Annotated in this window: 108 protein-coding genes, 6 tRNA genes and 1 pseudogene (1 of these 115 only partly in view); 67 read left to right on the top strand and 48 right to left on the bottom strand. The window is 67.0% G+C overall.

Features of this window, described 5'->3' with window-relative positions; all coding sequences use genetic code 11:
* The 13 genes from nuoL to AC5P7U_RS17490 form a co-directional block, all read left to right on the top strand.
* On the top strand, positions 1-1,211 hold the 3' portion of the coding sequence (gene nuoL / locus AC5P7U_RS17550; protein ID WP_006458639.1) for an NADH-quinone oxidoreductase subunit L. It extends 964 nt beyond the left edge of the window; 1,211 of the gene's 2,175 nt are visible here — the last part of the coding sequence; its start codon lies beyond the left edge, outside the window; it ends in the stop codon at positions 1,209-1,211.
* Positions 1,212-1,234: 23 nt separating this feature from the next.
* The gene (locus AC5P7U_RS17545) at positions 1,235-2,743 is read left to right on the top strand and encodes an NADH-quinone oxidoreductase subunit M (protein ID WP_008268294.1); all 1,509 of its coding nucleotides are present in this window, start codon (positions 1,235-1,237) and stop codon (positions 2,741-2,743) included.
* Positions 2,744-2,758: 15 nt separating this feature from the next.
* Positions 2,759-4,219, top strand: coding sequence for an NADH-quinone oxidoreductase subunit NuoN (gene nuoN, locus AC5P7U_RS17540; RefSeq protein ID WP_049456506.1), 1,461 nt, complete (start codon positions 2,759-2,761; stop codon positions 4,217-4,219).
* 127 nt (positions 4,220-4,346) lie between these two features.
* Positions 4,347-4,423 (top strand) — tRNA-Met (locus AC5P7U_RS17535).
* An 82-nt stretch (positions 4,424-4,505) separates the two neighbouring features.
* Positions 4,506-4,582 (top strand) — tRNA-Met (locus tag AC5P7U_RS17530).
* Between the two features lie 389 nt (positions 4,583-4,971).
* The gene (rimP, locus tag AC5P7U_RS17525; RefSeq protein ID WP_006458581.1) at positions 4,972-5,562 is read left to right on the top strand and encodes a ribosome maturation factor RimP; all 591 of its coding nucleotides are present in this window, start codon (positions 4,972-4,974) and stop codon (positions 5,560-5,562) included.
* A 4-nt stretch (positions 5,563-5,566) separates the two neighbouring features.
* Positions 5,567-7,078: a transcription termination factor NusA gene (gene nusA, locus AC5P7U_RS17520; protein WP_006458580.1), complete on the top strand. Its 1,512-nt coding sequence runs from the start codon at positions 5,567-5,569 to the stop codon at positions 7,076-7,078.
* 92 nt (positions 7,079-7,170) lie between these two features.
* Positions 7,171-9,816, top strand: a complete 2,646-nt coding sequence (gene infB, locus AC5P7U_RS17515) for a translation initiation factor IF-2 (RefSeq protein ID WP_049458242.1) — start codon at positions 7,171-7,173, stop codon at positions 9,814-9,816.
* 124 nt (positions 9,817-9,940) lie between these two features.
* Positions 9,941-10,324, top strand: a complete 384-nt coding sequence (gene rbfA, locus AC5P7U_RS17510) for a 30S ribosome-binding factor RbfA (protein WP_005410447.1) — start codon at positions 9,941-9,943, stop codon at positions 10,322-10,324.
* 105 nt (positions 10,325-10,429) lie between these two features.
* Positions 10,430-11,338, top strand: coding sequence for a tRNA pseudouridine(55) synthase TruB (gene truB, locus AC5P7U_RS17505; RefSeq protein WP_006458489.1), 909 nt, complete (start codon positions 10,430-10,432; stop codon positions 11,336-11,338).
* A gap of 174 nt (positions 11,339-11,512) precedes the next feature.
* Positions 11,513-11,773, top strand: coding sequence for a 30S ribosomal protein S15 (rpsO, locus tag AC5P7U_RS17500; protein ID WP_005417886.1), 261 nt, complete (start codon positions 11,513-11,515; stop codon positions 11,771-11,773).
* A 151-nt stretch (positions 11,774-11,924) separates the two neighbouring features.
* Entirely contained in the window at positions 11,925-14,033 is a 2,109-nt protein-coding gene (gene pnp / locus AC5P7U_RS17495) for a polyribonucleotide nucleotidyltransferase (protein ID WP_312563285.1), read from the top strand.
* A gap of 287 nt (positions 14,034-14,320) precedes the next feature.
* Positions 14,321-15,514 (top strand): glycoside hydrolase family 18 protein, encoded by a 1,194-nt coding sequence (locus AC5P7U_RS17490; RefSeq protein ID WP_006458237.1) that lies wholly within the window; start codon positions 14,321-14,323, stop codon positions 15,512-15,514.
* A 37-nt stretch (positions 15,515-15,551) separates the two neighbouring features.
* On the opposite strand, the gene AC5P7U_RS17485 is transcribed toward AC5P7U_RS17490, so the two are convergent.
* The 3 genes from AC5P7U_RS17485 to AC5P7U_RS17475 are packed head-to-tail and all read right to left on the bottom strand — an operon-like array spanning position 15,552 to position 17,681.
* The gene (locus tag AC5P7U_RS17485; protein WP_197563398.1) at positions 15,552-17,111 is read right to left on the bottom strand and encodes a PepSY-associated TM helix domain-containing protein; all 1,560 of its coding nucleotides are present in this window, start codon (positions 17,109-17,111) and stop codon (positions 15,552-15,554) included.
* Positions 17,112-17,121: 10 nt separating this feature from the next.
* Positions 17,122-17,385: a hypothetical protein gene (locus AC5P7U_RS17480; RefSeq protein ID WP_197563406.1), complete on the bottom strand. Its 264-nt coding sequence runs from the start codon at positions 17,383-17,385 to the stop codon at positions 17,122-17,124.
* Positions 17,385-17,681 (bottom strand): hypothetical protein, encoded by a 297-nt coding sequence (locus AC5P7U_RS17475; protein ID WP_040007368.1) that lies wholly within the window; start codon positions 17,679-17,681, stop codon positions 17,385-17,387. Before AC5P7U_RS17475 ends, AC5P7U_RS17480 begins: the two co-directional genes overlap by 1 nt.
* A gap of 429 nt (positions 17,682-18,110) precedes the next feature.
* Between AC5P7U_RS17475 and thrS the strand changes: the two genes are divergently transcribed.
* The 9 genes from thrS (at position 18,111) to AC5P7U_RS17430 (ending at position 25,893) form a co-directional block, all read left to right on the top strand.
* Entirely contained in the window at positions 18,111-20,012 is a 1,902-nt protein-coding gene (gene thrS, locus AC5P7U_RS17470) for a threonine--tRNA ligase (protein WP_197563396.1), read from the top strand.
* Between the two features lie 48 nt (positions 20,013-20,060).
* Entirely contained in the window at positions 20,061-20,603 is a 543-nt protein-coding gene (gene infC / locus AC5P7U_RS17465) for a translation initiation factor IF-3 (RefSeq protein WP_080357233.1), read from the top strand.
* 266 nt (positions 20,604-20,869) lie between these two features.
* Positions 20,870-21,067: a 50S ribosomal protein L35 gene (gene rpmI / locus AC5P7U_RS17460; protein ID WP_005410436.1), complete on the top strand. Its 198-nt coding sequence runs from the start codon at positions 20,870-20,872 to the stop codon at positions 21,065-21,067.
* Between the two features lie 11 nt (positions 21,068-21,078).
* Positions 21,079-21,438: a 50S ribosomal protein L20 gene (gene rplT / locus AC5P7U_RS17455; RefSeq protein WP_005410435.1), complete on the top strand. Its 360-nt coding sequence runs from the start codon at positions 21,079-21,081 to the stop codon at positions 21,436-21,438.
* 193 nt (positions 21,439-21,631) lie between these two features.
* Positions 21,632-22,627, top strand: coding sequence for a phenylalanine--tRNA ligase subunit alpha (locus AC5P7U_RS17450; protein WP_072169124.1), 996 nt, complete (start codon positions 21,632-21,634; stop codon positions 22,625-22,627).
* A 60-nt stretch (positions 22,628-22,687) separates the two neighbouring features.
* The gene (gene pheT, locus AC5P7U_RS17445; protein ID WP_414555532.1) at positions 22,688-25,084 is read left to right on the top strand and encodes a phenylalanine--tRNA ligase subunit beta; all 2,397 of its coding nucleotides are present in this window, start codon (positions 22,688-22,690) and stop codon (positions 25,082-25,084) included.
* Positions 25,085-25,111: 27 nt separating this feature from the next.
* Positions 25,112-25,411, top strand: coding sequence for an integration host factor subunit alpha (locus tag AC5P7U_RS17440; RefSeq protein WP_005410432.1), 300 nt, complete (start codon positions 25,112-25,114; stop codon positions 25,409-25,411).
* Positions 25,392-25,748 carry a MerR family transcriptional regulator gene (locus AC5P7U_RS17435; RefSeq protein ID WP_005410431.1) on the top strand — a complete coding sequence of 119 codons (357 nt, stop codon included), beginning with the start codon at positions 25,392-25,394 and terminating at the stop codon, positions 25,746-25,748. Before AC5P7U_RS17440 ends, AC5P7U_RS17435 begins: the two co-directional genes overlap by 20 nt.
* Before the next feature lie 68 nt (positions 25,749-25,816).
* Positions 25,817-25,893 (top strand) — tRNA-Pro (locus AC5P7U_RS17430).
* A gap of 65 nt (positions 25,894-25,958) precedes the next feature.
* Here AC5P7U_RS17430 and AC5P7U_RS17425 read toward each other — a convergent pair.
* Positions 25,959-26,408, bottom strand: coding sequence for a GNAT family N-acetyltransferase (locus AC5P7U_RS17425; protein WP_006457797.1), 450 nt, complete (start codon positions 26,406-26,408; stop codon positions 25,959-25,961).
* An 86-nt stretch (positions 26,409-26,494) separates the two neighbouring features.
* Positions 26,495-26,998 (bottom strand): DUF3011 domain-containing protein, encoded by a 504-nt coding sequence (locus AC5P7U_RS17420; protein WP_006457795.1) that lies wholly within the window; start codon positions 26,996-26,998, stop codon positions 26,495-26,497.
* 242 nt (positions 26,999-27,240) lie between these two features.
* Between AC5P7U_RS17420 and AC5P7U_RS17415 the strand changes: the two genes are divergently transcribed.
* Complete coding sequence (locus AC5P7U_RS17415; protein WP_006457793.1) at positions 27,241-27,633, top strand: hypothetical protein; 393 nt, start codon at positions 27,241-27,243, stop codon at positions 27,631-27,633.
* A 24-nt stretch (positions 27,634-27,657) separates the two neighbouring features.
* Here the strand turns inward: AC5P7U_RS17415 and AC5P7U_RS17410 are convergent, their stop codons facing one another.
* Positions 27,658-28,350, bottom strand: coding sequence for an aspartate/glutamate racemase family protein (locus AC5P7U_RS17410; protein ID WP_197563392.1), 693 nt, complete (start codon positions 28,348-28,350; stop codon positions 27,658-27,660).
* A gap of 155 nt (positions 28,351-28,505) precedes the next feature.
* Here AC5P7U_RS17410 and AC5P7U_RS17405 point away from each other — a divergent pair, with 155 nt between their 5' ends.
* Both AC5P7U_RS17405 and AC5P7U_RS17400 read left to right on the top strand, forming a co-directional pair.
* On the top strand, positions 28,506-29,147 hold the full coding sequence (locus tag AC5P7U_RS17405) for a LysE family translocator (RefSeq protein ID WP_006457755.1): 642 nt from the start codon (positions 28,506-28,508) through the stop codon (positions 29,145-29,147).
* 94 nt (positions 29,148-29,241) lie between these two features.
* Positions 29,242-29,415, top strand: a complete 174-nt coding sequence (locus tag AC5P7U_RS17400) for a DUF1328 domain-containing protein (RefSeq protein WP_006380555.1) — start codon at positions 29,242-29,244, stop codon at positions 29,413-29,415.
* A 20-nt stretch (positions 29,416-29,435) separates the two neighbouring features.
* Here the strand turns inward: AC5P7U_RS17400 and AC5P7U_RS17395 are convergent, their stop codons facing one another.
* From AC5P7U_RS17395 to AC5P7U_RS17380, 4 genes are all read right to left on the bottom strand, one after another.
* Entirely contained in the window at positions 29,436-29,768 is a 333-nt protein-coding gene (locus tag AC5P7U_RS17395) for an SMR family transporter (protein ID WP_006457753.1), read from the bottom strand.
* A gap of 13 nt (positions 29,769-29,781) precedes the next feature.
* Positions 29,782-30,291: a TetR/AcrR family transcriptional regulator gene (locus AC5P7U_RS17390; RefSeq protein WP_495221295.1), complete on the bottom strand. Its 510-nt coding sequence runs from the start codon at positions 30,289-30,291 to the stop codon at positions 29,782-29,784.
* Positions 30,292-30,437: 146 nt separating this feature from the next.
* Positions 30,438-30,671 carry a DUF1653 domain-containing protein gene (locus AC5P7U_RS17385; RefSeq protein WP_197563388.1) on the bottom strand — a complete coding sequence of 78 codons (234 nt, stop codon included), beginning with the start codon at positions 30,669-30,671 and terminating at the stop codon, positions 30,438-30,440.
* A gap of 12 nt (positions 30,672-30,683) precedes the next feature.
* The gene (locus tag AC5P7U_RS17380) at positions 30,684-30,968 is read right to left on the bottom strand and encodes a hypothetical protein (protein ID WP_133935195.1); all 285 of its coding nucleotides are present in this window, start codon (positions 30,966-30,968) and stop codon (positions 30,684-30,686) included.
* Between the two features lie 398 nt (positions 30,969-31,366).
* Here AC5P7U_RS17380 and AC5P7U_RS17375 point away from each other — a divergent pair, with 398 nt between their 5' ends.
* Positions 31,367-31,624: a hypothetical protein gene (locus tag AC5P7U_RS17375; RefSeq protein WP_006457745.1), complete on the top strand. Its 258-nt coding sequence runs from the start codon at positions 31,367-31,369 to the stop codon at positions 31,622-31,624.
* Here AC5P7U_RS17375 and AC5P7U_RS17370 read toward each other — a convergent pair.
* The 8 genes from AC5P7U_RS17370 to AC5P7U_RS17335 all read right to left on the bottom strand — a co-directional run bounded on the left by AC5P7U_RS17370 (position 31,593) and on the right by AC5P7U_RS17335 (position 36,045).
* The gene (locus AC5P7U_RS17370; protein ID WP_197563386.1) at positions 31,593-32,108 is read right to left on the bottom strand and encodes a response regulator; all 516 of its coding nucleotides are present in this window, start codon (positions 32,106-32,108) and stop codon (positions 31,593-31,595) included. The two genes, AC5P7U_RS17375 and AC5P7U_RS17370, sit on opposite strands and share 32 nt — an antisense overlap.
* Before the next feature lie 371 nt (positions 32,109-32,479).
* Positions 32,480-32,944 (bottom strand): pilin, encoded by a 465-nt coding sequence (locus AC5P7U_RS17365; RefSeq protein ID WP_197563384.1) that lies wholly within the window; start codon positions 32,942-32,944, stop codon positions 32,480-32,482.
* Between the two features lie 88 nt (positions 32,945-33,032).
* Complete coding sequence (locus AC5P7U_RS17360; RefSeq protein WP_006457741.1) at positions 33,033-33,494, bottom strand: pilin; 462 nt, start codon at positions 33,492-33,494, stop codon at positions 33,033-33,035.
* A gap of 168 nt (positions 33,495-33,662) precedes the next feature.
* The gene (locus AC5P7U_RS17355; RefSeq protein ID WP_414555540.1) at positions 33,663-34,046 is read right to left on the bottom strand and encodes a pilin; all 384 of its coding nucleotides are present in this window, start codon (positions 34,044-34,046) and stop codon (positions 33,663-33,665) included.
* Between the two features lie 173 nt (positions 34,047-34,219).
* Complete coding sequence (locus tag AC5P7U_RS17350) at positions 34,220-34,582, bottom strand: hypothetical protein (protein WP_008266506.1); 363 nt, start codon at positions 34,580-34,582, stop codon at positions 34,220-34,222.
* A 63-nt stretch (positions 34,583-34,645) separates the two neighbouring features.
* Positions 34,646-35,017, bottom strand: a complete 372-nt coding sequence (locus AC5P7U_RS17345; RefSeq protein WP_006457733.1) for a roadblock/LC7 domain-containing protein — start codon at positions 35,015-35,017, stop codon at positions 34,646-34,648.
* Entirely contained in the window at positions 35,010-35,555 is a 546-nt protein-coding gene (locus AC5P7U_RS17340) for a GTP-binding protein (RefSeq protein WP_414555542.1), read from the bottom strand. The genes AC5P7U_RS17345 and AC5P7U_RS17340 overlap by 8 nt, the downstream gene beginning before the upstream one ends.
* Positions 35,548-36,045 (bottom strand): hypothetical protein, encoded by a 498-nt coding sequence (locus AC5P7U_RS17335; RefSeq protein WP_414555544.1) that lies wholly within the window; start codon positions 36,043-36,045, stop codon positions 35,548-35,550. Before AC5P7U_RS17335 ends, AC5P7U_RS17340 begins: the two co-directional genes overlap by 8 nt.
* A gap of 469 nt (positions 36,046-36,514) precedes the next feature.
* Here AC5P7U_RS17335 and AC5P7U_RS17330 point away from each other — a divergent pair, with 469 nt between their 5' ends.
* The 3 genes from AC5P7U_RS17330 (at position 36,515) to AC5P7U_RS17320 (ending at position 38,247) form a co-directional block, all read left to right on the top strand.
* Entirely contained in the window at positions 36,515-37,186 is a 672-nt protein-coding gene (locus AC5P7U_RS17330; RefSeq protein ID WP_006457732.1) for a response regulator, read from the top strand.
* Between the two features lie 128 nt (positions 37,187-37,314).
* Entirely contained in the window at positions 37,315-37,875 is a 561-nt protein-coding gene (locus AC5P7U_RS17325) for a DUF3011 domain-containing protein (protein WP_133935187.1), read from the top strand.
* 168 nt (positions 37,876-38,043) lie between these two features.
* Complete coding sequence (locus tag AC5P7U_RS17320; protein ID WP_005410416.1) at positions 38,044-38,247, top strand: hypothetical protein; 204 nt, start codon at positions 38,044-38,046, stop codon at positions 38,245-38,247.
* 115 nt (positions 38,248-38,362) lie between these two features.
* Here the strand turns inward: AC5P7U_RS17320 and dxs are convergent, their stop codons facing one another.
* The 7 genes from dxs to AC5P7U_RS17285 form a co-directional block, all read right to left on the bottom strand.
* Positions 38,363-40,270 carry a 1-deoxy-D-xylulose-5-phosphate synthase gene (dxs, locus tag AC5P7U_RS17315; RefSeq protein WP_133935186.1) on the bottom strand — a complete coding sequence of 636 codons (1,908 nt, stop codon included), beginning with the start codon at positions 40,268-40,270 and terminating at the stop codon, positions 38,363-38,365.
* 105 nt (positions 40,271-40,375) lie between these two features.
* A complete protein-coding gene (locus AC5P7U_RS17310) occupies positions 40,376-41,041 on the bottom strand; it encodes an HNH endonuclease (protein ID WP_006457729.1) in 666 nt (221 codons plus the stop codon).
* Positions 41,042-41,453: 412 nt separating this feature from the next.
* Positions 41,454-43,244 (bottom strand): acyl-CoA dehydrogenase C-terminal domain-containing protein, encoded by a 1,791-nt coding sequence (locus tag AC5P7U_RS17305; RefSeq protein WP_197563380.1) that lies wholly within the window; start codon positions 43,242-43,244, stop codon positions 41,454-41,456.
* Between the two features lie 64 nt (positions 43,245-43,308).
* Positions 43,309-43,785, bottom strand: a complete 477-nt coding sequence (locus AC5P7U_RS17300; RefSeq protein WP_006457727.1) for an LEA/WHy family protein — start codon at positions 43,783-43,785, stop codon at positions 43,309-43,311.
* A 164-nt stretch (positions 43,786-43,949) separates the two neighbouring features.
* Positions 43,950-44,501, bottom strand: coding sequence for a lipocalin family protein (locus tag AC5P7U_RS17295; protein WP_495221290.1), 552 nt, complete (start codon positions 44,499-44,501; stop codon positions 43,950-43,952).
* Between the two features lie 151 nt (positions 44,502-44,652).
* Positions 44,653-44,728, bottom strand: a tRNA-Phe gene (locus AC5P7U_RS17290).
* A 72-nt stretch (positions 44,729-44,800) separates the two neighbouring features.
* A tRNA-Phe gene (locus tag AC5P7U_RS17285) sits at positions 44,801-44,876 on the bottom strand.
* A 333-nt stretch (positions 44,877-45,209) separates the two neighbouring features.
* Here AC5P7U_RS17285 and curA point away from each other — a divergent pair.
* Positions 45,210-46,235, top strand: a complete 1,026-nt coding sequence (gene curA, locus AC5P7U_RS17280; protein WP_197563376.1) for an NADPH-dependent curcumin/dihydrocurcumin reductase — start codon at positions 45,210-45,212, stop codon at positions 46,233-46,235.
* A 61-nt stretch (positions 46,236-46,296) separates the two neighbouring features.
* On the opposite strand, the gene AC5P7U_RS17275 is transcribed toward curA, so the two are convergent.
* On the bottom strand, positions 46,297-47,139 hold the full coding sequence (locus AC5P7U_RS17275; RefSeq protein ID WP_197563374.1) for a bifunctional transcriptional activator/DNA repair enzyme AdaA: 843 nt from the start codon (positions 47,137-47,139) through the stop codon (positions 46,297-46,299).
* Positions 47,140-47,271: 132 nt separating this feature from the next.
* On the opposite strand from AC5P7U_RS17275, the gene AC5P7U_RS17270 reads away from it, so the two are divergent.
* Both AC5P7U_RS17270 and AC5P7U_RS17265 read left to right on the top strand, forming a co-directional pair.
* Positions 47,272-48,033, top strand: coding sequence for an SDR family oxidoreductase (locus AC5P7U_RS17270; RefSeq protein ID WP_049442395.1), 762 nt, complete (start codon positions 47,272-47,274; stop codon positions 48,031-48,033).
* Positions 48,034-48,158: 125 nt separating this feature from the next.
* Positions 48,159-48,332, top strand: coding sequence for a hypothetical protein (locus AC5P7U_RS17265; protein ID WP_008268700.1), 174 nt, complete (start codon positions 48,159-48,161; stop codon positions 48,330-48,332).
* A gap of 59 nt (positions 48,333-48,391) precedes the next feature.
* On the opposite strand, the gene AC5P7U_RS17260 is transcribed toward AC5P7U_RS17265, so the two are convergent.
* Together AC5P7U_RS17260 and AC5P7U_RS17255 are read right to left on the bottom strand one after the other, a co-directional pair.
* Positions 48,392-48,467 (bottom strand) — tRNA-Ala (locus AC5P7U_RS17260).
* An 11-nt stretch (positions 48,468-48,478) separates the two neighbouring features.
* Positions 48,479-48,817, bottom strand: coding sequence for an alpha/beta hydrolase fold domain-containing protein (locus tag AC5P7U_RS17255; RefSeq protein ID WP_308309542.1), 339 nt, complete (start codon positions 48,815-48,817; stop codon positions 48,479-48,481).
* Between AC5P7U_RS17255 and AC5P7U_RS17250 the strand changes: the two genes are divergently transcribed.
* A complete protein-coding gene (locus tag AC5P7U_RS17250; RefSeq protein WP_414555552.1) occupies positions 48,729-48,992 on the top strand; it encodes a hypothetical protein in 264 nt (87 codons plus the stop codon). The two genes, AC5P7U_RS17255 and AC5P7U_RS17250, sit on opposite strands and share 89 nt — an antisense overlap.
* A 180-nt stretch (positions 48,993-49,172) precedes the next feature.
* Complete coding sequence (locus tag AC5P7U_RS17245) at positions 49,173-51,503, top strand: TonB-dependent receptor (protein WP_197563372.1); 2,331 nt, start codon at positions 49,173-49,175, stop codon at positions 51,501-51,503.
* An 88-nt stretch (positions 51,504-51,591) separates the two neighbouring features.
* Here the strand turns inward: AC5P7U_RS17245 and AC5P7U_RS17240 are convergent, their stop codons facing one another.
* Both AC5P7U_RS17240 and rnd read right to left on the bottom strand, forming a co-directional pair.
* Positions 51,592-53,664 (bottom strand): DUF4034 domain-containing protein, encoded by a 2,073-nt coding sequence (locus AC5P7U_RS17240; RefSeq protein WP_197564179.1) that lies wholly within the window; start codon positions 53,662-53,664, stop codon positions 51,592-51,594.
* A 114-nt stretch (positions 53,665-53,778) separates the two neighbouring features.
* Positions 53,779-54,858 carry a ribonuclease D gene (gene rnd, locus AC5P7U_RS17235; protein WP_197564180.1) on the bottom strand — a complete coding sequence of 360 codons (1,080 nt, stop codon included), beginning with the start codon at positions 54,856-54,858 and terminating at the stop codon, positions 53,779-53,781.
* A gap of 84 nt (positions 54,859-54,942) precedes the next feature.
* Between rnd and AC5P7U_RS17230 the strand changes: the two genes are divergently transcribed.
* Positions 54,943-56,829 (top strand): formylglycine-generating enzyme family protein, encoded by a 1,887-nt coding sequence (locus AC5P7U_RS17230; RefSeq protein ID WP_495221288.1) that lies wholly within the window; start codon positions 54,943-54,945, stop codon positions 56,827-56,829.
* 89 nt (positions 56,830-56,918) lie between these two features.
* Positions 56,919-57,815, top strand: a complete 897-nt coding sequence (locus AC5P7U_RS17225; protein ID WP_006457452.1) for a M48 family metallopeptidase — start codon at positions 56,919-56,921, stop codon at positions 57,813-57,815.
* Positions 57,816-58,379: 564 nt separating this feature from the next.
* Here AC5P7U_RS17225 and xseA read toward each other — a convergent pair.
* Both xseA and queG read right to left on the bottom strand, forming a co-directional pair.
* A complete protein-coding gene (gene xseA / locus AC5P7U_RS17220; protein WP_197564182.1) occupies positions 58,380-59,711 on the bottom strand; it encodes an exodeoxyribonuclease VII large subunit in 1,332 nt (443 codons plus the stop codon).
* A gap of 44 nt (positions 59,712-59,755) precedes the next feature.
* A complete protein-coding gene (gene queG / locus AC5P7U_RS17215; RefSeq protein ID WP_197564183.1) occupies positions 59,756-60,826 on the bottom strand; it encodes a tRNA epoxyqueuosine(34) reductase QueG in 1,071 nt (356 codons plus the stop codon).
* 23 nt (positions 60,827-60,849) lie between these two features.
* Between queG and AC5P7U_RS17210 the strand changes: the two genes are divergently transcribed.
* The 6 genes from AC5P7U_RS17210 (at position 60,850) to AC5P7U_RS17185 (ending at position 68,418) form a co-directional block, all read left to right on the top strand.
* Positions 60,850-62,334, top strand: coding sequence for an NAD(P)H-hydrate dehydratase (locus AC5P7U_RS17210; protein WP_197564184.1), 1,485 nt, complete (start codon positions 60,850-60,852; stop codon positions 62,332-62,334).
* Positions 62,331-62,813 carry a tRNA (adenosine(37)-N6)-threonylcarbamoyltransferase complex ATPase subunit type 1 TsaE gene (gene tsaE / locus AC5P7U_RS17205; protein ID WP_197564185.1) on the top strand — a complete coding sequence of 161 codons (483 nt, stop codon included), beginning with the start codon at positions 62,331-62,333 and terminating at the stop codon, positions 62,811-62,813. Before AC5P7U_RS17210 ends, tsaE begins: the two co-directional genes overlap by 4 nt.
* A gap of 82 nt (positions 62,814-62,895) precedes the next feature.
* Positions 62,896-64,458, top strand: coding sequence for an N-acetylmuramoyl-L-alanine amidase (locus tag AC5P7U_RS17200; RefSeq protein WP_197564186.1), 1,563 nt, complete (start codon positions 62,896-62,898; stop codon positions 64,456-64,458).
* A 150-nt stretch (positions 64,459-64,608) separates the two neighbouring features.
* Entirely contained in the window at positions 64,609-66,513 is a 1,905-nt protein-coding gene (gene mutL / locus AC5P7U_RS17195) for a DNA mismatch repair endonuclease MutL (protein WP_197564187.1), read from the top strand.
* 11 nt (positions 66,514-66,524) lie between these two features.
* Positions 66,525-67,454, top strand: a complete 930-nt coding sequence (locus AC5P7U_RS17190) for a DUF1684 domain-containing protein (protein ID WP_004153824.1) — start codon at positions 66,525-66,527, stop codon at positions 67,452-67,454.
* Position 67,455: 1 nt separating this feature from the next.
* Positions 67,456-68,418 carry a TraB/GumN family protein gene (locus tag AC5P7U_RS17185; RefSeq protein WP_004153823.1) on the top strand — a complete coding sequence of 321 codons (963 nt, stop codon included), beginning with the start codon at positions 67,456-67,458 and terminating at the stop codon, positions 68,416-68,418.
* A gap of 74 nt (positions 68,419-68,492) precedes the next feature.
* Here AC5P7U_RS17185 and phaR read toward each other — a convergent pair whose 3' ends face one another.
* From phaR to gluQRS, 3 genes are all read right to left on the bottom strand, one after another.
* On the bottom strand, positions 68,493-69,038 hold the full coding sequence (gene phaR, locus AC5P7U_RS17180; RefSeq protein ID WP_197564195.1) for a polyhydroxyalkanoate synthesis repressor PhaR: 546 nt from the start codon (positions 69,036-69,038) through the stop codon (positions 68,493-68,495).
* Between the two features lie 183 nt (positions 69,039-69,221).
* Positions 69,222-69,962: an acetoacetyl-CoA reductase gene (phbB, locus tag AC5P7U_RS17175; RefSeq protein ID WP_004153822.1), complete on the bottom strand. Its 741-nt coding sequence runs from the start codon at positions 69,960-69,962 to the stop codon at positions 69,222-69,224.
* A gap of 17 nt (positions 69,963-69,979) precedes the next feature.
* On the bottom strand, positions 69,980-70,900 hold the full coding sequence (gene gluQRS, locus AC5P7U_RS17170) for a tRNA glutamyl-Q(34) synthetase GluQRS (RefSeq protein WP_197564188.1): 921 nt from the start codon (positions 70,898-70,900) through the stop codon (positions 69,980-69,982).
* A gap of 93 nt (positions 70,901-70,993) precedes the next feature.
* On the opposite strand from gluQRS, the gene htpX reads away from it, so the two are divergent.
* Entirely contained in the window at positions 70,994-71,860 is an 867-nt protein-coding gene (gene htpX / locus AC5P7U_RS17165) for a protease HtpX (protein WP_005410387.1), read from the top strand.
* 705 nt (positions 71,861-72,565) lie between these two features.
* Here the strand turns inward: htpX and AC5P7U_RS17160 are convergent.
* Positions 72,566-73,393 (bottom strand): inositol monophosphatase family protein, encoded by an 828-nt coding sequence (locus AC5P7U_RS17160; RefSeq protein ID WP_004153814.1) that lies wholly within the window; start codon positions 73,391-73,393, stop codon positions 72,566-72,568.
* 120 nt (positions 73,394-73,513) lie between these two features.
* Here AC5P7U_RS17160 and AC5P7U_RS17155 point away from each other — a divergent pair, with 120 nt between their 5' ends.
* The 3 genes from AC5P7U_RS17155 to AC5P7U_RS17145 all read left to right on the top strand — a co-directional run bounded on the left by AC5P7U_RS17155 (position 73,514) and on the right by AC5P7U_RS17145 (position 77,386).
* Positions 73,514-74,284 (top strand): RNA methyltransferase, encoded by a 771-nt coding sequence (locus AC5P7U_RS17155; protein ID WP_197564189.1) that lies wholly within the window; start codon positions 73,514-73,516, stop codon positions 74,282-74,284.
* 76 nt (positions 74,285-74,360) lie between these two features.
* Positions 74,361-75,263 (top strand): phosphate/phosphite/phosphonate ABC transporter substrate-binding protein, encoded by a 903-nt coding sequence (locus AC5P7U_RS17150; protein WP_430543680.1) that lies wholly within the window; start codon positions 74,361-74,363, stop codon positions 75,261-75,263.
* Positions 75,260-77,386 (top strand): putative bifunctional diguanylate cyclase/phosphodiesterase, encoded by a 2,127-nt coding sequence (locus tag AC5P7U_RS17145; RefSeq protein ID WP_004153812.1) that lies wholly within the window; start codon positions 75,260-75,262, stop codon positions 77,384-77,386. Before AC5P7U_RS17150 ends, AC5P7U_RS17145 begins: the two co-directional genes overlap by 4 nt.
* A gap of 68 nt (positions 77,387-77,454) precedes the next feature.
* Here the strand turns inward: AC5P7U_RS17145 and epmB are convergent, their stop codons facing one another.
* On the bottom strand, positions 77,455-78,495 hold the full coding sequence (epmB, locus tag AC5P7U_RS17140) for an EF-P beta-lysylation protein EpmB (RefSeq protein ID WP_197564191.1): 1,041 nt from the start codon (positions 78,493-78,495) through the stop codon (positions 77,455-77,457).
* A gap of 96 nt (positions 78,496-78,591) precedes the next feature.
* Between epmB and efp the strand changes: the two genes are divergently transcribed.
* The 5 genes from efp to AC5P7U_RS17115 all read left to right on the top strand — a co-directional run bounded on the left by efp (position 78,592) and on the right by AC5P7U_RS17115 (position 82,852).
* Positions 78,592-79,158: an elongation factor P gene (gene efp, locus AC5P7U_RS17135; protein WP_006457340.1), complete on the top strand. Its 567-nt coding sequence runs from the start codon at positions 78,592-78,594 to the stop codon at positions 79,156-79,158.
* A 200-nt stretch (positions 79,159-79,358) separates the two neighbouring features.
* Positions 79,359-80,702 carry a TRZ/ATZ family hydrolase gene (locus tag AC5P7U_RS17130; RefSeq protein ID WP_197564192.1) on the top strand — a complete coding sequence of 448 codons (1,344 nt, stop codon included), beginning with the start codon at positions 79,359-79,361 and terminating at the stop codon, positions 80,700-80,702.
* Between the two features lie 25 nt (positions 80,703-80,727).
* The gene (ubiG, locus tag AC5P7U_RS17125; RefSeq protein WP_049458268.1) at positions 80,728-81,444 is read left to right on the top strand and encodes a bifunctional 2-polyprenyl-6-hydroxyphenol methylase/3-demethylubiquinol 3-O-methyltransferase UbiG; all 717 of its coding nucleotides are present in this window, start codon (positions 80,728-80,730) and stop codon (positions 81,442-81,444) included.
* Positions 81,441-82,136: a phosphoglycolate phosphatase gene (locus AC5P7U_RS17120; RefSeq protein WP_197564193.1), complete on the top strand. Its 696-nt coding sequence runs from the start codon at positions 81,441-81,443 to the stop codon at positions 82,134-82,136. Before ubiG ends, AC5P7U_RS17120 begins: the two co-directional genes overlap by 4 nt.
* 11 nt (positions 82,137-82,147) lie before the next feature.
* Positions 82,148-82,852 (top strand): isoprenoid biosynthesis enzyme family protein, encoded by a 705-nt coding sequence (locus AC5P7U_RS17115; protein ID WP_197564194.1) that lies wholly within the window; start codon positions 82,148-82,150, stop codon positions 82,850-82,852.
* Between the two features lie 88 nt (positions 82,853-82,940).
* On the opposite strand, the gene AC5P7U_RS17110 is transcribed toward AC5P7U_RS17115, so the two are convergent.
* Genes AC5P7U_RS17110 through yidD form a run of 3 tightly spaced genes read right to left on the bottom strand, consistent with a single transcriptional unit; the run spans position 82,941 to position 85,391 of the window.
* Positions 82,941-83,789, bottom strand: coding sequence for a M23 family metallopeptidase (locus tag AC5P7U_RS17110; protein ID WP_008267322.1), 849 nt, complete (start codon positions 83,787-83,789; stop codon positions 82,941-82,943).
* On the bottom strand, positions 83,789-85,135 hold the full coding sequence (locus AC5P7U_RS17105; protein WP_071229710.1) for a dihydroorotase: 1,347 nt from the start codon (positions 85,133-85,135) through the stop codon (positions 83,789-83,791). The genes AC5P7U_RS17110 and AC5P7U_RS17105 overlap by 1 nt, the downstream gene beginning before the upstream one ends.
* A 1-nt stretch (position 85,136) precedes the next feature.
* Positions 85,137-85,391 (bottom strand): membrane protein insertion efficiency factor YidD, encoded by a 255-nt coding sequence (yidD, locus tag AC5P7U_RS17100; protein ID WP_049458273.1) that lies wholly within the window; start codon positions 85,389-85,391, stop codon positions 85,137-85,139.
* Positions 85,392-85,663: 272 nt separating this feature from the next.
* Here yidD and dksA point away from each other — a divergent pair, with 272 nt between their 5' ends.
* On the top strand, positions 85,664-86,893 hold the full coding sequence (gene dksA / locus AC5P7U_RS17095) for an RNA polymerase-binding protein DksA (RefSeq protein ID WP_006457234.1): 1,230 nt from the start codon (positions 85,664-85,666) through the stop codon (positions 86,891-86,893).
* Positions 86,894-87,033: 140 nt separating this feature from the next.
* Here the strand turns inward: dksA and AC5P7U_RS17090 are convergent, their stop codons facing one another.
* From AC5P7U_RS17090 to cysS, 3 genes are read right to left on the bottom strand one after another with little or no spacing between them, the layout of a single operon-like run.
* Entirely contained in the window at positions 87,034-88,281 is a 1,248-nt protein-coding gene (locus tag AC5P7U_RS17090) for an MFS transporter (RefSeq protein ID WP_495221286.1), read from the bottom strand.
* Positions 88,278-88,730: a SufE family protein gene (locus AC5P7U_RS17085; protein ID WP_049458275.1), complete on the bottom strand. Its 453-nt coding sequence runs from the start codon at positions 88,728-88,730 to the stop codon at positions 88,278-88,280. The genes AC5P7U_RS17090 and AC5P7U_RS17085 overlap by 4 nt, the downstream gene beginning before the upstream one ends.
* A 54-nt stretch (positions 88,731-88,784) precedes the next feature.
* A complete protein-coding gene (gene cysS / locus AC5P7U_RS17080) occupies positions 88,785-90,161 on the bottom strand; it encodes a cysteine--tRNA ligase (protein WP_197564310.1) in 1,377 nt (458 codons plus the stop codon).
* Positions 90,162-90,347: 186 nt separating this feature from the next.
* Here cysS and AC5P7U_RS17075 point away from each other — a divergent pair, with 186 nt between their 5' ends.
* From AC5P7U_RS17075 to AC5P7U_RS17025, 11 genes are all read left to right on the top strand, one after another.
* Complete coding sequence (locus tag AC5P7U_RS17075; RefSeq protein ID WP_197564309.1) at positions 90,348-90,911, top strand: glycine zipper 2TM domain-containing protein; 564 nt, start codon at positions 90,348-90,350, stop codon at positions 90,909-90,911.
* Between the two features lie 319 nt (positions 90,912-91,230).
* Complete coding sequence (locus AC5P7U_RS17070) at positions 91,231-92,241, top strand: N-acetylornithine carbamoyltransferase (RefSeq protein ID WP_006457094.1); 1,011 nt, start codon at positions 91,231-91,233, stop codon at positions 92,239-92,241.
* Between the two features lie 84 nt (positions 92,242-92,325).
* Positions 92,326-93,522, top strand: a complete 1,197-nt coding sequence (locus AC5P7U_RS17065; RefSeq protein WP_006457092.1) for an argininosuccinate synthase — start codon at positions 92,326-92,328, stop codon at positions 93,520-93,522.
* A gap of 87 nt (positions 93,523-93,609) precedes the next feature.
* Positions 93,610-94,698 carry an acetylornithine deacetylase gene (locus AC5P7U_RS17060; RefSeq protein ID WP_006457090.1) on the top strand — a complete coding sequence of 363 codons (1,089 nt, stop codon included), beginning with the start codon at positions 93,610-93,612 and terminating at the stop codon, positions 94,696-94,698.
* Between the two features lie 25 nt (positions 94,699-94,723).
* Positions 94,724-96,052: an acetylglutamate kinase gene (locus AC5P7U_RS17055; RefSeq protein WP_006457088.1), complete on the top strand. Its 1,329-nt coding sequence runs from the start codon at positions 94,724-94,726 to the stop codon at positions 96,050-96,052.
* Positions 96,053-96,055: 3 nt separating this feature from the next.
* Entirely contained in the window at positions 96,056-96,658 is a 603-nt protein-coding gene (locus AC5P7U_RS17050) for a GNAT family N-acetyltransferase (RefSeq protein ID WP_197564308.1), read from the top strand.
* Positions 96,655-97,608: an N-acetyl-gamma-glutamyl-phosphate reductase gene (argC, locus tag AC5P7U_RS17045; RefSeq protein ID WP_197564307.1), complete on the top strand. Its 954-nt coding sequence runs from the start codon at positions 96,655-96,657 to the stop codon at positions 97,606-97,608. The genes AC5P7U_RS17050 and argC overlap by 4 nt, the downstream gene beginning before the upstream one ends.
* A gap of 20 nt (positions 97,609-97,628) precedes the next feature.
* On the top strand, positions 97,629-98,924 hold the full coding sequence (gene argH / locus AC5P7U_RS17040; protein ID WP_197564306.1) for an argininosuccinate lyase: 1,296 nt from the start codon (positions 97,629-97,631) through the stop codon (positions 98,922-98,924).
* On the top strand, positions 98,924-99,187 hold the full coding sequence (locus AC5P7U_RS17035; RefSeq protein WP_049458283.1) for a YciI family protein: 264 nt from the start codon (positions 98,924-98,926) through the stop codon (positions 99,185-99,187). The genes argH and AC5P7U_RS17035 overlap by 1 nt, the downstream gene beginning before the upstream one ends.
* Before the next feature lie 11 nt (positions 99,188-99,198).
* The gene (proB, locus tag AC5P7U_RS17030; RefSeq protein WP_049458284.1) at positions 99,199-100,356 is read left to right on the top strand and encodes a glutamate 5-kinase; all 1,158 of its coding nucleotides are present in this window, start codon (positions 99,199-99,201) and stop codon (positions 100,354-100,356) included.
* Entirely contained in the window at positions 100,353-101,624 is a 1,272-nt protein-coding gene (locus tag AC5P7U_RS17025; protein WP_197564305.1) for a glutamate-5-semialdehyde dehydrogenase, read from the top strand. The genes proB and AC5P7U_RS17025 overlap by 4 nt, the downstream gene beginning before the upstream one ends.
* Before the next feature lie 108 nt (positions 101,625-101,732).
* Here the strand turns inward: AC5P7U_RS17025 and pgaD are convergent, their stop codons facing one another.
* The 5 genes from pgaD to AC5P7U_RS17000 form a co-directional block, all read right to left on the bottom strand.
* The gene (gene pgaD / locus AC5P7U_RS17020; RefSeq protein WP_006457074.1) at positions 101,733-102,203 is read right to left on the bottom strand and encodes a poly-beta-1,6-N-acetyl-D-glucosamine biosynthesis protein PgaD; all 471 of its coding nucleotides are present in this window, start codon (positions 102,201-102,203) and stop codon (positions 101,733-101,735) included.
* Complete coding sequence (gene pgaC, locus AC5P7U_RS17015; protein WP_197564304.1) at positions 102,200-103,456, bottom strand: poly-beta-1,6-N-acetyl-D-glucosamine synthase; 1,257 nt, start codon at positions 103,454-103,456, stop codon at positions 102,200-102,202. Before pgaC ends, pgaD begins: the two co-directional genes overlap by 4 nt.
* A gap of 1 nt (position 103,457) precedes the next feature.
* Positions 103,458-105,344: a poly-beta-1,6-N-acetyl-D-glucosamine N-deacetylase PgaB gene (gene pgaB / locus AC5P7U_RS17010; RefSeq protein ID WP_197564303.1), complete on the bottom strand. Its 1,887-nt coding sequence runs from the start codon at positions 105,342-105,344 to the stop codon at positions 103,458-103,460.
* Position 105,345: 1 nt separating this feature from the next.
* On the bottom strand, positions 105,346-107,373 hold the full coding sequence (gene pgaA, locus AC5P7U_RS17005) for a poly-beta-1,6 N-acetyl-D-glucosamine export porin PgaA (protein WP_197564302.1): 2,028 nt from the start codon (positions 107,371-107,373) through the stop codon (positions 105,346-105,348).
* A 341-nt stretch (positions 107,374-107,714) separates the two neighbouring features.
* Positions 107,715-108,920, bottom strand: coding sequence for a CynX/NimT family MFS transporter (locus tag AC5P7U_RS17000; protein WP_053511418.1), 1,206 nt, complete (start codon positions 108,918-108,920; stop codon positions 107,715-107,717).
* A gap of 323 nt (positions 108,921-109,243) precedes the next feature.
* Here AC5P7U_RS17000 and AC5P7U_RS16995 point away from each other — a divergent pair, with 323 nt between their 5' ends.
* The 4 genes and pseudogenes from AC5P7U_RS16995 to AC5P7U_RS16980 all read left to right on the top strand — a co-directional run.
* The gene (locus AC5P7U_RS16995; protein ID WP_197564301.1) at positions 109,244-109,666 is read left to right on the top strand and encodes a PAAR domain-containing protein; all 423 of its coding nucleotides are present in this window, start codon (positions 109,244-109,246) and stop codon (positions 109,664-109,666) included.
* Complete coding sequence (locus AC5P7U_RS16990; protein ID WP_180880691.1) at positions 109,667-110,137, top strand: DUF4123 domain-containing protein; 471 nt, start codon at positions 109,667-109,669, stop codon at positions 110,135-110,137. It begins immediately after the preceding gene.
* Complete coding sequence (locus AC5P7U_RS16985) at positions 110,137-110,472, top strand: hypothetical protein (protein ID WP_180880689.1); 336 nt, start codon at positions 110,137-110,139, stop codon at positions 110,470-110,472. Before AC5P7U_RS16990 ends, AC5P7U_RS16985 begins: the two co-directional genes overlap by 1 nt.
* 8 nt (positions 110,473-110,480) lie before the next feature.
* A pseudogene (locus tag AC5P7U_RS16980) lies at positions 110,481-110,769 on the top strand (Tox-REase-5 domain-containing protein); the annotation flags it as partial.

Genomic DNA, 110,769 nt, shown 5'->3' with positions numbered 1-110,769 from the left:
GCCTGATCGGCATCGTGCAGAACGACATCAAGCGCGTCGTCGCGTATTCCACGCTGTCGCAGCTGGGCTACATGACCGTGGCGCTGGGCGTGTCGGCCTATTCGGCCGCCGTGTTCCACCTGATGACCCACGCCTTCTTCAAGGCCCTGCTGTTCCTGGGCGCCGGCTCGGTCATCATCGCGATGCACCACGAGCAGGACATGCGCAAGATGGGCGGCCTGCGCAAGTACATGCCGATCACCTTCATCACCATGTGGATCGGTACCCTGGCCCTGGTCGGTACGCCGTTCTTCTCGGGCTTCTACTCGAAGGACACCATCATCGAGGCGGCCGAGATCCACGCCCACATGCAGAACAGCTGGGTGGCCACCTATGGCTACTGGGCGGTGCTGGGTGGCGTGCTGGTGACCAGCTTCTACAGCTTCCGCCTGCTGTTCATGACCTTCCACGGCAAGGAGCGCTTCCGCGACGCGCATGATGACCATGGCCACGGCCATGACGATCACCACGCCGCAGACGCACACCATGCCGATGCCCACCACGGCGATGCCCATGACGACCACGGCCATGGCCACGGCCCGCATGAGCCGCATGAAACCCCGTGGGTGGTGACCCTGCCGCTGATCCTGCTGGCCATCCCGTCGATCGCCATCGGTTTCTTCAGCATCGGTCCGATGCTGCATGGCACCGACTGGGCCGGCCACCACGCCCACGCGGCGATCCAGGGCCAGGTCAACACGTTCTTCACCGGCATCGTGAACTTCTACGATCCGGCCAAGAACACCGTTGCCTTCCTGGGTGAAGAGTTCCACGGGCCGGTGGCGTTCGCGCTGCACGGCATGATGCTGCCGCCGTTCTGGCTGACCCTGGCGGGCTTCCTGCTGGCCGCACTGTTCTACCTGTGGAAGCCGGACCTGTCGGGCAAGGCGCGCAAGACCTTCGCCCCGCTGGTGTCGGTGCTGGAAAACAAGTACGGCTTCGACAAGCTGTGGATCGATGGCTTTGCCGGCGGCAGCGTCAAGCTGGGCAAGGTCTCGCGCTGGATCGACAGCAACATCGTCGACGGCGTGGTCAATCTCTCGGCACGTGTTGTGGACGTCGCAGCCGGCGTGCTGCGTCGTACCCAATCCGGTTTCCTCTATCACTACGCCTTCGCGATGATCATCGGCCTGATTGCCCTGCTGGGCGTGCTGATGCATTACCTGCGTTGATGACCTGTACGGAATAAGAAGACGTGTCGAACTGGCCTCTACTCAGTGTCCTCATCTGGCTGCCGATCCTCGGTGGCGCCCTGATCCTTGCGATCCGTGATGCGCAGACCGCCCGCTGGGCGTCGCTGGGCGTCGCGGTGCTGACCTTCGTTGCGAGCCTCTCGCTGCTGAGTGGCTACAACGCGGGCATCGACGGTCTGCAGTTCGTCGAGACCCATGCCTGGATCCCGGCGTACAAGATCGGCTACAACCTGGGCGTGGACGGCATCGCCGTGGCCCTGATTCTGCTGACCACGCTGGTCAGCGTGCTTGCCCTGATCGGTGCCTGGAGCGCCATCGACAAGCGCGTCAACCAGTACGTGGCCGCCTTCCTGATCCTGGAAGGCGTCACGGTCGGTATCTTCTCGGCCACGGACGCGATGCTGTTCTACGTGTTCTTCGAGGCGATGCTGATCCCGATGTTCCTGATCATCGGTGTCTGGGGTGGCCCGCGCCGCATCTACGCCGCGCTGAAGTTCTTCCTCTACACCTTCCTTGGCTCGGTGCTGATGCTGGTGGCGCTGATCTACCTGTACCTGAAGGGCGGCAGCTTCCAGCTGGCCGACCTGTATGCGCTGCCGCTGTCGGCCAAGGAACAGACCTGGATCTTCTTCGCCTTCCTGATCGCCTTCGCGGTCAAGGTGCCGATGTTCCCGGTCCACACCTGGCTGCCGGATGCCCACGTGGAAGCGCCGACCGCCGGTTCGGTGATCCTGGCCGCCATCGCGCTGAAGATCGGTGGCTACGGCTTCCTGCGCTTCAACCTGCCGATCGTCCCGGACGCTTCGCAGGAATGGGCCTGGCTGGTGATCGCGCTGTCGCTGATCGCGGTGATCTACGTCGGCCTGGTCGCCCTGGTGCAGGACGACATGAAGAAGCTGATCGCGTATTCGTCGATCGCGCACATGGGCTTCGTCACCCTCGGTACCTTCATCGCCCTGTGGCTGGTGCGTGAAGCCGGCAACGCCGATGCGGCCCGCCTGGGCCTGCAGGGCGCCATGGTGCAGATGATCTCGCACGGCTTCGTGTCCGGTGCGATGTTCTCCTGCGTCGGCGTGCTGTACGACCGCATGCACAGCCGCCGCATCGCCGACTACGGCGGCGTGGTCAACGTGATGCCGTGGTTCGCCACCTTCGCCATGCTGTTCTTCATGGCCAACGCGGGCCTGCCGGGTACCAGCGGCTTCGTCGGCGAGTTCATGGTCATCCTGTCGGCGTTCCAGCGTAATCCGTGGATCGCGCTGGGCGCGGCCACCACCCTGATCATCGGCGCCGCCTACACCCTGTGGCTGTACAAGCGCATCTTCTTCGGCGAAGTGGCCAACAGCCACGTTGCCGAACTGAAGGACATCAACGGCCGCGAATGGCTGGTGCTGGGCGTGTTCGCCATCGGCGTACTGGCCCTGGGCATCTATCCCAAGCCGCTGACCGACCTGATGGAGCCCTCGATCGCGAAGCTGGCGATGCAGATCGCATCCAGCAAGCTGCTGTAATTCCAGGATTTGATGATGACCACCTCGCCGCTGCTGCCATTGACCGCTGCTGACCTGCCACCGCTCGCTCCCGAGCTGGTGCTGATCGGGAGCGCCTTCGCCCTGATGATCCTCGACCTGTTCGTCAGCAACCGGAACAAGATCGTCACCCACCTGTTCTCGCTCGCTGCGCTGGCCGTGGTGCTGTTCATGCTGGCCACCGGCGTGGGCGGGCAGGGGGAGGTATTCCATGGCATGTTCGTGCGCGATACCGCCGCGGACGTGATGAAGACCGGGATCGTGCTGCTCAGCGGCCTGACCCTGGTCTATGGCTGGCGCTACCTGCGTGATCGCAACCTGTTCCAGGGCGAGATCCCGGTGCTGATCCTGTTCGGCACCGCCGGCATGATGATCCTGGTCTCGGCCGGCAGCCTGCTGATGGTCTACCTGGGCCTGGAACTGCTGGCGCTGTGCTCCTACGCGCTGGTGGCCAGCAACCGCGAGAACGGCCTGGCCTCGGAAGCGGCGATGAAGTACATCGTGCTCGGTTCGCTGGCCTCGGGCCTGCTGCTGTACGGCATGTCGCTGATCTACGGTGCCACCGGCAGCCTGCACCTGGACGTCATCCGCGATGCCATCCCGCATTCGGAAGAGCGCGTGCTGCTGATCACCGGTGCGGTGTTCATGATCGCCGGCGTCGCCTTCAAGCTGGGTGCCGCGCCGTTCCACATGTGGCTGCCCGACGTGTACCAGGGTGCCCCGGCACCGATCGCACTGTTCATCAGCTCGGCGCCGAAGCTGGCCGCCTTCGGCATGGCCTACCGCCTGCTGGAAATGGGCGTGGGCCCGCTGTCGACCGAACTGCAGCTGCTGATCGCCGGCCTGGCGGCGGTGTCGCTGGTCATCGGCAACCTGATGGCCATCGCGCAGAGCAACCTCAAGCGCATGCTGGCGTTCTCCACCGTTTCGCACATCGGCTTCCTGCTGATGGGCATCGCCGGTGGTGGCGCGCAGGGCTATGCCGCCGCGCTGTTCTATGCACTGGCCTACGCCATCATGTCGACCGCTGCCTTCGGTGCGATCATCGCCCTGTCGCGTGCCGGCTTCGAGGCCGAGAACATCGAAGACTTCAAGGGCCTGAATGCCCGCAACCCGTGGATGGCTGGCCTGGTGCTGTGCATCATGGCGTCGCTGGCTGGCATCCCGCCGTTCCTGGGCTTCTGGACCAAGCTGGCCGTGCTCGGCGCAGCGGTCAACGGCGGCCTGCTGTGGCTGGCGATCCTCGGCGTGCTGTGTGCCGTGGTCGGCTGCTTCTACTACCTGCGCGTGATCAAGGTCATGTACTTCGATGAGCCGGTGGGCGAGGCCATGCCGCGCAGCAACGACCGCGTGCTGGGCCTGGTGCTGGGCGTGAACGCACTGGCGCTGCTGGCGCTGGGCATTGCCTGGAACCCGATCATGGTCTGGTGCCAGCAGGCATTTGCGCATCTTGCATAAAAGTTGACACAAAGCTGCGCGATTCGTGTAATATGCGCAGCCTGAGTTGTCACTGCAGCGGTTCAGCCAGAACATCGTTGCGGTAGCCCTGCTCGAAAGAGCAGGGCAGCAGTTCAAACACTTCCGGTGCGGGGTGGAGCAGTCTGGCAGCTCGTCGGGCTCATAACCCGAAGGTCGCAGGTTCAAATCCTGCCCCCGCTACCAACTTCATATCGGCGCCAACCGGTTTGATGAATGAGGGAAGGCTTGCATGTTTTGAAGCATTCACTTATGATTCCGCTTCTGATGCGGGGTGGAGCAGTCTGGCAGCTCGTCGGGCTCATAACCCGAAGGTCGCAGGTTCAAATCCTGCCCCCGCTACCAAGTAAAGAATGCGCCTTCGAAGTCCTGCTTCGAAGGCGTCTTTCTTTGGGGTGGTCCACATTTTGTAGCGTCGAGCCATGCTCGACTGTCCTTCCCGCATCGGGTCATGCCCCGTGGCGGGGGAGGGGGTTTCGGGGCCGCCAAGCCTTGCACCAGCGCGGTGCAGCCGCTATCATCAGCGGCCTAGCAGTACCCCTGAAGGCGGCCTCCCAGCGGGAGTCCGGACCCGGAAGGAGGGCCGCAACCGGCAGGCACTGCAGGTTGCAACCGGAATCCAGTCACCGGAGTCTTTCCGGAAAAGGGGCCCAGCGGGCCCTTTGTCGTTTCCGGGGCGTCATGTTTCCACGCTGGCCAAGGCCGGCACCCAACCATAGAGATCAAGGCAGGCTGTGAGCGACAAGGCAACCGACATCGCGAATCTGCTCGCCCCGACCGTTGTGTCGCTGGGCCTGGAGCTGCTGGGCGTTGAGTATCTGCCGGCCCCCGGCGGTGCGACCCTGCGCCTTTACATCGACGTGCCGCTGGCTGAACAGCCCGAGCGCATCATCAATGTCGACGACTGCGAACGCGTCAGCCGTGAAGTGTCGGCACAGATGGACGTCGAAGACCCGATCAGCGGCAACTACACGCTGGAAGTGTCTTCGCCGGGCGTGGACCGTCCGCTGTTCAACCTGGAGCAGTTCGGCCGTCACCTTGGCGAAATGGCCAAGGTCACCCTGAAGCTGCCGCAGGATAATCGTCGTCGCCTGCAGGGTCGCATCGAAGCAACCGACGAGGCCGCGGACACCATCACCTTCGTTGTCGACAAGACCGAAGTGATCGTGTCGGCCGACAACATCGACAAGGCGCGGATCATGCCCGACTGGGTGGCGCTGGGGCTGGCCCCGAGCAAGCCGACCGGTCCGGCACCGAAGCGTCCGAAGCCGAACAAGAATTCTTCTTCCAACGAGCCGGCGGCAAAGAAGCCGCGCGCGGAGTGAGCCAATGAGCAAGGAACTGTTGCTGGTAGTCGACGCAGTCGCCAACGAGAAGGGCGTGCCGCGTGAAGTGATCTTCGATGCCATCGAGGCCGCCCTGGCCTCGGCAGCGAAGAAGCGCTATCCCGACGAGGAAGTGCTGACCCGCGTGGTCATCGACCACAAGGATGGCAGCTACGAAACCTACCGCCGCTGGGAAGTGGTGGCCGATGACGTGGTGATGGAATCGCCGGATCGCCAGATCCGCCTGATGGACGCCGTCGACGAAGCCGAAGGCGTGGACGTCGGCGACTACATCGAAGAGCAGATCGAGAACCCGGACTTCGGCCGCATCGCCGCCCAGGCTGCCAAGCAGGTCATCGTCCAGCGCGTGCGCGAAGCCGAGCGCCAGCAGGTCGTGGATGCGTGGAAGGATCGCGTCGGCGAACTGATCACCGGTGTGGTCAAGCGCGCCGAGCGCGGCAACATTTATGTCGACCTCGGTGGCAACGCCGAAGGCTTCATTCCGAAGGACAAGGGCATTCCGCGCGACGTGCTGCGTGCCGGTGACCGCGTGCGCGGCTACCTGGCCGAGGTCCGCTCGGAGCCGCGTGGCCCGCAGCTGTTCATCAGCCGCGCCGCCCCGGAATTCATGATCGAGCTGTTCAAGCTGGAAGTGCCGGAAGTCGGCCAGGGCCTGGTGGAAATCAAGGCCTGTGCCCGCGATCCGGGCGACCGCGCCAAGATTGCCGTGCTCGCCCACGACCAGCGCACCGATCCGATCGGCGCCTGCATCGGCATGCGCGGTTCGCGCGTGCAGGCCGTGTCCAACGAGCTCAATGGCGAGCGCGTGGACATCGTGCTGTGGAACGACAACCCGGCCAACTTCGTCATCAACGCGATGGCGCCGGCCGAAGTGCAGTCGATCATCGTCGATGAAGACAAGCACTCGATGGACCTGGCCGTGGCTGAAGACCGCCTGGCCCAGGCGATCGGCAAGGGCGGCCAGAACGTGCGCCTGGCCAGCCGCCTGACCGGCTGGCAGCTCAACGTGATGACCCAGGACCAGGTCACCGCCAAGTCGGAGGCCGAGCAGGCTTCGGCCCGCCAGCTGTTCATGGACAAGCTGGAAGTGGACGAAGAGATCGCCGGCATCCTGGTCAGCGAAGGCTTCGGCACCGTCGAGGAAATCGCATATGTCCCGGTCGGCGAACTGCTGGCCGTGGAAGGTTTCGACGAGGACATCGTCGAAGAGCTGCGCGCTCGTGCCCGCGATGCGCTGCTCAATGAGGCCCTGGCAGTCGAAGAAGGCCTTGAAGACGGCCAGCCGGCGCAGGACCTGCTGTCCCTGAAGGGCATGGACGAAGCCACCGCGTATGCGCTGGCCGGCCACGGCGTGCGTACCAGCGAGGACCTGTCCGACCTGGCCGCCGACGAGGTCATGGACTTCGGCATCGAAGGGCTGGATCAGGCGCGCGCCGCTGCGCTGATCCTGGCTGCCCGCGCCGAAGAGATCGCCCGACTGGAACGCGGCGAATGAGCCGGCAATGAACAGGGCCCTGAGCCGCTCAGGGCGTAGAATCCGCGCCACCTCCAGATGCGGGGGGGCGCCCACAAGATCATAGGATCCGAATGTCGCAGCAAACCACCATCCGCAAGCTTGCCGAACTGGTCAACACGCCGGTCGAAAAACTGCTGGAACAGCTGGCCGGTGCCGGCATGAAGTTCAGCGGTCCCGACCAGGTCGTGACCAGCTCCGAGAAGGTGAAGCTCCTGGGCTTCCTTCGTCGTTCGCATGGCAAGCCCGAGCAGGCCCCGGAAGAGACCGATCAGTCTGCAAAGAAGATCACGCTCAACCGCCGGAAGCAGCAGGAAGTGACGGTCAATTCCGGTCGCAGCAAGACGACCGTGAATGTCGAGGTGCGCCAGAAGCGTACCTACGTCAAGGATGGTGCTCGCGCCATGACGCCGGACGAAGAGCGCGCCGACATCCTGCGCAAGCTGGAAGAGTCGCGTGCGCGCAACCTTGCCGAACAGCAGGCCCTGGCCGAGAAGGATCGTCTGCGCGACGAAGCCATCGTCCGTGCCCGCGAGGAAGAGGTTGCCGCCAAGGAGCGCGCCGAGGCCGAGAAGAAGGCCGCCGAAGAAGCTGCGGCCGCCGCCAAGGCTGCCGAGGCGCTGGCGGCCAGCAAGCCCAAGCGTGCTCCCATCGATGAAACCGCGCCGCGCCCGCCGCGCACTCCGGCCGCCGCCCCGGCTGCGCCGCGTGGTGCACCGCCGCCGCCGCGCAACGATGACCGCAACAACCGCAGCGCGCCGCGCAACGAGCGTGGCCCGGGCGATCGCTTCGCTGGCCAGATGCATCTGTCGGCCGCTGACCGCGCGCGTCGTGGCAACAGCAACAACAGCAACACCCGGGGGCGTCCGGGCGGTCGCAACCAGTCCGGTGGCCGTCGCGACATGTCGCGCGGTGGCAACAATGCCGGTCCGCACGGCTTCGAGCGTCCGACCGCACCGGTCGTGCGTGAAGTGGCGATCGGCGACACGATCACCGTGGCCGACCTGGCGCAGAAGCTCGCGCTGAAGGGCGGCGAGGTGGTCAAGGCGCTGTTCAAGATGGGCGTGATGGCCACCATCACCCAGTCCATCGACCACGACACCGCCGCGCTGGTGACCGAAGAACTCGGCCACAAGGCGATCCGTGCCAACGACAACGACGCCGAAGACGCACTGCTGGCCTCGACCGGTGAAAACCAGGGCGAAGCCACCCAGCGCCCGCCGGTGGTCACCATCATGGGCCACGTCGATCACGGCAAGACCTCGCTGCTGGATTACATCCGCCGCACCAAGGTCGCCACCGGCGAAGCCGGCGGCATCACCCAGCACATCGGTGCCTACCACGTGGATACGCCGAAGGGCGTGATCAGCTTCCTGGATACCCCGGGCCATGCTGCCTTCACCTCGATGCGTGCCCGTGGCGCCAAGCTGACCGACATCGTGGTGCTGGTCGTGGCCGCCGATGACGGCGTCATGCCGCAGACCAAGGAAGCGATCCAGCACGCCCGTTCGGCGGGTGTGCCGCTGATCGTGGCGATCAACAAGATCGACAAGTCCGACGCCGACCCGATGCGGGTCAAGAACGAACTGCTGTCCGAGCAGGTCGTGGCCGAAGACTTCGGTGGTGACACCCAGATGGTGGAGATCTCGGCCAAGACCGGCCTGGGCATCGACGACCTGCTGGACGCCATCTCGATCCAGGCCGAACTGCTGGAACTGAAGGCCGTCGACGAAGGCCGCGCCTCGGGCGTGGTGATCGAATCGTCGCTGGACAAGGGCCGTGGCCCGGTCGCTACCGTGCTGGTGCAGCAGGGCCGCCTGAAGAAGGGCGACTACCTGGTGTGCGGCATCCAGTACGGCCGCGTGCGTGCGCTGTTCGACGAAACCGGCAAGCAGCCGGAGTTCGCCGGCCCGTCCATCCCGGTGCAGGTCCTGGGCCTGTCCGGCGTGCCGGAAGCCGGTGACGACTTCGTGGTGGTCGAGGACGAGCGCCTGGCCAAGGACGTTGCCCAGCAGCGTGAGACCAAGCGTCGTGAATCGCGCCTGGTCGCCACCGCCGGCAGCCGCATGGAAGACATCATGGCGACCCTGGGCAAGGGCGAGGGCCAGCAGGTCCTCAACCTGGTCATCAAGGCCGACGTGCAGGGTTCGGTGCAGGCGCTGAGCCAGGCACTGGTCGCGCTGTCCAACGAAGACATCCGCATCAACGTGATCCACTCCGGCGTGGGTGGCATCACCGAGTCGGACGCCAATTCGGCGGCCGCTTCGAAGGCCACCGTCATCGGCTTCAACGTGCGTGCGGATGCTTCGGCCCGTCGCATCATCGAATCGAACGGCGTGGACCTGCGTTACTTCTCGATCATCTATGACGTGATCGATCAGGTGAAGCAGGTGGCTTCCGGCCTGCTGGGCGTGGAGATCCGTGAGGAGATCATCGGTATCGCCGAGGTCCGCGACGTCTTCCGCAGCTCCAAGCTGGGCGCCGTTGCCGGCTCGATGGTCATCGAGGGCGTGGTCAAGCGCAACAAGCCGATCCGCGTGCTGCGCGACAGCGTTGTGATCTTCGAGGGCGAACTGGAATCGCTGCGCCGCTTCAAGGAGAACGTCGAGGAAGTCCGCAACGGTACCGAATGCGGTATCGCGGTGAAGGCCTACAACGACGTCAAGCCGGGTGACCAGATCGAGTGCTTCGAGCGTATCGAAGTGCCGCGCACCCTGTAATGCTGCAACGGACCGGCCCTCACGGGCCGGTCCGCTCCCTGGTGGGGCTCGACCTTGGTCGGGCCGCTCCTCCTGGTAGGACCCGACCCTGGTCGGGTCACATTTGAATCGAGAGCCCGACCGCGTGCCCAAGACTTTCCATCGAACCGACCGTGTCTCCGCCCAGCTGCGCCGTGAACTCGGCACCCTGGTGCACAACGCCGTGCGCGAGCACGGGTTGCCCTCGGTGAGCGTGTCCGACGTGGAAATCACCCGCGACATGGCCCATGCCAAGGTGTTCGTCACCGCGCTGATGCCGGAACGTTCGGCTGAAGCCGTGGCCGGCCTGAAGGAGCTGGGCTACCGCCTGCGCATGGACCTGGCCCGTGCCATGAAGCTGCGCCACGTGCCGGAGCTGCATTTCCACTACGACGACTCGGTCGACCGTGGTGAGCACATCGACAACATCCTGCGCGACCTGCCCGATACGCTGGCCGCGGAGAAGCGTCGCGAGAGCGACGAAGAATAAGGCAGCGCCGGGCCCGTGCCCGGCGTCTTTCCGTTCCGGCAACGCGATGCCCGTGCGGGCCGCGATGCGGCAGCCGGGCATGGCTCGGCTCTACAACATCCTGTCATGACCCGAATTCAGTTCCGCCGCCTGGATGGCATCCTGCTGCTCGACAAGTCGACCGGCATGAGCTCCAACGCCGCCCTGCAGGTGGCCCGCCGCCTGTTCCGTGCCGAGAAGGGCGGTCACACCGGCAGCCTCGACCCGCTGGCCACCGGCCTGCTGCCGCTGTGCTTCGGCGAGGCAACCAAGATTGCCGGCCTGCTGTTGGGCTCGGCCAAGTCCTACGACGCCGAGATCGTGCTTGGACAGACCACCGATACCGACGATTCCGAAGGCCAGGTGCTGCTGCAGCGGCCGGTGCCGGCAGTCAGCGCGCAGGCCCTGCAGGCCGCGCTGGCGCCGCTGACCGGCAGCATCCTGCAGCGGGCGCCGATCTATTCGGCGCTGAAGCAGGGCGGTGAGCCGCTGTATGTGAAGGCCCGCCGTGGCGACGTCATCGAGGCGCCCGAGCGCGAGGTGCAGGTGCACGCCATCGAGGTGCTGGAGCAGCAGCCGGAACGGCTGCGCCTGCGCGTCACCTGCGGCTCGGGCACCTACATCCGCAGCCTGGCCCGTGACCTCGGTGAAAGCCTGGGCTGCGGCGCGCATATCAGCGCGCTGCGCCGGCTCTGGGTCGAACCATTCCGCGAGCCGGTGATGGTCACCCTGGACCAGCTGCGGGCGATGGTCGAGGCGGGCGACGAGGCCGCCATGGATGCGCTGTTGCTGCCCCTGGCCGCCGGCCTGGCCGAGTACCCGCGGGTCGACCTCGACGCCGACCAGGCTCACCGGTTCTGCGTCGGCCAGCGCCAGCGCGACCTGTCCTGGCCGCGCGGCCTGGTCGCCGTGTTCGGCCCGGACGATGCTGTCCAGGGGCTGGGCCAGGTCGATGACAGTGGCCTGCTGGCCCCCCAGCGCCGTTTCAACCTCTGACCGGGGCCCGCCGGTTCAGCCCCGGACCTTGTCCCGGAAGCCCCCGGCCGTTACAATTTCGCGGCCGTTTTCCGGCAGCCTGCCCCGCGCAGGTTTCATCCTCGTAGTCCACGGCGAGCCTGGCGGTGCGCGAAGCGCGTTCCTGCCGGCCACGCATCACAGAGAAAAAAGAAAATGTCGATCGACACCCAGAAGGTCATTGAAGACAACAAGCGCAGCGCCGCCGACACCGGCTCCCCGGAAGTCCAGGTGGCCCTGCTGACCGCCCGCATCGAACTGCTGACCGGCCACTTCAAGACCCACAAGAAGGACCACCACAGCCGCCGCGGCCTGCTGCAGATGGTCAACCGCCGTCGCAGCCTGCTCGACTACCTGAAGAAGAAGGACGTCGAGCGTTACAAGGCCCTGATCGAAAAGCTTGGCCTGCGTCGCTAAGCAACGAATCCCCCGCGGCGCAGCGATGCGCCGCGGTTTTGTTTTGTAGCACCGCAATCCCCGATTCAGGCCGGAACGATCCGGCCACCCGCAGGCGGCAAGGGTCGCCGACGGTCCAAATTCGCAGACAGCATCCCCAAGGACACCCTCCGTGGCAAAAATCACCAAAACCTTCCAGTACGGCAAGCACACCGTCACGCTTGAGACCGGCGAAGTCGCCCGCCAGGCCAGCGGTGCCGTCATCGTCAAGATGGACGACACCGTACTGCTGGTCACCGCCGTCGCCGCCAAGAGCGCGCGCGAAGGCCAGGACTTCTTCCCGCTGACCGTCGATTATCAGGAAAAGTTCTACGCCGGCGGCCGTATCCCGGGTGGTTTCTTCAAGCGCGAAGGCCGTGCGACCGAGAAGGAAACCCTGATCTCGCGTCTGATCGACCGTCCGATCCGCCCGCTGTTCCCGGAAGACTACAAGAACGAAGTGCAGATCATCGCCACGGTCATGTCGCTGAACCCGGACGTGGACGGTGACATCCCGGCCCTGATCGGTGCCTCGGCTGCCCTGGCCCTGGCCGGCACCCCGTTCATGGGTCCGATCGGCGCTGCCAAGGTCGGTTACAAGAACGGCGAATACATCCTGAACCCGACCGTCAGCGAACTGGCTGACTCGCAGCTGGAACTGGTCGTCGCCGGTACCTCCAACGCCGTGCTGATGGTCGAATCCGAAGCCGCGCTGCTGTCCGAAGAAGTGATGCTGGGCGCCGTGACCTTCGGTCACCGCGAAATGCAGAAGGTCATCAACGCGATCAACGAGCTGACCGTCGAAGCCGGCACCAAGCCGTCGACCTGGGAAGCCCCGGCCAAGAACGACGCGCTGATCTCCGCCCTGAAGGAAGCCATCGGCCCGCGCCTGGGCGAAGCCTTCCAGGTGCGCGACAAGCTGCAGCGCCGTGACGCCATCTCGGCGATCAAGAAGGACGTGGTCGAAACCCTGTCTGGCCGCGTGGCCGCCGAGGGCTGGAACCCGGCCGAGCTGTCGAAGGAATTCGGCGAGCTGGAATACCGCACCATGCGTGACTCGGTGCTGGACACCAAGGTCCGCATCGACGGCCGTGCGCTGGACACCGTCCGCCCGATCGCCGTGAAGACCGGCGTGCTGCCGCGTACCCACGGTTCCTCGCTGTTCACCCGCGGCGAAACCCAGGCCATCGTGACCATCACCCTGGGCACCGCCCGTGACGGCCAGGTCATCGATGCCGTTGCCGGTGAGTACAAGGAAAACTTCCTGTTCCACTACAACTTCCCTCCGTTCTCGGTGGGTGAGTGCGGCCGCATGATGGGCCCGAAGCGCCGCGAAATCGGCCACGGTCGCCTGGCCAAGCGCGGCGTGCTGGCTGTCATGCCGTCGCTGGAAGCCTTCCCGTACACCATCCGCGTCGTCTCGGAAATCACCGAGTCGAACGGTTCCTCGTCGATGGCGTCGGTCTGCGGCTCGTCGCTGGCCCTGATGGACGCCGGCGTGCCGGTGAAGGCGCCGGTTGCCGGTATCGCCATGGGCCTGGTCAAGGAAGGCGAGCGTTTCGTCGTCCTGTCCGACATCCTGGGTGACGAAGATCACCTGGGCGACATGGACTTCAAGGTGGCCGGTACCGCTGAGGGCATCTCCGCCCTGCAGATGGACATCAAGATCGAAGGCATCACCGAAGAGATCATGAAGCAGGCCCTGCAGCAGGCCAAGGCTGGCCGTCTGCACATCCTGGGCGAAATGGCCCACGGCCTGACCGCCCCGCGTTCGGAGCTGTCCGACTACGCGCCGCGCCTGCTGACCATCAAGATCCACCCGGACAAGATCCGCGAAGTGATCGGCAAGGGTGGTTCGACCATCCAGGCCATCACCAAGGAAACCGGCACCCAGATCGACATCCAGGATGACGGCACCATCGTCATCGCTTCGGTCAACGCCATCGCTGCCCAGGCCGCCAAGGCCCGCATCGAGCAGATCACCTCGGACGTCGAGCCGGGCCGCATCTACGAAGGCAAGGTCGCCAAGATCATGGACTTCGGTGCGTTCGTCACCATCCTGCCGGGCAAGGACGGCCTGGTCCACGTCTCGCAGATCTCCAGCGACCGCGTCGAGAAGGTCGGCGACGTGCTGAAGGAAGGCGATGTGGTCAAGGTCAAGGTGCTGGAAGTCGACAAGCAGGGCCGTATCCGCCTGTCGATGAAGGCCGTGGAAGAAGGCGACGCCGTCAGCGCCGAATAATCGGCCTCCGGTTGATTACGGTGGGTGTCAACCTTGGTTGACACGCTTCTGGAATCGCTGAAATGAAAAAGCGGGCTTCGGCCCGCTTTTTCTTTGCGTCGACGCAACGAGGAGCCGCTCATACAGGTCGCTGCATGTCCTGCTGCAGTGCATGAGCGCCGCCAGGTGGCCATTGTTCTGTCACGGTTGTGCGGATCGCGCCTGTCCACTGGACGACATGCCGCGACATCCGTACCGCAGGCACATCGGTTTGCTAACGTGGCTGCGCCTTCGAACCGGGAGATCCCATGTTGCGCCAGACCGTGGCTGTCCTTGCCGTGCTGATTGCCGGCGCCCTGCCCATCGCTGCACACGCCGCTGCGGCACCGCAGGCGCCGATCTTCGGTGCCTACTATCCTGGCGGGTCGGCCGAGCGCTATCCGGTGCCGAGCATTCCGGCCGAACGCCTGACCCACCTGTTCTATGCGTTTTCCACCATTGAAGACGGCCGCTGCACGGTCGGTGCCGAAGCGCCGGCCAACTTCGCTGCGCTGGCCGAACTGAAGAAGGCGCATCCGCACCTGCGCACGCTGATTTCCATCGGCGGCTGGGGCGCGGGCGGTTTCTCCGATGCGGCGCTGAGCGAGGCCAGCCGCAAGCGCCTGGTCGATTCCTGCATGGCGCTGTTCTTCGATCGCTACGCCGGCAGCTTCGATGGCGTGGACATCGACTGGGAATTCCCGGTCAGTGGTGGGCCGAAGGAGCTGGCACACCGCCCGCAGGATCGCGCCAACTTGACCAGACTCGCGCAGGCGTTCCGCGTGGCACTCGACGCGCGCGGGCGCAAGCAGGGGCAGCCGATGCTATTGACCGCCGCATTGGCCGCCGGTCGCCTGCAGACCGATGGCCCCTACGATCCGGCGGCCAGCTACGACCTGCCGGCGCTGGCCAGGGTGTTCGATTTCATCAACCTGATGAGCTACGACATGGGCACCGGTTTCTCGGCGGTGTCGACCTTCAACGCCCCGCTGCATGAAGTGCCGGCCGATCCGCTGGCGCCGGAACTGCGGCGCTGGAACAACGTGGCCGGCGCGGTGCAGTACTACCGCGACCACGGCGTGCCGGCCCACAAGCTGGTGCTGGGCGTGCCGTTCTATGGCCGTGGCTTCAAGGTCACCGGCGATGCCGCCGATGGGCTGTACCAGGCCTACAGCGCGCCGGCCGACGCGGGCGACTGGCGGGTGATCAAGGCGCGCTATCTCGACCAGCCCGGCTGGACGAAGCACTGGCAGCCGCAGGCGCAGAGCCCGTGGCTGTACAACCCGCAGCAGAAGATCTTCATCAGCTACGAAGACCCGCGCTCGATCGGGCTGCGCGCGCAGTTCGCCCGCGAGCAGGGCCTGGCCGGGGTGTTCATGTGGGAGCTGACCGGCGATGACGAACAGGCCAGCCTGCTCAACGCCATGCTTGGCCCGTGGCAGAAGGCCCGCATCGGCGATTGAGCGTTGGCGGTAGTGCCGGGCCATGCCCGGCGCTACCTCAATTGGCCCAGACGCTGTTGGGATCGCCGTTGCGCGCGCGACGCTGGCTGGCCAGTGCCAGCCGGGCAAAGCCGAACGCCATGGCCAGTGCGATCGCATCGACCCAGAACAGCGGCCAGTGCCCATGCGCGGCCGCGCGCCACAGCCAGTCACCGCTGAGGGCACCATGCAGTACCGGCACCAGCGCGGTGCTGATCGCGGCGGCCCAGAGCAGCTCGCGTGCCGCCTGGGCCGGGCGGCGCAGTGCTGCCCACAGCGCACAGGCGGCCCAGCTGCCGAAACAGGCCCAGCGGATGCCGTGATCAACGGCGGACGGTGCCACCCGTTCCAGCACCAGGGCGCTGGCGAATGCGACCGAGATCGCCACGCACAGGCCGATGCACACGCCCACCGTGGCCCGCGCCATGTTCACCCCGGAGCGCGGTTGCTGTGGTTGCCGGCGCTTGCGCCGCGATTCGATCCACAGCAGGTTGCCCGAATAGAACAGGAAGGCACCGCCCAGGCCCAGCAGGAAGTACAGCCAGACCACCACGCCATTGCCGAACTCACCGAAATGCAGCGCATAGGCGGCGCTGAGCGTGGCGTGGTTGGCATCACGGTGGCCGGGCAGCTGGCTGGCCAGCAGGCGGCCACTGGCGACGTCCAGCGCGACCGAGCCAAGCGGGCCGAGGGTGCCGCTGGACTCACCGGTGATCTCGATGGTGGCATTGGCATCACCGCCGTTGGCCAGTTTCAGGTAGGCCGGTTCGAAATCGGTCACGCCCTGCGCGCGCGCCACTTCCAGCGCGCGCGCATGCAGTTCGCGCAGGCTGCCCGGAGCGGCCGGCACGCCGCTGGCGGCGCGCACGGGCGCGGTGTCCATCGCCGTCGGCACCGCCTGCATGGCCTTGCCTTCGAAGATGAGCGGGTTGAGCAGGGCGATCTGGATGAACACCAGGCAGAGCAGGGCACCGGTCACCGCGAACATCAGGTGGAACGGCAGGCTGAGCACACCGATCACGTTGTGTGCGTCCTGCCACAGCTGCTTGAGGTTGCGGCCCGGGCGCAGCGCGAACAGGTCGCCGAGCAGTTTCGGCAGATGGATCACCAGGCCACTGAGCAGGGCCATGCCATACAGCAGGCTGACGATGCCCATTACGTAGATGCCGGCCACCGGCAGGCCCAGGCTGTAGTGCAGCTCGTTGACCAGTTCGGCCAGGCCCGACTGCGGCGGCGTCGGGCTGCCGGCGGTCTGCCCCGGCCAGGCATAGCGCCATCCCCCGTCGTCGGCCTGCCAGTAGGCCAGCGGCTGCGGATGCTCGGCACCGGGGAAGGTCATGCCGACATGCCGGCGTGCTTCCGCATGTGCGGCCAGCACGTCCTCCAGCAGGTACTGCGCGTCATCCAGGCTGGCGGGCAACGCGGTGGCCGCGCCCGGCGTCTGCCACAGCGGCAGGTCGTGGTGGAACAGGGTCAGCGCACCGGCATAGAAGGCCACGAACAGCCCGAAGCCGGCCACCAGGCCGACCCAGGTGTGCAGGGTGGTGAACGTGCGCAGGGTCTGCGAGCTGAACTTCATGCGATTGATCTCATTGCACGGCGCCGGCCATGCGCAGCAGCCCGAGCACACCGAAACCGGCCGCCGCGCTGCCGGCCAGGGCCAGCCAGGCATACCCCGCGCGGCGGAAACTGAAGGCCCACAAAGCCGCCAGCATCCACAGCGGCACGAAGGAAATCAGCGCAGGCACCAGGGCGTTCTGCCACGGGCCGGGTGGCAGCCAGGTGACCAGCCCGGTGGCGGCGGCCGCCAGGAAGAAGCCGGCGAAGATACCGGCAAGCGCGCGCGCCCACATCACGGTGTCTCCGCGCCGGGGCGATGCCACGCGGCCAATGCCGGCAGCAGCATTGCCGACAGCATCCAGGTGCACAGCATTGCGACCAGGCCAGCGGCGAAGCCCAGCTCGGCCATCCACAGCCACAGCGATGCGGCGGCGGCGACCAGGCCGATCTGGTGGCCGAGGCGTCCTGCGCGGCGCAGGCGCGGCCAGCGGCAGTGCGGCGAGGCGGCATAGAACGCCAGCGCCGAGAACATCGCCGCCAGCATGCCCAGGCTGCAGAATCCCAGCGTGGAAAGGCCGACGGTGATCATTGCGGGCGACCGCGTTGGCAGCGGGCCGACGAACGCGGGGCACGGGCGGGGCCGGCGGGAGCCGGTCGGAGCGGGTGACGCATCACGAGGTCCTGGAGGGAAGCGGGCAGGCTGGCACGGGGCGGGCTGCGCGGACATGGTAATCATTGCGTTTTCACGCCGCCAGCGCTGGCCATTCAGCGGACCGTACGGTAGCCCTTGGGCTTTCCTCCCTGCTGGTTTAAGATCGTCGCAGAGCCCTGACTGGAACAAGGTGGCCCGCGCCCAGCGCCGGCCGAGCGTGCGACATGAGCACTACCACCGCCCACGGTTGACCTGCTCCCGAAGGCCCTGCGTTCCAGGCGCCCTCGCGGCGCTTTTTTATTGCCCGGGCCATCGCCCGGGAACGCTTTCCAGCCCGCCCGGCGGGCCCCGCACGAAGCCACTGCGATGATCAATATCACCCTTCCCGACGGCAGCCGCCGCGAGTTCGAAAACCCCGTCAGCGTCATGGACGTCGCCCAGTCGATCGGCGCCGGCCTGGCCAAGGCCACCATCGCCGGTTCGGTCGATGGCGTGCTGGTCGATGCCAGCGATGTCATCGACCACGATGCCAGCCTGCGCATCATCACCGCCAAGGACGAGGAGGGCGTGGAGATCATCCGCCACTCCTGCGCGCACCTGGTCGGCCACGCCGTCAAGCAGCTGTACCCGGACGTCAAGATGGTCATCGGCCCGGTGATCGCCGAGGGCTTCTACTACGACATCTACTCCGAGCGCCCGTTCACCCCGGACGACATGGCGGCGATCGAGAAGCGCATGGGCGAGCTGATCGCCCAGGACTACGACGTCATCAAGAAGATGACGCCGCGCGCCGAGGTGGTCGAGATCTTCAAGGCCCGTGGCGAGGACTACAAGCTGCGCCTGATCGAGGACATGTCCGACGACATCCAGGCGATGGGCATGTACTACCACCAGGAATACGTGGACATGTGCCGCGGCCCGCACGTGCCGAACACGCGCTTCCTGAAGGCCTTCAAGCTGACCCGCATTTCCGGCGCATACTGGCGTGGCGACGCGCAGAACGAGCAGCTGCAGCGCATCTACGGCACCGCCTGGGCAGACAAGAAGCAGCTTGAGGCGTACATCAAGCGCATCGAAGAAGCCGAGATGCGCGACCACCGCCGCATCGGCAAGCAGCAGGACCTGTTCCACCTGCAGGAAGAGGCGCCGGGCCTGGTGTTCTGGCACCCGAAGGGCTGGGCGCTGTGGCAGGTGGTCGAGCAGTACATGCGCAAGGTATACCGCAACAGCGGCTACGGCGAAGTGCGCTGCCCACAGATCCTGGACGTGAGCCTGTGGAAGAAGTCCGGTCACTGGGACAACTACCAGGACAACATGTTCTTCACTGAATCGGAGAAGCGCACCTACGCGGTCAAGCCGATGAACTGCCCGGGCCACATCCAGGTGTTCAACCAGGGCCTGCACAGCTACCGCGACCTGCCGATCCGCTACGGTGAGTTCGGTTCCTGCCACCGCAACGAGCCGTCCGGCGCGCTGCACGGCATTCTGCGCGTGCGTGGCTTTACCCAGGACGACGGGCATGTGTTCTGCACCGAAAACCAGATCGAATCGGAAGTGACCGCGTTCCACCAGCAGGCGCTTGCGGTCTACCAGCACTTCGGCTTCGACGAGATCCAGATCAAGATCGCGCTGCGCCCGGAATCGCGACTGGGCGATGACGCCACCTGGGACAAGGCCGAAGGCGCGCTGCGCTCGGCGCTGACCGCCTGTGGCGTGGAGTGGCAGGAGCTGCCGGGCGAGGGCGCCTTCTACGGCCCGAAGATCGAGTACCACCTGAAGGACGCCATCGGCCGTACGTGGCAGCTGGGTACCATGCAGGTCGACTTCATGATGCCGGGCCGCCTCGGCGCCGAGTACGTGGACGAGAACAGCCAGAAAAAGCACCCGGTCATGCTGCACCGGGCCATCGTCGGCTCGATGGAGCGCTTCCTGGGCATCCTGATCGAGCACCACGCCGGCCAGTTCCCGGCCTGGCTGGCGCCGACCCAGGTGGTGGTGGCCAACATCACCGACGCCCAGGCTGAATACGTCTCGGGCGTGACCAAAACCCTTGCGGAGCAAGGCTTCCGCGTCAGCTCGGATTTGCGTAACGAGAAGATCGGCTATAAAATCCGCGAGCATACGTTGCAGCGCGTGCCGTACCTGCTGGTCATTGGTGACCGCGAGAAGGAAAACGGCGCTGTAGCGGTGCGTACGCGTTCTGGCGAAGACCTGGGCAGCATGAGCCTGCAGGCCTTCATCGAGCGGCTCCACGCCGAGGGCGCGTAAGCAAAGGTCCGGTCCGGGCGCACAGGCACCCGGACCGGTTCGATACCCTTGGGAGAACGTAATATCAGCACCCCTGACAACAAACAGAACCGCAAGAATCAGGAAATCCGTGTGCCGCGCGTCCGCGTGATCGGCAGTGACGGAGAAATGATCGGCGTGTTGTCGCGCGACGAAGCGCTGTCCATGGCCGAAGATGAAGGCCTGGACCTGGTCGAGATCCAGCCGCAGGCCGATCCGCCGGTCTGCAAGATCATGGACTTCGGCAAGTTCAAGTTCGAAGCGCAGAAGAAGGCCAACGAGGCCAAGAAGAAGAGCAAGCAGGTCGAGATCAAGGAAGTGAAGTTCCGTCCGGTCACGGACGAGGGCGACTACCAGATCAAGCTGCGCAAGATGCGTGAGTTCCTCGAAGATGGTGACAAGATCAAGGTCAACATCCGTTTCCGTGGCCGTGAAATGAGCCACCAGGAACTGGGCCGCGAAATGGCCAACCGGATCGAGGCCGATCTGGGCGAGGACATCGTCATTGAATCCCGTCCGCGCCTGGAAGGGCGTCAGATGGTCATGATGATCGCACCTAAGAAGAAGACCTGAGGCCTGACCGGCCGCCTTCCGGGGCGCCTGGCTGAATGGTTCAGGGTGAAGGGGCGCCGATGGCGTCCCTTTGCTTTTGCGGCACCCCGGTGAATTGCCGGTGAAAGGGTTGCAGGGGCTGGTGACAGGGCGGTTTTGCCTGTATCATGCCCGGCTCGACCCACCCAGGACGGGTCGTACGCCGATCATGGCAGGACGGAAAGAGCGGCCCAGGCCGCCGCCAGATCAGTCAGAAACCAGGGTCAAATCCCATCAAGGACATTGCAATGCCCAAGATCAAGACCAACCGGGCAGCGGCCAAGCGTTTCCGCAAGACCGCCTCGGGCAAGTACAAGTGCGGCCACGCCAACCGTAGCCACATCCTCACGAAGAAAGCGACCAAGCGTAAGCGTAATCTGCGTCAGACGGGCCATGTCCGTGCAGAAGACGCAGGCCGTCTGGACCGCATGCTCCCTTACCTCTGAGGAACTGAAAAATGGCACGAGTTAAGCGTGGCGTACAGGCGCGTCGCCGCCACAAGAAAATCCTGGATCTCGCCAAGGGCTATTACAACGCCCGTCGCAAGGTCTTCCGCGTTGCCAAGCAGGCCGTCATCAAGGCACAGCAGTACGCCTACATCGGCCGTAAGCAGAAGAAGCGCAACTTCCGTTCGCTGTGGATCACCCGTATCAATGCGGCTGCCCGCATCAACGGCCTGAGCTACAGCCGCTTCATGAACGGCCTGCTGAAGGCTGGCATCACCCTGGACCGCAAGGTCCTGGCTGACATCGCCGTGCACGACGCAGCCGGTTTTGCCGCGCTGGCCGAAAAGGCCAAGGGCGCGCTGGCGGCATAAGTCCTTCCCGATGCCGTAACCGTTCACTCGGAACGGTGTCAGGTCAAGGCAATGCATGGGGAAGGGCGCAAGTCCTTCCCCATTCTTTTTTGGGTCCCGGCGCGGCCACAGCGGCAGCGCAGGGACGGCGGTGGCGACAGGGGTCGGCCCTTCGCGCATCGCGATGGCAGATCGACTGGAGTTCCGGCCCCCCATGAGCGACATCCAATCCCTCACCACCCAGGCGCTGGCCGATGTGGCCGCCGCACAGAGCCCCGACGTGCTGGAACAGCTGCGCGTGGCCCTGCTTGGCAAGAGCGGCAGCATCACCTCGCAGCTCAAGCAGCTCGGCGCCCTGCCGGCCGACGAGCGCAAGGCCGCCGGTGAAGCCATCAACCAGGCCCGCGATGCGCTGACCCGCGCGCTGGGCGAGCGCAAGGCGCTGCTGGAAGACGCGGCACTGGATGCGCGCCTGGCCGCTGAAGCCATCGACATCACCCTGCCGGGCCGCAACGGCGAGCGCGCCGGCCTGCACCCGATCACCCGCACCCTGGAGCGCATCACCGGCATCTTCGGCCGCCTGGGCTACGAGCTGTCGGAAGGGCCGGAGATCGAGGACGACTGGCACAACTTCGAGGCGCTGAACTTCCCGCCGCACCATCCGGCGCGCGCGATGCATGACACCTTCTACTTCGGCGACGGCCGCCTGCTGCGCACGCATACCTCGGGTGTGCAGGTGCGCTACATGGGCGACCACGCGCCGCCGCTGCGCATGATCGCCGCGGGCAAGGTGTACCGCAGCGACAGTGACCAGACCCACTCGCCGATGTTCCACCAGGTGGAAGGCCTGCTGGTGGACGAGCATTCGACCTTCGCCGACCTGAAGGGCACGCTGGCCGAGTTCGTGCGCGCCTTCTTCGAGCGCGATTTCGAAATGCGCTTCCGCCCCAGCTATTTCCCGTTCGTTGAACCGGGTGCGGAAGTGGACATCGCCTGGCAGCAGCCCGATGGCAGCACCCGCTGGCTGGAAGTGCTCGGCTGCGGCATGGTCCATCCGAACGTGCTGCGCAACGTCGGCATCGATCCGGAGCGCTACACCGGCTTCGCCTTCGGCATGGGGGTGGAGCGCTTCGCGATGCTGCGCTACGGCGTCAACGACCTGCGCGCGTTCTTCGAGAACGACGTGCGCTTCCTGAAACAGTTCGCGTAATACGACAGCTTCCAAATTCGCAGGCCCAGGCGCGTGCGCCGGGCCCACCAGGGTGACACCATGAAATTCTCCGAAAACTGGCTGCGCAGCCACGTCCCGACCAGCGCTTCGCGCGATGAACTGAGTGCGGTGCTGACCGCCATCGGCCTGGAAGTGGAAGAAGTGACCGCGCTGGGCGAAGGCCTCGATCACGTGGTCGTGGCACGCATCGTCGAGGCCGTCCGCCATCCGGAAGCCGACCGCCTGCAGGTGTGCAGGGTCGATGCCGGGCAGGGCGAGCTGCTGCAGATCGTCTGCGGTGCGCCGAACGCGCGCCCGGGCCTGGTCGCGCCGCTGGCGATGGTTGGTGCGCAGATCGGCGAGCTGAAGATCAAGCCGGCCAAGCTGCGCGGCGTCGAGTCCAACGGCATGCTGTGCTCGGCCAAGGAACTGGGCCTGGACAGCGATGCGTCCGGCCTGCTGGAACTGCCCGATGACGCTCCGGTCGGCCAGTCCTTGGTCGAGTACCTGGGCCTGCCCGACGCCAGCATCGAGATCAAGCTGACCCCGAACCGCGCCGACTGCTTCAGCCTGCGTGGCATCGCCTTCGACGTCGCCGCCGCGACCCGCAGCGAAGTGCTGGATTTCGCCGCCGACGCCATTGCGGCGGTCGGCAGCCGTGAACTGTCGATCCAGCTGGATGCCGGTGCTGAAGCGCCGCGTTACCTCGGCCGTGTCATCGAGGGCGTCAACGCTGCGGCGAAGACCCCGCTGTGGATGGCCGAGCGCCTGCGCCGCAGCGGCGTGCGCCCGGTGTCGCTGCTGGTCGACATCACCCAGTACGTGATGCTGGAGCTGGGCCAGCCGATGCATGCCTACGACCTCGGCACCCTGCAGGGCAGCATCGCCGTGCGCCGTTCGCGTACCGGCGAGACGCTGAAGCTGCTGGACGGCCGCGATGCTGCGTTGGACGACAGCTTCCTGGTGGTGACCGACGCTGACCGCGCGGTCGGCCTGGCCGGCCTGATGGGCGGCTTCGACACCCGCGTCACCGACGCCACCACCGCCGTGTTCCTGGAGGCCGCGCACTTCGCGCCGGCCGCGATCATGGGCCGTGGCCGCAAGCTGGGCCTGCACACCGATGCCGGCCACCGCTTCGAGCGTGGTGTCGATCCGGCACTGCCGCGCACCGCCATCGAATACGCCACCCGCCTGGTGCTGGACCTGGCCGGCGGCACCCCGGCACCGGTCACCGAGGCCGTGCGTGAGGCCGATCTGCCGCAGCCGGCAACCATCGTGCTGCGCCGCGCGCGCATCACCCGCGTGCTCGGCATCACCATCGAAGACGCCGAAGTCGAGCGCATCCTGCGCGCGCTGGGCATGGACGTGAGCGCGACGGCCGAGGGCTGGCAGGTGGCCGCGCCGAGCCGCCGCTTCGACATCGCCATCGAGGAAGACCTGATCGAGGAGCTGGCCCGCATCCACGGTTACGAGCAGATCCCGACCACGCTGCCGGGCGGTGCCTCGCGCGTGGCGATGCCGAGCGAAACCCAGCTGGATGCGCTGAGTGTACGTCGCCAGCTGATCGCCCGTGACCAGCAGGAAACGGTCAATTTCGCCTTCGTCGACGACGCGCTGCTGACCCAGTGGCAGCTGCGCGACGGCCTGGTGCCGCTGGCCAACCCGCTGTCGGCCGAACTGGCGGTGATGCGCCCGTCGCTGCTGCCGGGCCTGGTCGCCACGCTCGGCCGTAATGCCGCCCGCCAGCTGGGCCGGGTGCGCCTGTTCGAACTCGGACGGGTGTTCGCCCAGCAGGCCGGCAACGCGTCGCCCGGCGAAAGCCGGCCGGCACCGCTGGAAACACCGCGTGTGGCCGCCGCGGTCTGCGGCGAGGCGCAGGCGGTGCAGTGGGGCCTGCCGACCCGCAAGGTCGATTTCCATGATCTGAAGGGCGACCTGGAGTCGCTGGCCGCCGCCAGTGGCGCGCAGCTGGAGTTCCGCCCGTCGGCCCGTGCCTACGGCCACCCGGTGCGTTCGGCCGAGGTGCTGCGCGATGGCGTGGCCATTGGCTGGATTGGCCAGATCCACCCGCGCCTGGCCAAGGCGATGGAGATCGAGGCCGATGTCTATGCGTTCGAGCTGGACCTGGAGCCGCTGACCGCCCGCCGCCTGCCGCGTGCCGGCGAACTGTCGCGCTACCCCGCGGTGCGCCGCGACCTGGCGTTCCTGGTGCCTGAACAGGTGGCCTGGGCCGATCTGGCCGCCACCGTCCGCCAGGCCGCCGGGCCGCTGCTGCGCGACCTGAACCTGTTCGACCGCTATGTCGGCCAGGGCGTCGAGCCGGGATTCAAGAGTCTCGCTATGGGCTTGATTTTGCAGGACAAGTCGCGCACTCTGACGGACCGCGACGTGGATGCGGTGGTGGCCGAGGCGGTCACTGCCATCGAGCGTGAACACCACGCCCGGATCCGCGGCTGAGCGGGCAGCACTCGGGGGTAGCAGGCAATGGCATTGACCAAGGCGGAGATGGCGGAAAAGCTGTTCGACGAAGTCGGTCTGAACAAGCGGGAAGCCAAGGAATTCGTCGACGCGTTTTTCGATGTGCTGCGTGAAGCATTGGAACAGGGACGTCAGGTGAAGCTGTCGGGCTTCGGTAATTTCGATCTGCGGCGCAAGAACCAGCGCCCGGGTCGCAACCCCAAGACCGGCGAGGAAATTCCGATTTCCGCCCGTACGGTGGTCACCTTCCGTCCGGGCCAGAAGCTCAAGGAGAGGGTGGAAGCTTATGCTGGATCCGGGCAGTAACCGCGAACTACCGCCGATCCCGGCCAAGCGCTACTTCACCATCGGTGAAGTCAGCGAGCTGTGCGACGTCAAGCCGCACGTCCTGCGCTACTGGGAAACCGAGTTTCCCAGCCTTGAGCCGGCCAAGCGCCGAGGCAACCGCCGCTACTACCAGCGCCACGACGTGCTGATGGTGCGGCAGATCCGCAGCCTGCTGTACGAACAGGGCTACACCATCGGTGGTGCACGCCTGCGCCTGGACGGTCCTGATGCGCGCGAGGAATCGGCGCTGAGCAACCAGATCATCAAGCAGGTGCGCATGGAGCTGGAAGAAGTGCTGCAGTTGCTGCGCCGCTGATCCCATTTCCTTCGTAATCCGCTATACTTCACGGCCCGCCGCACTGGCGGGCACATCGCAGCATCAGTCGGGGCGTAGCGCAGCCTGGTAGCGCATCTGCCTGGGGGGCAGAGGGTCGTCGGTTCGAATCCGGCCGTCCCGACCACTGTGATGAATCAAGAAGCCCGCGCAGCGATGCGTGGGCTTTTTTGTGCGCGTGGCGCAGCGCGATCAATCTCCAGCGAAGCGGTAGATCCGTTCCGCATCGCCCTCGTCCAATCCGTGCACGATGCCGCTGTCGACGAAGCCCGACGCAGCAAGCAGGCGCTGCATGTTGCTGTTGGAGCTGTTGGTGGAGGTGAACAGCTTGCCGCCGCCGCGTCGCGCAATGGCGTGGCGAAGCAGGGCGGCACCGATGCCCTGGCCGCGCCGTGCCGGGCCCACCATCAGCATTTCAACGAAGGCTTCGCCGAAGAAGTGGTGATGGATGACCAGGTAGCCGACAGCCACGCGATCCTGCTCGGCCACGTGCACATGGCCCTGCGCCAGCCACCGGCCGATCTGCGTCGCCCGTCGCGGGTCGTGTGCCGCCACGCTGTCCAGCGCGATCAGCGCGGCGGCATCGCCGGGGCGGGCGTCGCGGATCTGCAGCGTCGTCGTGGAGGGATCCAGCGATGTCATCAATCGTTCCTCGGGCGGTTGCATGCAGTCTATCGGTCACGCCGGTTGCGATCACCGATCCGCCGCAGCCAGCACGTGCTCGGCAGTCAATAGACCCGGAACTCGGCACGGCAGCCGTCGCTGACCCAGATGCCACGGCGGTCCCAGCCCCAGTTGCGGTCCTCGACACAGGCCGTCACCGACTTCTGCTTGACCAGGCGCACTTCGTGGCGCACGCGGATGCGGCATTCCTTGTCCTTCTTCTCGTACGACTCGCAGACCAGGCGTTCGCCCTCGTCGTCGCGATCACGCCCGCGCCCGGGCCAGCGACCGTACTCGTCGGCGACGAACTCGGCGCGGCAGCCGTCAGTGACCCACAGCATGCGGCGGCGCTGGCCCCAGTTCTGGTTCTCCACGCAGCGGGTAACCGACAGCTGCCGGGCCAGCCGCATCGGGCCTTCGATGGCGCACTGCTGGGTCTTGTTGAACTGCGATTCGCAGCGCAGCGCTGGAACGTGATCCGTGTCGTAATCCTGGGCGGCCACGGCGGTGGCAGCCAGCAGCAGGACAAGCGCGGCGGCGGTGATCGGTAACAGCAGGCGGTGGGTCATCAGGGGCCTCGGGTGGTGGATCGGGCGGCAAGAATGACCCAGCCCGGGGCCGCCGGAACGCACCGTTCCGGAACGGGCTCAGTGGGGGTTTACTAGTACGCGCTGGCCCATGCAGAGGCTTACATCCCGTATCATCGCTGCACATCCGATCGCATCGGTTTACGTCTTCTTACATGTCTTCCACGCCTGTCGGCGCAGCCTGCGGCTGCCGTCACTGGTGTGCGGGCGGCCTGTGGGGGAGGATGCGCGGACCACGACGACCACAGGGGGTTGCGTTGATCAGCAGTACTGTCATTCATCGCTCGGCCGACACCGGCGCCGAGGTGCAGGTCCTGGACACCACGTTCAAGGGCAAGCATGTGTTCATTGCGTGGGGCCTGCGCGGGCCGGAACTGACCCGCAGCGCGGACCCGGCGTCGACCGTGGCCGCGCGCAAGGCATTGCATGCCGTGGCCGGGCACAGCGAAGGGCCGCGCAGCCCGGAAGTGTTCATCGCCAACCAGTCGGCGGTGGCGATCACGGTGTATCGCCTGCTCACCGAAGCGCGCTCCGGCGATGCCATCTTCTTCCTGTGCGATTCGCAGGCGGTGGTCGACTGGTTGATCACCGCGCTGGAAGTGCAGGGCGCGGACTGATTCCGCGCCGCATCGCGCGTGGGGTCAGGCCAGCGCCGCGTCCACCGCGGCCCGCGCATGCAGGGTGGTGGTATCGAACAACGGCACCGCGCTGTCCTCCGGCCGCACCAGCAGCATGATCTCGGTACAGCCGAGGATGATCGCCTCTGCGCCGCGCGCGACCAGGCGCGCGATGACCGCGGCATAGACCCGCCGTGACTGCTCGCTGACCACGCCAGCGATCAGTTCCTGGTAGATGATGTCGTGCACGCTGCGACGATCTTCGGCATCGGGCACCAGCACCTCCAGACCGAAGCGCTCCTGCAGCCGCCCACGGTAGAAGTCCTGCTCCATGGTGAAGGCGGTGCCGAGCAGGCCTACCCTGCGCGCACCCGCCTGCACGATCGCGTTCGCGGTCGGGTCGGCGATATGCAGCAGCGGCAGGGGACAGGCGGCTTCGATGCGGTCGGTCAGCTTGTGCATCGTGTTGGTGCAGATCAGCAGCAGGTCGGCGCCGCCGGCCTGCAGGCGCCGTGCGGCATCGGCCATGTGGTCGCCCAGCGCATCCCAGTCACCGTCGTGCTGCAGCTGCTTGATGCCGGCGAAATCCACCGACCACAGCAGCAGTTGCGCCGAGTGGGCGCCGCCCAGGCGATCACGGATCTCCTCGTTGATGAGCCGGTAATACTGCGCCGAGCTCTCCCAGCTCATGCCGCCGATCAGGCCAAGGGTCTTCATGCACCGCTCCATGCCAGGGGCCTCCATTGCAGCACAGAAGGCGCGCGGCTGCCGATCCCGGAAATCTGTAACCACTGCATCCACGGTGGGCTGTATGTTCCGTGCGCTGCGGGCACGCCCTATGCTGGTGCGGTCTTCTGGAGTGGATGTGCGCGATGGCCCTGCATACCTGGTGGTGGTTCCTGGCCACCGTGTTCGTGCTGTGTGGCACCCCGGGGCCGAACATGCTGCATATCCTGGGCCGCAGCGTCGGGCTGGGTTTTCGTGGCAGCGTGCCGGCGATGGCGGGCTGCCTGCTGGCGATGCTGCTGGTGCTGGCCGCGTCCGCGGCGGGCCTGAGCGCGCTGCTGCATTCCTCGCCGATGCTGTTCGAAGGGCTGCGTTACCTGGGCGTGGCCTACCTGGCCTGGCTGGGGCTGAAGGCATGGCGTGACAGCGGCCGCCCGGCGCCGCCGGTGACCGTGGATGCAGGGCTGGCGGTCGCGCCGGCACTCGGCGCATGGACAGTGTTCCGCGGGGGACTTCTGGTCGGCCTGAGCAATCCCAAGCTGCTGCTGTTCGCGACGGCGTTCCTGCCGCAGTTCGTCGACCCTTCGCGCGGCCAGGCGCTGCAGTACAGCGTGCTGGTGGCTACCTTCGCCGGCTGCGAGCTGTTCTGGTACGTGATGTATGCAGCCGGTGGCCATGGCCTGCGCCGCTGGCTGGCAGAGCCGTTTGCACGGCGCTGGTTCGAGCGCCTGGTGGGCAGCGTGTTCCTGGCGTTCGCGGTAGCCCTGCTGCGTTTCCGCCCGCGCTGATTCACGCCGCGCACGCGGCCTGTTCACGAGTGCCGCATCGGCCACGGCCTAGCCTGATCATCCAGTACGCAGTCCCCGCAGGGAAAGGTTTGACATGATCAAGTGGGCCATCATTTTCGCCATCATCGGCGTCATCGCAGGCGTGCTCGGCTTCGGCGGCATTGCCGGCGCGGCGGTCGGCATCGCCAAGTTCCTGTTCTGGGCCGGCATCATCATCGCCGTGGTGCTGTTCCTGCTGGGCATGACCGTGGCGAAGAAGGTCAGTTAGTGCGCCGCGCGGCAGCGTGCTCAGTGTGCGCTGCTGCGCGAGAACAGGTTGATCACCAGCACGCCGGCGCAGATCAGCCCGATGCCGATCAGCGCCGGCGCATCCAGGCGCTGCTTGAACACCACCAGCCCGATTACCGAGATCAGCACGATGCCGATGCCGGACCAGATGGCGTAGGCGATGCCGGTCGGTATCGACTTCATGGTCACCGACAGCAGGTAGAAGCACAGCCCATAGCCGACCAGCGCACCCAGCGTGGGCAGCAGCCGGCTCATGCCATCGGAGGCCTTGAGCAGCGACGTGGCGATCACTTCCAGCACGATCGCGGCGGCGAGGTAGACGTAGGGATTCATCGCGGGCTCCGGCTTACAGGGGGTCACACAGCTTCAGGGCCTGCTCGGCCATGGCCAGCGCATTGATGCGTTCTTCCTCGTCCAGCGGCCGGCCGTAGGCGGTGGCCCAGTAGCCGTCGGCAACACAGCGCGCCGCATACAGGCGGGGATTGGCGGCTTCCTCCGGGAACTCGGCCAGCATGCGCCGCAGCCAGGCGCCCCACTGCGCAAGCAGCGCCGGTTCAAGCATGTTGCCCAGGGTCAGCCCGATGTCGTTCACCCGTTCCTGCTGCAGCAGGTGGTCGAAGTTGGCGCGCACATAGGCGCGGCTGAAGCAGCCGTACTGCGCACTGCCTGCCATCAGGCCACGTACCTGCGCTTCGAATTCGGCGATGAGCGTGGCGATGGCGGCATCGACCAGCGCCTGCTTGCTGACGAAGTGATGGAACAGCGCGCCTTTGCTGACGCCGGCCGCCTGTGCGATGTCCTGCACGGTCAAGGCCGCCAGTCCCTGCCGTGCGATCACGTCGATGGTGGCCTGCAGCAGCGACTAGCGCACGCTGTCGGGCGCCTTGCGGCGCGAGCGGGAGGAAGATGCGGACATGGCGGAAAGAAACCGACTGGACGGTACGATTGTAACGCAGGCCCGGTGCCGGGCAGCCACTGCCGGCCTTGGCCGGCAATGCGGATTCAATCGCCGATACGCGCGAAGCGCGGCTGCGGGCCGTGTTCGCCGGGAACCTGCTCGACGAACATCGGGTAGGGGCGCACCCACAGCCCACCTTCGCCATAGAGCGCGCGGTACAGCACCAGCGGCTCCAGCGTCTCGCTGCTGCGGACGATGCCGATCACTTCGTACTCGCCGCCCTTGAAATGGCGGTAGCGGCCCGGTGCGAGGGCGGGCAGCGGACTGAGCTCAGCCATGGTGCGCGCGGCTCACTTGCGCGCCGGACTGGCCGGCTTCGCGCAGTAGGCATCGATCGCTTCGGCGCTATTGGCCAACCCCTGGGCCTGCGCCAGTTCCCACGGCCGCTCGCAGCGCTGGCTGTGTTCGCACCACTGGTAGCCGGCCGAGCCGATGCAGCCATGGGCGTCGCGGTCAGCGCCGACCCTTGGCGTGGCCGGCGAGCTGGCTGCGGCATCGGCACTGGCGGCCGCCTGATGCTGGTTGGCGCACGCGGACAGGACCAGCAGCGCTGGAATCAGAAGAAGCGCTTTCATCGGGCGAACTCCATACCTTGGAGCAACAGTTTCTGCTGGCGCCGTGCTGCCAGCAAGCACTCAATGCATGGCGGCGCGGATCAGTTCTTCGATCAGCACCAGATAGCTGGCCACGAAATAGAACTTGAGCAGCGTCCCGCGCTGCTGCGAGAAGAAGGTGCGCATGTGGAAGGGGCCCCTGTTAGTGACGGTAGTGTGAAGCTGAACCGACTCCGTGACAAGGATCACGGAATGAACAGGCTAAACAGGCTCAGGGATGTGATGAGCGTGGTGTTCTGACACCCGGGCGAGGGTTTTTCGTACTTATCTGATAGGACCGCGCTGATGGGCTGGCTACGGTGACGTCATCAGCAGAGGGTCATGCGCCCCCTGCGCCGTTTCCCCACAAGGAGCCTCCCATGGTCATTACCGTCAAGTGCAGTGCCGCACAGTGGTCCCTGCTGGACCCCGCCGCAGGCGTGGCCGAAGCCTTCAGCAGCGGCGCCGCCGCTTTCGATGCTGCGGTTGGCCGGGCCAGCGCCCACCACCGACGCACCGGCCAGGGCAGCACGGTGCGCGTGGAAGCGCTGGGCAACAGCGTGGACGCCGTGCATTTCGAGGCACTGCCCGCTGCCGCCGCGCCGGTCAGCGGCCTGCATCCTGCGCCAGTGGTGTAACGCCAGTCGATTCATCGCGCAGTGCCTGGTTGATGAAACGGCACAGCCACAGTGGGTTGACCGTCTTCGCATAGACGTGCCCGACCTGGGCTGGCAGGGCGCGATCCTGCAGCAGGCGCAGGGGTTGCTGGGCCAGGACCAGAATGAGCAGGTCCCTGCGCAGGCAGCAGATCTGGCGCAGCAGCGGCATGCCATCGGTCTGGCCCACGGTGGGCATGCACGGATCGATGACCAGCACCTTGCAGTGCGGGTTGGCGATCTGCATCAGAACCTCGGCGGGCGAGCGGGCTTCGCTGAGCACCTTGCCATCCAGATGGGGCTGGACGCTGCGCACCAGTTCACGACGGACCCAAGGATTAGGATCGGCGAGCGCGATGGAGGGGATGTGATCCACGGGTGTTTGCCTCTTGCAGGGAAACATCCAATACGAATGCGGGGTGTTGGTGGCGGAAAAGGACGGCTCAGCAGCCTGCGTGGATCGCATGCTTGCGTGTCAGTCAGTCGGGTTGGTACAGCTCGGGCAGAAGGTTGTGGAGAATATGGGGAATGCCGGATTGGAATAGCCGGTCTCCCCAGGGATTTGCATTCCCATATGCACTGTGAAAGAGATTGATGCCGATACTCTTCATGCAGCGAATGAGGATGAAACCTGAAGAGCGCCATCGCTGACAATGACTGTCACATCCCGCCGGGAAACCCATGCATCGTAATGGTCAACGTAGCGAGCGAGAGGTCCACTACAGGACTGCAATCGACTCCTCGTTCAACACCAGCACGACTTACAGCGGTGAGCCTTGCGTAGCTGGCCAGCAGACGGGCCTTTGGCCGCCCAGCACTGATACGTCGCTGCTCTCATTAGTGCTGGGTGCAGCCGGCAGGAAGCCAGCTGGCGTCCCCTGCGTCAATGCGGCATCTCCAAGCCCCATCTTCTTGGCGAATAATATCCACGGCGCTGACATTGTAGCGCCCGGAGAACCTCAGGTTGCACCAGATCTCCAGAGCGCCAAAATCAATGGATATTGCAGTGAAGGATGCGCATTGCGAGGTCTGCTGCGGGAGCCCGAATTCTTCTGGTTTTACGGTCTGTCCGGTTGGTAACGCCCGTCCTTCGGCAAGAATGGCCTCAACTACCGGTTTTGCAGCTGAAACCTCGGAGAGCGCGGTTGCAAGCTTGGCGCGGATCGCGTATTTCTGATACTGGGGCAGCGCGATCAATGCCAGAATTGCAATGATTGCCACTGCTACGATCAGCTCGACAAGAGAGAATCCGCGCTGTACCAAGGTGTGGGAGTGAGTGCTGCGTACGATCTTGGGGGACATGGCAGGTTTCCTGCGGAACGGTGATGTGCACTGAGGTTCGTCAGAAGGCCGGAATGTGCTCCATTACCGGCCCTTGCCTTTGCTGGGATCAGGTCTTGCAACCTTCCGGCAAGACGCTCAAGTCGGAAATTGAACTTGAGCAGGTCCAGATGCCCTCAGCGGTGCGATCCAGACTCAGAGTCTGGGCCGTGCCGTAGTTTGCGTCGTCCTTGAGATTGCAGACCAGGCTCCCCTCGCCGGTGCCACTCATGCTCACATCGAAGTCAGTGCACCTGGAGCTCTTGGCTGGCATCCCGACATAGGTCGCGTCGGCGCCAGTCATATCCGCACCTTCGGCCAGCAGCGCTTCAACGCCGATTTTCCCACTCGTCAGTTCCGCAAGTGCCGAAGTCACCTTCGATTTCGTAGAGAACTTCTGATACTGAGGCAGCGCAATCATCGCCAGGATGCCGATGATCGCCACCACCACCATGAGTTCAATAAGGGAGAAACCCTTTTGCCGGGAGGCGCGCATGCCTGTGCGCGATGCTTGGGCGGAATCGATATTCATGATAATCCTTTGTGACATGGGTGATTCGTGGGTGTGGCCGCGAAAGGAGGATTCGTGGCGCAGTCCTAGAAAATCACGCATGCCCCAATGGGGATATTCCAGAAGTCGTAAAATCTACTTTCTGAACTGCCTGGGCCTGTGTTTTGCAAATAATCCGATGCCGCGCTTTCATTGCGTGGCGCACGTCACCGGCACAGCGTGCACATCCGGGGCGCGCGCATGGCATCGCCACTCGCCTGAAACGGTACGCGACCACCTGATGCTGCCACCGAGGGCGGCAGTCTCGCGCAGCTCGCACGTCAGCACGGCACGCCCTGTATCCGGCAGCGAGGCACGCAGATGGCTGCAGTACGCGGCACTGGCAGGCAAGCCCAGGTGCTGGTCGGTCAAGGTGAGATCGCCCGCGGCGTAACTGGCTTCGACGGTGGTGATGGCGTTGCCCAGCGCGTTGGCCGCGTCACGCAAGCGCACGCGGCTGGCATGGCCGTCCATGGCGGGGGCAAGCAACAGAATCGCGTAGACGGCGACCAGTGCGACGGTGATGCCCGTCACGGCCCAGGGCGGGTAGCGTGATGACACGTGGCGCGCTGCGTGCGCTGACGATCCAGCTGGCATGCAAGGGATTCCCGATGGTGAGTGGGGTGTGCGGGGCGCACTCGCAGGCCGGGGCCGCTCTCCCCAGAGCAGCCCCGGCGTTTCCATCCCCTGTCTGTCGTTGCCGGGTGTTACAGCGCCAGCGAACTCTCCACGTCCAGCACCATGCGCCGTGCGAGGGCGAGATTGGCCTTCTGCCGGTCCAGTACCACGTAGAAGAACAACCCCTTCTTGGCCGACACCGGGCGCAGCACGTGGTAAGCACGTCCCAGCGTGATCAGCACGTCTTCGATGTTGTCGTTGAGGTTCAGTGCTTCGGCGGTCTTCATTTTGGCGCGCAGCACTTCGGTGTTGCCTGCGGCCGCCAGTTCCATGTCCACGCCCGAGCCGGCTTCACCCAGCAGCATGCCGCTTTCGTAATCGACCAGGGCAACGGCTTGCGCGCCGTTGATCTGCATGAGCGTGTCCAGGCATTTGTTGATGGCGATATTCATTTCAGTGGTCCGTTGCGGGTGAGAGAGGGTGAACAGCCGTCTGAGCAGTGAGAAAGACATGCATCAGTTCAGACTGTCGGCCAGGGCGCGCACGCACTGCTTGGCATGCCAGAGCACGTTGCCGATGACACAGCGGTGGTCGCACGCGGTCATCAGCAGGCGCGGCTGCTTTCCGGGGATGGCGAGCATCAGTACCTTGCCGTCGGCGGCATCGAGGATCAGCGTGTCGAGCTCACCGAAGTGCAGTTCGCGGCCCAGTGCACTGGCCAGGCCGAGCATCGAACTGGTCATCGCGGCCAGGCGATCGGCGACATGGCCCTGCGGGCCGGCCTGGGCCAGTGCGAAACCATCGGTGCTGGCAACGACGAGGGCCTGGATGCCGGTGACGTCGCGTACCAGCGCGTCCAATGCCGAAGTGCGGTCGATGTCATGCATGGGTGACCGCCATGGCGTTGCATTCGATCTGGCTCATCAGCAGATCCATCGCGGTGATGGCCTGTGCCATGTCGCGTGGGTCCAGTGGCAGTGCCGGCAGGTGCGGTGCATGGTCCTGCAACCAGTCCTGCCAGTGCGGCTGTACCGGATCATCGGTGCTGCCGCATCGGGTGAAGCCGATGACCACTGGCAGGCCCGGCGCGCTGTCTGCGATGGCTCTCAGGTGCTGCCCAGCCAGCGTGTTGTCCACGCCGGCGCTGCCATCGATCAGGACGATGGCACCTTCGGCGCCGGCCAGCAGGATCGGCCAGATGTATGAAAAGCGCTCCTGCCCGGGCGATCCATACAGGCGCAGGCGGTCACCGCCGGGCAGGTCGATGTCGCCATAGTCCATCGCCACGGTGGTGTACTGCTTGCCCACGGCGGGGTCGGTATTGCGGGCCTCGGTCACCACGGCCTTGCCCCGGGTCAGCGTCTGTACCAGGGTGGACTTGCCCGCGCCGAGGGGGCCCATCACTACGATCTTGTGCTCACGCACGGTCTGCACTCCAGCGGATGCGAAGTTGTCGCCACAGATTGACGAGGCCGTCGGTGGGCGAGGGGCGCACGGGCGCGTCCTCGCCCACGACGGGAAAGGCGTAGGCGGTGAGGAAGGCCGCATTGAAGAATGACTGCACGCTTCGGCGTGGCAGGTCGAGGATGGCGCAGCACGCCTGCACGGATGCACCCTGCTTGATCAGCAGCGCACACAGCCGGAAGTGATCGGGGCGATGGGCCAGGATGCGGAAGTCCGGCCAGCGTCGAAGGCGCAGCTTGGTGCCGTCGTGCAGGGGCTGCATTGGCGTGCCATGCCCGGCGGTGGCCAGGGCGATGTTCCACAGCGTCAGGCGCAGTGGAATGTTGCTGGACACCGTCGCACGCTGCACGAACACGTCCTGCGTCACCGGCACCAGGCTGAGCGCAGGGTCCGCATCGCCCAGCAGCTTCTGCAGCAGCGTCAGCGTGATCGGCGCGGGTGCAGTGGTCATCATCCGATCGTTCCTGGCATCCAGCCAGCACACGGTGGCGCCGTCATGGATGATCGCGGCATGGGCCGGACGCCGTTGCAGCGGGCCGTCGCTTGCCAGGTGCAGGCGCAACTGCTGTACGAACGGCAATGCGGCGGTTGGCAGGGCTGCCGGCGCCAGCGGTTCTGCTGCAAAGGGCTCTTGCAGATCCTCAAAAGGTCGACGACGGAAACGGACCATGGGGTGTCCAGTGCAGCGAGTGATCGGAGGTGAGTATGTAAGCGGCGCTTCCGGTTTTATGGAATGAAACTATTGGGAAAATTGCAGTGCCGTCCGTGTTTATGCAGCTCGCTGCAACTAATGGAACTGGCCGGTTGATGCTGTTGCGATGACATCAATTGCAGTGAGTGATTGTTAAGTTGACGTGGCCCGGAATGATTACTAGCGTCTTCGCTGCGCACTGCGGCGTGACTATTGACGGGTAATCAGCATGCTCACTCGAATTGCCATTGCGGATGATCATCCACTGGTCCTGCTTGGCACGCGCATCGTGATCGAGGCCGGTGGTCGCCACCGCGTGGTGGCCGAGGCGCGATGTGCGGAAAGCCTGCTGGCGGCGCTGGCCGAAGAACCGGTGGATCTGGTGGTGACTGATTTTTCGATGCCTGATGGCGGCCGCTCGGACGGCCAGGCGATGCTGCAGGCATTGCGTCGCAATTACCCCAAGGTGCCGGTGATCCTGGCCACCATGGTCACCAATGCCACCACCTTGAACATGGCCATGCGCACCGGAGTGCGTGGGCTGGTGTGCAAGGGCAGTGGCGTGGATGGCATCCGCAGGGCGGTCGATACCGTGTTGAGCGGAGGGATCTACCTGGACCCCGAACTGGCGCACTGCCTGCAGGATGCCGGGCGCGAGCGATCGCTGTCGGTGCTGTCACCGAAGGAACTGGAGGTCCTGCGGCTTTACGTGTCAGGGCCTTCGATCACCGAGATCGCCGCGCAGTTGCGGCGCACGGTCAGTACCATCAGCCGGCAACGCATTTCCGCGATGAGGAAACTGGGCATCAGCAACGACGCCGAGCTGTTCGCGTATGCGTTCGAGGAACGGCTGGGCAATGCCGGTGGCATGGGCAACGGGGCCGAGAACGGCGGTCCATGAGGCCACGTCGGTCCAGTCAGGTCCGGTTGGGTTGTTTGAATGGGGGAAAAACTGCCGTTACGGTTCCCACTGTGCGGCGCGCCGCGAATCCCGGATGCTTGCGCCATCGTATTCATCTGGAGATCTCGATGGGCAAGGCACTCAGCTGGCGCACTCTGGCCTGCACCCTGCTGCCAATGCTGGCGGCCGCAGGCGGCGCCCAGGCGCAGAGCTATGGCTACGGCTATGACGATGACCGTTATGGCGGCCGTGAGGGCGGCGGCATCGTGCGCTGCGAATCGATCAAGAACCGCAGCAACGAGTGCCGCCTGGAAGGCCGGGCGCGGATGATCCGCCAGCTGTCCGGATCGCCCTGCGTGGAAGGCGAGACCTGGGGCCAATCGCGCAATGGTGTATGGGTCACCCAGGGCTGCCGTGCCGAGTTCGTCGGCGAGTACCGGCGGGGCGGCTGGGGCGGCGGCCGAGGCAACGGCTGGGGCAACAATGGCAATGGTTGGGGCGGCGGTGAGGTGATCGCCTGCCATTCCAATGGGCATCGCCAGGAGTACTGCGATGCGCGTATCCGTCGTGGCGTGCGCCTGGTCCGCCAGGATTCGCGCAGCGCGTGCATTGAAGGCCAGACCTGGGGTTGGGATCGCCGTGGCATCTGGGTGAGCGACGGCTGCCGCGCCCAGTTCCAGGTGAATTGAGCGTTCCTCTCGAAAATCAGAATAATCTGATACAGCTCACATTTTGAACGTCGTATCGTCTGCGATCAGGGGCACCTCCGCGTGCTCCTGATTCGTCGCGACAAGGCGTGCCGCAATCAGCATGCCCGTCCCGCCCCCGTCGATACGCTGTCTCAAGGAGTGAGCCGCATGTTGATCCGCCTGCAATGCGAGCAGCGCCAGTGGCGCGTGCTGCACCCGGATCGGCCGGAGCCGATCGATTTCCGCGACGGTGCCCGCGCCTTCGATTTTGCTGAAACCCTCGCACGCCTGCACTTCGTCGACACCGGGCAGCGCGCTGCCGTGCGCGTGGAGGCCAGTGGCGCCTTTGTGGAAGCGGTCAGCTACGGCTGAGCGCGCGGCGCGCCGGATCATTTTTCCGGGGGCTGCCATCCCCGCATGGCGTGGATTGTTCTCCGTTCCCCTGTAGACCCACGCCATGCGTGGATCCACCGGGCCTGCAGCGGCTTCAGCCTGCCGCGCTGAGCGGCGGGCTGCCCACGGCCAGCTGCGGCCAGCGCTTCAGCACTGCGGCGCGGATGCCCGCCGCGTCGATACCGGCTTCGGCCAGCAGGTCCTCACGGCTGGCGTGGTGCTGGTAGCTGTCGGGCAGGCCCAGATGCAGGATCGGGCGCAGTACGCCTTCGGCATTGAGCAGTTCGCCAACGCCGGAACCGGCGCCGCCGGCCACCACGTTGTCCTCGATCGTGACCAGGCCTTCGTGTCCGGCGGCCATGGCCAGTACCAGTTCGCGGTCCAGCGGCTTGATGAAGCGCATGTTGACCACGCTCAGGCCCAGCTCGCGGCCGACCTGTTCGGCGGCGGACACGGTGCTGCCGAAGGCGAGCAGGGCGATACGGCTGCCCTGCAGGCGCAGCTCGCCCTTGCCGATCGGCAGCGTGGACAGGTCGGTACCGGCGGCAACGCCGGTGCCGGTACCGCGCGGATAGCGCACCGCGGCCGGGCCCGGATGCTGCAGGCCGGTGCTGAGCATCTGCCGGCATTCGGCTTCGTTGGACGGTGCCATCACCACCAGGTTCGGCACGCAGCGCAGGAAGCTCAGGTCGAGGTTGCCGGCATGGGTCGCGCCATCCGGGCCGACCACGCCGGCACGGTCGATCGCGAACAGCACGTCCAGGTCCTGGATGGCCACGTCATGCACCAGCTGGTCGTACGCGCGCTGCAGGAAGGTCGAATAGATCGCCACCACCGGCTTGCCACCCTGGGTGGCCATGCCGGCGGCGAGGGTGACCGCGTGCTGCTCGGCGATGGCCACGTCGAAATAGCGCTGCGGGTATTCCTTGCTGAAGCGCACCAGGCCCGAGCCTTCGCGCATCGCGGGGGTGATGCCGAACAGGCGCGGCTCGGCGGCGGCGGCGTCGCACAGCCAGTCGCTGAACACATCGGTGTAGGTCGGCTTCCTGGCCCCGGACTTGGCCACCAGGCCCTTGTCCGGATCGAACGGGCCAACCGCGTGGTAACCGATCTGGTCGCCCTCGGCCGGCTCGTAGCCCTTGCCCTTGGTGGTCATCACGTGCAGCAGCTTCGGGCCCTTGGAGGCGCGCAGCGTCTTCAGCGTGGACAGCAGCGCTGGCATGTCGTGGCCATCGATCGGGCCGGTGTAGTGGAAGCCCATTTCCTCGAACATCGTGGACGGCACGAACATGCCTTTCCAGTGTTCTTCCCAGCGCTTCACGAAGCGGGCCGGGTTGTTCTTCTTGTCGCCGAGGATCTTCTTGCCGCCTTCGCGCAGTGCGTTGAGCGTGCGGCTGCCGGTGGCACGGCCGAGCATCTTGGTCAGGCCGCCGACCGCCTCGGAGATCGACATGTTGTTGTCGTTGAGGATCACCAGCAGGTTCGGCTCCGGTTCCATGCCGCCAGCGTGCATCAGCGCCTCGAAGGCCATGCCGGCAGTCATCGCGCCGTCACCGATCACTGCCACGACCTTGCGGTCGTCGCCTTCGGACTGGCGGGCGATGGCCATGCCGAGCGCGGCCGAGATCGAGGTCGAGGAGTGGCCGACGCCGAAGGTGTCGTATTCGCTCTCTTCGCGCTTCGGGAACGGGGCGACGCCGTCCTTCTGCTTGACAGTGTGGATCTCGTCGCGGCGACCGGTGAGGATCTTGTGCGGGTAGGTCTGGTGACCGACGTCCCAGACCAGCTGGTCCTGCGGCGTCTGGTACAGGTAGTGCAGGGCCACGGTGAGTTCGATCACGCCCAGGCCGGCAGCGAAATGGCCGCCGCTCTTGCCGACCGATTCGATCAGGTAGGCACGCAGCTCGTCGGCGACCGCCGTCAATTCGGATTCGTCGAACGTGCGCAGGTCATCCGGTGTCTGGATGCGCGCGAGGCGGGGATAGCGGGCAGAGTCGATCATCGTGTTCGCACTTTTTCTGAACGCCCATTTTCGCCCTCAAACGGGGGTGGGGCAAGCAAACGCCGCCGCCCGTGACAGGACGGTGAGGGTTGCATTTTCGGCCGTTCAGGTGCTCAGTTTCGATCGCTTCGGCAATTGCGCCTTCAGGAAGGCCATCTGGTCGGCCAGGATGTTGCGGTTGGACAGGATCAGGTGCTCGATCCAGCTGGGCCGGTAGGGCACGGCCAGCAGGGGCATTCCAGCCTGCTGCGGGGTGCGGTCGCTCTTGCGCGAGTTGCAGTGGAAGCAGGCGGTGACCACGTTTTCCCAGCAGTCCAGGCCGCCCTTGGACAGCGGCATGACGTGGTCGCGGGTGAGGGTGGGGCGGTTGAACTGCTGGCCGCAGTACATGCACAGGTGCGCATCGCGGGCGAACAGGGCCGGGTTGGTCAGGTTCGGCGTGGGGTCGATCGCGCGGGAGCGGGCGTGGCCGCGGGCGGCGATGATCGGGTGCAGGTCCATGCCGCTCTGCAGGCCGCTGAAGCGGTTGGTGCCGCCGTGGATGTGCAGGCAGGGATCGCCCAGCGTCCAGGCCACGGCTTCACGGGCGTAGAGGCAGGCCGCGTCCTGCCAGGTGATCCAGTCCAGTACGCGTCCGTGGGCATCCAGCGAGAGCAGCCGGACCGAACCGGGGCGATGCAGCGGGGTGACGTTGGGCGATGCCTCGGCGCCCGGAGCAGAAATCGGAGCTCCGGCTTCGATCAGACCCAAGCGTGTAGTGTCTGTCTCCATCGGGAGAACAGCTTATACCTGAATTGTTGCGTTTTGGGTATCGCCACTTGGGCGATACCCAGAACGCAACAATTCAGGTCCGCGCATTCCTCCTAATCCCCGCGCCGTTGGCGCGCCCCCTTTAACAAAAGGGGGCTTTTCTCCAGAGGGATTTCGGTGGTTTTCATCCGCGCGTGGCGTGGATCCAATGTGTCGACCAAGGTCGACACCTACCCACAGCAGCAGAAATCTGTCAGAGGCGGGGTGGGTCCGGTTGCGGGGGCGTGAGCGCCATGGATGGCGCGATCGAGGCTACAGGGACGTACTTGCGCCGTCCCTCGCAATTGGACCCGCCTCGCCATCCCGCAGAAGCCAGCTGTTGCGGTTGCCGGCCAGCGGCCGGCACTACCGCGGGTGCCGGGCGCAGCCCGGCTCAGGCGCCGAAGCGCTCGTCGTCCATCGCCATCAGCGGGGCGGCGCCGGCCTGGATCGCGGCGGCGTGGCTGAGCGTGCGCGGCAGCACCCGGGCGAAGTAGAACCGAGCGGTCTCGCGCTTGCCCTGGGCGAAGGCGGCGCCGTGCGCGCTGGCATCGGCGGCGGCCACGCTGCGGGCCCACCAGTAGGCCAGCACCACGTAACCCGAATAGAACAGGTAGTCGTAGCTGGCCGCACCCAGTTCGTCCGGGTTGGCGGCCGCGCGCTTCAGCACGTCCATCGTCAGTGCGCCCCACTCGGCGGCCTTGGCGCGCAGCGGGCCGATGAACTCGGCCAGCGCCTCGTTGCCTTCATGTTCCTTGGCGAAGGCTTCGATCTCGGCCAGCATCAGCTTCAGGCCGGCGCCCTGGCTGGACGCGGTCTTGCGCCCGATCAGGTCCAGCGCCTGGATGCCGGTGGTGCCTTCATACAGCGTGGTGATGCGCGCATCGCGGGCCAGCTGTTCCATGCCGTGTTCGCGGATGTAGCCGTGGCCCCCAAAGCACTGCAGGGCGTTGTAGGTGTTCTCGATGCCCCATTCGGTCTGGCAGGCCTTCGAGATGGGCGTGAGGAAGCTGACCAGGGTGTCGGCGCGCTCGCGCTCGGCGGCGTCCTCGGCGTGGTGGGCCACGTCGATCAGGGTGGCCGCGTGCAGGGCCAGCAGGCGGCTGCCTTCGACCAGCGACTTCACCGTCAGCAGCATGCGGCGCACGTCCGGGTGAACCAGGATCGGGTCGGCCGGCTTGTCCGGGAACCTGGCGCCACTGAGTGCACGCGACTGCAGGCGCTCACGGCTGTACTTCAGCGCGTTCTGGTAGGCGCGCTCGGACAGGCCGATGCCCTGCAGGCCGACGCCCAGGCGTGCGGTGTTCATCATGGTGAACATCGCCTGCAGGCCCTTGTGCGGCTGGCCGACCAGGTAGCCCTGCGCGCCATCGAAGTTCATCACGCAGGTGACCGAGCCCTTGATGCCCATCTTGTGCTCGATCGAACCGCAGCGCAGCGCGTTGCGCTCGCCGACGTTGCCGTCGCGGTCGACCTTGAACTTGGGGGTGACGAACAGCGAGATGCCCTTGGCGCCCGCAGGGGCGTCGGGCAGCTTGGCCAGCACCAGGTGCACGATGTTGCCGGTCAGGTCGTGCTCGCCAGCGGTGATGAAGATCTTGGTGCCGGTGATGGCGTAGCTGCCGTCGGCGTTCGGCTCGGCCTTGGTCTTGAGCAGGCCCAGGTCGGTGCCGCAATGCGGTTCGGTCAGGCACATGGTGCCGGTCCAGCGGCCTTCGATCAGCGGCTTGAGGAAGGCCTCGTGCTGCCAGGCTTCGCCATGCTGCTTCAGCGCTTCGATGGCGCCGTGCGAGAGCAGCGGGAAATTGCCCCATGCCAGGTTGGCGGCGTTGATCATTTCGTTGAGCGGCACGCCCAGGGTGTGCGGCAGGCCCTGGCCACCCAGTTCCGGCGAAGCGGTCAGGCCGGTCCAGCCGCCGTCGACGAACTGGTCATAGGCCTGCTTGAAGCCGGGAGGCGTGGTCACCTCACCGGTGGCCTGGTCGAGCACGCAGCCGATCTCGTCACCCACGCTGTTGAGCGGGGCCAGCACGGTGGCGCTGAAGCGCCCGGCTTCTTCCAGCACGGCATCGACCACGTCGGCGGTGGCGTCGGTGAAGCCCAGGCGGGCGAACAGGGGCTCGACCTTGAGCACGTCGTGCAGGGCGAAACGGAGGTCGGAAAGCGGGGCGGTGTAGCTGCTCATCGGTACGTCTCGATTTGATCAGGGGCAGGGGAGCGGCGCCGGGCGCCGCGGCGGAAGCGGGGATTCAGCGCAGCACGCCGGGCAGGCCGGGGGCCTGGTTGAGGGTGCTGCGGCTGCTGATGTCGAAGCTGCGCTGCTTCTTTTCCTGCGGCGTGGCGGCCACCGTTCCCTTCAGGCCGTAGGCCAGGGTGCGGTTGCCGGCCAGCGCGTCGGCCACGATCAGGCGTGCGGCCGAGCTGGGCACAAGGTCGACATTGATGACGTCGGCCGAGGTGCCGCCGATGGAAATCCCCGGCCTGGCCTGCAGGGTGCCGGCTTCGCTGTCGCCAACGGTCAGCGCCAGCGAAACGTCATCGAAGGTCATCGGCATGGAGCTGAAGTTCTGCAGGCGCAGGGCCACGGTCCAGTTGCCATCGGCGCGCACGGTCAGTTGCTGCAGGCTGGCCGCCGGTTCCGAAACACGCTTGACGATGCCGTTGTTGCAGGCAACAAGGGCGAGGGTGCACAGAACGATCAAGGCGATACGGAAACGGTGAAGCATGGGCGCAAGTCCTCTGGAGGGGGTGCGTTGGGATAAGCATACTACGGCGTATGGTTGTTTGGATCGCCGGTGACGACCCGCCGCAGAGGGTAGCGCGTGAAGATGGCGGCCGGGCGTGCGCGGCGCCGGATCGTCCACGTCGGGTGCGCGGCTCGCGCCGCGGTTCACTTGGCGGGCGATTCCCGCAACGGTGCCATCTGGCGCAGCGGGCCGAGGTCGTAGCCCATGGATTCGGCCGTTGCTTTGAGCTGTTCGAACCGCGCGCGCTCCATTTCCGGCACGCGCGAGAGAATCCACAGGTATTTGCGGCCGGGTTCGCCGACCAGGGCCCACTGGTAGTCCGGGTCCAGCGCCAGCACCCAGTAATCGGCCCAGACCAGCGGTACCCAGCTCAGCCAGTCCGGCACGAAGCGCACCTGCAGTTGGCCGGGGTGGCCGGGTACCGGGCGCGCCACGCCTTCGGCAACCACGCGCTCGCCTTCGCCGTTGCGGCAGGCATTGGTGACGCTGATCCTGCCGTCGCGGCGCAGCCCGTAGTTGGCGGTTATCTCGCCGACGCATTGCTTCTGGAACGAGACCGGCTGGTGCGCGATCTCGTGCCATTGGCCGGCGTAGCGATCGATGTCCAGGGTATCGACCGCGCGCACCGGCTCGACGGCGAGCACCGGGGCGGCGGCCAGCAGCAGGCAGGCGAGCAGGGCGGGACGCAGGTGCATCGACAGGCTCCAGGCAGGAGTCTGGAGCGTAGGTGCGGCGACGCGTGCCGCGTGTAAATGTTTCGTCAAGCAGGTGCAGTGGGGCCAGGCCACACGCGGATGGCAAGCCTCAGGCAAAAAAAAGACCCGCATTTCTGCAGGTCTTTGAAGATGGTGGCCGAAGACGGAATCGAACCGCCGACACGGGGATTTTCAATCCCCTGCTCTACCAACTGAGCTACTCGGCCAAATTGTGTGGCAACCGCGATGGATACGGCTTCCGGAAAAAAAAGACCCGCATTTCTGCAGGCCTTCGAAAGTGGTGGCCGAAGACGGAATCGAACCGCCGACACGGGGATTTTCAATCCCCTGCTCTACCAACTGAGCTACTCGGCCACATGTTTCGTTGCAGCGAGGTCGCTGCCAAGGAGGCGTATATTACGGAGGTCGGTTGTCTTCGGCAAGGGTTTTGCCAAGAATTCTTCACATTGCCGTCTGCGCGCTCGCAAGTGCTTGATCCTCCGTTGTGGGGCAGGGCGGCCGATCGATCATCGTCTGCGCTGGAACTCAGCAGGTCGCCGCGATCGCCAAAGCTGCAAGGGCAAGGGTTGCGCCGGACGCGCGCGGGTCCGGGCAATGGAACGCTGTTTTCGTGGGCGTCACGGGCGGTCGCTGCGGCGTAGTGTCGGCAGTCCTTTCCCGATGCTGGCCACAGCAGAGACCGCCGCCATGTCCGATTCCCCGACCACGTCCCGCATCGTGCTGGCCTCGCGCCCGCAGGGCGCACCGAGCGCGGCGAACTTCCGCCTGGAGCAGGCCGCGCTGCCCGCATTGGCGGAAGGAGAGGTGCTGCTGCGCAATCGCTACCTGTCGCTGGACCCGTACATGCGTGGACGCATGGACGAGGGTCCTTCGTATGCGGCGCCGGTGGCCGTGGGTGCGGTGATGGAAGGCCAGACTGTGGCAGAGGTGCTGCAGTCGAACGCCGAGGGCGTAGCCACAGGTGAACTGGTGCTGGCGCCGGGTGGCTGGCAGACCCACGCGGTGCTGCCCGCGAGGACACTCGGGCGCCGGCTGGATCCGGCCGGGTTGCCGTTGAGCACGGCGCTGGGCGTGTACGGCATGCCGGGGTTCACTGCGTATTCCAGCCTGCATGAAATCGCCCGCCTGAAACCGGGTGAGACGCTGGTGGTCGCTGCCGCCACGGGCCCGGTGGGCGCCACCGTGGCCCAGCTGGCGAAGTTGCAGGGCGCGCGCGTGGTCGCCATTGCCGGTGGCGAAGCCAAGCGCGCCTATCTGCAGACACTGGGCGTGGACGTGGCGCTGGATCATCGCGCCGCTGATTTCGCCGCGCAGCTACGCGCCGCGGTGCCCGCCGGCATCGATGTGTACTTCGAGAATGTGGGAGGGCACGTGCTGGATGCGGTGCTGCCGCTGCTCAACGACTTCGCCCGCATTCCGGTGTGCGGCACCATCGCCACCTACAACGATCGCGGCGTCGAGCAGCCCGGCCCGGACCGGCTGCCGGCACTGTTCAGCCAGATCCTGCGCCAGCGCCTGACCGTGCGGGGTTTCATCGTGCACGACTTCAATCACCTGTGGCCGGACTTCGAACGCGAGATGCCGCAATGGTTGCGCGAGGGCCGTATCCAGTACCGCGAGGACGTGGTGGAAGGGCTGGAGAATGCGCCGGAGGCGTTCTTCGGGCTGCTGAAGGGGCGCAACTTCGGCAAGCTGGTGGTGAAGCTGGACTGAGTGTTCGCCGGGCATGGCCCGGCGCTGCCACAGGGCGTGCCGACCAGGGTCGGCACCCACGTCAGGCAGTCGAGGCCTTTTCCCGGCGCAGCAGTTCGCGCTTGCGCGCGACGCCCCAGGCGTAGCCGGACAGGTCGCCGTCGCGGCGCACCACGCGGTGGCAGGGCACGGCCACCGCCAGTGGATTGCTTGCGCAGGCCCTGGCCACTGCGCGGCTCGAGCGTGGTGCGCCGATGCGCGCGGCGATGTCGGCATACGAGGCAGTCTGCCCGCGCGGAATCTGCTGCAGCGCCTGCCAGACCCGCTGCTGGAACGCGGTGCCGCGGATGTCCAGCGGCAGCGTGGTGCCACGCGTGGGGTCCTCGACCAGGCCCACCACCTGGGCCACCAGTTGTTCATAGCCGTTGTCGGCGCCGACCAGTTCGGCCTGGCGGAAGCGTTGCTGCAGTGACTGCAGCAGCGTCTCCGGATCGTCGCCGAGCAGGATCGCGACCACGCCGGTCCCGCTGCTGGCCACCAGCACGCTGCCCAGTGAGCTTTCGGCAAGCGCGAAGTGGATGACTTCGCCGCGACCACCTGCGCGCCATTGCTTGGGAGTCATGCCCAGCAACTTCGGTGCGTTCTCGTAGAAGCGCCCGCTGGAACCGAAGCCAGCATCGTGGAAGGCATCGGTGATGCGCTCCTGCTGTTCAAGCCCGGTGCGCAGGCGGTCGGCGCGCAGCGCGGCAGCATACTGCTTGGGGGTCAGCCCGGTGGCCTGTTTGAACAGGCGATGCAGGCGCGTCGGGCTGCAGCCGGCGATGTCGGCCAGCTCCTGCAGCGAGGGCTCGTCGAGGCTGGCCTGCAGATGGCGGCAGACCCGTTCGACGCGGGCGTCGAGGGCGGTGGTGGCGGTGCTGTCCATGGGCGGATTCTGGCACGTGCCGGTTCTGCGGAAACTCCGTTTCCTGCACCTGGCCGCGAGGCCCGGAAACGGAGTGTTGGTGGGCCGGAGGCGCGGCATCGTGGCGGCCACTCCACAACCGGTACCACTCTCATGCGCCTGAACAACAAGATCGCCCTCATCACCGGTGCCAGCGCCGGCATTGGCCGCGCCAGTGCGCTGCGCTTCGCCGCCGAAGGGGCAAAGCTGGTGCTCAATGCGCGTCGGCCGCAACCGCTGCACGCACTGGCCGAGCAGATCCGTGCCGGCGGCGGCGAGGTGGTGGTGCATGCCGCCGACGTGGCCGAGCCGGGCACGGCGCAGGCGTTGGTCGATCTGGCCCAGCAGTCATTCGGAGGCCTGGACATCGCGCTCAACAATGCCGGGATGCTCGGCCCCGGCGTGCCGGCAGCAGAGTTCCCGGCGGATGCGTGGCGCGAAGTGATGGCCACCAATCTCGATGCCGCCTTCCATGCGGCACGCGCCCAGTTGCCGGCACTGCTGGCACGCGGGGGCGGCTCGCTGGTATTTGTCGGCACCTTTGTCGGCCATACCGTGGGCTTTCCGGGCATGGCCGCCTACGCGTCGAGCAAGGCCGGACTGATCGGCTTGAGCCAGGTGATCGCCGCCGAGTACGGCGCGCGTGGCGTACGCAGCAACGTGCTGCTGCCTGGCGGTACCGATACCGAGATGGGCCGGCAGGCCGCACCCACCGGCGATGCCCGCGACTTCGTGCGCTCGCTGCACGCACTCAAGCGCATGGCCGAGCCGGAGGAGATCGCCAACGCCGCGCTGTTCCTGGCCAGCGATGAAAGCAGCTTCGTGACCGGCACCGCGATGCGCGTGGAGGGTGGGGTGTCGATCACCCGCACCTGAGTGGGGGCATCGGCGGAATCAGGACTGCAGCTGCACACGCTGTTGGCGCAGGACTGACCTGCTGATTACCCGGCGATCTCTAGGGTAGGGGTAGCGTCGGCGTCCCGCTGGCGAAGGAGCGACGGATGAGTGAGCGCGAGAAAGACCAGGGCGACCCGAAGCAGGGCGTGCAGGAAAGCCGCCAGGACAGGAAGCAGGACGATGTGGCCAGGCAGCGGCCGGGGCAGCGCGACCAGCAGGTGCGCGATGCACATTCGCGCGACCCGAAGCGCAAGGACGGCGGGCAGGATCCCGCCTGAGCGGGCCACTGAAAAGAAAAAACCCGTAGATCGCAGGATCTACGGGTTCTTCTGAATAGTGGTGGAGCCAAGGAGGATCGAACTCCTGACCTCGTCATTGCGAACGACGCGCTCTCCCAGCTGAGCTATGGCCCCACGGCAGGGCTTCAGTGTAGCGCTGCCCGCCGGGCTTGCCAAGCGTGGGGCAGCGGCAGGCCCGCGGGCTCCGCTGCCACCTCGGTGGAGGCAGCCACACCGCGCAGATGGATGCAGGCATGGATCATTCCGGGCAGCCTTTCCAGCATGCAGTCGACGCCCGCCTCCTGCAGGTCATGCGCGTACTGCTCGGCCTCGTCACGCAGCGGGTCGTGCTCGCAGCTGAGCACCGAGGCGGGGGCCAGCCCCTGCAGACTTGTGGTGTCTTCGGCCAGCAGCGTGTCGCCCGACGGCGAAGGCGTGCGTGACTGGCTGGCCGGCCATCGTCGCCAACGTACGGCGGCGATCATCGCGCGCCTGCAGCAGGCGCAGGCCGAGGGTGAGCTGGCCGACGACGCGGCGGTGCAGGCGCTGGGCGACCATTTCGCCACGGTGCTGCATGGCATTTCGGTGCAGGCCCGCGATGGCGTCAGCCGCGAGCGGCTGCTGGCAATGGTCGATATCGCGCTGTGCCCGCTTCCCTGAGTCAAGCCCGAAAGGCGTGCCGAATGCCGAGTGACTGTGCCGAAACCGCTTGTTTCACCGGGTTTGGAGCTCGCGCAACGAAATCGTAACAATTTGGGGGATAATGGCGGCTTGCGCAGTTTTCCTCCCATTTGCCGCCCGGCTCGCGCAGGCCGCACGGACGCCTCCTCAGAGCATTGCATGCCCTCCCATACCGATTCCCGCCGCCTGTCGGGTCTGTCGTCTTCCCTTGTTTCCTTCCGCCGCCACCCGCTGGCCCTGGCCTGTGCCGGCCTGGCCCTGGTCGGCAGCTTCGGCGCCGCCGCGCAGGACAGCGCGCCGACCCCGACCGGGCTGGACACGATCACCGTGACCGCCGAGCACCGCGAGCAGAACCTGCAGGAAGTGCCGGTCTCGGTCGGCGTGGTGCAGGGCGAGCGCATGCGCGACTTCACCGCCGGCGGTGACGACACCCTGCTGGCGCTGTCCGGCCGCGTGCCGAGCCTGTATGCGGAAACCACCACCGGCCGCATCTTCCCGCGCTTCTACATCCGCGGCCTGGGCAACATCGACTTCTACCTGGGTGCCTCGCAGCCGGTGTCGATCATCCAGGACGACGTGGTGCTGGAACACGTGGTGCTGAAGTCCAACCCGGTCTATGACGTGGACCAGGTGGAAGTGCTGCGCGGCCCGCAGGGTTCGCTGTTCGGCCGCAACACCACCGCCGGCATCGTCAAGTTCGACACCCTCAAGCCGACCCAGGACTACACCGGCCGCGTCAGCGCCAGCTACGCGACCTACAACAGCGTGTCGATCGATGGCGGCTTCGGTGGCCCGATCAATGACATCGCGTCGTTCCGCGTGTCGGCCCTGTACCAGCACCGCGATGACTACGTCGACAACACCTACAAGGGCCCGAGCGCCGACGGTACGGTCAGCCCGAAGAAGAACGCGATGGGGGGCTTCGACGACCGCAACGTGCGCGCGCAGCTGCTGCTGACCCCGAGCGACCAGTTCTCGATCCTGGCCTCGGCCCATGCCCGTGACTACGAAGGCACCTCGACCCTGTTCCTGCGCGGTGCGCTGACCAAGGGCTCGAACAAGACCGACGTGCCGCGCGACAAGGTGGCCTACGACGAAGCCGACAACAACCCGCAGGCCTACAAGACCTACGGCGGCTCGGTGAAGGCACGCTACGACTTCGGTGCGATCGACTTCACCTCGATCACCGCCTACGAGACCACCTCCGGCTACAGCCGTGGCGACACCGACGGCGGCGCTGCGGTGAACTTCCCGGTCAATGGCGTGCCGAACGGCTATGGCCAGTCGATGGGCCGCATCCGCGACCTCGACCAGTGGACCCAGGAGTTCCGCCTGGCCAGCCATGACGACAGCGCCCTGCAATGGCAGGCCGGTGCGTTCTACTTCAACGGCAGCGACACCACCGACTTCTACCAGCGTGCGTGGTTCCTGCAGGGTGCGGCCCGCAACCCGAACAACTGGGTGCGCCTGCGCAACAAGAACACCTCGTGGGCCGGCTTCGGCCAGCTGAGCTACGCCTTCACCGACAAGTTCACCGTCACTGCCGGCCTGCGCCAGACCAAGGACGAGAAGCACACCCGTCTGCTGAAGACCGCGGACACCGCTGCCGGCGTGGTCACCTACAAGGGCCGCACCGACGTCAAGATGTCCGACACCACCCCGAGCTGGGATCTGAGCGCGATGTACCAGATCACGCCGGACGTGAGCGTCTACGCCAAGGTTGCCCGCGGCTTCCGCGGCCCGACCATCCAGGGCCGCTCGGCCGTGTTCAACGCCGACTTCACCACCGCCGATTCCGAGACCATCCTGTCCTGGGAAGCGGGCGTGAAGAGCAGCCTGTGGGACAACCGCCTGCGCCTGAATGCCACCGCGTTCACCTACACGGTCAACGACATCCAGCTCAACGGCAACGATTCGGACGGCAACGGCGTGCTGTTCAACGCTGACAAGGCCAAGGCCTACGGCTTCGAAGCAGACATGGAGCTGCGCCCGATCCCGAACCTGACCCTGAGCGCCGGCCTGAGCCTGCTGCACAGCGAGATCAAGGACAAGCGCGTCTATGCGCAGGTCTGCGGCCTCAACGGCCAGGTGGTCTGCACCGTCGGTGACCCGATCATCAAGGTCGGCGCCAACACCTTCGCGCAGATCGATGGCAACCCGCTGCCGAATGCGCCGAAGTACAACGTCAACCTGGCCGCCCGCTACGACTTCCCGGTCAGCGATGCCGGCACCATGTTCGTGTCCACCGACTGGAACAAGCAGGGTTACACCAGCTTCGTGCTTTACGACACCAAGGAATTCAATTCCAAGGGTGATTTCGAGGGTGGCCTGAAGATCGGCTACTCGGGCAACTACGGTGCCTACGAAGTGGCGCTGTTCGCGCGCAACATCACCAACGAGAAGAACCTCAAGGGTGTGATCGAGAACTACATGGCGGCGGTCTACAACGAACCGCGCACCGTCGGTGTCTCGCTGAACATGAACTGGTAATACGCGATTGCGGTGGCGGTGCACGCCGCCATCGCACTGCGTGAATGCCAAGGGCGGCCCGGTGATCCGGGCCGCCCTTTTCGTTGCTTCAGACCGCGGTGAGGTCGCTTTCCTGGCTGCGCTGGCCGAAGGTCAGGGCCCAGGTCGCGCTGTCCACCTGCTGCCGGTCCTGCGCCTGCTGCTTGCGCGCACGGCTGGCGCCGAACCAGCGCCCTTCGCCGTTGATCAGCGGCGCCATGCGCACCACGTCCACGTACTCCGGATCGATCTCGCTGGCGCGCTGCAGCCAGGCCAGCGCCAGGAACGCGTTGGCCGGCACGCCGTTGCCGAAGTGGTAGATGTCGGCCAGGTAGCCGGCCGCCCACAGCTTGTCGTCGTCGTCACCGCGCCACCACAGTGGGATCAGCGCGCGTTCGACCGCTTCGCGCTTGTGTGCGTCGTTCTGGCCATCCATCGCCAGGCAGGCCAGGTTGCGGCAGGTCGGGCCCCAGACGCGCTCGCCCGCCTCGGACCCGTCCAGGCAGCGCAGGTACAGTTCACGTGCACGCGCTTCATTGTGCTCACCGCCGGCCGCCACCAGGCGCACGCCCAGGTTGTAGGTGGCGATCAGGTCGCCGCCTTCCACCGCACGCTCCTGCCAGTAGGCGGCCTTTTCCGCATCGACGAACTGCGGCTGGTCGCGGCCGCCGAGGCGGCCCTTGTACAGGTCGCACAGTGCCGACATCGCGCCGGCGTCGCCGGCTTCGGCCATGCGCTGCAGCAGCGAGAGACCGGCGGACTGCGAGACATCGCAGAACAGGTTGGAGGCGAAGGTGACCGCCGAGGTGTTGTCCTGCGGCGCGAGCTTCAGGGCGCGCTGCAGCAGGGCATCGGCGCGCACGGGGTCGGCGGTCTGGCCGAGCAGTCCATGCTCGACGGCGGTGGCAGCCCAGAGCAGGCCGATCGCGGAGTCGCCCTCGCGAGCGGCGTAGTCCACCACCTGCGCGAACAGCGCCTCTGCCCCGTCGACATGGGCGAACCAGGTGCAGGCTTCGAGGTTGCTGAAGCCTTCGTGCAGCACCATGTCGCGGTCCAGCGCCCACGCCTGCTGCAGATCCTCGAACACCGCCCGCATGTGCCCGGCGTCCCACTGCACCTGGTCTTCGCTGCCTTCGATCCGGCCGAGCCGGTAGCGCAGCCCGGCACGCTGGGCCAGAACCTCGGCGCGCAGGTTGCGGTCCAGGTGCCAGTCCAGGATCTGTGCATACGCACGCTCGTGCACGCCTATCGCGTCGGCATCTTCGCGGTGTGGCAGGTCGGTCATCCAATCCTGTTCCTTTCGCCAGCGCAGCGCGTTGCTCTGCGCAAGCTTCAGGCCACGGCACCAGCCTCCTTCGATGAAATCCTCCATGGCTTCATGGCTGCCGCCCCAGCGCGGGTACAGGTAATAGAGGGTGTCTTCCAGTGTGCTCAGGTCGTCGGCGCGCTGTTCCAGCACCAGGCGCATCCAGTAGGCCAACGGCGCATCGAAATCGTCCTGGCTGCGCTCGCGCAGCACGGGCGGCAGGCTGCCGGGCAGCGTCCGCAGCGGCGCGCCGAAACGTGACAGCAGCTGCAATGCCTGCGGCCAGGCTTGCGGATAGTGCTCGGCCAGTGCCACCTCCTCGGGCTCGGGCACCTGGCCGGCCTGCAGCGCCAGCAGCCAGTCCGGCTCGCGCAGGTAGCTGGTGATGCGCTTGATGCCATCCAGCGCCAATGCCGGGCGCGCCGACAGCGGGATCGCCTGCAGGTAGGCATGCACGGCATGGTCGCGCGCCTGCTGTGCCGCCAGCCACTGGCTGTCTTCGACCAGTGCGGCGACGTCGGCGCTGCGCAGCTCGCCGGCGGCGGATTCCCAGCAGGCACCGAGGCGCAGGTGCGCATAGTAGCTGTGCGGCGCGGCAGCGACCCATTGCTGCGTCTGCTGCAGGCGCTCGTCCAGGGTCAGTGCCTTGTCATGCAGGTTGCGAAGGCGCCAGCGGATGCCCGGCAGCGGCCTTTCACCGTCCAGCCAGGCCTGTTCGTGCGGTGCCAGCAGTGCGTCCAGTTCGGCGTAGCGCCGCTCCTGCAATGCGGCACGCGCCGCTGCACGCCAGGCCAGGTCCTCGGCGGAAAGGCTGTCCTTCGCAATTCCATTTGTCATCTGTTGCAGTCCAACGATAGCGGGGACGCTATTGGACAGTCCTGCGCCTGCGTCGGCAAGCGTGGCAGATGCTCGATCCATCGCGCAGGCGCCGGGGCCCGACGCCCGGCACCATCAGCGTGCGGGCAGCAGGGCCTGCAGTCGCGATTCCAGTTCCTGTTGGCGCCAGCCGGCCAATGCAGCGGGCCATTGGCGACGTTCCAGATAGCTCTCCAGGTGCTTGCGTGACGCCAGAACCCCATCCGGCAGGCCCAGTTCGCGGCTGCGCTCGGCCACCGCATCCTGCAGCTTCTTCAGTGCCTGCTTGTTGCTGTCGTTGGCCGGAAGTGCCAGTGGTGCCTCGGCTTCATCGGCCAGCGGCGTCTGCAGCGTCTGCCACACGGCACCAGCCAGCTTGCGCGGTGCCTTCGGGAACTGCTCGAACAGCGTGCCCAGCGCGTCGGCGTCGGCCGGTGGCGTGCGCGCCAGGGTGGCGGCCAGCTCGTTGTCCAGGATCCAGCTGCGCGGACGATCGCTGCTGCGCGCCTGCACCTCGCGCCAACGCAGCAGGCGCAGCAGGCGGCGCTGTGCAGCGGCATCGAGGAACTGCGCCGAGCGCATCGCCAGGTGTGGCCAGCGGTCTTCGTCGTTGGCAACGCTGGCCAGCAGGCGTTCGCCGTCGTCGTGCAGCCATTGCTGGCGGCCCAGGGCCTGCAGCCTGGCATCGATGGCGTCATGCAGGGCAAACAGATGCTCGACGTCGTCGGCGGCGTACTGCAGCTGCGACTCGGACAGCGGGCGGCGCATCCAATCCGAGCGGGTCTCGCCCTTGGCCAGGGCCACGCCGGTGATTTCCGCCACCAGCTTCTGGTAACCCATGCCACCACCGATGCCGGCCAGCGAGGCACCGATCTGGGTGTCGAACAACGGGCGCGGCAGCACGCCGCAGGCCCACTTGAAGGCGACCAGGTCTTCGCTGGCGCTGTGCATCACCTTGGTGATCGATTCATCGGCCAGCCACGGTGCCAGCGCCTCGGTCATGCCGGGAATCAGCGGGTCGATCAGCAGGATGTCCTGCCCGACGGCCATCTGCACCAGCGCCAGCTGCGGCCAGAAGGTGCGTTCACGGATGAATTCGGTGTCCAGGCCGATGCGGCTCGGGCGCTGCTGGAAGTACGCATCCAGCTCGGCGGGGGTGGTGATCCAGGTTGCCACGGGTCAGGGCCTACTACTCGGGTTTGCTCAGGCAGGGGAGAATAGCCTAACGTCGGTCCGCGTCCGTGCAGAAGGAGGTCCTGCTTGCGTTTTCCGTTGTCGCCCGCGCTGTGCACCGCCCTGGCCGTTGCCCTGGCCGGCTGCACACCGTCGCCGTCGTCGGCGCCGGAGCGCGCCGCTGACGAGCCGGCGCGGCCACAGGAAAGCGCGACGGTCGACCGGACGCAGGCAGCCGGGCAGGGCAGCGTGACCATTGCCGGTGAGGATGCCGCCGAGGACGTGCAGCGCTGGACGCCGCCGCGGGTCGACCGCCAGGGCCGCAGCCTGGCGCAGCTGCGGCGCGCGGCCGAGCAGGCCTTTGCCGAAGGCCGGCTCTACGAGGATGCCGATGCTGCCATTCCCTTGTGGCTGGCGGTACAGGAGGAGAATCCCGATGACCGCCAGGCCCGGCAGGGCCTGCAGCGCGCCCGCCAGCGCCTGCAAGAGCAGGCCGATGCGCTGCTGGTACGGCCGCTGAAGCAGCGCGAGGCGCTGGCCGAGGCCAGCCGCCAAGCGCTGGTGCTGCTCAGCCTGGCGCCGAAGGACGAGAAGGTGCGTGCGCTGCAGGGGCGGGTCGAGACCGCGCAGCGCGTGGTGGCGTACAACCGCGCCGGCGAAGAGGACCTGCGTTCGGACCGGATCGGAGAGGATGGCGACGGCGCCATCGGCAACTTCCGTGAGGCGCTGGCGCTGGATGAGCACAATGGACGCGCCCGGCAAGGACTGGCGGCCGCCGAGAGCGGCTTGATCCGTCGTGCCGAGGACGCCGCGCGGGCACGGGATTTCGCCGGCGCAGGCACCTGGCTGGCCGAGGCAAGCAAGGTGCGCGATTCGTCACCGACCATCGCCGATGCGTTCGAGCGCATCGAACAGATCCGTGCCGCCACGCTGCTGCGATTGCGTGACGACGGCCTGCGCGATCTGGCGACACCACAAGGACTGAAGCCGGCGCGCGAGAAGCTGGCCGAGGCCCTGCGCATCGCCCTGCCGGGCGATGCGGTGGTCGGCCAGCTGCGCGAGCGCATCGACCTGGCCACCCACTACGGCAGCTTCCGTCCCGGCCAGGTGTTCAGTGACGCGATGCGTGATGGTGGTCGCGGCCCGCAGATGGTGGTGGTACCGCATGGCGGTTTCCAGATGGGGGCAGGTGATACCGAGCCGGGTGCCAGTGATGCCGAGCGTCCGTCGCACTATGTGCGCTTCGATCGCGGCTTCGCGATGGCGATCACCGAGGTCACGGTCAGTGATTTCGAGCGCTACGTGAAGGCGACCAGCGCGCGCCCGCGGGCGACCCGCAGGGGCCATTCGGTGGTCTATGACGAGCGCAGCGGCAACTTCATCCGCCGCAGTGGGGTGGATTGGCGCTCGGACTATGACGGCGGCCGTGCACTGGGCAACTCACCGGTGATGCACGTGAGCGTGCGTGATGCCGAGAACTACGCGGCGTGGCTGTCCGAGCAGACCGGGCGCAGCTACCGCCTGCCCAGCGAAGCAGAGTTCGAGTATGCGCTGCGCGCTGGCAGCAGTGGCCGTTACCCCTGGGGGGATGCCGGTACGCCGCCGCCGGGCAGTGGCAACTTCACCGGCAGCAAGGACGTATCGCCGTCGGGCCGGCACTGGCACAACGCGTTCATCGGCTACGGCGATGGCTGGTGGGGACCGGCCCCGGTTGCCACGTTCCAGGCCAATGCCTTCGGCCTGCACGACATGGGCGGCAATCTGAGCGAATGGGTGGCCGATTGCTGGCACGCCAGCTACCGGCGGGCCCCTTCCGATGGCGTGGCCTGGTTCAACCCGGGCTGCCGGTCCCGGGTCATCCGCGGTGGCAACTGGGCCAACGCGCCGGAGCAGACCCGCGCGGCCTGGCGGCAATCGCAGGATTCGGATACCACCAACGCACGTATCGGTTTCCGGCTGGTGCGCGGTATCTGAGCGGGGTCCGGCTTCACCCGCTGCTGGCGTCGGCACACTAAGATTGCGCCGTGCCCGCCGGCCGGCGGGGCCTGCCGGACGACCACCCGATGCGCAACGATCCCTTTTCCCGCTCGCCCCAAGGCCCACAGCGGCGTGGCCTGTTCGGCAACATCCGCTGGTGGGTGCTGCTGCTGGCCGCCGGCTACGCGGTGTTCTACTGGTTCTCCAACCGCACGGTCGATCCCTACACCGGCGAGAAGGTGATGATCGACAGCAGCCTGGACGCACGCCAGGAGACCGCGCTGGGGCTGCAGGCGTACCAGCAGATCCTGTCGCAGGAACGGCCGATGGATCCCAACGCACCGATCGCGCGCGACGTGCGTGACATCGCCCAGCGGCTGATCGCCAAGGTCGATGTGGTGGAGACCGCGCTTGCACAGGAGCACGGCGTGCAGCCGGCGCATTTCGCGCGCGATTTCCAGTGGGAAGTGAACGTGATTCCCTCCGATCAGGCCAATGCGTTCTGCCTGCCGGGCGGCAAGATGGCGGTCTATACCGGCCTGGTGCCGGTGGCGCGTACGCGCGATGCGATGGCGGTGGTGATGGGCCACGAGATCGCCCATGCGCTGCTGCGGCATGGCGCCCAGCGCATGGCGCAGCAGAAGCTGACCCAGATCGGCCAGGTGGCCGGTGCCGCCAGCGGCATGGATGCACAGCAGCAACAGATGATGATGTCGGCGATGGGCTACGGTTACCTGTTGCCTTACGCGCGCAGCCACGAAACGCAGGCCGACGAGGTGGGGCTGATGCTGGCGGCAGCGGCATGCTTCGATCCCCGCGAGGCGGTGCCGTTGTGGCAGCGCATGGGGCAGGCCAGTGGCGGGCAGTCGCCGCCGGAGTTCGCGTCCACCCATCCCAACCCGGGAACGCGTATCCAGAACCTGCAGGCGCTGATGCCGAAGGCGCTCGAGTACCGGCAGAAATTCTGCGAGCAGGCAAAGTAGGGGAGTTGTTTGTTTTGCAGGGCTTGCAGCCCTGCATCTGCTTCAAGCCAGGGCAACGTCAACTTCAAAAGCGGGCTATCCGTGGGTTGGCGGGGTGGGTCCGGTTGAGGGGGACGCCGTAAACACGTCCATGTAGGCTTGGTCGCGGCATCCATGCCGCTCACACCCCCTCAACCGGACCCACCCCGCCTTCGACAGTTTCCCGCTGCTGTTGGTGCCAGCTGCTGTTGGTGGGTGCCGACCGTTGGTCGGCACCTACTTCGACAGATTTCCGCGATCTGTTGGATCTGACCCCATTTTTATTTTCGATATCTGACAGATGTGTCGACCAAGGTCGACACCCACCGACAGCCGTAGAAATCTGTCCGAGGTGGGGCGGTGTCGGAGTGCGGGGTGTCAGCCGCATGGATGCGGCTGCCAAGCCCCCATGGACGGGTTTACGGCGTCCCCGCACTCCGACACCGCCCCGCCATCCGACGGAATGCTCGCTTTTGACGTTGACGTTGACGTTGCCTTGGCTTGAAGCCTCGGCAGGTGCAGGGCGCAGCCCTGCCGAACACCCCTCTACTTGACCTGCACGTCGATCACGCCGTCGCCGACGCGGGCCTGCAACGCGTCACCCGGCTGCACCTGGTCGACGTGCCGCACCAGTGCGCCATCGTCACTGCGGGTCAGGATGCTGTAGCCACGCGCCACGGTCGCCAGCGGGCTGACCGCTTCCAGTGAGCGTGCCAGCCCGCGCAGGCGCAGTGCGTCGCGTTCCAGCAGGCGCTGCATCGCAATCTGCGGACGCCCGCGCAGGGCGGCCAGGCGGCGCTGCATCGCATCCAGCTGTCGTTGTGGATGGTGCCCGCGCAGCACCGCCGCGGCATGACGCAGGCGCGCGGCGCGGCGCTCCTGCTGCTGGTTGAATGCCGCGTGCAGGCGCCGGCCGAGGTCCAGCTGGCGGCGACGCAGCAGGTCCAGGCGGGCCTGCGGGCTCTGCGCGTTCAGGCGCAGCAGGGCACGGTCGGCGCGCTGCATGGCCTGCTGCATCGCGTGCCGTTGCAGCTGCACCATGCGCGCCGCGGTGCGGCGCAGTCGCAGCGCCAGTTCGCGCTGGTCCGGCACCAGCAGTTCGGCGGCCACCGACGGTGTCGGCGCACGCAGGTCGGCAGCGAAGTCGCTGAGGCTGAAGTCGGTCTCGTGGCCTACCGCCGATACCACCGGGGTGCGGCTGGCAGCAATGGCGCGGGCCAGCGCTTCATCGTTGAACGCCCACAGGTCTTCCAGCGAACCGCCACCGCGGGTCAGCAGGATCACGTCGTAGCGGCCGCTGGCATCGGCGGCCTGCAGCAGGCGGGTGATCTGCGCCGCAGCACTGCTGCCCTGCACCAGGGTCGGCAGCAGGTCCACTTCCAGCAGCGGGAAGCGGCGGCCCAGCACGCTCAACACGTCGCGCACGGCGGCGCCGGTGGGCGAGGTGATGACCGCCAGGCGCTGCACATGCGCCGGCATCGGCCGCTTGCGTGACGGGTCGAACAGGCCCTCGGCTTCCAGGCGTGCCTTCAGCTCCTCGAACGCGCGGCGCAGTGCGCCTTCGCCGGCTTCCTCCATGTGGTCCAGCACCATCTGGTACTCGCCACGGGCGTCGTACAGGGTCACCTTGCCGCGCACCAGCACGCGCATGCCTTCGCGCGCCACGAACTTCAGGTACTGCGCTTTCATCCGGAACATGGCTGCACGCAGCTGCGCGCGCGCGTCCTTCAGGGTGAAATACAGGTGCCCGGAGGCAGGGCGCGCCACGCTGCCCAGTTCGGCCTCCACCCAGATCGCCGGGAAGCTGCCTTCCAGCAGATCGCGGGCCAGGGTGTTGAGCTGGCTGGGGGTGAAGATGTCGTCGTTGCGTGGCTGCATGGGAACGGCGTGGCGCGGGTGGAACGGGGGCTCAGGATCGCACGTCAGCGCGCCGCGTGCTGCCCCAGCGCCCACTGCACATGCTCACGCACCAGCGGCGAGCGATCGTCGATGCGGGTGTGCAGTGCAGCCAATGCCTCGGCGGACGCAGGCGCATTGCCCAGCGCCACTGCGATGTTGCGCAGCCAACGCTCATGACCGCTGCGGCGGATCGGGCTGCCCTCGGTGCGGCGCAGGAACTCGGCTTCGTCCCAGGCGAACAGCTGGTCCAGGCGCGCGGTATCAAGCTGGTTGCGTGCGCGGAAATCGGCTTCGTCGGTGCGCCTGGCGAACTTGTTCCAGGGGCAGACCAGCTGGCAATCGTCGCAGCCATAGATGCGGTTGCCGATCAGCGGCCGCATGTCCTCGGGGATGGCGCCGTCGTGCTCGATGGTCAGGTACGAGATGCAGCGCCGCGCGTCCAGCCGTTGCGGGCCGATGATGGCCTGGGTGGGGCAGACGTCGATGCAGCGCGTGCAGGTACCGCAGTGGGCGGTGGCCGGCGCGTCGATAGGCAGCGGGATGTCGATGTAGATCTCACCGATGAAGAACCACGAGCCGCCGTGACGGTCGATCAGGCAGGTGTGCTTGCCGATCCAGCCGAGCCCGGCGTTGCGCGCCAGTGCGCGTTCCAGCACCGGCGCCGAATCGACGAAGACGCGGTAGCCCAGCGGTGCCACCTCGTCGTTGATCTGCGTGGCCAGCTTCTGCAGGCGGTTGCGCATCAGCTTGTGGTAGTCGCGGCCCAGCGCATAGCGCGCCACGTAGGCGCGGCCCGGGTCGGCCAGGGTCGCCCAGGCCTCGGTGTCGTCCTTGTGGCTGTAATCCATGCCTACCGAGATCACCCGCACGGTGCCGGGCAGCAGTTCGGCCGGTCGCGCGCGCAGCGTGCCGTGGCGCGCCATCCAGTCCATCGTGCCGTACAGCCCCTGGCCCAGCCAGTCGGCCAGGTGCGCCTCATCCTCGCCCAGCTCGATGCCGGCGATGCCGCAGCGCTGGAAGCCATGCGCACGGGCAAGTTCACGGATGCGCTGCACGGCCTGGGCCGGATCGACAGGGGCGGGGACGGGGGACATGTGCACCAGTATAAAATCCCTGCATGCCCGATCTTTCCCTTCTGTTCGATACCAAAGCGGCGCGCGCGCTCGATGGGCGCGCATCGGCGCTGGCCGGTGATGGTGGCTGGAGCCTGATGGCCCAGGCGGGTCTGGCCGGCTGGCAGTGCCTGCTGCAGCAGTGGCCGGAGGCCCTCCAGCTATGCGTGCTGGTCGGTGCCGGCAACAACGGCGGCGACGGCTACGTGCTGGCCAGCCATGCCCTGCGGTCGGGGCGCCAGGTTCAGGTGGTCACGCTGCCTGGCAGGGCGCCCGCCACGGTGCTGGTGGCGCAGGCTGCAGCGGAATTTGCGGCGGCTGGTGGCAGTGCCGTCGAGTTCGATGGCCATTTGCCGGACGCTGAGGTCTATGTGGACGCACTGTTCGGGCTTGGCCTGGACCGGGCGCCGTCCGGCACGGCCCGGGCGCTGATCGAGGCCCTCAATGCGGCGCGTGGGCCGGTACTGGCGATGGACGTGCCCAGTGGCGTTGATGCCGACAGCGGATGTGTGCCCGGCGTGGCGGTGAAGGCCGATGTCACGTTGCAGTTCATCGCGTGCCACCGAGGCCTGTACACCGGTGATGCGCTGGAGCAGGTCGGCCAGCGCCGGCTGGCGCCACTCGAACTGCCTGATCAGGCCTGGGACGGTATCCAGGCCAGCGCGCAGCGCTGGACCGGCGACCGTTTGAAGGCACTGCTGCCACCGCGCCGTGCAAACACTCACAAGGGCGAATCCGGGCACGTGCTGTGCGTCGGCGGCAACCATGGCAGCGGCGGCGCCATCGCGATGGCGGCCGAAGCCGCGTTGCGTGCCGGCGCCGGCCTGCTGAGCCTGGGTACCCGTCGCGATCACGTCGGCCCCCTGCTGGCGCGCCTGCCGGAGGCGATGACCCATGCGCTGGAAGACGGCGATGCGCTGCCGGCGCTGCTGGACAGGGCGACGGTGGTGGCGATCGGGCCCGGCTTGGGCCAGGACGAATGGGCGCGCGCTCTGTTTGCGCGGGTGCTGGCGTGTGGCAAGCCGTTGGTGGTCGATGCCGATGCACTGAACCTGCTGGCGCAGGATCCCCGCGCGTTGCCGGACGCGATCCTCACCCCACACCCGGGCGAGGCCGCGCGCCTGCTTGGTTGCAGCAGCGCTGACATCCAGGCCAACCGCTACGCCAGCGCGCAGGCGTTGGCCGAGCGCTTCCACGCCGTGGTGGTGCTGAAGGGCGCGGGCAGCATCGTGGCGGCACCCGGGCAGACGCCACGGCTGATCGCTGCGGGCAACCCCGGCATGGCGGTGGGCGGGATGGGCGACCTGCTCACCGGCATCATTGCCAGCCTGCGCGCGCAGGGACTGGCCGCGTTCGATGCGGCGGCGGGCGGCGCCTTGCTGCACGCACTCGCCGGCGATGCCGCTGCCGCCGACGGCGCGCGTGGCCTGCTTCCTACTGACCTGCTGGCGCCGCTGCGGCGACTGGCCAATCCGGACCTCTCTCCATGACCGAATTCTTCCTTGCCGACAGCGACGCCACCGAACTGCTCGGGCAGTGGCTGGCGGCGACGCGGCCGCCGCAGGCGCTGATCGAGCTGCGCGGCGACCTCGGCGCCGGCAAATCCACCACTGCCCGCGCACTGCTGCGCGCACTGGGCGTGCAGGGCGCCATCCGCAGCCCGACCTATACCCTGGTCGAGCGCTACCCGTTGGCCAGTGGCGGCGAGGCATGGCACTTGGACCTGTACCGCATCGGCCAGGCCGGCGAGCTCGATTTTCTCGGCCTGGACGAGGGCAGTGCCGTGTTGTGGCTGGTCGAATGGCCCGAGCGCGGGGCCGGGGCGCTACCGTCGACCGATCTGGTGGTGGCGCTGGAGATCGAGGGCAAGGGGCGTCGTGTTCGTCTCACTGGGGCCAGCGACGCGGGACGTGAATGGCTGGCACGGCTGCCTCAGGGGGGCGACTTGCAGGCCATTTCTGTCGGCTGACGAGAACAAACAGCGGCAGGTTACGGATTATTAAGGAAAAAGGTGTTGCATTCCGTTCAGCACGGTGATTGAATCCTGAGCCATGCGCCCGGGGAACCGTCTCATCGCCATCTGTGCCGCCGTCGGACTGGGTCTGGCGAGCGTCAGTGCGTGGGCGGGTGAAGTCCGCCAGGTCCTGTTGAATACCGGCGCGACCGGCACCCGTGCCGAGATCTCGCTGGTCGGCAGTGGCGGCTACAAGACCCTGTCGCTGGCGGGCCCGAACCGCCTGGTGGTCGATTTCCCGGACTCCAGCGCCATACGCAACCTGAAGATGCCGGCCGCGCAGGGCGTGGTTACTGCAGTGCGTACCGGACAGCCGGTCCCGGGGACGTTCCGTGTCGTTTTCGACCTCGCTGAATCGGTGGCGCCGTTCCGCCCGCAGATGCAGCGCGAGGGCAATGAATCCAAGCTGGTGATCGAATGGCCGGGCGATGGCCCGGCCGTGGCCGCCAGCCGGCCGGCGGTGACCCCGGCGGTGCAGCCACAGGCGCCCGTCAGCACGCCTGCGCCGACCGCGGCCGAGAGCGCGCAGTCGCGCAACGATGCCGCGCGCGCCACCGCACTGTTGACCGCGCAGGTGCAGCAGCAGGCCAGCGCCGCTGCAGCGACCCCGGCCACGCCGACGCCGGCACCGTCCACGGCACCGGCACAGGTGGCCGCGGCAGGTACCGCGGCCAGCAGCACGCCGTCCTCTTCACCGGCCGCGATCCTCGCTGGCCAGCGCACTGCCGCGGTGGTGACCACGCCGCCGGCCACGGTGCCCGCGCCGGCGCCGACGCCAGTGGAACCGCCACGCCCGGCCATGCCCAGCGATGCGTCGCGCATCCGCATGCAGGCTGGCATGCGCCACCTGGTGGTGGCCATCGATCCGGGCCACGGTGGCCAGGACCCGGGTGCGATCGGCCCGACCGGCAAGCGCGAGAAGGATGTCACCCTGGCGGTGGCACGTGAGCTGGCGCGCCAGGTGAACGCGACGCCGGGCCTGAAGGCCTACCTGACCCGCGACAGCGACGTGTTCATCCCGCTGCCGATGCGTGCGCAGAAGGCGCGTGCGAACAAGGCCGACATCTTCATTTCGATCCACGCCGATGCGGCCGAAAACCGTTCGGCCACCGGTTCGTCGGTGTATGTGCTGTCGACCAAGGGCGCATCCTCGCAGCGTGCGCGCTGGCTGGCAGACAAGGAAAACGCGGCCGACCTGGTCGGTGGCGTGCGCCTGCAGCAGACCGAAGGCACGCTTGCCAACGTGCTGCTGGACCTGGCCCAGAGCGGCTACATGAAGGCATCGGAGGACGCGGCCGGCCACGTGCTGGGCGGCCTGAAGCGGATCGGCAACAACCACAAGCCGAACATCGAGCGCGCCAACTTCGCGGTGCTGCGCACCTCGGACATGCCGGCGATGCTGGTGGAAACCGCGTTCATCTCCAACCCGGATGAAGAGCGCCGCCTGATCGACCCGGCCTACCAGCGCAAGATCGCCGGTGCGGTACTCGATGGCGTGCACACCTTCTTCAGCCGCCAGCCGCCGCCGGGCACGCTGTACGCGGCCCGTGCCCAGGCCGAGATCGACGCCGCAGGCACCATGGCCGGCGGCAGCAAGTAACCCGCCGAAAGCGGGTTTCTGCTTTCTGTAGAGTCGACTGTCAGTCGACTACGCGCGGAGCGCGGGGGGCGTGCCCGGCAAAGGACCGTCGGCGAAGGGCAGTCGACTGACAGTCGACTCTACCCAGGGCCGCTCCGTTATCATCCCTGCATGACGTCTGCTGCCCATCCGCGCCCGATCCGGCCATTGCCGGACATCCTGATCAACCAGATCGCCGCTGGCGAAGTGGTCGAGCGTCCTGCGTCCGTGGTCAAGGAACTGGTCGAGAACGCGATCGATGCCGGCGCCAGCCGCGTCGACATCGATCTTGAAGAAGGCGGCGTGCGCCTGATCCGCATCCGTGACAACGGCAGCGGCATCGCGCCGGAGCAGTTGCCACTGGCGGTATCGCGCCATGCCACCAGCAAGATCGCCGATCTCGACGACCTCGAATCGGTGGCCACGCTCGGGTTCCGTGGTGAAGCGCTGCCGTCGATCGCCTCGGTCAGCCGCTTCACCCTGGCCTCGCGCCGCGCGCACGACGAGCATGGTTCCGCGCTGCAGATCGAAGGCGGCAAGATCGGCGAAGTCACTCCGCGTGCGCATGCGCCGGGTACCACCGTGGAAGTGCGCGAACTGTTCTACAACGTGCCGGCGCGGCGCAAGTTCCTGCGCGCCGAGCGCACCGAACTGGGCCATATCGAAGAGTGGCTGCGTTCGCTGGCGCTGGCGCGGCCGGATGTCGAACTGCGTGTGTCGCACAACGGCAAGGCCTCGCGGCGCTACAAGCCGGGCGACCTGTATTCCGATGCGCGATTGGCCGAAACGCTGGGCGAAGATTTCGCCAACCAGGCCGTGCGCGTGGACCACAGCGGTGCCGGCCTGCGCCTGCATGGCTGGATCGCGCAGCCGCATTATTCGCGTGCCAGTGCCGACCAGCAGTACCTGTACGTCAACGGCCGTTCGGTGCGCGATCGCAGCGTCGCCCACGCGGTGAAGATGGCCTACGGCGACGTGCTGTACCACGGTCGCCAACCGGCCTATGTGCTGTTCCTGGAACTGGACCCGACCCGGGTCGACGTCAACGTGCATCCGGCCAAGCACGAGGTGCGCTTCCGTGATTCGCGGCTGGTCCATGATTTCGTCTACCGCACGCTGAAGGACGCGCTGGCCGACACCCGTGCCGGCATGTCGGCGCAGGAGATCGGCGCCGGTCCTGCCCATCCGGTGGATGCGGCCGCGACACCGATGGCGTCCAGCGCCGGCGCTTTTGGATTCGGGCTGGTGCGCGGTGCTGCGCCGGGTTCCGGCTCAGGTGGCGGGGGGGGATTCTCAGGCTGGCGACCGCAGCAGCCGCTCGGCCTGCAGGTGGCCGACGCCCCGGCCGCCTATGCCGCGTTGTATGCCGCACCGTCCGGTGCCGAACGCGGGGCGACGCTGCCGCCGATGCCGAGCGAGAATGGACTGCCGGTGACCAGCGCCGATGCGGGCGTGCCGCCGTTGGGTTATGCGATCGCGCAGCTGCACGGCATCTACATCCTGGCCGAAAATGCCGAAGGCCTGATCGTGGTCGACATGCACGCCGCGCACGAGCGCATTGGCTACGAACGCCTGAAGAATGCGCATGATGGCATCGGCCTGCAGTCGCAACCGCTGCTGGTGCCGATCACGCTTGCCGTCGGCGAGCGCGAGGCCGACACCGCCGAAAGCGAAGCCGGAACGCTGGCCGCACTCGGCTTCGAAGTGACCCGTGCCGGCCCGGGATCGCTGCATGTGCGCAGCATCCCGGCGCTGCTGGCGCATGCCGAACCGGAAGGGCTGCTGCGCGACGTGCTGACCGACCTGCGCGAACACGGCCAGAGCCGGCGCGTGGCGAGTGCGCGCGACGAACTGCTGTCGACCATGGCGTGCCATGGCGCAGTGCGTGCCAACCGGCGCCTGACCGTTCCGGAGATGAACGCGCTGTTGCGCGACATGGAAATCACCGAGCGGTCCGGCCAGTGCAACCATGGCCGGCCGACCTGGGCCCGTTTTTCACTGGCGGAGATCGACCGCTGGTTCCTGCGCGGACGTTGAGGGGAGCATCGATGCGTTATCGGGGAATGGGCGGCCTGCTGGCCGCCATGGTGTTGGCTGCCTGCAGCCCGGCGACACCGCCGGCGCCGACGGTCACTGAAGATCCGGCCTTTGCCGCTGCGCAGCAGCAATGGCGCGTGGCGCGCTACCAGGACCTGACCCGTCCCGATGGCTGGACGGCGCTGGTCGGCCTGCACTGGCTGCAGAACAAGTCGCACTTCGTCGGCAGCGGCGCCACCAATGGCATCCGCCTGGCGGTCGGTCCGGGCAAGCTGGGCCTGCTGCGTCGCGAGGGCACCCAGTGGTGGTTCACGCCGGAGGCCGGTGTCGAGGTCAGCCATGAGGGCCAGCCGGTACGCGGCCGTATCCGCGTCGACACCGACAAGGATGCGCGGCCGACCCTGTTGTCTTTCGATGCCGGCAAGGGCCAGCTCAGCATCATTCGCCGCGGGCCGCGCGATGCACTGCGGGTCAAGCACGCCGATGCGGCGGCGCGCCGCGATTTCGCTGGCCTGGAGTACTGGCCGGGTGGCCCCGACTGGCAGGTGCAGGCACGCTTCATCGCGCACCCGCCAGGCAAGACGCTGCCGATCGTCGATATCACCGGCCTCACCACCGAGATGCCCAATGCGGGCGCGGTCGAGTTCCAGCGCGACGGCCGCAACTGGCGTCTGGAAGCGATCGGTGGCCCCGGGCAGCCGCTGTTCCTGATCTTCGCCGACCGCACCAGTGGCCGCGGCAGCTATCCGGCCGGCCGCTACCTGGACACCGATGCACCCGCTGCCGACGGCACGGTGCGCATCGATTTCAACCATGCCTACAACCCGCCGTGTGCGTTCACCGCCTACGCGACCTGTCCGCTGGCGCCACCGGAAAACCGGCTGGACCTGCGCGTGGAAGCAGGCGAGAAGGCCTACCACCTGCCTGAAGGAGAAGGCTGAAATGCCGATCAGAGACCTGTTCCGTGCCGCTACCCTGCTGCTGGCCTGCGCGGTCGCACCGCTGGTTGCGGCGCGCAATGCGCCTGCCGCCGAGCCGGCCGCTGCCGCGACCGCCGCTGCCAAGCCACCGGTGCCGCTGCTGTGGAAAGTGACCGGTCCAGGCGATTCGCGCCTCTATCTGCTCGGTTCGTTCCACCTGCTGAAACCGCAGGACTATCCGCTGTCGCCGGATGTCGAACAGGCCTTCGAGGCCTCGCAGCGCATCGTGTTCGAGCTCTCGCCGGAGGACATGCAGTCGCCGCAGCTGGCCAGCCGCATGGTGCAGGCGGCGGTCCGCACCGATGGCAGCGAACTCAAGCGCGACCTGGATGCGGCCACCTGGCAGAAGCTGCAGGCGTTCGCGGCGCAGAACGCGCTGCCGCTGGCGCAGATGCAGGGCATGAAGCCCTGGTTCGTCGGCCTGAGCATTTCGATCGGGCAGATGCAGAAGCTGGGCCTGGACCCGGCGCTGGGCCTGGATCGGCATTTCATGGAGCGCGCGCAGAAGACCGGCCGCAAGACGGCCGGCCTGGAAGACATCGATACGCAGATCGGCATGCTCGATGGCATGACGGTGCAGGAGCAGCGGCAGATGTTGTCCGAGGCGCTCGATCAGGCGGGCAAGGGCGATGAGCAGGCGCGCCTGTTGCACGATGCCTGGCGCCGGGGGGATGAGCGCCTGTTGTGGACCAAGATGGCGGCGGAAATGCGCCAGCAGTATCCGCAGCTTTACCAGCGCATCAACACCGGCCGCAATGACGCGTGGGTGCCGAAGCTGCTGCCGTACCTGCAGGCCGGGCAGGGCGGAACGCTGGTGGTGGTCGGCACGCTGCACCTGCTCGGCAACGATGGCGTGGTCGAGAAGCTGAAGGCCAAGGGCTACAAGGTCGAGCGCGTGTGCACGGGGTGCAGGGCCAAGCGCTGACGCATCGCGGGCGCCATGCAATGAAAAACGGCGCGTCCAGGGCGCGCCGTTTTCGTATCCACTGCGGTGATGGCTCAGCGCCGGGTCTTGCCGCCGGTGCTGCTTCCCGGTTCGTTGGGCTTGTTGCCGGTACCAGAACCCGTGCCGGTACCCGTGCCGGTGCCGCCCGGGCGCGGGCCACCGAAGCCGGTGCCCATGCTGCGCTGGAATTCCTGCCACAGCTCCAGGTTGCGCTCGGTCAGCTGGTTCATCATCGCCCACGGGGTCTGGCCCAGCAGGTTGCCCATCTGCTGGCGGAACTGCTGCTGCTGGTCGAGGAAGACCTGCATGCTGCGCTCCAGGTAATTGCCCATGAAGCCCTGCAGGGAATCGCCGTAGAAGCGGATCAGCTGGCTCAGCAGCTGGGTGGACAGCATCGGCTCGCCGTCCTGTTCCTGGTCGGCGATGATCTGCAGCAGGACCGATCGAGTGAGGTCGTCGCCGCTCTTGGCGTCGCGGACTTCGAAGTCTTCACCGTCCAGGATCAGCTGGCGCACGTCCTCGATGGTGATGTAGCTGGAGATCTCGGTGTCGTAGAGACGGCGGTTCGGATACTTCTTGATGATGCGGGTCGCAGCCATGAAGCGGTACTCGTCACAGTAGACGCGCAGCATGGCGCAGTGCAGCAGCCGTTGCAACCGCCTCAGCCCCCGCCAGGCTTGGCTTTCGGCGGCGATCATGTTGCGCAGCAAGGGTTTGCGTGCTGCGCAGCATGACTCTTGGCAGGGGCCGGCGGCGTTCGCCGTGACGGCCCGCTGCGCGGCTTACCAGCCCATGTGGTGGCCGCCGTTGATATCCAGGTTGCTGCCGGTAATCCACGCGGCCTCGTCGGCCACCAGGAAGGACACGCCGTAGGCGATTTCCTCCGGCTTGCCGAGACGCCCGGTGGGGATGTCGGCGATGATCTTGGCGCGCACGTCCTCCGGCACCGCCATGACCATATCGGTCGCCACGTAACCGGGCGAAATGGTGTTGACGGTGATGCCGAAGCCCGCGTTCTCGCGGGCCAACGAGATGGTGAAGCCATGCATGCCGGCCTTGGCGGCGGCGTAGTTGGCCTGGCCGTACTGGCCCTTCAGGCCGTTGATCGAGCTGATCTGGATGACCCGGCCCCAGCCGCGGCGGCGCATGCCCTCGATGACCGGGCGGGTGACGTTGAACACCGAATTGAGATTGGTGTTGATCACATCGTGCCACTGGTCCACGCGCATGCGATGGAAGGTGGTGTCACGGGTGATGCCGGCGTTGTTGACCAGGATCTCGACCGGGCCCAGCTCGGCCTCGACCGCGCGCACCAGCGCTTCGGCACTGTCGGGGTCGGAGACATCACCGGGGAAGATCGATACCGCATAGCCGCGTTCGGACATTGCCTGCTGCCACGCGCGCGCCTTGGCTTCGTCGCGGTAATTGGTGGCGACCCGGTGGCCCTGGTCGGCCAGGCGTTGGCAGATGGCGGTACCGATGCCGCCGGTTCCGCCGGTGACCAGTGCGACGCGAGATGTCATGGAATGCTGTCCGGGTGTCAGGTGGGGGAAGGGGGATTCTGCAACATCGGCGCGGAAAGTGCGCCGGGCGGCAGCAGGATGTCGGTGCGCGGCAGGCGCGCCGGGTCGAAGGCCCGTTGCGCGGAGGCCAGCAGGGCATCCAGATCGTGTGCCTGCTCCAGCGCCGCAGAGGCCTGGCCGAGCAGCTGCCAGAGCTGACGCAGCACCGGCAGCGGGCGCGCAGTGTCCACCGGCAGCGCCGCCAGCGACTTGGACAGTTTGTGGCCCGGCGCATCCAGCAGCAGCGGCAGGTGCCAGTAGCGCGGCACCGCGAGCCCCAGTGCCTGCTGCAGCAGGATCTGCCGCGCGGTGGAGTCGAGCAGGTCGGCGCCGCGCACCACTTCGGTCACACCCTGCGCGGCATCATCGACCACCACCGCCAGCTGGTAGGCCCAGCAGCCATCTGCACGGCGCAGCACGAAGTCGCCGACCTCGGCATGCACGTCCTGCCGCTGCGGGCCGCGCAGTCCGTCGTCGAACTGGACCACGCTGCCAGCCGGCACACGGAAGCGGACGGCGGGGTCCGGTCGTGTCTGCCGCGCGACGCAGCGATGATGGATGCCGCCACTGGCGGCCAGTTCGCTGCGGCTGCAGTGGCAGACGAAGGCCAGGTCACTGGCCAGCAACACATCCAGTGCGGCCTGGTAGGCCCCGCCGCGCGTGCTCTGCCAGAGGATTGGACCATCGTGGACCAGGCCGAACGCGGCCAGTGCCTGCAGTTGCGAATCCGCTGCACCGGGTACGGTGCGGGGCGGATCAACGTCTTCGATGCGCAGCCGCCACAGGCCGCCGTGATGGCGGGCGAGCAACCAGCTGCCGAACGCGGCGAGCAGGGAACCGGGGTGGAGCAGGCCGGTCGGCGAGGGCGCGAAGCGGCCACAGGGAATGGGGGAGGTCATGCTGGCTGAATCGTCGGTCAGGTTGGCGCTTGAATTCAAGCTGACCACACCGCAAATTGACCGGTATCGACCCCTTCCGAGCCGGATTTTCCCATGTTTACCCGCATTGCCCTGTTCCTGGCGACCAACTTCGCGGTCCTGATCCTCGCCAGCATCGTGATGTCGCTGCTCGGGGTCAATCCAAGCCAGATGAGTGGCCTGCTGGTGATGGCCGCGATCTTCGGCTTCGGTGGCTCCTTCATCTCGCTGCTGCTGTCCAAGTGGATGGCCAAGCGTTCCACCGGCGCGGTGGTGATCACCGAGCCGCGCAACCAGACCGAACGCTGGCTGCTGGCCACCGTCGAACGCCAGGCCAAGGCCGCCGGCATCGGCATGCCGGAAGTGGCGGTGTATGAAGGCCCGGAAATCAATGCCTTCGCCACCGGTGCCAACCGCAACAACGCGCTGGTGGCGGTGTCCACCGGCCTGCTGCACAACATGAGCGAAGACGAGGCCGAAGCCGTGCTGGGCCACGAGATCGCCCACGTCGCCAACGGTGACATGATCACCATGGCGCTGCTGCAGGGCGTGCTGAACACCTTCGTGATCGTGCTGGCCCGCGTGGTCGGCGGCATCATCGACAGCGCACTGTCGGGCAACCGCGAAGGCGGCGGCCGTGGCTTCGCCTACTACATTATCGTGTTCGTGCTGGAGATGGTGTTCGGCCTGTTCGCCACCATGATCTCGATGTGGTTCTCGCGCCACCGTGAGTTCCGTGCCGACGCGGGTGGTGCCTCGCTGGCCGGTCGCCAGAAGATGATCGCCGCGCTGGAGCGCCTGCAGCTCAACCACGGCCAGAGCACGCTGCCGACCCAGATTGCCGCGTTCGGTATTGCTGGTTCGACGGCGAAGAAGCTGTTCATGAGCCACCCGCCGCTGGAAGAGCGCATTGCCGCGCTGCGGGCGTCGACGGTGGCGTAAGCCTCGGTACTTTCACGGTAGTGCAGGAACGCCTGGCCTCGCGCCGGGCGTTGTTGTTTGCGCGCCGGCGAGAGTCATTTCCGCGACCGCGGAGGGGTGTCACTTTCTTTGCTCGTGCAAAGAAAGTAACCAAAGAAACACGCCGCCGGCCGCGAGCCGGTGCTGCGCACCGGTACCCTGCGCTCCTCGGCCCGTCGAGGGACGGTGCGGGAACTCGCTGCGCTCAGACACCCGCACCTCTTCGCCCTCGCCGGACCTGCGGTGCTCGGCTCGCTCAAGGCGGACCCAAGGTCAAATGCCACAGCTGCACCCAGTAGGTCCACGCCATGCGTGGATGCTGTTGCCGTTGATCTTCCAGTCCGCCTTGAGCGAGCCGAGCATCGCAGGGGAATCAGGGGCGAAGAGGCGCCGGTGTTTGAGCGCAGCGAGTTCGGCGCCGTCCCCTGATTCACCGAGAAGCGCAGGGAACCGTCGCGTAGCGACGGCTCGCGGCCGGCGGAGCGTTTCTTTGGTTACTTTCTTGATGGCGCACATCCATGTGCGCCACCCTACGGGCCGGCTGCGCCGTTCCGCGCTGCTCCTGCGGCGCGGTGCACGCGCAAAGAAAGTGACACCCCTCCGCGGTCGCGGAAACGAATCTCCCAGCGCACAAACGAAAACGGCACCTCGCAGGTGCCGTCTCCATGAACCGCGACTATGCGCAGATCAGAACTTCGCGTCGAACTCGGCGGCGTAGCCGGTGTTCACCAGCACCTTCTGCAGCGACTCGGCCACCTTCAGGTTGCCGGCCACGATCTGGTGGGTCTCCGGGCCGCGGTTGTCCATGCGGCCCAGGGTCGCGCCCTTGAAGTCGCAGACCTTGCCGCCCGCTTCGCGGACCAGCAGCAGGCCGGCGGCGATGTCCCATGCCTTCACGCCGGCCTCGAAGTAGGCGTCGGCACGGCCGCAGGCCACGTAGGCCAGGTCGAGCGCGGCCGAACCGGTGCGGCGGATGTCCTCGCCGTGCACCAGCAGGGCGTCGACCGCCTTCAGCTGGGCACTGGCGCGGGCGCGTTCGCGCGGGGCGAAGCCGGTGTGGATCATGGTGCCGTCCAGGTCCTTGCGGTCGGCCACGCGGATGCGGCGGTCGTTCAGCACGGCACCGGCGCCGCGGCTGGCGGTGAACAGCTCATTGCGCAGCGGGTCGAAGATGACCGCATCGGTCGGTTCGCCGTTCTCGACCAGCGCGATCGACACGCAGTAGTGCGGCACGCCGCGCAGGTAGTTGCTGGTGCCATCGAGCGGGTCGATGACCCACATCTGGCGACGTTCGCCCTGCACGCCGCCTTCTTCGCCGAAGATGCCGTATTCGGGGTAGGCGCGCTTGAGTTCCTTGACGATGACCTTTTCCGCGTCCGCATCCACTTCGCTGGCGTAGTCCATCCGGCCCTTCTGCACGACGTTCAGTGCCTCGAGCTTGTTGATGTTGCGCAACAGGACGTTGCCGGCGAGGCGGGCGGCCTTGACCATGACGGTGACGGCGGGTTTCTGCATGGCGTGGGCTCCCGGAAAGGCAGAAGAGAAGGACTGGCGGGGGAAAAGAGCAGGTCCGGCGCAGTGGCCGGCCGCACAGTTTACCATTGGTCATCGTCCAGCTCGACCTTTTCCCTGTTCATGTCCCAGTTTCCTGCCGCCACCCGCCTCCGATTCGTCCTGGTCGGTACCCAGCACCCCGGCAACATGGGCGCTGCCGCCCGCGCCCTGAAGACCATGGGCCTGGCCCGCCTGGTGCTGGTCGCCCCCGAAAAGCCGCTGGACGAGGAGGCCTTCCGCCGCTCGGCCGGTGCCGAAGATGTACTGGGGGGCGCCCCGGTGGTGGCCACCCTGGCCGAGGCCGTGGCCGACTGCCGGCTGGTGCTGGGCTGCACCGCCCGGGCCCGACGCGTCCAGCTGGAGGAGTACCTTCCGGCCGACGCCGCTGCGCGTGCAGTGGCCAAGGCGGGCGAGGGCGCCGAAGTGGCGCTGGTGTTCGGCCGCGAGCGCACCGGCCTGACCAACGAGGAACTGCAGCTCTGCCACGCCGCGGTGCACATCCCGTCCGATCCGGAGTTCAGCTCGCTCAACCTGGCCGCGGCCGTGCAGGTGCTGGCCTATGAAACGCGGATGCAACTGCTGGGCGCGCAGCCGGCTGCCGACGCTGAGCCGGGCTTCCGCGAGCAGGCGGCCAGCCACGAGCAGATGGAGAGCTTCTTCGCCCAGCTCGGCGATACCCTGGACGAGATCGATTTCCACAAGGGTCGCGCCCCGGAATCGGCAATGCGCAAGCTGCGCCGCCTGTTCCTGCGCAGCGAGCCGAGCGAGCAGGAAGTACGCCTGCTGCGCGGCATCCTCGCCGACACCCAGCGCATGGCACGACTGGCGCAGGCAGGCAGCAAGGACAGCTGACGACGTTCTCATTTTTTCGGGTAGTCTGTCCGGATACTCAGGGGGGATGAAGCCTGTGTCGGGTCTGCGAAGGGCAATGCAGGGGGGACTGCTGAGCCTGGCCATGGTCCTGCTGGCGGGGACGGTGCGTGCAGCACCGGACCCGGTGCTGGTGCTGGGCCGGATCAGCGATGATCCCAAGGCCCATTACGAGCAGCTGCAGCCCCTGCTGGATTATGTGGTGGCCCGCATGCACGACGTCGGCATCAGGGAGGGGAGGATCCTGATGGCGCGCGATCCGCAGCAGATGGCCAGCTATCTGCGGCGGGGGCGGGTCGACTGGGTCACGGAAACGGCGGGCACGGCGGTGGCGCTCGGCCAGCGCAGCGGCGCAAGGCCCTTGCTGCTGACCGAACGCAATGGTGTGCGCCAGTACCAGACGGTGTTCTTCGTGCGCAACGACAGCCCGATCCAGCGCATGCAGGACCTGCCTGGGCATCGCCTGGCGCTGCAGAACACAGCGTCTACCAGCGCCTACCTGGTACCGGTGATGACGCTGCTGCAGGAGGGGTTGACGCCGCAGATCCTGGCCGGCGACTGGGACATGCCGGGACGGGACAGCGTGGGGTATGTGTTCGCGCGCAGCGAGTTGAACATCGCGACGTTCGTGCACAAGGGGGTGGTCGACGTGGGGGCGGTGAGCAGCGTGGACTGGAACGACGAGCGGCGGGTGCCGGCCGCGTTCCGGCGCGATTTCCGTGAGCTGCTGCGCACCGAACCGTACCCGCGAGCGGTGGAGATGGTCCGCGCCGACCTTGACCCGCGCGTGCGCGATCGCCTGCAGGAGGTCCTGCTGCAGGCGGCCAGCGACCCGCGGGCGCAGGGGGCGTTGCATCGGTTTTTTGGCACTTCCGGTTTCCACCGTGTCGATGCGCATGCGCAGCAGCGGTTGGATGAATTGAAACAAGGATTGACGCGCGTGCGGATGGAAGTGGAATGAAGTGGCTCGGCTCTGGAATGCAGGCCCGGTTCCTGCTGGCGATGGGCGGAGCAATGCTCGTGGTGATCGCGATCCTGGCGGTGCTGCTGGGGCGCCAGACGGCAATGCAGAGCGAGGTGCGCAGCCTCAGCGGCGGCGTCATCCACGAACTGTTCGATCGCAGCGTGCGCAGCCGCGGCGAGGCGATGGCGCGCGAGTTGTCCGACTCGCTGGCCAATCCGTTGTACTACCGCGACCTGGACCAGGTCGGCGCACTGGTGCGCGGTACCGCGCGGCAGCCGGTGGTGCGCTATGTCCTGGTGTTCGACCAACGCGGGCGATTGGTGCATGACGGCTCGATCGAGGTCGCCGGCTTCGGCCAGCAGATGACCGACCCGCTGGCGCCCAAGGCCGCTGCCGCGCAGGCACTGGTGGTGCAGGAATCGCCCAAGGTGCTCGACAACACGATGCCGATCACGATCGGCAACCAGCGCATCGGCGGTGTCCGCGTCGGCATGGCGCTGGACGAGGTGCAGCAGCGCGAGCAGGCCGCCAATGCGACCCTGGGCGAACGCCTGCAGCAGGCCGGCAGCCGCCATCTGGGCTGGCTGCTGCTGATGCTGGGCCTGCTGGTGGTGATCGGCGTGGTGGTGATCCTGTACGTGCAGCGGACCCTGGTCGCGCCGATCCGCGATCTGGCCGTGGCCGCCCGCCGCATCGAGGCCGGCGACTACCAGACGCCGTTGGCGGAGAACACCCGCGATGACGAAGTAGGCGAACTGGTGCGTGGCTTTGCCCGCATGCGCGATGCGATCGCCCGCCATGACCGTGAAGTGCGGCACATGGCCTACACCGACGCGCTGACCGGATTGACCAATCGACTGGCCTTCCGCGAGGCACTTGACCATCGGTTGATGGCTGCGCGCGCGGCCAACCACCGGCTTGGGCTGCTGTTCGCCGACATCGATGATTTCAAACGGGTCAACGACACCCTCGGTCACGAAGCCGGCGACGAAGCATTGCTGCAGTTCGCGCAGCGCATCGGCCGTGCGGTGACCGAAGCCGGTGGCGACGAGGCCCTGCTGGCGCGCTTTGGTGGCGACGAATTCGTGATCCTGGTCGGTGACGGTGACGTCGCTGCCAACGCCCGGCTGCTGGCCGAAGTGCTGGTGCGCGAACTGGGCAAGCCGCTGGTGGTGCAGGGCCGGGAACTGTTCCTGGGCACGTCCATCGGCGTGACCCTGTTCCCGGACGATGCGGCCGACGCCACCACGCTGCTGAAGAACGGCGACATCGCCATGTACCAGGCGAAGATGGCCGGCAAGAACTGCTACCGCTACTACAGCCGGGCGATGGACCATGCGGTCGAGCGCCGCGTGCACATGGAGCAGGAGCTGCGCGGGGCCTGGGAGCGCGGCGAACTGCGCCTGGCCTACCAGCCGATCTTCCGCATGCGCGACCGCCGCATGGTCGGCGTCGAAGTGCTGTTGCGCTGGCAGCATCCGACCCTGGGCACGATCCCGCCGTCGGTGTTCATCGAGGTGGCCGAGCAGAGCGGGCTGATCGAGATCATCGGCCCGAAGGTGTTGCGCGCGGCCTGCATGGAGGCTGCGCAGTGGCCACGCGGGGTGGCCGGAGACGACCTGTTCGTGTCGGTCAACGTGTCGCCGCGGCAGCTGCGGGGCGGCGAACTGCCGGCGCTGGTCGCACAGTGCCTGCATGAGTCCGGGCTGCCGGCGTCGCGCCTGCACCTGGAGCTGACCGAGACCGCGGTGATCGGCGATGAAATGGTCGCCGCACAGCTGCTGGACAAGCTGCACCGGACCGGCGTGAAGGTCTGGCTGGATGATTTCGGCACCGGCTTCTCCGGGCTCAGCCATCTGCGCCAGGTGCCGGTGGACGGGGTGAAGATCGACAAGAGCTTCGTGGCCGACATGCAGCGTGATCCCGACGACCTGGCACTGACCACGGCGATCATCGCCATGGCCCACGCACTGGGCATCACCGTGGTTGCCGAGGGCATCGAGCAGCAGGCGCAGTTCGAGCTGCTGGCCCAGCGTGGCTGCGACCTCGGCCAGGGCTACTGGCTGAGCCACCCGGTGACCGCCACCGAAGTGGTGCGGATGATCGAATCGGGTCTCTGACCGATTGACGTTGTGCTGGGGTCAGATCCCTTTTCCACGGGAAAAGGGATCTGACCCCGGTAGTGCTCTTACACCGGGCGCTTGCTCGGATCGCCAGGCAGTTCGCGCACCAGCTTCGGGATCAGGTAGCCGGACAGGCGTGCGGTGAGGCCGGCAATCAGTGCCTTGGCCTGGGTGTCGTCCACTTCGAAGTGGGCCACGCCTTCCACTTTGTCCAGCTGGTGCAGGTAATACGGCAGCACGCCGGCGGCGAAGCTGCGCTCGCTCAGATCCTGCAGGGCCTGCACGCTGTCGTTGACCCCGCGCAGCAGCACCGCCTGGTTCAGCAGCTGCGCACCGGTACCGCGCAGGCGTGCCATCGCCGCGTCCACGCTGGCATCGAATTCATTGGCATGGTTGGCGTGGACCACGATCGCCAGCGGCCACGGCAGGCTGCCCAGCCAGCCCAGCAGTTCCTCGTCCACGCGTTCGGGCAGCACGATCGGCAGGCGGCTGTGGATGCGCAGGCGCCGGATGTGCGGGATTGCGCGCAGTGCGTCGGTCAGTTCGACCAGCTTGTGCGTGGCCAGCGACAACGGGTCGCCGCCGGACAGGATCACCTCGTCGATGTCCGGATCGGCCGCGATGGCGGCCACGGCCTCCTGCCAGCCACCCTTGGCGGCGTTCTCCGCGCCGTAGTCGAAATGGCGTCGGAAGCAGTAGCGGCAATTGATCGCGCAGCTGCCGGTGGCGACCAGCAGGGCGCGGCCGCGGTATTTCTGGATGACCCCGGTGGCCTTCCTGGCCGCACCATCCCCCACCGCATCGAAGCTGAACCCGGGCGCCGGGCGCATTTCCTCGTCGATCGGCAGCACCTGGCGCAGCAGCGGGTCGGCGGCGTCGCCCGTGCGCATGCGGGCCACGAAGCCCTCGGGCACGCGCAGCGCGAACTGGGCGATGGCCGCCTCCGAGACGCCCAGCGCGGCCGCGTCCAGCTGCAGCCGGGCCAGCAGGGCGTGCGGGTCGCGCAGTGCCTGGCGCCAGAGCTGCTGCCAGCGCGCGGGCGCGCCTGGCGACTGAGGCCGGGGGAAGGCGGAAAGCTGCATGGAGAGGGGGCCTGCGGTTATCATGGGGGCAGAAAAACAGTCGCCCACCGGCATCCGGTGGGCTTTCCATTCTAACGGCTCGCCGCACCCGCGGCGTTTTTGCCACTCAGGAGTTTACGCATGGCCAGCTACGGCATGAACGACGTCAAGAACGGGATGAAGATCCTGGTCAACAACCAACCGGCTGTCATCATCGACACCGAATACGTCAAGCCGGGCAAGGGCCAGGCCTTCACCCGCGTGAAGTACCGCCTGATCAAGGACGGCCGTACCCAGGAAGTGACCATGAAGTCGACCGACTCACTGGATGCAGCCGACGTCGTCGATACCGACATGAACTTCATGTACAGCGACGGCGAGTACTGGCACTTCATGGACCCGGAATCCTTCGAGCAGGTCCAGGCCACCAAGGCCGGCATGGGCGGCGCCGAGAAGTGGCTGAAGGGCGAAGAGTCCTGCGTGGTGACCCTGTGGAACGGCGAGCCGATCTTCGTGCAGCCGCCGAACTTCGTCGAACTGAAGATCACCGAAACCGATCCGGGCGTCCGTGGCGACACCTCGGGCGGCGGCGGCAAGCCGGCCACCCTGGAAACCGGCGCCGTGGTCCGCGTGCCGCTGTTCGTCAACCAGGACGAAATCATCAAGGTTGATACCCGTTCGGGCGAATACTCCGCACGCGTCAAGTAATCCGGCGCAGCCGGATTACGGTAGGGCCGGCCGCTGGCCGGGTACCCGCCATCGCATTCGCGCTGGCGCTCCCCTGATCTGCTTCGGCAGATCAGGGGCCCCGCTTCACGAGTCTCCAGACCCCGCCGCTTCGCGGCAGCCCCTGACCCAGGGGCGTGTCCCCCAGAAGTATCTCGCCGCCCCCCAGCCAGTGAGCCCGCATGAGCGATAGCCCGCACCTCCCCGAAGCCTGCGACCTGCTCATCGAAGCCGGTTATGTCGTTCCGATCGAGCCGCATGCGGTGGTGCTGGAAGACCATGCCGTTGCCGTGCGTGGCAGCGAAATCGTGGCCATCCTGCCGCGCGCCGAGGCCCGTGCGCGCTTCCGCGCCGCCCAGGTGGTCAGCCGCCCCGAGGCCGCGCTGATGCCGGGCCTGGTCAACGCGCACACCCACAACCCGATGACCCTGCTGCGCGGCGTCGCCGACGACCTGCCGCTGATGACCTGGCTGCAGCAGCACATCTGGCCGGTGGAAGCGGCGGTGATCGGCCCCGAGTTCGTCGCCGACGGCACCACGCTGGCCATCGCCGAGATGCTGCGTGGCGGCACCACCTGCGCCAACGAGAACTACTTCTTCGGTGACGTGCAGGCCGCGGTCTACAAGAAGCACGGTTTCCGCGCGCTGGTCGGCGCGGTGATCATCGATTTCCCCACCGCCTGGGCCAAGACCGACGACGAGTACTTCGCCAAGGCCGGTGAACTGCATGACCAGTGGCGCACCGATCCGCTGATCGGCACCGCGTTCGCGCCGCATGCGCCTTACACCGTCAACGACGCCAATTTCGAGCGGGTGCGGATGCTGTCCGACCAGCTCGACATGCAGGTGCACCTGCACACCCACGAGACTGCGCAGGAGATCACCGATTCGATCAAGCTGCACGGCCAGCGCCCGCTGGCGCGGCTGGATCAGCTTGGCCTGGTCAACGACCGCCTGATCGCGGTGCACATGACCCAGCTGACCGACGCGGAAATCCACCTGTGTGCCGAGCGTGGCGTCAGCGTGGTGCACTGCCCGGAATCGAACCTGAAGCTGGCCTCCGGTTTCTGCCCGGCCTGCGCCCTGCAGCGCGCCGGCGTGAACCTGGCGATCGGCACCGATGGCTGCGCCAGCAACAACGACCTGGACATGTTCAGCGAGAACCGCACCGCGGCGATCCTGGCCAAGGCCGTGGCCGACGATGCCACCGCGCTGGATGCGGCCACCACGCTGCGTGCGTCCACGCTGGGCGGTGCGCGCGCGCTGGGCTTCGGTGACCGCATCGGCTCGATCGAAGTCGGCAAGCAGGCCGACCTGGTCTGCGTCGACCTGTCCGCACTGGAAACCCAGCCGCTGCACAACGTGCTGTCACAGCTGGTGTACGCCACCGGCCGCCAGCAGGTCAGCGATGTCTGGATCGCCGGCAAGCCCAAGCTGGTGCAGCGCGAGCTGGTCGGCATGGACCTGCCGGGCATCATCGCCAACGCGCGCCAGTGGCGCGAGCGCATCCGTCATATCCGCGCCTGAACCCCGGCGCCGCAAGGACTCCCTCATGACTGCCCCCCACGCTTCCTCCAATTTCGATCAGGCCGAGCTGGACAAGTTCGCCGCGCTGGCCAACCGCTGGTGGGACGCTGACGGCCCGCAGAAGCCGCTGCATGCGCTGAACCCGGTGCGGCTGAAGTACGTGGCCGACCGCGTGCCGCTGCGCGGTGCGCGCGTGCTCGACATCGGTTGCGGTGGTGGCCTGCTGAGCGAGGCATTGGCGCAGGCCGGTGCCGACGTCACCGCCATCGACCTGGCCCCGGAACTTGTCAAGGTCGCGCGCCTGCATGCGCTGGAAAGCGGCGCCACGGTCGATTACCGCGTGCAGGCCGCCGAGGACCTGGCCGCCGAGCAGCCGGGCAGCTTCGACGTGGTCACCTGCATGGAAATGCTTGAGCACGTGCCCGACCCGGGCGCGATCATCGAGGCCTGCAAGCGCCTGCTGAAGCCGGGTGGCCATCTGTTCCTGTCGACCATCAACCGCACCGCGGCGGCTTTCGCAGTGGCCATCGTCGGTGCCGAGTACGTGGCACGGCTGCTGCCAAAGGGCACCCACCACTACCAGGAATTCATCAAGCCGGCCGAGCTGGCGCGCTGGCTGCGCGAGGCCGACATGCAGCTGGTGGATGTCAGTGGCATGGCTTACGAGCCGTGGCGCAACCACGCCCGCCTGAGCAGCCGCACCGACATCAACTACCTCGCCTACGCGGTCAAGCCGGCATGACCACGGCCGGCTTCCCGCGCGCGGTGCTGTTCGACCTGGATGGCACGCTGCTGGACAGTGCGCCGGACTTCGTCGCCACCTGCAATGCGATGCTGGCCGAGCGTGGCCGTGCGCCGATCGATCCGGCGATGTTGCGCCCGGTGGTGTCGAAGGGTTCGCGGGCGATGGTGTCGGCGGCCTTCCCGGAACTGGATGCCGTCGCGCGCGACGCGCTGATCCCGGAGTTCCTGCAGCGCTACGAAGCGCTGATCGGCCAGCATGCGGTGCTGTTCGATGGCGTGGCCGGCATGCTGGCGGCACTGGATGAGGCCGGTACGGTGTGGGGCATCGTCACCAACAAGCCGGAGTACCTGGCGCGCTTGATCCTGCCGCAGTACGGCTGGCAGCAGCGCTGCGCGGTGCTGGTCGGCGGTGACACGCTGGCCGAACGCAAGCCGCATCCGCTGCCCCTGTTGCACGCCGCGCAGGCCATCGGCATCGCCGCCGAAGACTGCGTGTACGTGGGCGACGACGAGCGCGACATCCTCGCCGCACGTGCCGCCGCCATGCCCTCGGTGGCTGCGCTGTGGGGCTATCGCCTGCACAGTGACGACCCGTTGGCCTGGCAGGCCGACGTGCTGGTCGAGAACGCCGGACTTCTGCAACTGGCCAGCCTCTGGCCGACCCGGCCGGCAGCCCCGGCCCAGCCGTAAGGAATGACGTAGTGAGCAGTACCGCGCTGGACAGTTTCCTCGACAAGTGGCGCAGCCGCTGGCCGGAATGGTCGGTGGCCGCCCCGTTCGTGGCCGAATCGCAACGCGAGCTCGCGGTCGCGTGGTTCGCGCTGCTGCAGGAATTCGACGACATGCTCAACGCCAGCGGCGATCCGTTACCGGCCGACGCCAAGCTGGCCTGGTGGGGCGAGGAACTGCGCAGCTGGGCTGCGCATCGTTCGCGCCACCCGCTGGGCCGCCTGCTGGAGCCGGCGCGTGCACCGTGGGCGCAGCTGGCCGAGGCGCTGCCGGATCTGGTTGAAGCGCGCACGGTCGCGCTGGATGCGGCCGCCGCCGAACGCGCGCTTGCCAACTACTCCGACGCAGTGGCGGCGGTGGAAGCGGCGTTGTTCAACGACAAGCCGCGTACCGGCGCCAGTCGTGCGGTGCAGCTGCAGACCCTGGCCCAGCGTCTGCAGGATGCCGGCGTGGCGGGCGTACCGCGCAGCCTGCTGGATGAGGACGCCGGCACCGCCGCGCAGCGTTGGGCCCAGTATCTGCTGAAGGGCTGGGGCACCCGTGTGCCGGGCCCGCGTCCGCGCCGCGTGTGGTCGAGCCTGGCGCGCGCGCGCGTGGCCGCGCAGGCTGCGGGCAAGCCGATCGAGGCCACCCCGGTACGCACGCTGCTGCGTGTGTGGTGGGCCGCGCGCGGTTGATCGATCGCCACTGGTAGTGCCGGCCGCTGGCCGGCAGCTCCGGCGCTGCAGAATTCATGCAATTGCCGGCCAGCGGCCGGCACTACCGCTACTTCCGTTCCAGCACCAGCAGCGGGTCGATACGGGTATCGAACCAGTTCATGCCCCAGTGCAGGTGCGGGCCGGTGGCACGGCCGGTGGCGCCGACGGCGGCGATCACCTGGCCCTGTTCGACGCGGTCTCCGACCTTCACGTCGATGCGCGAGAGATGCAGGAAGTTGGAGCTGACCCCGAAGCCGTGATCGAGCAGCAGCGTGCCACCGGTCAGGTACAGGTCCGGACCGGCGAAGGTGACGATGCCGGCGGCCGGCGCCTTCACCGGCGTGCCGGTGGGCACCGCGATGTCCATGCCGGAATGGCCCGCACCGGGCTGCCCGTTGTACACGCGCGCATTGCCGAAGCGGCCGCTGATGCGGCCCTGCACCGGCCAGATGAAGGTCTGGGTGAAGTCGGTGCGGTCGTCATCGCGGGCACGCGCGGCAGTCACCTGCGCCTGCTCGCGCTTGATCCGCTCGGCAATCGCCGGCGGTGGGTTGACCGTCTTCGGCGGCACGCCGTTGACCCGTTCGGTCGGCCAGTCGCGTGGCGTCACCGCGATGGTCGCGGTTTCGCTGCCGCCATCGGGGCGCTGCACCTGTACCCGCAACGGGCCCTTCTCGTCGCGGCCGATGCCGAACACCACGCTGCCATAGCCGCTCACCCGCAGCTGGCGGCCGGCGTACTGCACGCGGCTGCCGGCGGGCACCTTGCCGATCACCAGCGCGCCCTGCGACGCGCTGGCCGGAAACACCACGCGGCTGTCGATCAGGCTGCCGATGCCATCCTGTGCCTGCGCCGAGGGGGCGGAAAACAGAGGCGCGGCCAGCAGCAGCGCCCCGATCATCAGTGCCGGACGCATCAGCGGTCGTAGGTCATGCGCTGGCCGGCGGGCTCGCCCACCAGCTTGCTGCCGTCCCACACCTGCTGGCCGTTGACCCAGGTGGAGGCGATGCGCGAACGGAAGGTGGTGCCTTCGAACGGCGACCAGCCGCACTTGGACAGCACGTCCTCGCGCTTGACGGTGAACGGCACGTCCTCGACCAGCACCAGGTCGGCGAAGTAGCCCTCGCGCAGGAAGCCGCGCTCCTCGACATCGAACAGCTGCGCCGGGGCGTGGGCGAACTTCTGCACCACCTGCTCGCGGGTCAGCTTGCCTTCGTGCACGCGTTCCAGCGCGGCCACCAGCGCGTACTGCACCAGCGGCAGGCCCGACGGCGCCTGTGCGTAGGGCTTCTGTTTCTCTTCCCAGGTGTGCGGGGCGTGGTCGGTGGCCAGCACGTCCAGCACGTCATCGGCCAGCGCGGCGGTAATCGCCTCGCGGTCGGACACTTCCTTGATCGCCGGGTTGCATTTGATCAGGTTGCCCTTGGTCGCATAGTCCGGGCGCGCGAAGTGCAGGAAGTGCACGCAGGTTTCGGCGGTGATCTGCTTGCGGCTGCCATCGGCGCGGATCAGCGGGCCCTTCTCGAACAGCGCCAGCTCGTCGGCGGTGGAGATGTGCAGCACGTGCAGGCGGGTGCCGTGCTTGCGTGCCAGCGACATCGCCAGCCGGGTCGACTTGATGCAGGCTTCGCGCGAGCGGATGTCCGGGTGCATGTCCGGGGTCAGTGCGTCGCCGTACTTTTCCTGGAAGGCCTTCAGGTTGGCATCGATCATCGGCGTGTCTTCGCAGTGCGTGATGATCGGGGTCGGGCATTCGCGGAAGATCGCGTCCAGCGTTTCCGGGTTGTCCACCAGCATGTTGCCGGTCGAAGCGCCCATGAACACCTTCACGCCGGGCGCCTTCTTCGGGTCCAGCGCGCGGATCGCTTCCAGGTTGTCATTGCTGGCGCCGTGGTAGAAGCCATAGTTGGCCCACGCGCGGCCGCGCGCCAGTTCGTACTTGGCTTCCAGGATGGTCGAATCCAGGGTCGGCGGGTTGGTGTTGGGCATGTCCATGAAGCTGGTCAGGCCACCGGCCACGGCCGCTGCCGATTCGCTGGCGATGTCGCCCTTGTGGGTCAGGCCTGGTTCGCGGAAGTGCACCTGGTCGTCGATCATGCCGGGCAGCAGCCAGCGCCCGGCCGCATCCACCACCTGCTCGCCGTCGCGCGGGGCCAGGCCACTGCCGATCTGCGCGATGCGGCCGTTCTCGATGCGCAGGTCGCCGTCGAAGGTGCGGCCTTCGTTGACCATGCGGGCATTGGTGATGAGGGTGGAGGACATGTCAGTGTTTTCCTGTGCAACGGCAAGAGGGGGCGTTGGGGGACTCGGGCACGGGGTCGAAGCCGCCGGGATGGAACGGATGGCAGCGTCCCAGGCGGCGCGCAGCCAGCCAGCTGCCGCGCAGCGGACCATGCAGGGAGATGGCGTCCATCGCGTATTCAGAACAACTGGGCACGAAACGGCAGCGTGGCCCCAGCAGGGGGCTGATGAAGCGCTTGTAGAAGCGCAGCAGGGCAATGAGCAGGCGCGAGATCACCCAGTCATCTTATGCCAGTTGGCATGAAGGCCGCATTTGTGCAGGATGGGCCGTTGGTCGCATGTCGCCGATGGCCTGCGACCGGTACCAGCACCTTCGGGTGCTGGCCAGGTTCCGTACCGCGCAAAGCGGTCCGTGTTCGTCGGACCGCCCTTTGGCTGGCTTGGCTCCAGGACTGAATGGAGCAGGGCCGCTGAGGTTGCTGCTGCGGGTCGGGTAGGCTATAAAGGCCCGCTTTCCCGGGCCCCGGGGAATCCAAGGAAGAGCGTTTCGTGGCTGCTAAAAAAACTGCAAAGAAGGCCGCAACGGCCGCCAAGAAAACCGCCAAGCCTGTTGTGAAGAAGTTGGCGGCAAAGCCCGTTGCCAAGAAGCCGGCCAGCAAGCCGGTGACCAAGGCAGCGTCCTCGCAACCGGCGGCCAGGAAGGCCACCGCAAAGAAAACGCCGGTCAAGGCAACCAAGCCGGTGGCGAAGAAAGCTGCCGCGCCCGCCAAGGCCAAGCCTGCCGCCGCCAGCAAGAAGGCGCCGGTGGTGAAGAAGGCTGCCAGCAAGGCCGCGCCGGTCAAGAAGGCCGCCGCCAAGCCGGTAGCGAAGAAGGCAGCAGCCAAGCCGGCGCCGAAGGCGGTGGTGAAGAAGGCTGCGGCCAAGCCGGTCGCCAAGCCTGCCGCGAAGAAGGTGGCTGCAGCTAAACCGGCGGCCACGCCTGCCGCTGTAAAGAAGGTCACCAAGAATGTTGCTGCGCCGGCCGTCAAGCCGAGCCCGGCCCCAGTAGTGAAGTCCGCACCGAAGCCGGCTGCCAAGCCGGCCCCGGCCAAGCCTGTCCCGGCCAAGACCGTGGCAGTGGCAGCAGCCCAACCGGCCCCCAAGCCGGCCCCGGCCGCCGCACCTGCTGCATCGAAGGCCCCGCAATCCAAGAATCCCGTGCCCGTTTCGAAATCGCCTGCCAAAACCGCCGTGAAATCCGATTCCGCCCCGAAGACCGTGTCGCGCCCTGTCGGCAAGGTTGCCGTGGCCGTCGCCGCCCGCTCGGCTGCACCGGCCCCGCGCAGCAAGTACAAGGTGGTCGAGTACAAGACCGACGAGGCCACTGGCCGCCCGATCCTGCCGGCTGGCTACAAGCCGTCCTCGGAAGAGGAATACATGAGCCCGCTGCAGCAGGAATATTTCCGCCAGCGCCTGCAGAACTGGCGTGCGGACCTGGTGGAAGAGTCCAAGCAGACCATCGAGAACCTGCGCGAGGAAGTGCGTGACATCGGCGATGAAGCCGAGCGCGCGACCCGCGAGACTGAGAACTCGCTGGAACTGCGTACCCGCGACCGCTACCGCAAGCTGATCGGCAAGATCGACAGCACCCTGAAGCGCCTGGAAGCCGGCGACTATGGCTACTGCGTGGATACCGGTGAAGAGATCGGCCTGGAGCGCCTGGAAGCGCGCCTGACCGCCGAGCGCACCATCGACGCCCAGGAGCGTTGGGAGCACCTGCAGAAGCAGCAGGGCGACTGATTCCCGGTCGTTGTCTGGTCATGCAGAAAACCCGGCCTCGGCCGGGTTTTTTGTTGAACTTCCTGGCTTTTGTAGAGTCGAGCCATGCTCGACTGGCGCCTCTGAAAAGCAGTCGAGCATGGCTCGACTCTGCAGAACAGCTATTGCAGGTCGCGAAGATTCAACTTCCGCAGCGTCGGGTTCTTCCACGCCGTGATCCCGGCCACGCTCAGTACCGCGAACCCACCCAGCACCACCGCCGGCACCAGGCCCAGCAGCCGGGCCATCGTGCCGGCGTAGAACGCGCCCAGTTCGTTGGACGAACTGATGAAGATGCCGTTGATCGACGACACCCGTCCGCGCATCTCCTCCGGCGTGGCCAGCTGCAGGATGGTCGAGCGGATCACCACCGACACGCCGTCGAACGCCCCGTAGAACAGCAGGATCAGCGCCGACAGCCAGAAGTGCTGCGACAGCCCGAAGCCGATCACGCACAGGCCGAAGCCGGCCACCGCAAACAGCAGTACGCGGCCGGCATTGCGGTGCAGCGGGTGACGGGCCAGCCACAGGCCCACGCACACCGAACCCAGCGCCGGCATCGCGCGCAGGATGCCCAGCCCTTCCGGGCCGTGGTGCAGGATTTCGTGCAGGAATGCCGGCAGCATCGCCACCACGCCACCCAGCAGCACCGAGAACATGTCCAGCGCCATCGCGCCGACCATGATCCGGTTGCCCACCACGAAGCGCGCGCCTTCGGCGATGCTCCTGAAGATCGGCGCGGCCGGGCCGGTATGCACCGGTTCTTCCACCTCCAGTGTGGCCAGGCACCCCATCGCCACCAGCGCGAAGACCGTGGCCACCGCATAGGACAGGCCCTTGCCCCCGAAGCCGACCAGCACGCCACCCAGTGCCGGACCGGCCACCATGCCGGCCTGGAACACCACGGCACCGAGGCCGGCGCCACGCGCGAACTGGTCGCGGGCCAGCACGCGGGCAAACAAGGCGTTGTAGATCGGCGACAGGAAGGCGCGCACCATGCCGGTCAGTGCGATGGCCGCATAGATCGGCCACACGCCCTCAAAGGGCAGCCAGCCCTTGGCCACGCTGGTCAGCACCAGCGCGGTGGCGATCAGCCCGGAGCAGGCGACCATGCCCAGCCGGCGCCGCGGCAGATGGTCGACCAGGTAACCGGCGAACGGAGCCACGCAGAAGAACGGCAGTACCTCGGCCAGGCCGACCAGGCCCAGCGAGAACGGATTGCGGGTGACTTCGTAGATATGCCAGCCGACGGTGACCGCGACCACCTGGTAGGACAGCATCGCGAAGATGCGGTATGCCAGCAGCCTGGCGAAACCGGGCCGGGACAGCAGCCCCAGCGCGGTGTCTTCGGCCGTGGCAGGTTCGCTCACGACGGATCGCGCTGCAGCTGGGCCTGCGCGGTCTCGCGGATGAAGGCCAGCATCGCCGCCACGCCGTTGCTGCGGGTGGGCGAGAGGTGGCGGGCCAGGCCGATGTCCTGGATGTAGCTCGGTTCGGTGTCCAGGATCTCCTGGGCCGAGCGCCCGGAATACACGCGCAGGGCCAGGAAGATCAGGCCGGAGACGATGGCCGAGTCACTGATGGCGTGGAAGCGCAGCGACTGCGCGTTGCCTTCCGGCACGATCCAGACCATCGACTGGCAGCCGAGCAGGCGGTGCTCCTCGGTCTTCCATTCCTCCGGGAAGGCCGGCAGCTTGCGGCCGAGGTCGATCAGGTACTGGTAGCGCTCGGACCAGTCGCCGAAGAAGCCGAATTCCTCGGCGATGGCGGTCTGGGCCTCGGCGGCGGTGGGTTCAAGCGGGAACGGGGAGTCGGTCACAGCAGTCTCTACAGTGGGGGCGTGGCCGGCGGGCCGGCCACGGGGCAGGGCAGGTCAGCCGCGCTTGCGCGACCAGCGCACGCCCTGCGGGGTGTCTTCGAGCACGATGCCTTCGGCGGCCAGCTGGTCGCGGATGGCATCGGAGCGGGCGAAGTCGCGCGCCTGCTTGGCCGCGGCGCGCTCGTCGATCAGGCCCTGGATGCGCGCGTCGTCGCCGTCATTGCCGGCGGCAGTGCCGAACCACTGCGCCGGATCGGCCTGCAGCAGGCCCAGCGCCAGCCCCGCGCCGAGCAGTTCGCCCTTCAGGCGCGCCTGTTCGGCCGGATCGGTGGCGCGGCGCGCGTCGGCCGCGATGCGGGCCACTTCGGCCAGCGCCTGGGGGGTGTTCAGGTCGTCATCCAGGGTGGCCTCGACCGTGGCCGGGATCACCGCGCTGGCCTCGATCGACGCCAGCTCGCGCAGGGTGCCGTACAGGCGGTCCAGGGTGCGCACCGACTGCTCGATCAGGCCGTCGGACCAGTCCAGCGGCTGCCGGTAGTGGGCCGAGAGCAGGGCCAGGCGCAGCGCCTCCGGCGGGTGCTGGCGCACCAGGTCGTGCACGCGCTCGATGTTGCCCAGCGATTTGCTCATCTTGGCGCCACCGAAGTTGAGCATGCCGTTGTGCAGCCAGAAGCGGGCGAAGATCTTGCCACCATGGGCGCACTCGCTCTGTGCGATCTCGTTCTCGTGATGCGGGAACTGCAGGTCGACGCCGCCGGCGTGGATGTCGATGGTCTCGCCCAGGTGCGCGGCGGCCATCGCCGAGCACTCGATGTGCCAGCCCGGGCGCCCGCGGCCCCACGGCGATTCCCAGCCGGGCAGGTCGTCGCTGGACGGCTTCCACAGCACGAAGTCGCCGGGGTCGCGTTTGTACGGGGCCACGTCGACGCGGGCACCGGCCAGCATCTCTTCCGGGTCACGGCGCGAGAGCTTGCCGTAGCCGTCGAAGCTGGCCACCGCGAACAGGACGTGGCCCTCTGCGGCGTAGGCATGGCCGCTGGCGATCAGCTGCTCGATCATGGTGATGATCTGCGGCATGTGCGCGGTCACTTCCGGCTCGATGTCCGGAGGCACCACACCCAGCGCGGCCATGTCTTCACGGTAGGCGGCGGCGAAGCGGTCGGTGATGGTGCTGATCGGCACCCCCTGTTCGCGCGCGGCGGTGTTGATCTTGTCGTCGACGTCGGTGATGTTGCGGGCGTAGCGCAGTGCGCCGAAACGCCGCCGCAGCAGGTCGGCCAGCACCCCGAACACCACCGGGCCACGGGCGTTGCCGATGTGCACGTAGTTGTAGACCGTCGGGCCGCACACATACAGGGTCGGACAGGCCGGATCGAGCGGGGTGAACGGTTCGAGCTGGCGAGTCAGGTTGTTGTGCAGGCGCAGGGTCATGGGGCTGTGGCTGGGGGACAAGCCTGCGATTTTAGAACGTGTCGGCCCCTTTGGGGGCACTGGCTGCCACCGCTGGGCGCGGGTTCTCCCAAGGTGGGGTGGGCAGGAGCGGCGTGGACGGGTAATGTTCAGCCCCTTGCGCTCGTCACTGCCTACACTATTGCCGTGTCCTTGCTCCCATCGCCAATGAAATCCACCGCGTTGCTGACCCTGGCCTGCCTGTCGGCGCTGCCCGCCGTGGTGCTGGCGCAGGAGGCCGAGCCCCGCAACCGGGTGGTGATCGTGGAGAACGTGAAGTTCGACTATGCCCAGGTGCTGAACGTCGAGCCGGTGTTCCAGACCCTGCGCGCGACCCGCACCGAGGAGCACTGCGAGCCGGTCTCGACCCGGACCCTGGCCCCGGTCAACGTGACCGGCGAGGAGCCGGTCGAGGACAAGGGCCGGATCAGCCGCTTCTGGGACTCGGTGCGCTCGATGTTCAAGCGCAGCGATGACGAGGCGTCCGAAGAGGTTGCCACCGAGACGCCGGCCCCGGCGCCCGCCAATAATGGCCCGATGCTGACCCGCGACTGCCGCATCGTGCCGGTGGGGCGTGAGTTCCGTCGGCCCATCGCCTACGACGTGGACTACGTCTACAAGGGCACCAAGTACCGCTCGCGGCTGCCGGAAGACCCCGGCAACCGGCTCAAGATCCGGGTGTCGATCACCCCGTGGGTCGGCCCCGAGCAGGGTGCCGCCGGCAATCCCTGATTCTGCGACCCCGGCCCCTTGCGCCGGCCCCGGCCGCATGCAAAGATGGTTGACCATGAAGCTCACCGACTTCCAGCACGACAGCAGCGCAGCCAGACAGGCGTCGGGCATGACCTCGCGTGCGCGTCGACCGGAACCCCACATCCTCGCTGGGTAACCGGAGCTTTTTGCTGTTCGTCCGAAAAAAACCCAGCCGCCCGGCTGGGTTTTTTCGTTTCTGCGTTCTGAAAGCTGCAACTGCAACCTTTTCGTTCCACCTTTGGTTCCTGCTTTTCCCTTCCACCGCGTCGAACCCGGCGCCGCCACGCAAGGAAAGATGATGTCCCCCAAGCACTTCCTGAACACCCAGGACTGGAGCCGCAGCGAGCTCGACGCGCTGCTGACCCAGGCCGCGCTGTTCAAGCGCAACAAGCTCGGCGACCAGCTCAAGGGCAAGTCGATCGCGCTGGTGTTCTTCAACCCGTCCATGCGCACCCGCACCAGCTTCGAACTGGGCGCGTTCCAGCTTGGTGCCCATGCGGTGGTGCTGCAGCCGGGCAAGGATGCGTGGCCGATCGAGTTCAACCTCGGCACGGTGATGGACGGCGATACGGAAGAGCACATCGCGGAAGTGGCCAAGGTGCTGGGCCGTTACTGCGACATCATCGCCGTGCGTGCGTTCCCGAAGTTCCAGGACTGGGCCTACGACCGCCAGGACATCGTCCTCAACAGCTTCGCCAGGTACTCGCCGGTGCCGGTCATCAACATGGAGACCATCACCCACCCGTGCCAGGAGCTGGCCCACATCATGGCCCTGCAGGAGCACTTCGGCACCCAGGACCTGCGTGGCAAGAAGTACGTGCTGACCTGGACCTACCACCCCAAGCCGCTGAACACCGCCGTGGCCAACTCGGCGCTGACCATTGCCACCCGCATGGGCATGGACGTGACCCTGCTGTGCCCGACCGCGGACTACATCCTCGACGAGCGCTACATGGGCTGGGCCGAGCAGAACGTGGCCGAGAGCGGTGGTTCGCTGAAGATCAGCCATGACATCGACAGCGCCTATGCAGGTGCCGACGTGGTCTACGCCAAGAGCTGGGGCGCGCTGCCGTTCTTCGGCAACTGGGAACCGGAAAAGCCGATCCGCGACCAGTTCAAGCACTTCATCGTCGACGAGCGGAAGATGGCGCTGACCAACAACGGTGTGTTCAGCCACTGCCTGCCGCTGCGCCGCAACGTGAAGGCCACCGACGCGGTGATGGATTCGCCGCAGTGCATCGCCATCAACGAAGCCGAGAACCGCCTGCATGTGCAGAAGGCGATCATGGCCGCGGTTGCCGGGCGCTAAGAAGCATCAGTCGAGCACGGCTCGACTCTACATAGACGAAGTCGAGCATGGCTCGACGACACACACGAACAGGACATACCCCCCATGAGCAACAAAGACGTCGTCCTCGCCTTCTCCGGCGGCCTCGATACCAGCTTCTGCGTGCCGTACCTGCAGGAGCGCGGCTATAACGTGCACACCGTGTTCGCCGACACCGGCGGCGTGGATGATGAGGAACGCGATTTCATCGAGAAGCGCGCCGCCGAGCTGGGCGTGACCAGCCATGTCACCGTCAACGGTGGCCCGGCCATCTGGGAAGGCTTCGTCAAGCCGTTCGTGTGGGCCGGCGAAGGCTACCAGGGCCAGTACCCGCTGCTGGTCTCGGACCGTTACCTGATCGTCGATGCCGCGCTGAAGCGTGCCGCCGAGCTGGGCACCAACATCATCGCCCATGGCTGCACCGGCATGGGCAATGACCAGGTCCGCTTCGACCTGGCGGTGAAGGCGCTGGGCGACTACCAGATCATCGCGCCGATCCGCGAGATCCAGAAGGAACACACCCAGACCCGCGCCTACGAGCAGAAGTACCTGGAAGAGCGTGGCTTCGGCGTGCGCGCCAAGCAGCAGGCCTACACCATCAACGAGAACCTGCTGGGCGTGACCATGTCCGGTGGCGAGATCGACCGTTGGGAAGCCCCGGGTGAAGGCGCGCGTGGCTGGTGCTCGCCGCGCAGCGAGTGGCCGGAACAGGCGCTGGCCGTGACCCTGAAATTCGTCGAAGGTGAAGCGGTTGAACTGAACGGCAAGGCGCTGCCGGGCGACCAGATCCTGGCCCAGCTCAACAAGCTGTTCGCCCCGTACGGCGTCGGCCGTGGCGTCTACACCGGCGACACCGTGATCGGCCTGAAGGGCCGCATCGTGTTCGAGGCGCCGGGCCTGGTTTCGCTGCTGGCCGCACACCGCGCGCTGGAAGATGCCGTGCTGACCAAGCAGCAGAACCGCTTCAAGCCGGACGTGGCGCGCAAGTGGGTGGAGCTGGTGTACGAAGGCTTCTACCACGACCCGCTGAAGACCGACATCGAAGCCTTCCTGAAGTCCTCGCAGGCCAAGGTCAACGGTGAAGTGGTGCTGGAAACCCGTGGCGGCCGCGTCGACGCGGTGGCGGTGAAGTCGCCGCACCTGCTCAACACCAAGGGTGCCACCTATGCGCAGTCGGCGGACTGGGGCGTGGAAGAGGCCGAAGGCTTCATCAAGCTGTTCGGCATGAGTTCCACTGTCTATGCGCAGGTCAATCGCGGTTGACCTGTGACGGTAGTGCCGGCCGTTGGCCGGCATTCACCACCGACATCGTTGCCGGCCAGCGGCCGGCACTACCAGGATTGTTGATTCATGCTTGAACAGACGCTCGATCACCTGCAGGCCCTGGTGTCCTTCGACACCCGCAACCCGCCGCGTGCGATCACCACCGGTGGCATCTTCGATTACCTGCGCGCGAACCTGCCCGGGTTCAACGTGGAAGTGATCGACCACGGCGCGGGCGCGGTCAGCCTGTACGCCGTGCGCGGGACGCCGAAGTACCTGTTCAACGTGCACCTGGACACTGTGCCGGACTCGCCGCACTGGAGTGCCGACCCGCATGTGATGCGCCGGCTGGACGACCGCGTGGTCGGCCTGGGCGTGTGTGACATCAAGGGTGCTGCTGCTGCGCTGGTGGCGGCAGCCAATGCCAGCGATGGCGATGCCGCGTTCCTGTTCTCCAGTGACGAGGAAGCCAACGATCCGCGCTGCATCGCTGCGTTCCTGGCCCGTGGCCTGCCCTATGAAGCGGTGCTCGTGGCCGAGCCGACCATGAGCGAGGCGGTGCTGGCGCACCGTGGCATCAGCTCGGTGCTGATGCAGTTCGCCGGCCGTGCCGGCCACGCGTCCGGCAAGCAGGACGCGGCGGCCAGCGCGCTGCACCAGTCCATGCGCTGGGGCAACCGCGCGCTGGACCATGTGGAATCGCTGGCCTCGGCCCGCTTCGGCGGCCTCACCGGCCTGCGCTTCAACATCGGCCGTGTCGAGGGCGGGATCAAGGCCAACATGATTGCGCCAGCCGCGGAAGTGCGGTTCGGTTTCCGTCCGCTGCCGTCGATGGACATCGACGCGCTGCTGGCGACCTTTGCCGGGTTCGCCGAACCGGAGGCTGCCGTGTTCACCGAAACCTTCCGTGGCCCCAGCCTGCCGGCCGGTGACATCGCCGAGGCCGAGAACCGTCGCCTGCTGGCGCGCGACGTGGCCGATGCGCTGGAGCTGCCGATCGGCAACGCGGTGGACTTCTGGACCGAGGCCTCGCTGTTCTCTGCCGGCGGCTACACCACCCTGGTCTTTGGCCCGGGCGACATCGCCCAGGCCCACACCGCCGATGAGTTCGTGACGCTGGAGCAGCTGCAGCGCTACACCGACGCCGTGCATCGCATCATCGCCGCCGGCGCCTGATTCTTCCCTTTCCGACGAAACCGAAATGTCTCCTGCCCTCCAGCCTCACCGCCAGACCCGCCAGACCATCGTGCGCCTGCTTTCCAGCATGGCCAGCGCGAAGGAGATCAGCCAGTACCTCAAGCGCTTTTCGCAGCTGGATGCCAAGCGCTTCGCCGTGGTCAAGGTCGGCGGCGCGGTGCTGCGCGATGATCTCGACGCGCTGACCTCCTCGCTGTCGTTCCTGCAGGAAGTCGGGCTGACCCCGATCGTGCTGCACGGCGCCGGCCCGCAGCTGGATGCCGAGCTGTCTGCCGCCGGCATCGAAAAGCAGACCGTCAACGGGCTGCGCGTGACCTCGCCGGAGGCGCTGGCGATCGTGCGCCGGGTGTTCCAGCAGTCCAACCTGCGCCTGGTCGAAGCCCTTCAGCAGAACGGCGCGCGCGCTACTTCGATCACCGGTGGCGTGTTCGAGGCCGAATACCTGGACGTGGACACCTACGGCCTGGTCGGCGAGGTGAAGAAGGTCAACCTGGCACCGATCGAGGCCAGCCTGCGCGCCGGCTCGATTCCGGTCATCACCAGCCTGGGCGAGACCGCCGGTGGCCAGATCCTCAACGTCAATGCCGATTTCGCCGCCAACGAGCTGGTACAGGAGCTGCAGCCGTACAAGATCATCTTCCTGACCGGTACCGGTGGCCTGCTGGACGAGGCCGGCAACGTGATCGATTCGATCAACCTTTCCACCGAATACGACCACCTGATCGCGCAGCCGTGGATCCACGGTGGCATGAAGGTGAAGATCGAACAGATCAAGGATCTGCTCGATCGCCTGCCGCTGGAATCGTCGGTGTCGATCACCCGTCCGGCCGACCTGGCCAAGGAACTGTTCACCCACAAGGGCTCGGGCACGCTGGTGCGCAAGGGCGAGAAGGTGCTGCGCGCCACCGCATGGGAGCAACTGGACCTGCCGCGCCTGAAGCAGCTGATCGAATCCAGCTTCGGCCGCACCTTGGTGCCGGACTATTTCGAGAAGACCAGGCTGCTGCGCGCCTACGTCAGCGAGAACTACCGTACTGCGGTGATCCTCACCGATGAAGCCGAAGGCGTGTACCTGGACAAGTTCGCCGTGCTGGACGATGCGCAGGGCGAAGGCCTGGGCCGCGCGGTCTGGAACGTGATGCTGGAAGAAACGCCGCAGCTGTTCTGGCGCTCGCGCCACGGCAATCCGATCAACCACTTCTACTACGCTGAGTCCGACGGCTGCTACAAGCAGGATCACTGGAAGGTGTTCTGGTTCGGCGCCGACGGCATCGACCGCATCAAGACCTATGTCGATCACTGCGCCCAGCGCACTCCGAGCCTGCAGGGCTGAGCGATGAGCAACCCGGCCGCCTGGAACACCGTCCCCACACTGCGCGGGCAGCACGTGCTGCTGCAGCCGCTGCAGCTTGAACATGTCCCCGGCCTGCGTGCCGCGCTGGAAGGCAGCGGCCTGGACCAGCTCTGGTATACCCAGGTGCCGTCGCCGGAGCAGGCCGAGGCCTATGTGCAGGCCGCGCTGCAGGCGCAGGCCGAAGGCAAGGGGCTGCCGTTCGTGATCCGCGATGCTGCCGGTGACATCATCGGCAGCACCCGTTTCTACGACATGGACGCCAGCGTGCCCAAGCTCAGTCTCGGCTACACCTGGTACACGCCGCGCGCACAGCGCACCGGTGCCAATACCGAAGCCAAGCTGTTGCTGCTGCAGCATGCCTTCGAAGTGCTGGGCTGCATCAGCGTAGTGCTGGAAACCAGCTGGTTCAACGCCACCTCGCGCACCGCCATCGCCCGCCTCGGCGCCAAGCAGGATGGCGTGCTGCGCAACCACAAGCGGCATGCCGATGGCACGCCGCGCGATACCGTCATCTTCTCCATCATCGACGCGGAATGGCAGGGCGTGAAGCGCCACCTGCAGTACCGCCTGGACCGTCACGCATGAACGATTCGACTTTCACCCTGGGCATCGTCGGCGCCCGTGGCCATACCGGCGCCGAGCTGATCAAGCTGGTGGCCGCACACCCGCGCCTGAAGCTGGCCTTCGTGTCCTCGCGCGAGCGCGCCGGGCAGCGCCTGTCCGACCATCACCCGGAGTTCCAGGGCGATCTGCAGTACGAGAACCTGGATGCCGACGCGGTGGCCGCCAAGGGCGTGGACGCGGTGATCCTGGCCCTGCCCAATGGCCTGGCCGCCCCCATCGTGGCAGCGCTGGAAGCGGCCAGGCCGGAAACCGTCATCGTCGATCTCTCGGCCGATTACCGCTTCGACAACAGCTGGTACTACGGTCTGCCGGAGCTGACCCGCAACCGCTACAACGGCCAGAAGCACATCAGCAACCCGGGCTGCTATGCCACCGCGACGCAGCTGGCAGTGCATCCGCTGCTGGACCTGCTGGCTGGCCCGCCGCAGTGCTTCGGTGTCTCGGGTTACTCCGGTGCCGGTACCACGCCGTCGGACAAGAACAACGTCGAGCTGCTGGCCGACAACCTGATGCCGTATGCGCTGACCAACCACGTGCACGAGCGCGAGGTGTCGGTGCAGCTGGGCGTGGCTGTCGAGTTCATGCCGCACGTCGCACCGCATTTCCGTGGCATCACGCTCACCGCCAACCTGTGGCTGAACCGCGTGCAGACCCGCGAGCAGATCGTCGAGCGCTTCCAGCAGGCCTATGCGGGCGAGCCGCTGATCGAGGTGGTGGATGAAGCGCCGTGGGTCAGCCGCATTGCCGGTCGTCATGGCGCCCAGGTCGGTGGCTTCACCCTGGCCCCGGGCGGCAAGCGGGTGGTCGTGGTCGCGACCCTGGACAACCTGCTGAAGGGCGCGGCCACCCAGGCCATGCAGAACCTCAACCTCGCGCTGGGCATCGACGAACTGACGTCGATCCCGCACTGAACACGCATTCCGGAGCCCCCATGGCAGACCTTCTTTGGCAGAAGCCCGGCGTCGCCGTCGACGCACAGATCCAGACCTTCCTCGCCGGCGACGACGTGATCCTCGACCGCGAGTTCTTCCTGCACGACATCGCCGCCAGCGCCGCGCATGCGCAGGGCCTGCAGCACATCGGCATCCTCAGCACCGACGAACTGGCCGGCCTGCTACGCGAACTGGAGGTGCTGGCGCAGGACTTCCGCGACGGCCGTTTCGTGCTGGACACGCAGTACGAAGATGGCCATTCGGCGATCGAAGCGCGGCTGACCGAGCGTCTTGGCGACGCCGGCCGCAAGATCCACACCGGCCGCAGCCGCAATGACCAGATCCTGGTCGCCACCCGCCTGTGGCTGAAGGAGAAGCTGCAACGCGTTGCCCAGCTCAGCGCCGACGTGGCCAAGGTCGCGCTGGACCGTGCGCAGGCCGAAAAGGACTTGCCGATCCCCGGCTACACCCACATCCAGCGTGCCGTGGTGTCCTCGGCCGGCATGTGGTGGGCCGGCTGGGCCGAGGCCTTCATCGACAACGCCATCCGCGCCCGCGACACGCATGCGCTGGTGGATGCCAATCCGCTTGGCACCGCTGCCGGCTACGGCGTGAACCTGCCGCTGGACCGTGAACACACCACTGCCGCGCTCGGCTTTGCGCGCATGCAGATCTCGCCGATCTACGCGCAGCTGTCGCGCGGCAAGTTCGAACTGGCCGCGCTGGAAGCGCTGGGCGGCGCCACGCTGGACCTGCGCCGCATCGCCTGGGACCTGTCGCTGTTCACCAGCGCCGAATTCGGCTTCGTCGCATTGCCGGCGCAGTACACCACCGGTAGTTCGATCATGCCCAACAAGCGCAACCCGGACGTGATCGAGCTGATGCGCGCGACCCACGCCAGCGTCGCCGCCGCGCGGACCGAGATCGAGCAGCTGCTGTCGCTGCCGTCGGGCTATCACCGCGACCTGCAGTCGTCCAAGGGCGCCATCTTCCACGGCTTCGGTCGCGGCCTGTCGGCGCTGGAACTGCTGCCGGCGCTGCTGGCCAACCTGGAATGGCGCGACGACAAGGTTCGCGCGGCGATCGACTCGGGCATGTACGCCACCGATGTGGCGGTGGAAGCGGCGGTGGCCGGCGTGCCGTTCCGCGAAGCCTACAAGGCCGCCGCGGCGGGCGCCGATAGTGCAGGGCAGGGCCGCACGCCGGAAGGCAGCCTGGCCGCACGCGTGTCGCCGGGCTCGGCCGCCGACCTGCGCCTGGATGAGCTGCGCGCGCGCTGGCAGGCGCTGGCCTGATGGCGGGCACCGTCTACCTGGTACTGGCCATGCGCCGGCCCGATTTCAACGCCGCCGCCGTGCAGCCGCACCGTGACTTCCTCGATGCGCTGCAGGCGCAGGGCAAGCTGCAGCTGACCGGCGGCTTCGCCGACGGCAGCGGTGGCGCCTACGTGCTGTGCAACGTCGAGAGCCTGGCGCAGGCGCAGGCCATCGTCGCCACCGATCCGCTGGTGACGATGCAGGCCTCCGAGCTGACCGTGCACGAATGGACTACCCGCTGAGGCCCTGACCGATGACCCTGCACGCCGCCGCAGTTGCCTCGCCGTTCCCGGAACAGGCGTTGCCGCCCTGGCGGCGCGCGGTGCTGAAAGTCGGCAGCAGCCTGCTGGCCGCCGATGGCGGCGGCCTGTCGCCACGCCACGCGCTGGGCCTGGCCCAGTTCGTCTCGGCCAACGTGCTGGCCGGGCGCGAGGTGGTGATCGTGTCTTCCGGTGCGGTTGCGGCGGGGCGCGCGATCCTGCCACGTGCCGATGAGCCCGGCGCCGCAATGGCGGCACGGCAGGCGCTGGCTGCGCTGGGCCAGGCCCAGCTGATCGGCCTCTGGCAGCGCTTCTTCGAACGCCCGGTGGCGCAGGTGCTGTTGACCCACGACGACCTGCGCAATCGCCGTCGCTACCTCAACGCGCGCGCCACGCTCAGCGAGCTGTTGCGGCTGGGTGCGCTGCCAGTGGTCAACGAGAACGACACGGTGTCGGTGGACGAGCTCAAGCTCGGAGACAACGACAACCTGGCCGCCACAGTCGCCGCACTGGTCGATGCCGATGCGCTGTTCATCGCCACCGACATCGATGGCCTGTACAGCGCCGACCCGCGCACGGCCGCCGACGCACAGCCGCTGCACGACGTGCCCGAACTGGATGAGGCCGTGCTGGCCATGGCCGGTGGCGCCGGTTCGCGTGCCGGCACCGGTGGCATGCGCACCAAGCTGGAGGCAGCGGCGAAAGCCGGCCGCCTCGGCATCGAGACCTACCTGTTCAATGGCCGCAGCGGTGACGTGGTGCGCGCACTGGCGCAGGATCGCCTGTATGGCACCCGCATCCACGCCGCGCGCAGCCGCGAGGCGGCCCGCAAGCACTGGTTGAGGCATGCGCCGCTGGCCGAGGGCGCGATCATGATCGATGCTGGTGCGGCACAGGCGATGCGCGAGAAGGGCGCTTCGCTGTTGCCCGGTGGCATTACCGGCGCGGACGGCGGGTTCCGCCGTGGCGACATGGTGCAGGTGTGCTGGGACGCACCGCAGGGGAGGGTCTGCATCGCGCGTGGGGTCAGTCAGTATGCAGCCGATGACGTGCGCCGCATCGCTGGCCGTCATTCGCGTGATATCCAGGCCCTGCTCGGCTACAACTACGGCGGCAGCGTTGTCCATCGTGACGACCTGGTACTGCCATGACCGGATTGAAGGACATCCCGATGAGCGGAATCGAAGCGCAGGCGCGTGCCTGCCGTGACGCGGCCCAGGTGGTCGCCGGCCTGGACAGTGAAGCGCGACGCGCCCTGCTGCTGGCGATGGCCCAGGCACTGGAAGTGAATGCCGGGCTGATCCTGGCCGGCAACGCGCGCGACCTCGCCGCTGCGCGCGAGAAGGGCGTGGGCACTGCCATGCTCGATCGCCTGGCATTGGACCCGCCGCGCCTGTTCGCGATGGCCGAAGCCGTGCGCGAAGTGGCCGGGCTGCCGGACCCGGTCGGCCAGGTGACCCGTGACGACGTGCGCCCGAACGGCATCCGCGTGCAGAAGGTGCGGGTGCCGCTGGGCGTGATCGCGATGATCTACGAGGCACGCCCGAACGTGACCGCCGAAGCCGCCGCCCTGTGCCTGAAGGCCGGTAATGGCGTGATCCTGCGCGGCGGTTCCGAGGCGATCCATTCCAACACCGCCATCGCCCACGCGCTGGCCGGTGCCTTGCAGGCCAACGGCGTACCGGCGGCGGCGGTGACCGTGCTGACCGATCTGCGCCGTGAAGCGATGCTGGAACTGCTGCAGTTGCATGAGCTGATCGACCTGGCCATTCCACGTGGCGGCGAAGGCCTGATCCGCTTCGTTGCCGAGCATGCGCGGGTGCCGGTGATCAAGCACTACAAGGGCGTCTGCCATCTGTTCGTGGACGCCAGTGCCGACCTGGACAAGGCCATCGATCTGCTGGTGGATGGCAAGTGCAGCCGCCCGGCCGCCTGCAATTCACTGGAGACGCTGCTGGTGCACGGCGACGTGGCCGCTGCATTCCTGCCGCGCGTGGCACGGGCGCTGGGCGAGCGCGGTGTGCAACTGCGTGCGGACGAGCGTGCCCAGCCGCAGTTGCCGGGCAGCCGCGCCGCCACCGACGAGGATTACGCCGCCGAGTTCCTCGACCTGGTGCTGGCGGTACGCGTGGTCGACGATCTTGATGCGGCCATTGCCCACATCCGCCGCTATACCTCCGACCACACCGAAGTGATTGCCACCGAAGACAGCGGCAATGCAGAGCGCTTCGTCAACGCGCTGCGCTCGGCGGTGGTGATGGTCAATGCCTCCTCGCGCTTTTCCGACGGCGGCCAGCTCGGCCTGGGCAGCGAGATCGGCATTTCCACCACGCGCCTGCATGCCTATGGCCCGATGGGCCTGGAAGCGCTCACCGTCGAGCGTTTCGTCGTGCGCGGCGAAGGGCAGACGCGCAAGTAGATCCACGCCATGCGTGGATGCTCTTCGCAGTAGACCCCGGTGCCGACCCAGGTTGGCACCCACAAGGCCCAAGCGCCGACCAGGGTCGGCACCTGATGGGCAGCGGGGTTACACCACCTCGCGGCGGATGCCGATCGGCCGTGCATGCTCATCCATGTGCAGCGTGGCGGCCTTGCATCCCATCAGGCGTTCGGACAGGCCGGTGCTGGCGCCCAGATCCGCCGCCACCTCGTTGAGGCTGGCCAGCGGGCGTGGCAGGCGCCGGTCGTGGCCGCGGAAGCGTGCACGGTTGTACTCGGCCCAGCCGATCAGCAGCACGCTGGCGCACAGCAGCATCAGCGGCAACGCCACCAGCACGTACGGATCGAGCTGGTTCTGCCGCTCATACAGCTGCTGCCACGCCAGCTGGCCGCCAATCAGCCACGACAGCAGGGTTACCAGCGGCGCCCACAGGTAGAAGTAGAAGCCCCAGAATGCCAGGGTGACGAAGCCCCAGGCCGTGCGCTGGAAGCGAGGCTGGCGATGCGGCTTGCGGATCGTCCGCGAGTCGAAGCGGTTGGATGGGCGTTGTGCGTTCATCGGATTCCCCGGTCAGGGCTGGTCCAGGTGGCGCGCTTGCGGCGACGGCGCAGCAGCGTCTTCGGCAGCGCCACCAGGGTGGTGGAAAGGCTGATCAGCCAGTACGCCATCGGGTACCAGATGACCCAGAAATAATTGCGTCCAATCTGTGTTTCGTAGCGCCGGTCGATGATCAGGCTGCTGGCGAACTGCAGCAGGCAGACCAGCGCCAGGATCACGCCATGCCATTCCGGCAACAGGCTGACGATGTGCAGCTGCGGGGGCAGCTCGATGAACTTTCCCAATGCCCACAGCAGCACGATGAACAGCATGGTGTAGGCCCACACCACGCTCAGCACATACTCCAGCAGCACCCCCCACATGCGCCGTTCCTTCCAGTGCAGCAGCGACCGCGCATGCCGCAGCATCACTTCCACGCCGCCCTGCGCCCAGCGCAGCCGCTGCCGCCACAGGCCCTTCAGTGTTTCCGGCATCAGGATGAAGCACAGCGCGTTCGGCTCGTAGCGGATGTCCCAGTGCGCGTGTTGCAGGCGCCAGCTGATGTCGATGTCCTCGGTGACCATGTCATCCGACCACCAGCCGACCTGGTGCAGGGCGGTACGACGGAAGCCGGCGATCACCCCGGAGATGGTGAAGATGCGCCCATACACGCGCTGTGCGCGCTTGATCATGCCGATGATCGATGAGAACTCGGCCACCTGCAGGCGGCCGAGCAGGGTCGAACGGTTGCGGATGCGGGGATTGCCGGTCACTGCACCGACCCGGCTGCCACTGGCAAGGTGCCAGACCATCCAGTGCAACGCGTGCTCTTCCAGCATCGCATCGCCGTCGATGCACACCAGGTACTCCGAGCGCGCCGCCAGCGCCCCCATGCGCAGCGCGTTGGCCTTGCCCAGGTTGCGGTCCAGGTGCAGCACGCGCAGCCGTGGATGCCGGGCCGCCAGAGCGTCCAGGCGAATGCCGGTGTCGTCGCTGCTGCCATCGTCGATGGCGATCACCTCATAGTCGGCCGGATAACGCTGTGCAAGCGCCGCGCCGAGCGTGTCGTCCAGGTTCTCCGATTCGTTGTGGCAGGGGATCAGCAGGGTCGCGAACGGAGGATCGACCATCAACGGTGGATCGTTGCGCGCGCGTGAGTGGCGCTCGCGCCGGAAGTAGTAGTACAGCCCACCGGACATCCAGAAGAACGCCATCACCATCGGGTAATAGAAGGCGAACTGGAACAGGATCAGCAGCATGGGATGCATGTCCATGTCACTTCTCCGGGTACGGGAAGTTGCCGGCGGACATCGCCGCACGGGCATCGTGGGTGGAGGGCTGGTCGGCGATGAAGTCGTCCGGGTACCAGGCGAAGTGGTGCACGCCCTGCGCCTGCAGCTGGCGGATCTGCGCGCGCAGGCGCTCGGCGGGAATCGGCTGACCGTTGTTCCAGTCGACGGTCTGCAGCTCGAACAGGGTGTGCTGCAGCTGGGGATCGTGGCTGCGTACGGCGGCCAGCAGCTGGTCCAGCCAGCGCTCCGGGTGCTTGCTGCCCTCCATCCACGGCATTGCCATCAGCGCAGTCTGGTCGTAGGCCTTGTTGAACAGGTCCAGGCGTTGCGCGAACCAGGCTTCGCTCTGCGGGCGCAGTACGGGCTCGGCATACAGGTTGCGCACCGTTGCCAGCTTCGGTCGCCAGCGCTGGGCACTGTCACGCAGGGCCAGGGTGAAGTCGATCAGCGCCAGGGTGCGCGCGCTGCCGTCGTCACCGGAGGACAGTGCGGGCAGTTCGGTGTCGCGCAGGTAACCATCGTCATGGAACAGCAGGCCTTCAAAATACGAATTGACGGCCAGGTCCTCGTAGATGTCGAGCATGATCTGGCGTGCCTTCGGGTTGGTGAAATCCAACCGGTACATGCCATCGGCATCGCCGCTTTGGATTGCCAATGCCTTGCGCTGTACCGGGTCGGGCAGTTCGAAGCCGAGCACCGGCAGCCATGCGTAGACCTTCACCCCGGCGCGCGATTTCAGTTGCCACGCGACGCGGCTGAACAGGTCCGCGCGCATCGGCATGTGGCGGTTGGGGAAGTACAGCGCATCGGCGGTGTTGTTGCCGTCGGGGTCGGCAAACGCCTGCAGGTAGACGTGGGTCGGCGCGATGCGCTTGACCCGCTCGATCAATGCATCGAGATTGCGCGCCTGCTGTGCCGGGTCGGGGTCATACACATCGTCCAGGTCGATCTGCAGCGCGCGGATGCCATCGAGCGCGACGTCGCGGCGCAGTTCGTAGGCCAGGCCCTCCACGGTCGGATTGTCACTGACCAGGAAGCGCGCCAGCCCGTGCAGGTCGCTGGCCACCGGTGTGCTGCGGCCTTCCAGATCGAATGAAACCGGCATGCCCAGCTGCTCGGCGATGTCGTTGCTCAGCTGGTTGTAGGCGGCATACGGCCAGACAATGGCCCGTGGGCGTACGCCCAGGTGCTGCTCGATACGCTGCACGCTGCGCGAGAGGTCGGCACGCAGGCGTTGTTCGTACTGGGCTTCGCTTTCGTAGCTGTGGGTGGCCGGGCTGTAGACGCGGGTCACCACCGCCGGCGTGGAGTTGCCCTGCGGATTGGCGAGCACGCCGTGATGCAGGTCATCGGTGTGGCTGGCCACTTCGATCAGGCCACTGTCATGCATCTGTTTCAGCTGTGCCCAGGTGACGAAGTCGTCACGCCCGAACGGGCGGTAGCCATAGTCGATGGTGCGCCCCGGCGCCATGTCCACGTAGTCGGTGATCACCGCCACCAGCGCCGGATAGCGGTAGGCCTGGAGCAGGGGGAAGGCCTTGTCATAGACACTGCGCAGGCCGTCGTCGAAGGTCAGCAGCACCGGCTTGGGTGGCAGCGTGGCGCGGCCCTGCGAGGCCTCGATCACCTGCGACAGCGAGACCGGGTGGTAACCGTGCGCGCCCAGCCAGTCCAGGTGCGCGGCGAAGTTCTGCGTACTCACCGCATAGGTATCGGCATCGCCCTTGGCGGCCACCTGGTCGCGGATGTCGTGGTAGCTGAGGATCAGCAGACCATTGTCGATCGCATCGAGATGCAGGGCCTGCTGGGCGAAGGCTGGCGATGCAATGGCCAGCAACAGCAGCACGATCAGTCGCAGGATGTGGGCCATGTCAGTCTCCCCAGCGCAGTGCAGCTTCGAAGCCGATATGACGCTCGCGATGGCCGTCGTAGACCGGCCGCGACCAGCGCACGCCGTACTCGAACACGCGTCCGGGCCCCAGCTGCCATTCGTGCATGTAGGACACCGACGGCACCAGCGCACTGCCGAAGCCATCCTGCCAGTAGTCGCCCAGCGAGACCGTCAGCCGGTGCCGGAAATGGCGCTCGTAGTGACGCCACAGCTGCTGGTCGATACGCAGGCCGATCTCGACCATGCGGTCGCGCTTCGGGTTGAAATAGGGCACGTCGTCGCGGCTGCCGCGACTGGCGTACGCGCTTGCCAGTCCATCGACCAGCCAGCGCGGACGCGTCAGCAGCCGTTGTTCGAGGCCAGTACTGACCAGTTCGCGATGGTTGCCATCGTCGTAGCGGAAGCGGCTGGCGCCGAACATCCAGTGGGTCAGCTCGCTTCGACGGTAGTCCACCTGTGCGCTCACGCTGTCGGCAGTGATACCGGCCACGCGGGCCTGCATCGAGGCTTCCGGATCATTGCGAGCGGCTACCAGCCTGGCGTGCCAGTAATCATTGAACTGCCAGCCGACGCCTACGCGCAGGCCGGTGTCGCCGATGTGGTCATTGGCGCGCAGCGCCGCGGCTTCCGCATCCAGCCGGCCGAAGCGGTAGCGCACGCCAGCCCCGAGCCAGAGCGGGTCGATGCGCTGGTCCTGGAAGTCGATCGAGCGGCGGTCGGCGAAGGCGAACAACCGCCAGCGGTCATCCAGCATCGGCGATTCGACTTCAACGCCGTAATGGCGATCGTTGTTGCCCAGTGGCGACGTGCCGCCGCCGCCCGAGCTGCGGCCGATGTCGGTCCATGCCTTCAGCTGCCAGCCGCGATGCGCGCGCCACGCCTGGTCCATGCGCTCGACCGCGGGTTGGGTGGGGTAGCGCGCGATCAGATCGTCGTGCAGCGGCCGTGCCAGGTCATCACGCTGCAGGGCGACGTAGGCTTCTTCCATGCCCAGGCGGGCTTCGATGTCACGTGGGTCCAGCGCATGTGCCATCTGCTGCCGCTGCAGCGCCCGGCGTGGCCAGCCGCGCATCATGTACACGCTGCCCAGCGCACTCTGCAGGCCACCGTTGCCGGGTGCGATGTCGACCATCGATTCCAGGTCGTGCTGTGCGGTGCGCAGATCGCCACTGTAGGCGCGCACCATCGCCAGGTTCAGGTCGGCCTCGTAGCGTGACCAGTTCGGGTACGGTGATTTGCCATTGCTCCAGCGCCATGCCGGCTCCTTGTCGCGCCAGGCCTGCAGCAGGTCGATGGCCTTTTCCTGCTGTTCGCTTTCCAGGTAGGCATAGGCCAGCTCCGAATGCGAGGCGTCGCGGGTCGGGTCGCCGGCCACTGCGGCCTGCAGCACCGGAATGGCTTCCTGCGGGTGCAGGGTACCCATCAGCGAATCACCCACGGCGGGCAGCACGTAGTCGGGCAGGGTGTGGCCTTCGGCCTGCAGCGCGAGTGCTTCCTCGCGCACCTGCGCATGTCGGCCCAGGCGGTTGAGCAGGATCAGCCGGTCCATGCGGATGCGCAGCGGCGCCTGCGCCGGCGGCGTGCCTTCGCCCCCCAGATAGCGCTGCATGCGGGCAAGGGTTGATTCGGCCTCTTCCAGGCGGCTGTCTTCGCTGCTGCTGTAGGCCAGGCTCCAGACCACCAGCTTGGCCAGGTAGTCCCCTTCCAGGCGCTGCTTCTGGGCAGCGTCGAACAGCTGCGGGCGCTGCTGGTAGAGCTCCCAGGCCCGCCAGGCGTTGCCGATGTCGCCCAAGGTCAGTACGCGCAGCTTGAACAGCAGATCGTCGTTGGGCTGCTGCTGGCTGGCGCGTTCGATCGCACCCAGCGCATCCAGCCAGCGGGCCTGGTCGCGGTAGCGGCCGATCTCGGCCAGCGCCGCCTCGCGGTCAGGCGGGGCAGCACTGCTGGCCCAGGCCAGCGCGGTGCAGGCAAGGCCGACGCAGAGCGCCAGCCGGCGGTGGACAACCATTGGGGACCCCCTTGGCTTCCGAACCAGACAACCATGAAAACTGTGACGCACATCACATGCCAGCTTTTGGCGTGGCCGTGGCCCGCGTCACTCCCTTCGTGCATGCCGCCCTGCAAGGGCGGGTACAACCCGGACAGCGACCTGCAATGTCTTGTCTGAAACGAAAGTCCCCCGCACACCGAGTGGTGGCCCGGGCGGCGGTGCCGCCCCCATGCCCGATGCCGGCACACGGCAAGGATGGGCATTCGTGGGCACTATCCGCCGGGAATTGTCAGTCCGGCGTCAAAATGCGCGTGAAGGCTGCGCGCCTGTGGTCGGGGCCGGCAGGCGGCCCCGCAGCATCACCAGAGGTCTTCCAGTTTGCGCGGCTTGCAGGCCACCCAGGACGCACACAGCATCAGGGTGGCGCAGCCGAACAGGAAGCTGAACGGGAGGGTCCAGCCGTCGCTGACGGTGTGCAGCCAGCCGACCAGGAAGGGCCCCAGGCAGCTGAAGCTGTAGCCCACGCCCTGCATGAAGCCGGAAAGCGCCGCCGAACCGGTCGGGGTGCGGGTGCGCAGATTGATCAGGGTCAGCGCCAGCGGGAAGGTGGATGGGCCAACGCCCAGCAGGCAGGCCCACAGCAGCGGTGCCTTCATCGGCGCCAGCAGCAGGCCGGTGAAGGCGATCACGAACGAGAAGAAGCCGATCAGCACCAGCGGGAACGGGTTCTGCAGGCGCACCGCCATTGACGGAATCACCAGCGAGGGCAGCAGGCCCAGGGCCGAGAACACCGCCACCATCACGCCACCGAAGGCGGGCGTGCCACCGGCCTCGACCACGATGCGCGGCAGCCAGGTGAACATCGAATAGGTCATCAGCGAGGTCATGCCGAACATCAGCGTCATGCTCCAGCCCAGCGAGGTGCGCCAGACCTTGCCATGCGGCTGCGCGGTCGGATCAGTGGCATCGGCCTGCGGCTTCGGTGCGCGCGTGGCCAGCACCAGCCACGGCAGCGCCGCGGCCAGCGCCAGCAGGGCCCACATGCCCAGCGACACCCGCCAGCCCGCGGCGTTGGCCACCGGCACCGCCAGCAGCGCCGGCAGCATCGTGCCCAGCTGCAGCACGCTGATGTAGAGCGTGCTCATGGTGCCGACCTTGTTGGCGAAGTAGCGCTTCACCAGCGGCGGCACCACCACGTTGCCGATGCCCATGCCGGCCAGTGCCACCACCGAACCGAGCAGCAACGTGCCGACATTGCCGGCGCTGGAGCGCAGCAGCAGGCCGGCCATCGCCATCACCATCGCCAGCAGCGTGGTGCGCTCCAGGCCCAGGCGTCGCGCCAGTGCAGGCGTGGCCACGCCGAACAGGGCGAACGAGGCGGTCGGCAGCATGCCCAGCACACCGGTCATGGTGGTGCCGAAGCCGAACTGCTGGCCGAGCACGTCCAGCAGCGGCGTGATCGAGGTGACGGCGGTGCGCAGGTTGATCGCGGCCAGCAGGATCGCGGCGAACGCGAGGACGCGACCGTGCAGCAGCGACGGCGAATCGGAAGGGGAGGAACTCATCGGTGGTCCTTGCAGGTGTCGCATGCCGTGTCTTGGCGTGCAGCGCCGCACCGGGCTGTGCCGGCGCGGTGGGTGGGGGAAGGCCCATTGTACGTGGCTGGCGGGGTGAGGTCCCGTCGGCGCGATCTGTCGCGTTCTGCATAGCCGGGTGAGGGCGGCCAGTGCACCATGGATATGCGCCGTGATCCAGCCAACCCCTTGCGTTGCGGGCCATTGCGCGCGTTTGGCCGCGGCATGCACGCCGTGATGGTCGCCGCAATGAAGTGCAGGGGGTGTGGGGCGTTGCTAGGTTCGGACCACATCCATGGGCGAAGGATTGCAGGGTGGCAAGGACGTTGATTGTGGTGGGTGATGCAACCACGGGCGGTGGCAGGGTCATCTGCGGATCGCCGGTTACCGACATCGAGGGCATGCCGGTTGCGCGGGTGGGCGACAAGGCCACCTGCCCCAAGCACCAGCGCGTGGCCACCATCGTCAGTGGCGACATCACGCTGACGTTTGAAGGCCAGCCCGTCGCACGCCATGGCGACAGGCTCTCGTGCGGCTGCTCGCTGATTGCCGGCAAGCAATCCCGCGTCTATGTGGACATGGGCGGGGGAGGTGGCGGGGCTGACGGTGTGTGGCCCGCCGCTGCTGCCTCGGATCTGGCCCCGTTGCCCGTACTGCCGCAGGCCGGCAAGCCGCCCGTGTGCGAAGCGTGCCTGCTGGCCGCCTCGCGCTCCGGCGCGACCTTCCTGGGGCGCTGAATGAACCGATACGTGATCGTCGACGCAGCGGCCTACGCCGACACGCCCAAGGCTCTGGCCTGGTACGCGCAGGACCTGCCGCACCGCGCACTGCTTGCGCGCCAGCCCGAGGCCGCTCACGCAGCCGTCGGCCCGTGGCTGCTGCAGTTGCCCGCGCAGTCCCACACCCAGGTGGATGGATGGTTGCGGGCGCTGGAACTGGACAAGCCCGTCGTGGCCTGGCTGCGCAGTGAGGCCGGCTTTGAAGCCGTGTTCCAGCACCTGGAAGCCTGCCTGGACCTGCGCCGCCCCAACGGCACGCTGGCACTGCTGCGCTACTGGGATGGCCGCGTGTTCCTGCGCTTGCAGCGGGCCTTCACGCTGCAGCAGCGCAGGCAGTTGATGGGCCCGCTGCGGCAATGGTGTTTCCAGATGCTGGGCGAGCGCTACACCCTGGATCGCGAAGCGCTGCATGCAACGGAGGCAGGCTGATGTTTGAGATTACAAAGGAACAGGAAGCCCTGCTGCGCCTGCCTGACCCCTCCACGTTCTTCCCGCTGTTGTGCCGGGAGATCCGCGAGGAGTACCCCCGTCAGGTCGGCCATCTGAGCGATGCGGCGCTGATGGACGACGTGGTGAAGAGCCATGACCACGCGGCCTATGTGCGGCGTATCACCCACCTGCCGGTGCTGGTGCGCTGGGTGAAGGCGGACGTGGCATGGGCGCGCGGTCTGCGGGCCGTCCCGGCAGCGGACATGTGGATGCGCAGCGCAAAGAACCCGAACCTAGCAGCGGCGGATCTGCTGTCGAATCTGGCAGGACACTAGGAGCAACGATGGGCACCAGAATCATCGGCCCGCGGCCCTGGCTTGGGCCCGGCATGGGAGGCGGTAACGGCAGCGTGGATGAAGACGGCAATCCGGTGGAACCCTATGGCGGGCCGACCACCGGTGACGTGGCCGATGGCATTCGCGATGTAGTGGGCGATATCCAGCAGCGGGTGCGCGGCAAAGCCAAGCCGGATGCGCGCGCTGAGCCGACGGCCAAGGCGCGGGAAGTGGACTGCTCGCAGATGCCCGACGAGACCGCGTGCAACGAGTGCCTGCTGAAGGAAGGGTTCATTG

The sequence above is a fragment of the Stenotrophomonas sp. YJH_SMC_57 genome (assembly GCF_059369755.1).
The sequence above is the reverse complement of the archived record's forward strand: the minus strand, read 5'-3'. Positions and strand labels throughout refer to the sequence as shown.

Bases quoted from the DNA above. Each gene is read 5' to 3' on its own strand.
- tsaE (WP_197564185.1), top strand. From the start codon at position 62,331: ATGACCGAATTCTTCCTTGCCGACAGCGACGCCACCGAACTGCTCGGG.
- AC5P7U_RS17060 (WP_006457090.1), top strand. From the start codon at position 93,610: ATGCTTGAACAGACGCTCGATCACCTGCAGGCCCTGGTGTCCTTCGAC.
- AC5P7U_RS17480 (WP_197563406.1), bottom strand. From the start codon at position 17,385: ATGTGGGCGCGCGCGCTTGCCGGTATCTTCGCCGGCTTCTTCCTGGCG.
- AC5P7U_RS17380 (WP_133935195.1), bottom strand. From the start codon at position 30,968: ATGAAAGCGCTTCTTCTGATTCCAGCGCTGCTGGTCCTGTCCGCGTGC.
- AC5P7U_RS17065 (WP_006457092.1), top strand. From the start codon at position 92,326: ATGAGCAACAAAGACGTCGTCCTCGCCTTCTCCGGCGGCCTCGATACC.
- AC5P7U_RS17405 (WP_006457755.1), top strand. From the start codon at position 28,506: ATGGCCCTGCATACCTGGTGGTGGTTCCTGGCCACCGTGTTCGTGCTG.
- AC5P7U_RS17345 (WP_006457733.1), bottom strand. From the start codon at position 35,017: ATGCATGACATCGACCGCACTTCGGCATTGGACGCGCTGGTACGCGAC.
- AC5P7U_RS17400 (WP_006380555.1), top strand. From the start codon at position 29,242: ATGATCAAGTGGGCCATCATTTTCGCCATCATCGGCGTCATCGCAGGC.
- pgaB (WP_197564303.1), bottom strand. From the start codon at position 105,344: ATGGCCCACATCCTGCGACTGATCGTGCTGCTGTTGCTGGCCATTGCA.
- mutL (WP_197564187.1), top strand. From the start codon at position 64,609: ATGACGTCTGCTGCCCATCCGCGCCCGATCCGGCCATTGCCGGACATC.
- AC5P7U_RS17395 (WP_006457753.1), bottom strand. From the start codon at position 29,768: ATGAATCCCTACGTCTACCTCGCCGCCGCGATCGTGCTGGAAGTGATC.
- truB (WP_006458489.1), top strand. From the start codon at position 10,430: ATGACCCGAATTCAGTTCCGCCGCCTGGATGGCATCCTGCTGCTCGAC.
- AC5P7U_RS17440 (WP_005410432.1), top strand. From the start codon at position 25,112: ATGGCATTGACCAAGGCGGAGATGGCGGAAAAGCTGTTCGACGAAGTC.
- AC5P7U_RS17190 (WP_004153824.1), top strand. From the start codon at position 66,525: ATGCGTTATCGGGGAATGGGCGGCCTGCTGGCCGCCATGGTGTTGGCT.
- AC5P7U_RS17200 (WP_197564186.1), top strand. From the start codon at position 62,896: ATGCGCCCGGGGAACCGTCTCATCGCCATCTGTGCCGCCGTCGGACTG.
- AC5P7U_RS17490 (WP_006458237.1), top strand. From the start codon at position 14,321: ATGTTGCGCCAGACCGTGGCTGTCCTTGCCGTGCTGATTGCCGGCGCC.
- AC5P7U_RS17325 (WP_133935187.1), top strand. From the start codon at position 37,315: ATGGGCAAGGCACTCAGCTGGCGCACTCTGGCCTGCACCCTGCTGCCA.
- phaR (WP_197564195.1), bottom strand. From the start codon at position 69,038: ATGGCTGCGACCCGCATCATCAAGAAGTATCCGAACCGCCGTCTCTAC.
- phbB (WP_004153822.1), bottom strand. From the start codon at position 69,962: ATGACATCTCGCGTCGCACTGGTCACCGGCGGAACCGGCGGCATCGGT.
- AC5P7U_RS17035 (WP_049458283.1), top strand. From the start codon at position 98,924: ATGGCGGGCACCGTCTACCTGGTACTGGCCATGCGCCGGCCCGATTTC.
- argH (WP_197564306.1), top strand. From the start codon at position 97,629: ATGGCAGACCTTCTTTGGCAGAAGCCCGGCGTCGCCGTCGACGCACAG.
- ubiG (WP_049458268.1), top strand. From the start codon at position 80,728: ATGACTGCCCCCCACGCTTCCTCCAATTTCGATCAGGCCGAGCTGGAC.
- AC5P7U_RS17070 (WP_006457094.1), top strand. From the start codon at position 91,231: ATGTCCCCCAAGCACTTCCTGAACACCCAGGACTGGAGCCGCAGCGAG.
- AC5P7U_RS17410 (WP_197563392.1), bottom strand. From the start codon at position 28,350: ATGAAGACCCTTGGCCTGATCGGCGGCATGAGCTGGGAGAGCTCGGCG.
- AC5P7U_RS17485 (WP_197563398.1), bottom strand. From the start codon at position 17,111: ATGAAGTTCAGCTCGCAGACCCTGCGCACGTTCACCACCCTGCACACC.
- AC5P7U_RS17155 (WP_197564189.1), top strand. From the start codon at position 73,514: ATGTCCCAGTTTCCTGCCGCCACCCGCCTCCGATTCGTCCTGGTCGGT.
- AC5P7U_RS17370 (WP_197563386.1), bottom strand. From the start codon at position 32,108: ATGCGATCCACGCAGGCTGCTGAGCCGTCCTTTTCCGCCACCAACACC.
- thrS (WP_197563396.1), top strand. From the start codon at position 18,111: ATGATCAATATCACCCTTCCCGACGGCAGCCGCCGCGAGTTCGAAAAC.
- pgaD (WP_006457074.1), bottom strand. From the start codon at position 102,203: ATGAACGCACAACGCCCATCCAACCGCTTCGACTCGCGGACGATCCGC.
- nuoN (WP_049456506.1), top strand. From the start codon at position 2,759: ATGACCACCTCGCCGCTGCTGCCATTGACCGCTGCTGACCTGCCACCG.
- queG (WP_197564183.1), bottom strand. From the start codon at position 60,826: ATGTCCCCCGTCCCCGCCCCTGTCGATCCGGCCCAGGCCGTGCAGCGC.
- AC5P7U_RS17265 (WP_008268700.1), top strand. From the start codon at position 48,159: ATGAGTGAGCGCGAGAAAGACCAGGGCGACCCGAAGCAGGGCGTGCAG.
- epmB (WP_197564191.1), bottom strand. From the start codon at position 78,495: ATGATAACCGCAGGCCCCCTCTCCATGCAGCTTTCCGCCTTCCCCCGG.
- AC5P7U_RS17425 (WP_006457797.1), bottom strand. From the start codon at position 26,408: ATGACATCGCTGGATCCCTCCACGACGACGCTGCAGATCCGCGACGCC.
- htpX (WP_005410387.1), top strand. From the start codon at position 70,994: ATGTTTACCCGCATTGCCCTGTTCCTGGCGACCAACTTCGCGGTCCTG.
- AC5P7U_RS17350 (WP_008266506.1), bottom strand. From the start codon at position 34,582: ATGAATATCGCCATCAACAAATGCCTGGACACGCTCATGCAGATCAAC.
- AC5P7U_RS17450 (WP_072169124.1), top strand. From the start codon at position 21,632: ATGAGCGACATCCAATCCCTCACCACCCAGGCGCTGGCCGATGTGGCC.
- dxs (WP_133935186.1), bottom strand. From the start codon at position 40,270: ATGATCGACTCTGCCCGCTATCCCCGCCTCGCGCGCATCCAGACACCG.
- pheT (WP_414555532.1), top strand. From the start codon at position 22,688: ATGAAATTCTCCGAAAACTGGCTGCGCAGCCACGTCCCGACCAGCGCT.
- AC5P7U_RS17305 (WP_197563380.1), bottom strand. From the start codon at position 43,244: ATGAGCAGCTACACCGCCCCGCTTTCCGACCTCCGTTTCGCCCTGCAC.
- efp (WP_006457340.1), top strand. From the start codon at position 78,592: ATGGCCAGCTACGGCATGAACGACGTCAAGAACGGGATGAAGATCCTG.
- AC5P7U_RS17320 (WP_005410416.1), top strand. From the start codon at position 38,044: ATGTTGATCCGCCTGCAATGCGAGCAGCGCCAGTGGCGCGTGCTGCAC.
- AC5P7U_RS17055 (WP_006457088.1), top strand. From the start codon at position 94,724: ATGTCTCCTGCCCTCCAGCCTCACCGCCAGACCCGCCAGACCATCGTG.
- AC5P7U_RS17075 (WP_197564309.1), top strand. From the start codon at position 90,348: ATGAAATCCACCGCGTTGCTGACCCTGGCCTGCCTGTCGGCGCTGCCC.
- AC5P7U_RS17375 (WP_006457745.1), top strand. From the start codon at position 31,367: ATGGTCATTACCGTCAAGTGCAGTGCCGCACAGTGGTCCCTGCTGGAC.
- curA (WP_197563376.1), top strand. From the start codon at position 45,210: ATGTCCGATTCCCCGACCACGTCCCGCATCGTGCTGGCCTCGCGCCCG.
- AC5P7U_RS16990 (WP_180880691.1), top strand. From the start codon at position 109,667: ATGAACCGATACGTGATCGTCGACGCAGCGGCCTACGCCGACACGCCC.
- AC5P7U_RS17110 (WP_008267322.1), bottom strand. From the start codon at position 83,789: ATGCGTCCGGCACTGATGATCGGGGCGCTGCTGCTGGCCGCGCCTCTG.
- AC5P7U_RS17420 (WP_006457795.1), bottom strand. From the start codon at position 26,998: ATGACCCACCGCCTGCTGTTACCGATCACCGCCGCCGCGCTTGTCCTG.
- AC5P7U_RS17225 (WP_006457452.1), top strand. From the start codon at position 56,919: ATGCGCAACGATCCCTTTTCCCGCTCGCCCCAAGGCCCACAGCGGCGT.
- AC5P7U_RS17050 (WP_197564308.1), top strand. From the start codon at position 96,056: ATGAGCAACCCGGCCGCCTGGAACACCGTCCCCACACTGCGCGGGCAG.
- AC5P7U_RS17475 (WP_040007368.1), bottom strand. From the start codon at position 17,681: ATGATCACCGTCGGCCTTTCCACGCTGGGATTCTGCAGCCTGGGCATG.
- AC5P7U_RS17105 (WP_071229710.1), bottom strand. From the start codon at position 85,135: ATGTCCTCCACCCTCATCACCAATGCCCGCATGGTCAACGAAGGCCGC.
- AC5P7U_RS17150 (WP_430543680.1), top strand. From the start codon at position 74,361: ATGCAGGGGGGACTGCTGAGCCTGGCCATGGTCCTGCTGGCGGGGACG.
- pgaC (WP_197564304.1), bottom strand. From the start codon at position 103,456: ATGGACATGCATCCCATGCTGCTGATCCTGTTCCAGTTCGCCTTCTAT.
- rplT (WP_005410435.1), top strand. From the start codon at position 21,079: ATGGCACGAGTTAAGCGTGGCGTACAGGCGCGTCGCCGCCACAAGAAA.
- AC5P7U_RS17415 (WP_006457793.1), top strand. From the start codon at position 27,241: ATGCGCGGACCACGACGACCACAGGGGGTTGCGTTGATCAGCAGTACT.
- AC5P7U_RS17255 (WP_308309542.1), bottom strand. From the start codon at position 48,817: ATGATCGCCGCCGTACGTTGGCGACGATGGCCGGCCAGCCAGTCACGC.
- AC5P7U_RS17310 (WP_006457729.1), bottom strand. From the start codon at position 41,041: ATGGAGACAGACACTACACGCTTGGGTCTGATCGAAGCCGGAGCTCCG.
- AC5P7U_RS17025 (WP_197564305.1), top strand. From the start codon at position 100,353: ATGACCGGATTGAAGGACATCCCGATGAGCGGAATCGAAGCGCAGGCG.
- AC5P7U_RS17160 (WP_004153814.1), bottom strand. From the start codon at position 73,393: ATGCAGAAACCCGCCGTCACCGTCATGGTCAAGGCCGCCCGCCTCGCC.
- AC5P7U_RS16985 (WP_180880689.1), top strand. From the start codon at position 110,137: ATGTTTGAGATTACAAAGGAACAGGAAGCCCTGCTGCGCCTGCCTGAC.
- AC5P7U_RS17360 (WP_006457741.1), bottom strand. From the start codon at position 33,494: ATGAATATCGATTCCGCCCAAGCATCGCGCACAGGCATGCGCGCCTCC.
- argC (WP_197564307.1), top strand. From the start codon at position 96,655: ATGAACGATTCGACTTTCACCCTGGGCATCGTCGGCGCCCGTGGCCAT.
- AC5P7U_RS17385 (WP_197563388.1), bottom strand. From the start codon at position 30,671: ATGGCTGAGCTCAGTCCGCTGCCCGCCCTCGCACCGGGCCGCTACCGC.
- rpsO (WP_005417886.1), top strand. From the start codon at position 11,513: ATGTCGATCGACACCCAGAAGGTCATTGAAGACAACAAGCGCAGCGCC.
- AC5P7U_RS17365 (WP_197563384.1), bottom strand. From the start codon at position 32,944: ATGTCCCCCAAGATCGTACGCAGCACTCACTCCCACACCTTGGTACAG.
- rpmI (WP_005410436.1), top strand. From the start codon at position 20,870: ATGCCCAAGATCAAGACCAACCGGGCAGCGGCCAAGCGTTTCCGCAAG.
- AC5P7U_RS17210 (WP_197564184.1), top strand. From the start codon at position 60,850: ATGCCCGATCTTTCCCTTCTGTTCGATACCAAAGCGGCGCGCGCGCTC.
- pgaA (WP_197564302.1), bottom strand. From the start codon at position 107,373: ATGGTTGTCCACCGCCGGCTGGCGCTCTGCGTCGGCCTTGCCTGCACC.
- infB (WP_049458242.1), top strand. From the start codon at position 7,171: ATGTCGCAGCAAACCACCATCCGCAAGCTTGCCGAACTGGTCAACACG.
- AC5P7U_RS17185 (WP_004153823.1), top strand. From the start codon at position 67,456: ATGCCGATCAGAGACCTGTTCCGTGCCGCTACCCTGCTGCTGGCCTGC.
- xseA (WP_197564182.1), bottom strand. From the start codon at position 59,711: ATGCAGCCACGCAACGACGACATCTTCACCCCCAGCCAGCTCAACACC.
- AC5P7U_RS17330 (WP_006457732.1), top strand. From the start codon at position 36,515: ATGCTCACTCGAATTGCCATTGCGGATGATCATCCACTGGTCCTGCTT.
- AC5P7U_RS17130 (WP_197564192.1), top strand. From the start codon at position 79,359: ATGAGCGATAGCCCGCACCTCCCCGAAGCCTGCGACCTGCTCATCGAA.
- AC5P7U_RS17245 (WP_197563372.1), top strand. From the start codon at position 49,173: ATGCCCTCCCATACCGATTCCCGCCGCCTGTCGGGTCTGTCGTCTTCC.
- AC5P7U_RS17295 (WP_495221290.1), bottom strand. From the start codon at position 44,501: ATGCACCTGCGTCCCGCCCTGCTCGCCTGCCTGCTGCTGGCCGCCGCC.
- cysS (WP_197564310.1), bottom strand. From the start codon at position 90,161: ATGACCCTGCGCCTGCACAACAACCTGACTCGCCAGCTCGAACCGTTC.
- AC5P7U_RS17275 (WP_197563374.1), bottom strand. From the start codon at position 47,139: ATGGACAGCACCGCCACCACCGCCCTCGACGCCCGCGTCGAACGGGTC.
- gluQRS (WP_197564188.1), bottom strand. From the start codon at position 70,900: ATGACCTCCCCCATTCCCTGTGGCCGCTTCGCGCCCTCGCCGACCGGC.
- AC5P7U_RS17000 (WP_053511418.1), bottom strand. From the start codon at position 108,920: ATGAGTTCCTCCCCTTCCGATTCGCCGTCGCTGCTGCACGGTCGCGTC.
- AC5P7U_RS17120 (WP_197564193.1), top strand. From the start codon at position 81,441: ATGACCACGGCCGGCTTCCCGCGCGCGGTGCTGTTCGACCTGGATGGC.
- AC5P7U_RS17145 (WP_004153812.1), top strand. From the start codon at position 75,260: ATGAAGTGGCTCGGCTCTGGAATGCAGGCCCGGTTCCTGCTGGCGATG.
- AC5P7U_RS17335 (WP_414555544.1), bottom strand. From the start codon at position 36,045: ATGACCACTGCACCCGCGCCGATCACGCTGACGCTGCTGCAGAAGCTG.
- AC5P7U_RS17270 (WP_049442395.1), top strand. From the start codon at position 47,272: ATGCGCCTGAACAACAAGATCGCCCTCATCACCGGTGCCAGCGCCGGC.
- nusA (WP_006458580.1), top strand. From the start codon at position 5,567: ATGAGCAAGGAACTGTTGCTGGTAGTCGACGCAGTCGCCAACGAGAAG.
- AC5P7U_RS17240 (WP_197564179.1), bottom strand. From the start codon at position 53,664: ATGACAAATGGAATTGCGAAGGACAGCCTTTCCGCCGAGGACCTGGCC.
- AC5P7U_RS17300 (WP_006457727.1), bottom strand. From the start codon at position 43,785: ATGCTTCACCGTTTCCGTATCGCCTTGATCGTTCTGTGCACCCTCGCC.
- proB (WP_049458284.1), top strand. From the start codon at position 99,199: ATGACCCTGCACGCCGCCGCAGTTGCCTCGCCGTTCCCGGAACAGGCG.
- AC5P7U_RS17435 (WP_005410431.1), top strand. From the start codon at position 25,392: ATGCTGGATCCGGGCAGTAACCGCGAACTACCGCCGATCCCGGCCAAG.